The sequence below is a fragment of the Candidatus Nitrosocosmicus sp. R genome (genome assembly GCF_054408505.1).
Map to the genome: position 1 here is coordinate 1,739,387 of NZ_CP167090.1, position 115,343 is coordinate 1,854,729.

At 34.2% G+C, this 115,343-nt stretch carries 118 protein-coding genes and 3 tRNA genes (1 of these 121 cut by a window edge); 54 read left to right on the forward strand and 67 right to left on the reverse strand.

The features are described from left to right. Positions 1 to 292: 292 nt before the first annotated feature. A complete protein-coding gene (locus tag AAGU22_RS08965; protein ID WP_458718778.1) occupies positions 293 to 787 on the reverse strand; it encodes an NOB1 family endonuclease in 495 nt (164 codons plus the stop codon). Beyond that, complete coding sequence (locus tag AAGU22_RS08970; RefSeq protein WP_458718779.1) at positions 777 to 1,577, reverse strand: NAD(+)/NADH kinase; 801 nt, start codon at positions 1,575 to 1,577, stop codon at positions 777 to 779. The genes AAGU22_RS08965 and AAGU22_RS08970 overlap by 11 nt, the downstream gene beginning before the upstream one ends. Positions 1,578 to 1,947: 370 nt before the next feature. Here AAGU22_RS08970 and AAGU22_RS08975 point away from each other — a divergent pair. Continuing rightward, positions 1,948 to 2,021 (forward strand) — tRNA-Ile (locus AAGU22_RS08975). Positions 2,022 to 2,645: 624 nt separating this feature from the next. Here the strand turns inward: AAGU22_RS08975 and AAGU22_RS08980 are convergent. Next, the gene (locus tag AAGU22_RS08980; RefSeq protein ID WP_458718780.1) at positions 2,646 to 2,894 is read right to left on the reverse strand and encodes a hypothetical protein; all 249 of its coding nucleotides are present in this window, start codon (positions 2,892 to 2,894) and stop codon (positions 2,646 to 2,648) included. Between the two features lie 964 nt (positions 2,895 to 3,858). Continuing rightward, positions 3,859 to 4,455, reverse strand: coding sequence for a hypothetical protein (locus AAGU22_RS08985; protein ID WP_458718781.1), 597 nt, complete (start codon positions 4,453 to 4,455; stop codon positions 3,859 to 3,861). Between the two features lie 332 nt (positions 4,456 to 4,787). On the opposite strand from AAGU22_RS08985, the gene AAGU22_RS08990 reads away from it, so the two are divergent. Further along, positions 4,788 to 6,698 (forward strand): sensor histidine kinase, encoded by a 1,911-nt coding sequence (locus tag AAGU22_RS08990; RefSeq protein ID WP_458718782.1) that lies wholly within the window; start codon positions 4,788 to 4,790, stop codon positions 6,696 to 6,698. A 747-nt stretch (positions 6,699 to 7,445) separates the two neighbouring features. Here the strand turns inward: AAGU22_RS08990 and AAGU22_RS08995 are convergent. The 4 genes from AAGU22_RS08995 to AAGU22_RS09010 all read right to left on the reverse strand — a co-directional run bounded on the left by AAGU22_RS08995 (position 7,446) and on the right by AAGU22_RS09010 (position 11,090). After that, positions 7,446 to 8,201, reverse strand: a complete 756-nt coding sequence (locus AAGU22_RS08995; protein WP_458718783.1) for a DsbA family protein — start codon at positions 8,199 to 8,201, stop codon at positions 7,446 to 7,448. A 109-nt stretch (positions 8,202 to 8,310) separates the two neighbouring features. Further along, positions 8,311 to 8,730 (reverse strand): hypothetical protein, encoded by a 420-nt coding sequence (locus AAGU22_RS09000; RefSeq protein WP_458718784.1) that lies wholly within the window; start codon positions 8,728 to 8,730, stop codon positions 8,311 to 8,313. Positions 8,731 to 8,805: 75 nt separating this feature from the next. After that, a complete protein-coding gene (locus AAGU22_RS09005) occupies positions 8,806 to 10,434 on the reverse strand; it encodes a hypothetical protein (protein WP_458718785.1) in 1,629 nt (542 codons plus the stop codon). Beyond that, on the reverse strand, positions 10,434 to 11,090 hold the full coding sequence (locus AAGU22_RS09010; RefSeq protein ID WP_458718786.1) for a hypothetical protein: 657 nt from the start codon (positions 11,088 to 11,090) through the stop codon (positions 10,434 to 10,436). Before AAGU22_RS09010 ends, AAGU22_RS09005 begins: the two co-directional genes overlap by 1 nt. Positions 11,091 to 11,342: 252 nt before the next feature. On the opposite strand from AAGU22_RS09010, the gene AAGU22_RS09015 reads away from it, so the two are divergent. Together AAGU22_RS09015 and cyoE are read left to right on the forward strand one after the other, a co-directional pair. After that, positions 11,343 to 11,657 (forward strand): hypothetical protein, encoded by a 315-nt coding sequence (locus AAGU22_RS09015; protein ID WP_458718787.1) that lies wholly within the window; start codon positions 11,343 to 11,345, stop codon positions 11,655 to 11,657. Between the two features lie 75 nt (positions 11,658 to 11,732). Continuing rightward, positions 11,733 to 12,647, forward strand: coding sequence for a heme o synthase (gene cyoE, locus AAGU22_RS09020; protein ID WP_458718788.1), 915 nt, complete (start codon positions 11,733 to 11,735; stop codon positions 12,645 to 12,647). A 38-nt stretch (positions 12,648 to 12,685) separates the two neighbouring features. Here cyoE and AAGU22_RS09025 read toward each other — a convergent pair whose 3' ends face one another. The 7 genes from AAGU22_RS09025 to AAGU22_RS09055 all read right to left on the reverse strand — a co-directional run bounded on the left by AAGU22_RS09025 (position 12,686) and on the right by AAGU22_RS09055 (position 20,179). After that, positions 12,686 to 12,895: a hypothetical protein gene (locus AAGU22_RS09025; protein ID WP_458718789.1), complete on the reverse strand. Its 210-nt coding sequence runs from the start codon at positions 12,893 to 12,895 to the stop codon at positions 12,686 to 12,688. Positions 12,896 to 12,959: 64 nt separating this feature from the next. Further along, positions 12,960 to 15,110: a CDC48 family AAA ATPase gene (locus tag AAGU22_RS09030; RefSeq protein WP_458721766.1), complete on the reverse strand. Its 2,151-nt coding sequence runs from the start codon at positions 15,108 to 15,110 to the stop codon at positions 12,960 to 12,962. A gap of 81 nt (positions 15,111 to 15,191) precedes the next feature. Continuing rightward, the gene (locus tag AAGU22_RS09035; protein ID WP_458718790.1) at positions 15,192 to 15,473 is read right to left on the reverse strand and encodes an elongation factor 1-beta; all 282 of its coding nucleotides are present in this window, start codon (positions 15,471 to 15,473) and stop codon (positions 15,192 to 15,194) included. Between the two features lie 5 nt (positions 15,474 to 15,478). Then, positions 15,479 to 15,658 carry a zinc finger domain-containing protein gene (locus AAGU22_RS09040; protein ID WP_134482821.1) on the reverse strand — a complete coding sequence of 60 codons (180 nt, stop codon included), beginning with the start codon at positions 15,656 to 15,658 and terminating at the stop codon, positions 15,479 to 15,481. Positions 15,659 to 15,684: 26 nt separating this feature from the next. After that, positions 15,685 to 16,875, reverse strand: coding sequence for an NAD(P)/FAD-dependent oxidoreductase (locus AAGU22_RS09045; RefSeq protein ID WP_458718791.1), 1,191 nt, complete (start codon positions 16,873 to 16,875; stop codon positions 15,685 to 15,687). Between the two features lie 422 nt (positions 16,876 to 17,297). Continuing rightward, on the reverse strand, positions 17,298 to 18,500 hold the full coding sequence (locus tag AAGU22_RS09050; RefSeq protein ID WP_458718792.1) for a phosphoglycerate kinase: 1,203 nt from the start codon (positions 18,498 to 18,500) through the stop codon (positions 17,298 to 17,300). 1,172 nt (positions 18,501 to 19,672) lie between these two features. Next, positions 19,673 to 20,179 carry a 50S ribosomal protein L16 gene (locus AAGU22_RS09055; protein WP_458718793.1) on the reverse strand — a complete coding sequence of 169 codons (507 nt, stop codon included), beginning with the start codon at positions 20,177 to 20,179 and terminating at the stop codon, positions 19,673 to 19,675. 54 nt (positions 20,180 to 20,233) lie between these two features. Here AAGU22_RS09055 and endA point away from each other — a divergent pair, with 54 nt between their 5' ends. Both endA and AAGU22_RS09065 read left to right on the forward strand, forming a co-directional pair. Continuing rightward, positions 20,234 to 20,923, forward strand: coding sequence for a tRNA-intron lyase (gene endA, locus AAGU22_RS09060; RefSeq protein WP_458718794.1), 690 nt, complete (start codon positions 20,234 to 20,236; stop codon positions 20,921 to 20,923). A gap of 34 nt (positions 20,924 to 20,957) precedes the next feature. After that, complete coding sequence (locus AAGU22_RS09065) at positions 20,958 to 21,347, forward strand: DUF6659 family protein (protein WP_458718795.1); 390 nt, start codon at positions 20,958 to 20,960, stop codon at positions 21,345 to 21,347. A gap of 951 nt (positions 21,348 to 22,298) precedes the next feature. Here the strand turns inward: AAGU22_RS09065 and AAGU22_RS09070 are convergent. Both AAGU22_RS09070 and msrB read right to left on the reverse strand, forming a co-directional pair. After that, positions 22,299 to 23,651, reverse strand: coding sequence for a hypothetical protein (locus AAGU22_RS09070; RefSeq protein WP_458718796.1), 1,353 nt, complete (start codon positions 23,649 to 23,651; stop codon positions 22,299 to 22,301). 73 nt (positions 23,652 to 23,724) lie between these two features. Continuing rightward, positions 23,725 to 24,105: a peptide-methionine (R)-S-oxide reductase MsrB gene (msrB, locus tag AAGU22_RS09075; protein WP_458721767.1), complete on the reverse strand. Its 381-nt coding sequence runs from the start codon at positions 24,103 to 24,105 to the stop codon at positions 23,725 to 23,727. A 295-nt stretch (positions 24,106 to 24,400) separates the two neighbouring features. Here msrB and AAGU22_RS09080 point away from each other — a divergent pair, with 295 nt between their 5' ends. The 3 genes from AAGU22_RS09080 (at position 24,401) to AAGU22_RS09090 (ending at position 25,409) form a co-directional block, all read left to right on the forward strand. Further along, entirely contained in the window at positions 24,401 to 24,712 is a 312-nt protein-coding gene (locus AAGU22_RS09080; protein WP_458721768.1) for a translation initiation factor eIF-1A, read from the forward strand. A gap of 207 nt (positions 24,713 to 24,919) precedes the next feature. Then, positions 24,920 to 25,225, forward strand: a complete 306-nt coding sequence (locus AAGU22_RS09085; RefSeq protein WP_458718797.1) for a hypothetical protein — start codon at positions 24,920 to 24,922, stop codon at positions 25,223 to 25,225. Positions 25,226 to 25,244: 19 nt separating this feature from the next. Next, positions 25,245 to 25,409: a hypothetical protein gene (locus tag AAGU22_RS09090; protein ID WP_458718798.1), complete on the forward strand. Its 165-nt coding sequence runs from the start codon at positions 25,245 to 25,247 to the stop codon at positions 25,407 to 25,409. A 315-nt stretch (positions 25,410 to 25,724) separates the two neighbouring features. On the opposite strand, the gene pheT is transcribed toward AAGU22_RS09090, so the two are convergent. From pheT to AAGU22_RS09105, 3 genes are read right to left on the reverse strand one after another with little or no spacing between them, the layout of a single operon-like run. Further along, the gene (gene pheT, locus AAGU22_RS09095; protein WP_458718799.1) at positions 25,725 to 27,422 is read right to left on the reverse strand and encodes a phenylalanine--tRNA ligase subunit beta; all 1,698 of its coding nucleotides are present in this window, start codon (positions 27,420 to 27,422) and stop codon (positions 25,725 to 25,727) included. Further along, positions 27,413 to 27,628, reverse strand: a complete 216-nt coding sequence (locus AAGU22_RS09100) for a tRNA ligase subunit PheS family protein (protein ID WP_458718800.1) — start codon at positions 27,626 to 27,628, stop codon at positions 27,413 to 27,415. The genes pheT and AAGU22_RS09100 overlap by 10 nt, the downstream gene beginning before the upstream one ends. Then, complete coding sequence (locus AAGU22_RS09105; RefSeq protein ID WP_458718801.1) at positions 27,618 to 28,979, reverse strand: tRNA ligase subunit PheS family protein; 1,362 nt, start codon at positions 28,977 to 28,979, stop codon at positions 27,618 to 27,620. The genes AAGU22_RS09100 and AAGU22_RS09105 overlap by 11 nt, the downstream gene beginning before the upstream one ends. 71 nt (positions 28,980 to 29,050) lie before the next feature. Between AAGU22_RS09105 and AAGU22_RS09110 the strand changes: the two genes are divergently transcribed. Further along, a complete protein-coding gene (locus AAGU22_RS09110) occupies positions 29,051 to 30,301 on the forward strand; it encodes a tryptophan--tRNA ligase (RefSeq protein WP_458718802.1) in 1,251 nt (416 codons plus the stop codon). A gap of 20 nt (positions 30,302 to 30,321) precedes the next feature. Then, the gene (locus AAGU22_RS09115; RefSeq protein ID WP_458718803.1) at positions 30,322 to 30,615 is read left to right on the forward strand and encodes a hypothetical protein; all 294 of its coding nucleotides are present in this window, start codon (positions 30,322 to 30,324) and stop codon (positions 30,613 to 30,615) included. Positions 30,616 to 30,639: 24 nt separating this feature from the next. Here the strand turns inward: AAGU22_RS09115 and AAGU22_RS09120 are convergent, their stop codons facing one another. Together AAGU22_RS09120 and AAGU22_RS09125 are read right to left on the reverse strand one after the other, a co-directional pair. Beyond that, positions 30,640 to 30,972, reverse strand: coding sequence for a hypothetical protein (locus AAGU22_RS09120; RefSeq protein ID WP_458718804.1), 333 nt, complete (start codon positions 30,970 to 30,972; stop codon positions 30,640 to 30,642). Between the two features lie 66 nt (positions 30,973 to 31,038). After that, the gene (locus tag AAGU22_RS09125) at positions 31,039 to 31,518 is read right to left on the reverse strand and encodes a phosphopantetheine adenylyltransferase (RefSeq protein WP_458718805.1); all 480 of its coding nucleotides are present in this window, start codon (positions 31,516 to 31,518) and stop codon (positions 31,039 to 31,041) included. A 98-nt stretch (positions 31,519 to 31,616) separates the two neighbouring features. Here AAGU22_RS09125 and AAGU22_RS09130 point away from each other — a divergent pair, with 98 nt between their 5' ends. Beyond that, entirely contained in the window at positions 31,617 to 32,267 is a 651-nt protein-coding gene (locus AAGU22_RS09130; RefSeq protein WP_458718806.1) for a 4Fe-4S dicluster domain-containing protein, read from the forward strand. A 20-nt stretch (positions 32,268 to 32,287) separates the two neighbouring features. Here the strand turns inward: AAGU22_RS09130 and AAGU22_RS09135 are convergent, their stop codons facing one another. The 4 genes from AAGU22_RS09135 to AAGU22_RS09150 all read right to left on the reverse strand — a co-directional run bounded on the left by AAGU22_RS09135 (position 32,288) and on the right by AAGU22_RS09150 (position 35,931). Further along, a complete protein-coding gene (locus tag AAGU22_RS09135) occupies positions 32,288 to 33,031 on the reverse strand; it encodes an adenylate/guanylate cyclase domain-containing protein (protein ID WP_458718807.1) in 744 nt (247 codons plus the stop codon). Between the two features lie 263 nt (positions 33,032 to 33,294). Next, positions 33,295 to 33,720: a hypothetical protein gene (locus tag AAGU22_RS09140; protein WP_458718808.1), complete on the reverse strand. Its 426-nt coding sequence runs from the start codon at positions 33,718 to 33,720 to the stop codon at positions 33,295 to 33,297. 18 nt (positions 33,721 to 33,738) lie between these two features. Then, positions 33,739 to 34,170 carry a DUF1622 domain-containing protein gene (locus tag AAGU22_RS09145; protein ID WP_458718809.1) on the reverse strand — a complete coding sequence of 144 codons (432 nt, stop codon included), beginning with the start codon at positions 34,168 to 34,170 and terminating at the stop codon, positions 33,739 to 33,741. 84 nt (positions 34,171 to 34,254) lie between these two features. Further along, positions 34,255 to 35,931 (reverse strand): acetolactate synthase large subunit, encoded by a 1,677-nt coding sequence (locus tag AAGU22_RS09150; RefSeq protein WP_458718810.1) that lies wholly within the window; start codon positions 35,929 to 35,931, stop codon positions 34,255 to 34,257. A gap of 499 nt (positions 35,932 to 36,430) precedes the next feature. On the opposite strand from AAGU22_RS09150, the gene AAGU22_RS09155 reads away from it, so the two are divergent. After that, positions 36,431 to 37,783, forward strand: coding sequence for a peptidylprolyl isomerase (locus tag AAGU22_RS09155; RefSeq protein WP_458718811.1), 1,353 nt, complete (start codon positions 36,431 to 36,433; stop codon positions 37,781 to 37,783). A gap of 374 nt (positions 37,784 to 38,157) precedes the next feature. Here the strand turns inward: AAGU22_RS09155 and AAGU22_RS09160 are convergent, their stop codons facing one another. Beyond that, positions 38,158 to 38,403 carry a hypothetical protein gene (locus tag AAGU22_RS09160; RefSeq protein ID WP_458718812.1) on the reverse strand — a complete coding sequence of 82 codons (246 nt, stop codon included), beginning with the start codon at positions 38,401 to 38,403 and terminating at the stop codon, positions 38,158 to 38,160. Positions 38,404 to 39,056: 653 nt separating this feature from the next. Then, positions 39,057 to 39,476 (reverse strand): response regulator, encoded by a 420-nt coding sequence (locus AAGU22_RS09165; RefSeq protein WP_458718813.1) that lies wholly within the window; start codon positions 39,474 to 39,476, stop codon positions 39,057 to 39,059. Positions 39,477 to 40,741: 1,265 nt separating this feature from the next. Between AAGU22_RS09165 and AAGU22_RS09170 the strand changes: the two genes are divergently transcribed. From AAGU22_RS09170 to AAGU22_RS09190, 5 genes are all read left to right on the forward strand, one after another. Beyond that, the gene (locus AAGU22_RS09170) at positions 40,742 to 40,960 is read left to right on the forward strand and encodes a hypothetical protein (RefSeq protein WP_458718814.1); all 219 of its coding nucleotides are present in this window, start codon (positions 40,742 to 40,744) and stop codon (positions 40,958 to 40,960) included. Between the two features lie 20 nt (positions 40,961 to 40,980). Next, complete coding sequence (locus tag AAGU22_RS09175) at positions 40,981 to 41,364, forward strand: integrase (RefSeq protein WP_458718815.1); 384 nt, start codon at positions 40,981 to 40,983, stop codon at positions 41,362 to 41,364. A 166-nt stretch (positions 41,365 to 41,530) separates the two neighbouring features. Beyond that, complete coding sequence (locus AAGU22_RS09180) at positions 41,531 to 42,655, forward strand: hypothetical protein (protein WP_458718816.1); 1,125 nt, start codon at positions 41,531 to 41,533, stop codon at positions 42,653 to 42,655. Between the two features lie 331 nt (positions 42,656 to 42,986). Continuing rightward, positions 42,987 to 43,595: a hypothetical protein gene (locus AAGU22_RS09185; RefSeq protein ID WP_458718817.1), complete on the forward strand. Its 609-nt coding sequence runs from the start codon at positions 42,987 to 42,989 to the stop codon at positions 43,593 to 43,595. A 1,759-nt stretch (positions 43,596 to 45,354) separates the two neighbouring features. After that, positions 45,355 to 46,098, forward strand: a complete 744-nt coding sequence (locus tag AAGU22_RS09190; protein ID WP_458718818.1) for a hypothetical protein — start codon at positions 45,355 to 45,357, stop codon at positions 46,096 to 46,098. Between the two features lie 352 nt (positions 46,099 to 46,450). On the opposite strand, the gene AAGU22_RS09195 is transcribed toward AAGU22_RS09190, so the two are convergent. Beyond that, positions 46,451 to 46,684, reverse strand: a complete 234-nt coding sequence (locus AAGU22_RS09195; RefSeq protein ID WP_458718819.1) for a hypothetical protein — start codon at positions 46,682 to 46,684, stop codon at positions 46,451 to 46,453. Between the two features lie 498 nt (positions 46,685 to 47,182). Continuing rightward, positions 47,183 to 47,389, reverse strand: a complete 207-nt coding sequence (locus tag AAGU22_RS09200; protein ID WP_458718820.1) for a hypothetical protein — start codon at positions 47,387 to 47,389, stop codon at positions 47,183 to 47,185. Between the two features lie 1,511 nt (positions 47,390 to 48,900). Here AAGU22_RS09200 and AAGU22_RS09205 point away from each other — a divergent pair. Together AAGU22_RS09205 and AAGU22_RS09210 are read left to right on the forward strand one after the other, a co-directional pair. After that, positions 48,901 to 50,556: a hypothetical protein gene (locus AAGU22_RS09205; RefSeq protein ID WP_458718821.1), complete on the forward strand. Its 1,656-nt coding sequence runs from the start codon at positions 48,901 to 48,903 to the stop codon at positions 50,554 to 50,556. A gap of 627 nt (positions 50,557 to 51,183) precedes the next feature. Then, positions 51,184 to 51,286: transfer RNA gene (locus AAGU22_RS09210), tRNA-Glu, on the forward strand. A 775-nt stretch (positions 51,287 to 52,061) separates the two neighbouring features. Here the strand turns inward: AAGU22_RS09210 and AAGU22_RS09215 are convergent. Continuing rightward, positions 52,062 to 52,289, reverse strand: coding sequence for a hypothetical protein (locus tag AAGU22_RS09215; RefSeq protein WP_458718822.1), 228 nt, complete (start codon positions 52,287 to 52,289; stop codon positions 52,062 to 52,064). A 202-nt stretch (positions 52,290 to 52,491) separates the two neighbouring features. On the opposite strand from AAGU22_RS09215, the gene AAGU22_RS09220 reads away from it, so the two are divergent. After that, the gene (locus tag AAGU22_RS09220) at positions 52,492 to 53,073 is read left to right on the forward strand and encodes a hypothetical protein (RefSeq protein ID WP_458718823.1); all 582 of its coding nucleotides are present in this window, start codon (positions 52,492 to 52,494) and stop codon (positions 53,071 to 53,073) included. A 140-nt stretch (positions 53,074 to 53,213) separates the two neighbouring features. Here AAGU22_RS09220 and AAGU22_RS09225 read toward each other — a convergent pair whose 3' ends face one another. Beyond that, entirely contained in the window at positions 53,214 to 53,387 is a 174-nt protein-coding gene (locus AAGU22_RS09225; RefSeq protein ID WP_458718824.1) for a hypothetical protein, read from the reverse strand. A 373-nt stretch (positions 53,388 to 53,760) separates the two neighbouring features. Further along, entirely contained in the window at positions 53,761 to 54,636 is an 876-nt protein-coding gene (locus AAGU22_RS09230) for a hypothetical protein (protein WP_458718825.1), read from the reverse strand. A gap of 21 nt (positions 54,637 to 54,657) precedes the next feature. Here AAGU22_RS09230 and AAGU22_RS09235 point away from each other — a divergent pair, with 21 nt between their 5' ends. From AAGU22_RS09235 to AAGU22_RS09250, 4 genes are all read left to right on the forward strand, one after another. After that, a complete protein-coding gene (locus AAGU22_RS09235) occupies positions 54,658 to 55,218 on the forward strand; it encodes an AbrB/MazE/SpoVT family DNA-binding domain-containing protein (RefSeq protein ID WP_458718826.1) in 561 nt (186 codons plus the stop codon). After that, a complete protein-coding gene (locus AAGU22_RS09240; protein ID WP_458718827.1) occupies positions 55,215 to 57,722 on the forward strand; it encodes a bifunctional DNA primase/polymerase in 2,508 nt (835 codons plus the stop codon). Before AAGU22_RS09235 ends, AAGU22_RS09240 begins: the two co-directional genes overlap by 4 nt. A 328-nt stretch (positions 57,723 to 58,050) precedes the next feature. After that, positions 58,051 to 58,668 carry a hypothetical protein gene (locus AAGU22_RS09245; RefSeq protein ID WP_458718828.1) on the forward strand — a complete coding sequence of 206 codons (618 nt, stop codon included), beginning with the start codon at positions 58,051 to 58,053 and terminating at the stop codon, positions 58,666 to 58,668. 5 nt (positions 58,669 to 58,673) lie between these two features. Beyond that, a complete protein-coding gene (locus AAGU22_RS09250; RefSeq protein WP_458718829.1) occupies positions 58,674 to 59,027 on the forward strand; it encodes a hypothetical protein in 354 nt (117 codons plus the stop codon). 344 nt (positions 59,028 to 59,371) lie between these two features. On the opposite strand, the gene AAGU22_RS09255 is transcribed toward AAGU22_RS09250, so the two are convergent. Continuing rightward, entirely contained in the window at positions 59,372 to 59,992 is a 621-nt protein-coding gene (locus AAGU22_RS09255) for a hypothetical protein (protein ID WP_458718830.1), read from the reverse strand. Positions 59,993 to 60,359: 367 nt separating this feature from the next. On the opposite strand from AAGU22_RS09255, the gene AAGU22_RS09260 reads away from it, so the two are divergent. After that, positions 60,360 to 60,926, forward strand: coding sequence for a hypothetical protein (locus AAGU22_RS09260; protein ID WP_458718831.1), 567 nt, complete (start codon positions 60,360 to 60,362; stop codon positions 60,924 to 60,926). Between the two features lie 18 nt (positions 60,927 to 60,944). On the opposite strand, the gene AAGU22_RS09265 is transcribed toward AAGU22_RS09260, so the two are convergent. Further along, a complete protein-coding gene (locus AAGU22_RS09265) occupies positions 60,945 to 61,175 on the reverse strand; it encodes a hypothetical protein (protein ID WP_458718832.1) in 231 nt (76 codons plus the stop codon). 359 nt (positions 61,176 to 61,534) lie between these two features. Here AAGU22_RS09265 and AAGU22_RS09270 point away from each other — a divergent pair, with 359 nt between their 5' ends. Then, positions 61,535 to 61,918, forward strand: coding sequence for a hypothetical protein (locus tag AAGU22_RS09270; protein ID WP_458718833.1), 384 nt, complete (start codon positions 61,535 to 61,537; stop codon positions 61,916 to 61,918). 699 nt (positions 61,919 to 62,617) lie between these two features. Here the strand turns inward: AAGU22_RS09270 and AAGU22_RS09275 are convergent. From AAGU22_RS09275 to AAGU22_RS09295, 5 genes are all read right to left on the reverse strand, one after another. Next, positions 62,618 to 62,905 (reverse strand): hypothetical protein, encoded by a 288-nt coding sequence (locus AAGU22_RS09275; RefSeq protein ID WP_458718834.1) that lies wholly within the window; start codon positions 62,903 to 62,905, stop codon positions 62,618 to 62,620. 830 nt (positions 62,906 to 63,735) lie between these two features. Next, positions 63,736 to 64,074: a hypothetical protein gene (locus AAGU22_RS09280; protein WP_458718835.1), complete on the reverse strand. Its 339-nt coding sequence runs from the start codon at positions 64,072 to 64,074 to the stop codon at positions 63,736 to 63,738. 496 nt (positions 64,075 to 64,570) lie between these two features. After that, on the reverse strand, positions 64,571 to 64,750 hold the full coding sequence (locus AAGU22_RS09285) for a hypothetical protein (protein WP_458718836.1): 180 nt from the start codon (positions 64,748 to 64,750) through the stop codon (positions 64,571 to 64,573). A gap of 607 nt (positions 64,751 to 65,357) precedes the next feature. After that, positions 65,358 to 65,828: a hypothetical protein gene (locus AAGU22_RS09290; protein ID WP_458718837.1), complete on the reverse strand. Its 471-nt coding sequence runs from the start codon at positions 65,826 to 65,828 to the stop codon at positions 65,358 to 65,360. Positions 65,829 to 66,211: 383 nt separating this feature from the next. Continuing rightward, entirely contained in the window at positions 66,212 to 67,087 is an 876-nt protein-coding gene (locus AAGU22_RS09295; protein ID WP_458718838.1) for an integrase, read from the reverse strand. Positions 67,088 to 67,130: 43 nt separating this feature from the next. Here AAGU22_RS09295 and AAGU22_RS09300 point away from each other — a divergent pair, with 43 nt between their 5' ends. Further along, positions 67,131 to 67,505, forward strand: coding sequence for a hypothetical protein (locus AAGU22_RS09300; RefSeq protein ID WP_458718839.1), 375 nt, complete (start codon positions 67,131 to 67,133; stop codon positions 67,503 to 67,505). Positions 67,506 to 68,619: 1,114 nt separating this feature from the next. Beyond that, positions 68,620 to 68,964 carry a hypothetical protein gene (locus tag AAGU22_RS09305; RefSeq protein WP_458718840.1) on the forward strand — a complete coding sequence of 115 codons (345 nt, stop codon included), beginning with the start codon at positions 68,620 to 68,622 and terminating at the stop codon, positions 68,962 to 68,964. A gap of 73 nt (positions 68,965 to 69,037) precedes the next feature. On the opposite strand, the gene AAGU22_RS09310 is transcribed toward AAGU22_RS09305, so the two are convergent. Both AAGU22_RS09310 and AAGU22_RS09315 read right to left on the reverse strand, forming a co-directional pair. Beyond that, entirely contained in the window at positions 69,038 to 69,622 is a 585-nt protein-coding gene (locus AAGU22_RS09310; RefSeq protein ID WP_458718841.1) for a GNAT family N-acetyltransferase, read from the reverse strand. A 532-nt stretch (positions 69,623 to 70,154) separates the two neighbouring features. Beyond that, positions 70,155 to 70,424: a hypothetical protein gene (locus AAGU22_RS09315; RefSeq protein WP_458718842.1), complete on the reverse strand. Its 270-nt coding sequence runs from the start codon at positions 70,422 to 70,424 to the stop codon at positions 70,155 to 70,157. Positions 70,425 to 71,243: 819 nt separating this feature from the next. Here AAGU22_RS09315 and AAGU22_RS09320 point away from each other — a divergent pair. Then, positions 71,244 to 71,813, forward strand: a complete 570-nt coding sequence (locus AAGU22_RS09320) for a hypothetical protein (protein WP_458718843.1) — start codon at positions 71,244 to 71,246, stop codon at positions 71,811 to 71,813. 554 nt (positions 71,814 to 72,367) lie between these two features. Here the strand turns inward: AAGU22_RS09320 and AAGU22_RS09325 are convergent. Beyond that, complete coding sequence (locus tag AAGU22_RS09325; protein ID WP_458718844.1) at positions 72,368 to 72,784, reverse strand: hypothetical protein; 417 nt, start codon at positions 72,782 to 72,784, stop codon at positions 72,368 to 72,370. A 1,411-nt stretch (positions 72,785 to 74,195) separates the two neighbouring features. Between AAGU22_RS09325 and AAGU22_RS09330 the strand changes: the two genes are divergently transcribed. Continuing rightward, complete coding sequence (locus tag AAGU22_RS09330) at positions 74,196 to 74,543, forward strand: hypothetical protein (protein ID WP_458718845.1); 348 nt, start codon at positions 74,196 to 74,198, stop codon at positions 74,541 to 74,543. A gap of 444 nt (positions 74,544 to 74,987) precedes the next feature. On the opposite strand, the gene AAGU22_RS09335 is transcribed toward AAGU22_RS09330, so the two are convergent. Then, entirely contained in the window at positions 74,988 to 75,551 is a 564-nt protein-coding gene (locus AAGU22_RS09335) for a methane monooxygenase/ammonia monooxygenase subunit C (protein ID WP_458718846.1), read from the reverse strand. Between the two features lie 206 nt (positions 75,552 to 75,757). Beyond that, on the reverse strand, positions 75,758 to 76,354 hold the full coding sequence (locus tag AAGU22_RS09340) for a hypothetical protein (protein ID WP_458718847.1): 597 nt from the start codon (positions 76,352 to 76,354) through the stop codon (positions 75,758 to 75,760). Between the two features lie 63 nt (positions 76,355 to 76,417). Between AAGU22_RS09340 and AAGU22_RS09345 the strand changes: the two genes are divergently transcribed. After that, positions 76,418 to 76,849: a hypothetical protein gene (locus AAGU22_RS09345; protein WP_458718848.1), complete on the forward strand. Its 432-nt coding sequence runs from the start codon at positions 76,418 to 76,420 to the stop codon at positions 76,847 to 76,849. Between the two features lie 164 nt (positions 76,850 to 77,013). Further along, on the forward strand, positions 77,014 to 78,054 hold the full coding sequence (locus AAGU22_RS09350; RefSeq protein ID WP_458718849.1) for a right-handed parallel beta-helix repeat-containing protein: 1,041 nt from the start codon (positions 77,014 to 77,016) through the stop codon (positions 78,052 to 78,054). Between the two features lie 579 nt (positions 78,055 to 78,633). Here AAGU22_RS09350 and AAGU22_RS09355 read toward each other — a convergent pair. Both AAGU22_RS09355 and AAGU22_RS09360 read right to left on the reverse strand, forming a co-directional pair. After that, positions 78,634 to 79,005, reverse strand: coding sequence for a hypothetical protein (locus AAGU22_RS09355; RefSeq protein ID WP_458718850.1), 372 nt, complete (start codon positions 79,003 to 79,005; stop codon positions 78,634 to 78,636). A gap of 150 nt (positions 79,006 to 79,155) precedes the next feature. After that, on the reverse strand, positions 79,156 to 79,371 hold the full coding sequence (locus AAGU22_RS09360) for a hypothetical protein (RefSeq protein WP_458718851.1): 216 nt from the start codon (positions 79,369 to 79,371) through the stop codon (positions 79,156 to 79,158). Positions 79,372 to 79,762: 391 nt separating this feature from the next. Here AAGU22_RS09360 and AAGU22_RS09365 point away from each other — a divergent pair, with 391 nt between their 5' ends. Beyond that, positions 79,763 to 80,152 (forward strand): hypothetical protein, encoded by a 390-nt coding sequence (locus AAGU22_RS09365; protein ID WP_458718852.1) that lies wholly within the window; start codon positions 79,763 to 79,765, stop codon positions 80,150 to 80,152. Positions 80,153 to 80,916: 764 nt separating this feature from the next. Further along, positions 80,917 to 81,792 carry a hypothetical protein gene (locus AAGU22_RS09370; RefSeq protein ID WP_458718853.1) on the forward strand — a complete coding sequence of 292 codons (876 nt, stop codon included), beginning with the start codon at positions 80,917 to 80,919 and terminating at the stop codon, positions 81,790 to 81,792. A gap of 5 nt (positions 81,793 to 81,797) precedes the next feature. On the opposite strand, the gene AAGU22_RS09375 is transcribed toward AAGU22_RS09370, so the two are convergent. Both AAGU22_RS09375 and AAGU22_RS09380 read right to left on the reverse strand, forming a co-directional pair. Further along, positions 81,798 to 82,037, reverse strand: coding sequence for a hypothetical protein (locus AAGU22_RS09375; RefSeq protein WP_134482855.1), 240 nt, complete (start codon positions 82,035 to 82,037; stop codon positions 81,798 to 81,800). 94 nt (positions 82,038 to 82,131) lie between these two features. After that, the gene (locus AAGU22_RS09380; RefSeq protein WP_458718854.1) at positions 82,132 to 82,389 is read right to left on the reverse strand and encodes a hypothetical protein; all 258 of its coding nucleotides are present in this window, start codon (positions 82,387 to 82,389) and stop codon (positions 82,132 to 82,134) included. A 355-nt stretch (positions 82,390 to 82,744) separates the two neighbouring features. On the opposite strand from AAGU22_RS09380, the gene AAGU22_RS09385 reads away from it, so the two are divergent. Next, positions 82,745 to 83,806, forward strand: coding sequence for a hypothetical protein (locus AAGU22_RS09385; protein ID WP_458718855.1), 1,062 nt, complete (start codon positions 82,745 to 82,747; stop codon positions 83,804 to 83,806). A gap of 10 nt (positions 83,807 to 83,816) precedes the next feature. Here AAGU22_RS09385 and AAGU22_RS09390 read toward each other — a convergent pair whose 3' ends face one another. After that, complete coding sequence (locus tag AAGU22_RS09390) at positions 83,817 to 84,338, reverse strand: hypothetical protein (RefSeq protein WP_458718856.1); 522 nt, start codon at positions 84,336 to 84,338, stop codon at positions 83,817 to 83,819. 57 nt (positions 84,339 to 84,395) lie between these two features. On the opposite strand from AAGU22_RS09390, the gene AAGU22_RS09395 reads away from it, so the two are divergent. Next, positions 84,396 to 85,016, forward strand: coding sequence for a hypothetical protein (locus tag AAGU22_RS09395; protein ID WP_458718857.1), 621 nt, complete (start codon positions 84,396 to 84,398; stop codon positions 85,014 to 85,016). A gap of 14 nt (positions 85,017 to 85,030) precedes the next feature. Here the strand turns inward: AAGU22_RS09395 and nadX are convergent, their stop codons facing one another. The 6 genes from nadX to AAGU22_RS09425 all read right to left on the reverse strand — a co-directional run bounded on the left by nadX (position 85,031) and on the right by AAGU22_RS09425 (position 90,116). After that, a complete protein-coding gene (gene nadX, locus AAGU22_RS09400; protein ID WP_458718858.1) occupies positions 85,031 to 85,870 on the reverse strand; it encodes an aspartate dehydrogenase in 840 nt (279 codons plus the stop codon). Between the two features lie 37 nt (positions 85,871 to 85,907). Further along, positions 85,908 to 86,426 (reverse strand): 5-(carboxyamino)imidazole ribonucleotide mutase, encoded by a 519-nt coding sequence (purE, locus tag AAGU22_RS09405; RefSeq protein ID WP_458721769.1) that lies wholly within the window; start codon positions 86,424 to 86,426, stop codon positions 85,908 to 85,910. Positions 86,427 to 86,585: 159 nt separating this feature from the next. Next, positions 86,586 to 87,761, reverse strand: a complete 1,176-nt coding sequence (gene purK, locus AAGU22_RS09410; RefSeq protein ID WP_458718859.1) for a 5-(carboxyamino)imidazole ribonucleotide synthase — start codon at positions 87,759 to 87,761, stop codon at positions 86,586 to 86,588. 63 nt (positions 87,762 to 87,824) lie between these two features. Further along, the gene (locus AAGU22_RS09415) at positions 87,825 to 88,862 is read right to left on the reverse strand and encodes a 4Fe-4S dicluster domain-containing protein (RefSeq protein WP_458718860.1); all 1,038 of its coding nucleotides are present in this window, start codon (positions 88,860 to 88,862) and stop codon (positions 87,825 to 87,827) included. Positions 88,863 to 88,921: 59 nt separating this feature from the next. Further along, positions 88,922 to 89,278, reverse strand: a complete 357-nt coding sequence (locus tag AAGU22_RS09420; protein ID WP_458718861.1) for a hypothetical protein — start codon at positions 89,276 to 89,278, stop codon at positions 88,922 to 88,924. After that, positions 89,268 to 90,116: a sulfurtransferase gene (locus tag AAGU22_RS09425; RefSeq protein ID WP_458718862.1), complete on the reverse strand. Its 849-nt coding sequence runs from the start codon at positions 90,114 to 90,116 to the stop codon at positions 89,268 to 89,270. The genes AAGU22_RS09420 and AAGU22_RS09425 overlap by 11 nt, the downstream gene beginning before the upstream one ends. A gap of 118 nt (positions 90,117 to 90,234) precedes the next feature. On the opposite strand from AAGU22_RS09425, the gene AAGU22_RS09430 reads away from it, so the two are divergent. The 5 genes from AAGU22_RS09430 (at position 90,235) to AAGU22_RS09450 (ending at position 95,241) form a co-directional block, all read left to right on the forward strand. Further along, positions 90,235 to 90,326, forward strand: a tRNA-Ala gene (locus tag AAGU22_RS09430). Positions 90,327 to 90,376: 50 nt separating this feature from the next. Further along, positions 90,377 to 90,547 carry a hypothetical protein gene (locus AAGU22_RS09435; RefSeq protein ID WP_458718863.1) on the forward strand — a complete coding sequence of 57 codons (171 nt, stop codon included), beginning with the start codon at positions 90,377 to 90,379 and terminating at the stop codon, positions 90,545 to 90,547. Positions 90,548 to 91,755: 1,208 nt separating this feature from the next. Then, a complete protein-coding gene (locus AAGU22_RS09440; protein WP_458718864.1) occupies positions 91,756 to 93,465 on the forward strand; it encodes an outer membrane protein assembly factor BamB family protein in 1,710 nt (569 codons plus the stop codon). 791 nt (positions 93,466 to 94,256) lie between these two features. Then, the gene (locus tag AAGU22_RS09445; protein ID WP_458718865.1) at positions 94,257 to 94,589 is read left to right on the forward strand and encodes a hypothetical protein; all 333 of its coding nucleotides are present in this window, start codon (positions 94,257 to 94,259) and stop codon (positions 94,587 to 94,589) included. A gap of 481 nt (positions 94,590 to 95,070) precedes the next feature. Beyond that, positions 95,071 to 95,241: a hypothetical protein gene (locus AAGU22_RS09450; protein ID WP_458718866.1), complete on the forward strand. Its 171-nt coding sequence runs from the start codon at positions 95,071 to 95,073 to the stop codon at positions 95,239 to 95,241. A 181-nt stretch (positions 95,242 to 95,422) separates the two neighbouring features. On the opposite strand, the gene AAGU22_RS09455 is transcribed toward AAGU22_RS09450, so the two are convergent. Further along, the gene (locus AAGU22_RS09455) at positions 95,423 to 95,614 is read right to left on the reverse strand and encodes a hypothetical protein (RefSeq protein ID WP_458718867.1); all 192 of its coding nucleotides are present in this window, start codon (positions 95,612 to 95,614) and stop codon (positions 95,423 to 95,425) included. 73 nt (positions 95,615 to 95,687) lie between these two features. On the opposite strand from AAGU22_RS09455, the gene AAGU22_RS09460 reads away from it, so the two are divergent. Then, positions 95,688 to 95,981: an HNH endonuclease gene (locus AAGU22_RS09460; RefSeq protein ID WP_458718868.1), complete on the forward strand. Its 294-nt coding sequence runs from the start codon at positions 95,688 to 95,690 to the stop codon at positions 95,979 to 95,981. 104 nt (positions 95,982 to 96,085) lie between these two features. Here AAGU22_RS09460 and AAGU22_RS09465 read toward each other — a convergent pair whose 3' ends face one another. Next, positions 96,086 to 96,895, reverse strand: coding sequence for a cupredoxin domain-containing protein (locus AAGU22_RS09465; RefSeq protein ID WP_458718869.1), 810 nt, complete (start codon positions 96,893 to 96,895; stop codon positions 96,086 to 96,088). 95 nt (positions 96,896 to 96,990) lie between these two features. Between AAGU22_RS09465 and AAGU22_RS09470 the strand changes: the two genes are divergently transcribed. Beyond that, entirely contained in the window at positions 96,991 to 97,425 is a 435-nt protein-coding gene (locus AAGU22_RS09470) for a M67 family metallopeptidase (RefSeq protein WP_458718870.1), read from the forward strand. Here AAGU22_RS09470 and aspS read toward each other — a convergent pair. The 3 genes from aspS to AAGU22_RS09485 form a co-directional block, all read right to left on the reverse strand. Further along, positions 97,415 to 98,740, reverse strand: coding sequence for an aspartate--tRNA(Asn) ligase (gene aspS, locus AAGU22_RS09475; protein WP_458718871.1), 1,326 nt, complete (start codon positions 98,738 to 98,740; stop codon positions 97,415 to 97,417). The two genes, AAGU22_RS09470 and aspS, sit on opposite strands and share 11 nt — an antisense overlap. A 67-nt stretch (positions 98,741 to 98,807) precedes the next feature. After that, positions 98,808 to 99,311, reverse strand: a complete 504-nt coding sequence (locus AAGU22_RS09480; protein WP_458718872.1) for a transcription elongation factor NusA — start codon at positions 99,309 to 99,311, stop codon at positions 98,808 to 98,810. A 199-nt stretch (positions 99,312 to 99,510) separates the two neighbouring features. After that, entirely contained in the window at positions 99,511 to 99,771 is a 261-nt protein-coding gene (locus AAGU22_RS09485; RefSeq protein WP_458718873.1) for a DUF3892 domain-containing protein, read from the reverse strand. 168 nt (positions 99,772 to 99,939) lie between these two features. On the opposite strand from AAGU22_RS09485, the gene AAGU22_RS09490 reads away from it, so the two are divergent. The 4 genes from AAGU22_RS09490 to AAGU22_RS09505 all read left to right on the forward strand — a co-directional run bounded on the left by AAGU22_RS09490 (position 99,940) and on the right by AAGU22_RS09505 (position 103,500). Further along, entirely contained in the window at positions 99,940 to 100,953 is a 1,014-nt protein-coding gene (locus tag AAGU22_RS09490) for an ABC transporter ATP-binding protein (RefSeq protein ID WP_458718874.1), read from the forward strand. A gap of 93 nt (positions 100,954 to 101,046) precedes the next feature. Further along, positions 101,047 to 102,297, forward strand: coding sequence for an aminotransferase class V-fold PLP-dependent enzyme (locus tag AAGU22_RS09495; RefSeq protein WP_458718875.1), 1,251 nt, complete (start codon positions 101,047 to 101,049; stop codon positions 102,295 to 102,297). Beyond that, the gene (gene sufU, locus AAGU22_RS09500; protein WP_458718876.1) at positions 102,294 to 102,722 is read left to right on the forward strand and encodes a Fe-S cluster assembly sulfur transfer protein SufU; all 429 of its coding nucleotides are present in this window, start codon (positions 102,294 to 102,296) and stop codon (positions 102,720 to 102,722) included. Before AAGU22_RS09495 ends, sufU begins: the two co-directional genes overlap by 4 nt. Before the next feature lie 64 nt (positions 102,723 to 102,786). Continuing rightward, on the forward strand, positions 102,787 to 103,500 hold the full coding sequence (locus AAGU22_RS09505) for a phosphatase PAP2 family protein (RefSeq protein WP_458718877.1): 714 nt from the start codon (positions 102,787 to 102,789) through the stop codon (positions 103,498 to 103,500). Between the two features lie 78 nt (positions 103,501 to 103,578). Here the strand turns inward: AAGU22_RS09505 and AAGU22_RS09510 are convergent, their stop codons facing one another. After that, positions 103,579 to 103,920 carry a hypothetical protein gene (locus AAGU22_RS09510; RefSeq protein WP_458718878.1) on the reverse strand — a complete coding sequence of 114 codons (342 nt, stop codon included), beginning with the start codon at positions 103,918 to 103,920 and terminating at the stop codon, positions 103,579 to 103,581. Positions 103,921 to 104,933: 1,013 nt separating this feature from the next. Between AAGU22_RS09510 and AAGU22_RS09515 the strand changes: the two genes are divergently transcribed. After that, a complete protein-coding gene (locus AAGU22_RS09515) occupies positions 104,934 to 106,208 on the forward strand; it encodes a Glu/Leu/Phe/Val family dehydrogenase (RefSeq protein WP_458718879.1) in 1,275 nt (424 codons plus the stop codon). Positions 106,209 to 106,392: 184 nt separating this feature from the next. Here the strand turns inward: AAGU22_RS09515 and erpA are convergent, their stop codons facing one another. The 3 genes from erpA to AAGU22_RS09530 all read right to left on the reverse strand — a co-directional run bounded on the left by erpA (position 106,393) and on the right by AAGU22_RS09530 (position 109,816). Further along, the gene (gene erpA / locus AAGU22_RS09520; RefSeq protein WP_196816399.1) at positions 106,393 to 106,743 is read right to left on the reverse strand and encodes an iron-sulfur cluster insertion protein ErpA; all 351 of its coding nucleotides are present in this window, start codon (positions 106,741 to 106,743) and stop codon (positions 106,393 to 106,395) included. A gap of 84 nt (positions 106,744 to 106,827) precedes the next feature. After that, on the reverse strand, positions 106,828 to 108,951 hold the full coding sequence (locus tag AAGU22_RS09525; RefSeq protein ID WP_458718880.1) for an acetate--CoA ligase family protein: 2,124 nt from the start codon (positions 108,949 to 108,951) through the stop codon (positions 106,828 to 106,830). A 154-nt stretch (positions 108,952 to 109,105) separates the two neighbouring features. Further along, positions 109,106 to 109,816: a class I SAM-dependent methyltransferase gene (locus tag AAGU22_RS09530; RefSeq protein WP_458718881.1), complete on the reverse strand. Its 711-nt coding sequence runs from the start codon at positions 109,814 to 109,816 to the stop codon at positions 109,106 to 109,108. Between the two features lie 26 nt (positions 109,817 to 109,842). Between AAGU22_RS09530 and cgi121 the strand changes: the two genes are divergently transcribed. Next, a complete protein-coding gene (gene cgi121, locus AAGU22_RS09535) occupies positions 109,843 to 110,469 on the forward strand; it encodes a KEOPS complex subunit Cgi121 (RefSeq protein ID WP_458718882.1) in 627 nt (208 codons plus the stop codon). 49 nt (positions 110,470 to 110,518) lie between these two features. Here the strand turns inward: cgi121 and AAGU22_RS09540 are convergent, their stop codons facing one another. Both AAGU22_RS09540 and AAGU22_RS09545 read right to left on the reverse strand, forming a co-directional pair. Then, on the reverse strand, positions 110,519 to 111,046 hold the full coding sequence (locus AAGU22_RS09540; protein ID WP_458718883.1) for a hypothetical protein: 528 nt from the start codon (positions 111,044 to 111,046) through the stop codon (positions 110,519 to 110,521). Between the two features lie 12 nt (positions 111,047 to 111,058). Beyond that, the gene (locus AAGU22_RS09545) at positions 111,059 to 111,688 is read right to left on the reverse strand and encodes an L-threonylcarbamoyladenylate synthase (RefSeq protein ID WP_458718884.1); all 630 of its coding nucleotides are present in this window, start codon (positions 111,686 to 111,688) and stop codon (positions 111,059 to 111,061) included. Between the two features lie 713 nt (positions 111,689 to 112,401). On the opposite strand from AAGU22_RS09545, the gene AAGU22_RS09550 reads away from it, so the two are divergent. The 4 genes from AAGU22_RS09550 to AAGU22_RS09565 form a co-directional block, all read left to right on the forward strand. Further along, positions 112,402 to 112,659: a hypothetical protein gene (locus tag AAGU22_RS09550; RefSeq protein WP_458718885.1), complete on the forward strand. Its 258-nt coding sequence runs from the start codon at positions 112,402 to 112,404 to the stop codon at positions 112,657 to 112,659. Between the two features lie 81 nt (positions 112,660 to 112,740). Continuing rightward, entirely contained in the window at positions 112,741 to 113,358 is a 618-nt protein-coding gene (gene folE, locus AAGU22_RS09555) for a GTP cyclohydrolase I (RefSeq protein WP_458718886.1), read from the forward strand. A gap of 203 nt (positions 113,359 to 113,561) precedes the next feature. Continuing rightward, complete coding sequence (locus AAGU22_RS09560) at positions 113,562 to 114,377, forward strand: AAA family ATPase (RefSeq protein ID WP_458721770.1); 816 nt, start codon at positions 113,562 to 113,564, stop codon at positions 114,375 to 114,377. Between the two features lie 16 nt (positions 114,378 to 114,393). Next, a protein-coding gene (locus tag AAGU22_RS09565; protein ID WP_458718887.1) for a vWA domain-containing protein crosses the window boundary here: on the forward strand, positions 114,394 to 115,343 show its 5' portion. It continues 805 nt past the right edge of the window; the window shows 950 of its 1,755 coding nt (coding positions 1–950); its start codon is at positions 114,394 to 114,396; the stop codon falls past the right edge of the window.

Here is a 115,343-nt window from a genome sequence, read left to right on the forward strand (position 1 = left end):
CGCTTTATACTTTTTGCAGATGGATCTACAATACATCTCTAAAAAAATAATTAACCATATTTGTCATTCTGCTACGTATGAAATCTAAATTATTTTTCATATACCCCAATTACATTAATTACTTAAGAACTTAACTGTCTATTTTCAAAGCTAATGGGATTAATTAGTCAATCAACAATAACCGGAACAGTATCTGTGGAGAGGAAAGGCATTTTAAAAATTCATAATTAAACAATAATTTTAAACTTGGCTAATGAATCAAAAATAAATTAGTTCTCAACATAATATCATACTAGTTAATCCTTTCTTTTTTAAGAACTAAACTGTTACCACACTTGTCACAAAAACTTGATCTTAAATCAAATAAAGTCTTACATATACTACAATACTTAATGGTTTTTTTTGTCACAAAATTTTTTTTCCCTGGGGTTAGTATATTTATAGAAAAATATTTTGCAGCATTGGCCAGAGCATAATCGGTAGATAAAATCGGTAAATGTAGCTGTAAACTAAGTGCAATTACCGAATGATCAGCTTTTGACAATTCCATTTGACCTAAATCTACACATTTTTGTCTGACCATTGAATGGAACTTGATGTCTGGTTCTTGAATTATTACCTTTCCTGCAGTTATCAATAAATTTAACCCATCAATCCGTCTCTTGATGTGATTTATTTCCTCCTCAATATTAGGTGTTATATAATAAATATAATCTGAGGTGGTCTGAAATGGTATTCCCCCATAAAAGATATTGGAATCAGTTACAAATTTTTTTCTAGAATCCAAGTTTGTTCATCTGTCGGGTATCATTTTTATTAAATCTGAGAAACACTGCATCGTATCGGTATTTTGAAATTTTTATTGGCTGATTCTCCTGGATTTCCTTTACAAGCTGTCCATCCATAATCAATTTAAGGTCATGATTTGCGCTAATAGTAATTGCCATTAAAGGTAACACAAAGGAAGGTAGCCTATTAACGGATCCTATTGGAGTAATCAGCATACATTCCAAATGTTCTTGAAGTATAGGTCCACCATTGGATAGGGAATGTCCAGTGGATCCAGTAGGAGTTGAAACTATCATTCCATCCATCTTTTGACTATATCCGTCATCGTTGATAGAGAGGTAAAACAAAGGTGTTTTGGTAAGATCTGAACGCATTATGACGTAATCATTCAAAACAGGGGCCATAACCTCATCATCAATCTGTGCGACTATTCTTATTCGTCTATCGAGAAAATAATGTCCTTCTAGGAGTGGGTCCACTATTGAATCAACTGAATCTTTTGAGACCTCTGACAAAATACCACGCGTGCCACCTGCATTAATACAAAGTACTGGTATATCTGGAGGTAACGTTCTAAATGTTTTGATAGTAGTTCCATCACCACCGATTGCAATGGCCAAATCAACCTCAATATCCAATTCCGGGCTATGTAAATCATAATCCTTTTTAAAGTCTATAACACTAATCCCTTGTTCGGCCAACTTTTCTCTTAACAAATAAGAAACTCTTCTAGATTCTTCATTATTTCTTTTGGTAAAAATGGCAATACATCGGATTCGATTACTCAAACAATTAATGATAAGACATGGGGGTATATTTTTTTACTCTTTGTAGTTAAGAAGTCAGATTGGTTTTGGGATTTTTGACTGAATTTTTACTTAAAATTGAAACAAATTGCTAGAATACTATACCTGGAATCATAAACTAAATCCGAACAGAAAAATAATACATTCAACTTTGAAACAGCTAGCTATGGTTGACATTGGTTCATATTTTCAATATTTTGTAGTGCAGAGTTATAGATAATTTTTAGAAGAAATTGGGCGTCAGAGATTATTCTCTGTTGATATGATTGTATTTTTACCAAAATTGGGGCTATGGAACACAATAAATTACATTTATATTACAAAAATAAAGCCTTTAGAAAATAGAAAAACAGGGCCGATAGCTCAGCTTGGTGGAGCGTTCGACTGATAATCGAAAGGCCGAGGGTTCAAATCCCTTTCGGCCCATTGAGAATATAACATAACATCCTTGTGGTTCTATCTATTATGGATAAAAAATTTAACTAAAATGCCATTTAGATTTTCAATATTGTCCTTAATAAAACAAATACGAATCCATGGAGAACGCAGATGTAAAGATTTGATATTGTTGATTAGTCAAATACAACAATCATAGTGAAAAGAAGATCTACCGAATATCGATTAGTAAGTCATTGGAGGCTCGGTATAAAAGAAGAACTTCTTGTGATCCTCAGGCTCCATTAACAACATTCGATGGATATTGATCTTCCCAAAAATTATGGAATCACAAACCGAACATGAACGGGAGAATGATATGGAGACCTATGGATTCATAATCTTTCTCTTTAGACTACAAAAACATAAAGCTATGTCGATATTATTAATGGTTTAAAAAAAAGGAGATCAGTAGAAATAATAGGATTACTTTCTGAAAAGAGGTACCATACCTCGCGAACCATCTTCACTCCTCTGACCGAGATAGAGGTCGGCCAAAGTATAATCATATTACACTGTTCTTAAATCCGTATCCAGAGAAACTTCAAAAGTACGATTTAAAACTTGTCTATCATATAATTTAAAAACTAAAAAAAAGATTATGATGATCTGTGATTAGCAGCTACCCTTTGACCAGCCTACTTTATATCCTTTAGCATAGTCACCTGATCCTGGTGAGTATGATAAGCAATGGTCATGATCATACCATCCATCTTTACAGCCTGTGACCCATGCGTGGGGTTTACTTGTCTGGTCTGAACAATAAGATGTAGCGGCATGTGCATTTTGATTCATTATCAATGGAGTTAGTGCCACTGATGCTAGTGCTAATGCAATTACTAATGAACTTAGTTTAGTATCCATCAGTTTTCTACTATTCGTATGTTTATATAAACATATATCTAATATTCCGGAAAAAGAACATTCATAGACTTTTATTTCCAAATGACGTCAATTACAAATGTAATTATTAATTTATTTGACTGTTCCCCTAGCAATAATTAGTTCCACGGTACCAACCTTAAAGGACGATACGTACCTCTCTTATTCTTGTTAGCAAAGAATATGCGGTTGTTCAATGGTTTTGAACAAGAAATATTATGTGGACAAGCAATTGATTTCAAAATTATCCAATTCAAAAAAAACAAGCAGCGCGCTTTGCATTTTCTAATAACGCTATCTCCTTATTATTCCTAGGTCAATATTTTATTTGACGACATTTCCTAACAACTGTCTTTTGACTAAAATGTTTTAAAATTAGTTTCTCAAAAAATAGCCCAAATTGATTAAGTTAATTCTAGGATTTTATTGACACTATCTGGATTGCAATCAAATAGAAACACAATATAACTAAGTGTCATAATTTTAAAAGTAAGTAGTATATTGATAATCACATTAGTTGAGATCCTTTTGACATGTAAAGAAATGAAATTAAGGATGTTTTCTCAGAGTATATCATCATTCCCATTCCCGAATTCAATATTTTGATTATTATTTGAGTAGGTGCTTCCAGTGAAAATGTATTCTATGAAATCTAATTTTGAATTGTAGAGTGATATCTGAATTAAGCTCCTAATTGGTCTTTGTACATCAAAATAAGAAATAAGATTATGATTTGAGCTATCATTTATCCTCAATAATGGCTCGACTATCTGAATCAAATACACTTAGCGTCTTATTGGAGTGATATATACTGATATGAGCTGATTCTAATACGAGGATCTAATTGCCAATTTTAGTCCAAGTGATTAAGCTTATCTATATATTTTCAATGTTATTATGGTTTATGATTTGCACAATTCGGAATAATAGATAGTTATTCAGCTGGTCAATCATTTCTGCTATGAATATTTAAATAATAAATTCGTGTCAATACGGCAATTCCAAGCATTAGATAACCGATATTGAAGAAAAGATCAAATAAATGGTTATCTTGGCTAAACCCAAATAAATCATCAAATCCAAAAATTACATTTGCTAGGAGAAAGAAAAACCCGCACGCTGAAAAGAGTAACCAGGAGAGATATCCCTTATTCAATGAAATCTCCTTTTCTCTAAAGTAGTATAATACACCGCTTATGATAATAAACAAATCAAATATGGGGTATGCAAAAACAAGCATCAAGTCAATAAAATTCCCACTAAGGGAATACACATCAAAAATGAAAACAGAAATATATAATACATAAAAAGAAATAAGGAAAAAGGTGACTAGTAAGCTAATAAAGATACTTAGCTCAATTTTGTAGGTTTTATTTAGTCTCCACAATAACAATACAAAAAAAATATACCCTGTAAGATAAAAGATATCGGCTATAGAAGGGTAAGGATCGGTATTTAGAACTCCACTATAGTATCCAAAGATTGCTTCCGCTAAAAACCAACATACAAATGATAACAACAGAAACAATTGCACACTATCCATTTGGAGTATTGATTTTCCGGTTCTAAGAATCAGGAAGAAAATCAAATAAACAACAGTTCCACAAGATATTACATTTGGAATATTATAATAACCAAGATAAGATTCTTCGAAATAAAATAAAAAGGAAATTGCCCCTAAGGTAACAATTACCAAAATTAGAGAATTCAAAGATAAACTAAAGATGAAATGGAAAGTCAGAAATCAGATAAAGACTAAGTTACATATTACTTTTTATCAGACAGTAATAATCGAATAAATGTGCGTATAGAAATCTATTTAATATTTCTAGTGTTATCTCGATTTGAGTTATCACGAAAGTAGCAACTAATATTTTGATTTTAATCATTCCATTAATCATAGGTTCAATAGTTATTACATCCATCCTTTCACTCCAAAATATTTCAGGAGTTCGAGCAAAGTTTTATGATATTTATGAATTGTCTGGTATCCAGCTAATGAACGAGCTCTCTGTTGAGGTAAATGAAATTGCAAGAGATCTTAGGAGTTTGTCAACCCACCCTATATTAGCTAATTCTACTACTCCCATAAACGACCAAATTAGATTACTTCAAAGATACATTAATTTTAGTAACTCAGAATATCTAGCTGTATCTGTTTATGATAGAAATGGCACAGCTATCATTGATACATCAAACGGATCTCCTGATGGAAATGCTTTGCAAGAAGAATTTTTCAGGCAAGCATTAACAGGAGGAACTTATTTTGATAAGAATCCGAATGAAATCGCATTCAATCAATCAGGATTTCATTTTTCGGCTCCCATCTATGATTCTAATAAAGTTATAAAAAGTATAATGGATCTTGAGGTTTCAATAAGTTTTATAGACAAGGTGTTCAATAACACACTCTTTTACAAAGATATTGAAAATAGTTTGCTGAACTTTACCACCAGACTAATTCATAGTGACGGCTCAACGATATACACAGCAAGCCAGCAAAATGAGTCCCATGATATGAATGGTAAACAGAATTTGAACTTCCCTCTTCTAGGAACTCCAATCACAGAATATGAAAAAAGAAAATCTCAGGATTCTATTCTGATTGAGGTTCCTGAAACTGAAAGTGCGAATGGTTATCGATCTGATGGGAATTGGACACTCTTACTTGAGGGAAATTTATCTTCAGTTATGAGTGATTATAACAAAACAGTAAACGGTTTCTTGATTTCTTCAACGTTGATTTTATTAGTCGCAATAGTAGTTACTGTCATTGCTGTAAAGAAAATTACATCTCCAATTACTCACTTGAAGAACTCAGCGTTAGAATTAAGTAAAGGCAATTTTGGCAAGGAAATAATGGTTGAAGGATCAAATGAGGTAAAAGATCTTTCTATCAGCCTTGAGGCAATGAGAAGAAATATCGAGAATTCTAAAAAGAATTTGATTCGTAAGGTTAGAGAAAGGACAAAGGACCTTGAACGGGCGAATGAAGAGTTGAGAACCAAAGAGTTCCAAGTTAATTCAATTAATAATGAATTGAGGGTATCAAATAGAGTCCAGGAAGAATTTCTTTCAACGTTAAGTCACGAACTAAAGACTCACATGGCCCCCATGAAGCTGAATATCGAAATGATGCATAAAGGAAATAAATCAGAAAATCTAAACGAATTTCAAAGGAAGACACTCACCATTATGCATAGGAATATCTCGAAGATAGAGACCATCATAGATGACATTTTTACTTTGTATAGGTTAGAATTGAATAATTTATCCATCAACAAGGAGATGACCAATATTATAGAATTAGTAGAGAAAAACATGTTAGGACTATCCCCCCTAATGAAGGCCAAAAATATCAGCTTTATTTCAATAGTTAATGTCAGTGGAAGTGTATTATGCGACCCAGTAAGAATTAGCCAAGTTTTGTTCAACTTGGTAAATAATGCAGTTGAGCACGTCCCTGAGCAAGGTGGGAAAATCACCATTCGAGTCGATGAAGATCTAACTTATAGTAAAATGAGATTTAATGATATTGTCAATAAAGAACACAAATCAGTCATATTTACCGTTGAAGATAATGGAATTGCGATACAACCAGAAAATATGGAATTACTATTTAAGAAATTTTACCAAATAGATGCGGGCCTTGCGAGAAATTTTGGTGGAATCGGATTAGGATTAGCAATATGTAAAGGTATAATAGATTCTCACGGAGGCAAAATTTGGATCGATTCTTCATATCGGAATGGCGTCTCTTTCAAGTTTTCCCTTGATTCATTATGACACCGAGAAAGTGTTAAAATGAATAATATGAAATATTCCATGTTGACCATGAAGTAGTGACAATTAATGACAATGAAAGTACAACATGGACTGTGAATGATTTTTTTAGAGTTGGAATATATTAGATATAAAACAGTGAATCAAGGTTTGTATGGCATTTTAAAAATTAAAATAAAAAATTTGACTTTTTATTACTCGACGTAGTCAATGCAGGACACAATGGCATAGATTTACTCGATGAACTCTGAAGAGAACGAATTGAAAATCAGAATCTAATCATTTTTAGAGCATCAGGCTTCAAACTAGAATAGATTGATGATTTAATAGAAATCGGAGCCAAGGAATTTATGAAAGCCTATCTCATTTGCCAAATTAGAATACGTTAAGTGAACATATTTGAAAAGGTAATATCTTGTCAAAATCAGGCCTTGAACAGGGAGGTTTGTTACTTTTATGAATGAATCAGATTTAGTAGTAGTGGTCTATAAGGAGTCATAGTCTTTTTCAATGTTGCTTCATAGATAATAACTTTGATAATATCATTTTGATTTTTCGTTTTATTTTTTTACCATGATTATTTTTTTACCCGACCTTGGATAAATAAGACATTATTATTAATTAGTAGCAAAGAAATTTCTAGAACTAGATATGGTAATTGAGATTATAAATAAATATCCATCATTATCATAATCCATAATATGACCAAAGGTGTAGGCAAGGAAAACTCATCAAAATAAATCAAAAAAGTTAGAGGGTATTATTCAAAAATTGAGCAATTACGTCATCGAAGACCTTTATCGGTTGAGCACCCTCTAAGGCCGCTATTTTTGTTGAATTATCCTTAAGAATAAGGAAGGTAGGGGTACTTGCAAGGCCGAGACCTTTAGCGAATATATCATTTTGTACCACAAGCTGATTGAATTTATGTGAATTCAAGCAATCTGTGAACTGCGAAATGTTTGGCATGTTTACATTTTTGGCAAATCCTATAAGGCTATCAGTACTAATCCAACCAGTGTTTTCACCTCTTGAATTTCTATAAACCTCGTCATGATAATCCCAATATTTATTCTGCTCGGCTGCACAATAAGAGGCCTCTGCACCAAGTGTAGATAATTTATCCTTGGGTAGGTCGTTGATGACCAGATCCTTAAAACCAAATCTCACTATCCCTGTATCGACGTATTTTGAAACAAGCTCATCCTTAGTTTCTTGATTGAATCTAGCGCAAAATGGACATTGATAGTCACCAAACTCTATAATATTTAATGTGGCATTATTATCACCAATGGCTTCGGCGCCTGGAATCACGGGAGTAGTCAGATTGGAAATCAGTTGCTGGGTATCAGCGGGATTAGAGGAGGATGACTTATTTTTGCCTCCAAAATTAGAAAATGCTGTAATTGAGCCTCCAATTAAAAGTGCTCCAAATAGAACTGCCATAATTAGTAGCTTGCGATAATTAGTTTTAGGACCATGAGGTTTCCTGTTTCTATGCTTCAAATTAGAACAATAATTGAAAAACCAATCGGTTATTTAAAATAAATATATGGAAAATACAGATAACTATATCCGGATTCAAAAGGTCAAAATATGAAAAACATTTCTTACCTTAATTGAGTTTGGATTTAATAAGCTCAAATGCTTTTTCAGCTTGGTCTTTCTTGGGTAATTGAACAAAAAAAATATTACTGCTTTTTGATTCATGTGGTGCAATTCCTAACATTCCAGCAGTTGAAAGAAATCTAAAAAAATCGATACTTTCATTAGCGAATAATAAGAAATCAAATTCAAGATCGGCATTAAGAAAATTTATATTCAAATTTACAAAGACATGGTGTCCATCATCATAAATATTTAAGTTAGTATCGATCAAGTTAGGCTTGCCATAAGATTTATTCATAATATTTTCGAATTGAACATTTTCGATGAGTAAGCAGGGCACTTTAATTCCATTATAGTCAATCACAGAAAAACCTAATTTATGAACATTGGCTAGGAAATCTTCAAGGGAATTCAAGTTTTTATTCAAGTCTACACAACAACTTGAAAATTAATAAAATATAAATTAGATCATGGTTGCAAGCATAAGACTAGAGGTCGCGGGTCAGCAGATTTGGATAGATTTTGCGAGAAGTATCGCCTTTTGTGGATCCTCTGATTTGATTTCGTCACTATCGTATTTCTTGCTAAAATAGAGCAAATCAGCCAGTTTCCATTTGTCAATGGTTACCAGGGTAGTGCCATTTTTTTTTACGTTTGTAATATTAGTAGTCAATATTACCAATTTATCAACTACTGAGTTCTTTTTAGTGCTTTTAACAATCTTGTCAAAGTTCTTGTTCTTATCAGAATCGACTGCGATCGATATACCCACCTTTTTTCCCATTTGATCGTTATATATTGCATCTAAATAATCGGTATCGATCTGTTCATCATATTTTTTTACAGTTCCCAATTCATCAAAATAACTTATCAAATTTCTGACAGCCTCTTTTACATTCGATTCTACAATATCCTTATCAACTGATATTTTTCTCATTTTAATAAAATCTGAGATCGGTATTCCCATAATGCTTCCTCTCAAACGCAACCCGGGATAGACGTTTTTGATCGTTTCCTCTATTGATTGTTCGTCTATATTTGAAGAATTCTTCTTCAAAGACATTTCGAATGCATGATATAAGACATTTAAGATAGATCTTATATTCCGAAAGTCTGGAAATTCATCATAAATTATTTTTATTTTTGATGAGATATCTTTCCTTTCTGAGGATGAAAGTTCATTGTTAAAATGCAACACATATTGAAGAACAATGCTATTTATTTCATCGAAAGAATTGGATCCTGCCAAATCAATTTTATAATTTGCTTTTTCTAGACGATCGAAAAGTGATGGATTGATCTTGGAAATATCAGCGTACAAGGAAGGGGTAGTTACTATCATAAACAAGGCATACGGGACGTGAGAATTAATTAATCCCTTCAAATAATCCAATGAATTTAAGTTGGTGTCAAACTCATCGATCTGAAAAATAGTAATTTTTTTAAACAATTTATAGTTGATCATGGCCAAGTTGGTTAAGACCATTGTAAGATTTTCAAATGTTTTTAAATCGGAATAGTTTAATGTGCCTGTCTTGATAATTTCAGTAATTATATGTGTCTCTATTTTAGTAAAATCATTTGACATTAATTCAAATAAATGTTCGTAAGATATTCTCATTTTTCTTTCACCCATTTGTTCTATCTTGTCAGAAATTGAATTCCCATTGAGTGAATCAAAAAACCCGTATTTTACTATCTTCTTTACTAACTTTGGATTCTGTACATAACTATCTTTCAGGTAATCAATTAGCTTTACCTTTATGGAGTCATAGTATTCTTTTCCAAATCCGCTTACAATAGAATGAAAGAAATTATCGATTTCCCTGGGTTGAACTTGAGTTAGGTCGACGTATGAAATAATTGATTTATCATTGACTTCTGACAAAGTCCTCATATGCAACGTTAAATGTGTTTTACCTGATCCCACATCTTGGATTACAGAGATTATCTTGAAAAGATCTTCATTTAGAGGCTCCGTACTATTTAATTTCAGGTTCAATTCGTGCAAGCAATCCTTAATTGAATTTAACGCTGCAATGTGCCTTTTCCCCCCAAGAATATTGGCACTGGATAATGTGGGTGTTGGACTGCTAGGAAAAGGATTGACGGTTAGATTGTATGGTGCCATCAAATACATCTCACAAATCCATGTACTATTCCTCTTAACACAACTCCCTCATAGCCTCCAGACGATAACTCATATTTTTCTGGATACAATTCAATCAGTTCACTTACAAGGCTGTAAAATTCATTATTGGAAAGATCGCAGGATTCACACAACTCGTCTTTAACCGAAGAGAGTTCCACCCAACCAATTGAAGTTGAACGATTTCCTATTACTGTGTCAAAGTGTTCTTTAAATGTATCAATAGATATTTGATTATTATCATAATCAATGTTAGTGGGATCAACTTTTATATTATTTATTTTATCTTCGATTCTGTTAAAGGAATTCTTAACTTCTACTAATTCGCCATCAATTTTTTCTACATATTTAAATATGCTATCAGAGTAGTTGTTTAATTTCTTTTGAATACCTAAAATAGAATCGTATAGATATTTGAATTTTATATCTGATGAGAGTAAATGATCTAGGTAATAATCCTTTCCCCAGCAATAAACATACGTTCCTTTTTTAGATATGCATATTTTATCCTGTGCCGTTAGTTCATTCAAGGTATCCTCAAAATTATCCTCAGGATATTTTTTCTTTAATTCAGATTTCTTTACTCCTGCAGAACCAAAGGAATTAATATCATTATAGATCATATCTAAATCGGACATACTAGCAAAATAAAAAAACAAGATAAAAAAAAGATAGTCAATAAAAAATAATTATGCTGTAAAAAAAAATAAACAAATATAAGAATTAATACATCTGAGTGAGATCTATGGGAATGATGATACATTTGTCTGATAAAATAATGATGATAGCACTAGGGTATCTGACCTAAATTACAAATATTTGGACCGTTTGATACCGGATTTATTATATACATTAATAAATATTCTTTTGACAATAGTTCTACAGTTAAGTTGTTCAATAATGATAAAAGATATGAAGATACCGTCGGTATAGATGAAATAACTAAAAGAACTAATAGATTGCTAGATGAATTTAAGGAGAATTACATAAAGAACAATAAAAATGATTTTATTAATGATGCAATAACAAATATGGTTGTTTGTTGTAAAACATACGAAAAAATATTCGCAGGTTTCATAATTGTATCACAAAGAAATAACATGCCACAAGAATTAATTGAAGGATTTGTAAAATGGTCTACCGGTCAACTAGAAGACCTTAAGGAAAAAATTCAAGAAATAGATAAAAAAAGAGATATGCGATGATTATGGCGTTTATTTAAATTATTTGTACATCGAAGGAGTTAAATTCAGGATTAGAGTGTTTAATATTGAAAACTTGTGTCATTGAGTGGTCGAGTAGAATCTTCTGCGATTAAAGATTATATCGAGGTTTCAAAGCCGCGAATTGTAATTGTACTTGTCATTACAGCGGTCACCTCTATGCTTGCAGCGACTAGATTTGACGGTACACCAAACTCGGCTTGGGATATATCTGGATGGAAATTATTGTTTCTAATAATTAGTGGATCCCTTTCTTCAATGGGAGCAAGTGCAATTAATCAATTTTATGATAAGAATATTGACAATTTGATGGGAAGAACATCCAAAAGACCTATTCCATCAGGCAGATTGAGGGCAAATAACGTGTTGATATATGGCCTGGCCTTGTGTGTTATATCGGTTATCCTCGCATGGTTCACATTAAATCCGATGGCAACTTTTATGATAGGGTTGGGAATTTTTTTCTACGTAGTTATTTACACAATACTTCTTAAGAGAAGGAGTGTTTGGAATATCGTAATTGGAGGATTTGCAGGAAGTGCAGCTGCTATGGCAGGTTGGGCAACAACCACAAGTAGTATAGATGTTTTAGGATTTTTGGTAGGATGGATTGTGTTTATGTGGACACCACCTCATTTCTGGTGCTTGGCCATTAAACAAAGAGAAGAATATTCAAAAGCTAAAGTCCCCATGCTACCGGTTATTTATGGTAATCAAGTAACGGCTAAATATATTTTTATAAATTCTTTGATATTAATTCCCTATTCACTTTCATTGTATTTTTTTGGATTAGGAGTTTTATATTTAGGTGTAGCAGCGGTGTCTGGATCGCTAATGACCTTCTACCATTACAAACTTTTAAAGAATCCAACTCCAGAACTAGCATGGAAAGCATACAAGGTAACAGCACCTTATCTAGTAATAATTTTTGTTGCAATTGCCCTTGATTCGTTATGGTACTTTAGATTTTAGTAAGATTTGGATGCAAAGAGGGGAGCTCAACTATTTTTTTATTTTGTTAATTCAATTCTTTTCTTATCTTTTGTCAACCAACTTACCCTAATGAGACCGTAAATCTCCAGGTCCAACAATACTTTGTTAAATTCGTCTTCTAATATACTAACACCATCTTTAGACATAGAATTAAGTAAATCCTGATCGGTAGTGGTACCTAGCTGTTTAATCTTTTCAAATATAATATTTCTTATAGGATAATTCACATTATCAATTCTAACATGGAGCATATTATAGGTTTAGAAATAAAAAATATTTTTTACTATGTAATTAACCATAAAAGATCTTGTCTTGAAATTTTGGAATCGCGGTTGTCAATTTTTTTTCTATTGATGAATACCAGTTATGTATATCATTTGTAATTGATGGTTTGACAGTGTTAAGTGCCTCCTCGAAATCGACATTAAAGATCATATCCGAATTCTTGTGAATTGCATTGATTGCTGCAAATCTACAAAGGGCCACTAAATCTGCTCCACTAAATCCTTTGGTTAGCGACGATATCTTGTTCAAATCTACATCAGAAGATATAGGCATGGCAGATGTAATTTTTAATAAAATATCGTTCCGAGAAATCTCATCAGGCGGATTGACAAATATTATGAGATCAAACCTTCCTGGTCTCAGTAACGAAGTATCCAGGAGATCGGGTCTGCTAGTTATCCCGATTACTATAACCCCAAAATTACCAGAATCATCCATTTCAGACAAGATTTGTGATAAAACTCTTTCATTTCCAGAAACATCATCAGAGGTACGTGGTCGACCAAGAGAATCCAATTCATCGAAAACAACTATGCAAGGGGATGAGGATCGAGCTTTCCTAAATATTTCTCTTATGGCCTTTTCCGATTCTCCTACCCATTTTGATAACACTTCTGGCCCCCGAACAAAAATGATATTCATGGAACCTTCATTTGCAAAGGATTTAGCTAGTAGGGTCTTACCACATCCAGATGGACCAAATATTAATGCCCCTTTTGCTGGCTTTATTCCCATTTTCAAAAATTTTTCAGGAGATATGATAGGAGACAACAGGTTTTCCCTAAGCAGGCTTTTTTCCTTAACTAGACCCCCGACTTCATCCCAGGTTATATTCGTTGGTTCAACATAAAATTCCCTTAGCGCTGTTGGTATAATTTCCTTCATAGCGTTAATAAAATCCTGTTGATTAATTCTTATACTATTCAAAATTTCTGTAGGCACTTGATTTTGGTTTTCTAAATCAAAATCAGTTAGAGTTCTTCTTATAGATTTCATTGCAGCTTCTCTGGAGAGAGCCTTGATGTCTGCACCAGTATATCCATTCAATAATTTTGCCAAATCTCTTAATTGAATGTCTGAATCAAGCGGCATTTCATGAGTATGGATTTTTAAAATTTCAAATCTACCATCCACATTATGAATTCCTATTTCTATTTCACGATCAAATCGGCCAGGTCTTCTCAAAGCTGGATCCAGACTATCTGGTCTGTTTGTAGCACCCAAAACAACGACATTTCCTCGATCAGACATTCCATCCATTAAAGCTAATAATTGTGCTACTACTCTTTTTTCTACATCACCAAACGTATCTTCTCTTTTAGGTGCGATGGCATCAATTTCATCAATGAATATAATACTAGGAGCTGATTCTTTGGCTTTTTGAAATATCTCTCTTAGTTTGCTTTCTGTTTCACCATAATACTTGTTCACAATTTCAGGACCATTAATGATATAAAAATTTGCTTTTGACTCAGCTGCTAATGCTTTGGCAATGAGGGTCTTTCCACATCCCGGAGGACCAAAAAGGAGAATACCCTTATGTGGCTCTATCCCTATTTTTGAAAATACTTCAGGATGTCTGAGTGGTAGCTCTACTATTTCCCTCAAACGGGTGATTTGATTTTTCAAGCCACCAATTTGCTCATATGTAACGTGGTAACTGTCATGATAGAGTTTTTCTAAACCCGTTCTGATCACTATTTTGGTAAACTTGGTAATTTTTACCACTTCTCTAGGGAGAGTGCTATAGACTTTAAACTCCAACGAGGTCCCCAAAAAATTTAGGGTGAATTGTTCACCTTTGGTCACAGGATATCCTTCAAATCGGTTATTTAAATACAAGTTAAATTCATCTGAAAAATTCTTTGAAGTATTGCACGACAATACTACTCTTTCAGCAGGTTTAGGTTCAGCCTTTTTGACCAACACGTAGTCATTAAGGCTAATACCTGCATTTTGTCGAGTCTGACCATCAATATGAATACAACTGTTTTTTTTAGCCTTATCCTCAAAACCAAAAACAGAAACGGTTGTTATTTTCTTCCCAGCAATTTCTATTATATCACCGTCAGAAACCCCTAATTTCTCCATTGAAATGCGGTCGAGAATCGCTTTTTTCTTTCCTACATCCTTGATTCTACACTCGGCAACTTTCATCTTAATAGTTGTTGCTTTGTGGGAACCAGTGAGAGATTTATCTTTTCTTTTCAAATGAATCCAGATGCTAATTATTAGATATTATTTCATCTTTACAGATTGTCTGCTGATATTCATGACTTGGATTTCTCCAGCCCCGTCTATTTTTTTTATGGACTCTTCGAGTTTTTCCATTTCTCCTTCAGCATCATCTAATAAGAAATCACCCACTAGAGCATTTAAGCCAAATGCTATTGGCTCTTTGGCATGCGCCTTCAATTCCATGCCCTCAGGAACTTTTGATTTCAGAACATTAGCCAATGAATCCATATCAGTTTCTGAATCTGCTGGTAGAATTTTGATCCGTGCAACAAGTCTAGCCATTTTAATTATGGTCCCTCGAATCCACACCCTACACATTTATAGGGCCTGGCAAATTCTCTACAGCTCTGACATCTCCAGATAATAACATACCCGCAATTTGGACAATAAAATCTTACACATGCATCGTTAGGCATGATAGGTCTGTTACAAGAGGTACAAACAGGTAATTGTAACTGCTTTGACATGTTATCTAAAGGTCTGCAAACCGCATTTATATCTTGCTTAGATCCTGAACTATTTTACGATATTCATTACCCATGAGAGTACGCATCAAGTTTATAGTCATACGAGTATTCATGAAGCGTTTGAGAGCAAATGAATGAAAATCAAAATCCCCTGTAGAAGAGATCTTTTCCAGGGTGTTTTTTGATATATCAGAAAATATTTTGTCCAACGCTCTATTATCTAGCCGTTCAAGTATTCGCCTAAATAAGAGTAACTTATCAAACTCACTTCCAAATCTGGTCAACCAATCATTCTCATACTGGTCTAAAAACGAAGAATCACCATCATTCAATATAGATTTGGATATGGCACGGCCAGCATAAATTCCCCCCATTCCCCCTGTATAAATTCCTCCTGCAGTCGTAGGTTTGGTCTGTCCTGCAGCATCCCCTACAATAACGGTCTTACCGTTATAAAACGGCTTGACATATCCACTAATCCAAATGGGAGCATATATCTTTCTGACGATCGAATATGGTTTGCCTCGGATTTCCAGGAATCGTTCTATGGATAAATTTGGATTTATGTTCTTACCTGCCACACCTACTTTGCCCTTTCCTTCGCCAGTTGGGATAATCCAGGCAAAAAAGCCTGGATAAAGATCAGAATCAAAAATAACTTCTATGGTATCTTTCATTATCCACGGGGCATACACTTCAAACTGTCCCGATGGGATTATGTTCCTCCTGCCTTTATTTACTAGTGTCCCGACTCCACGCGCATCAACAAAAAAATTGCTACCAAATACTTTTCCCCCTTGGATCTTAACTTCGAATTGATTCTCTTCGAAACTAACGGAAATAATAGAACTCCTAGTGTTAATCTCAGCACCATTTTTCTGAGCTTGAAGTGCTATTTCCTTATCGAAAGATCTCCTATCTATCACTATAACCCTTTGATTTTCAGAATTTATGCCAAAAGAGCTATTTCGGGTCCGAATTACGGCGCTCTTTATTTCGTTATCTACGGTTTTTAATCTAGGGATTATCCCGAGACTTTCAAGTGCTTTTTGGCTGACAACCCCTCCGCAATGTTCTGGGGTTCCAATTTCGTGATCTTCTTCTAGAACTAGAACTTTAAGACCTCTAGACGACATTTCACGAGCCGCCAAAAGTCCAGAAACACTCCCACCCCCGACTATGGCATCATAATGGTCTGCTTTTAATGCTGAAGTCAAAATTAATGAATAATATTAATTGGACAATTATTTATTCTATAGAGCATTAATATCACAAAAAGATGATTAATCGATCTTAAAGTACAAGTTGTAATGTAAATTCAATAATCAACAGAATAGCAGCTGATCTATAAAAAACGGAAAAGGAAAACTTTCAGAATCTTATCATTATTATGCGACTTGAAGACACATTAAGTTAGTAGAAGCTAATAGATCATGTATAGAATGTATGACAAAAATAGATCAATCAGGATAGAAATAACTTATCGATTAATTGATTGCAGTTCAGTTATTTGATTTGTTGATCACTGCTTACACCCAAGAAAAAAATCTATACTCGGTTTAACTTGATCGAATGCAATCTGAAATAATATTGTAATGGTTTCCCGTCGATCCAAATCTATCAGACTCGTCATATTTTATCAATTGCGTAGAATGTCTATTCCAGGCATTTCATCTCCAGCTAAAAATCTAAGCGTCGCACCCCCTCCTGTAGAAACATGGGTTACTTCCTTTTCAGAAACCCCAGATATCTTCATGGCCTCCAGGGTATCTCCTCCCCCAATCAGGGTCTTTACCCCCCTCCAATATGCCAATGCCATACTTACAGCAACACTCTTAGTTCCGTTAGAAAATATTTCTTTTTCAAAGTACCCCATTGGGCCATTCCAAAAAATTGTGCCCAAGCCATTATTATGAATTTCAAAACTAAACTTTTGAATTGTCTTGTCTCCAATATCAAATCCTTTCATGTTTTTTGGAATATCCGCTTCAACAATATAGTATTGGCTACTATCATCAGAAGAAGCCACCTTATGGTCTATCGGCAGAATTATCTTATCGCTATAATCTCCTAAAGCCTTAGTAGCCCATGGTAAGTAGTCCTCTTCAATGAGAGAATCCCCAACAGAATAACCTTTTGCTTTAAGGAAGGTGTATGAGGCAGCACCTCCTATGAGTACTTTATTTGCTTTGGGTAAAAGATGGTTCAAAGCTCCAATTTTATCCTTGATTTTCACACCGCCGATTACCAACGTGAAGGGGACTGAAGGATTTTCTCTCAATAGTGATAAGTATTGTAATTCTTGGGTAAGGTTAAAACCAGCTATTCTAGTGTCGAAATACTGGGCAGTTCCATAAGTAGAAGAGTGTTTCCTATGGGATGTACTAAACGCATCGTTTACATAAATGTCAGCGTAATTAGCAAGTTTTTCAGAAAATGCAGGATCATTCTTTTCTTCTTCGGGGTAGAATCTCAAATTTTCAAGTAACAATACATCGCCATTTTTCATATCGTTTATAGTGTCAATAGTATCCCGACCTATACAATCATCTGAAAAAGTAACTCCAGCATTAAAGGAAGATAACATCTCACCCAGTTTTATTGATACAGGTCGTAAAGAATATCTCAAGTCCTTGCCAGAAGGTCTGTCTAGATGGGATGCAAGAATAACTTTGGCACCCCGTCTTACCAAATATTCTATAGTTGGAATTGCAGATCTTATTCGATAATCTTCACTAACAGCATTATCTTTAACCTTTACATTAAAATCAACACGAACAAATATTTTCTTGTTAAGATAAAACTGATCATCAAAATCTGTAATGAATTTTATCTGTCCCATAAAAGAGATAAAAATTATTGGTTATAAAATATTTGTTGTGAAATTTTATTATGTGGTAAATATGTGAATGGATAGGTTCAAAATATCATCAATTCCTTCAAAATAAAACAAGTTACCCGGCGATTACTTTTATTTTGCCGGTAATGTCTGTAAGTCATTTTTCATAAAGATGTATTAAAATCCTCAACCCTCTTCGTTCCTAACACACAAGTAACTATGTGGTGTATTATTTAACCGATAATACTAGTACCTAAGTTCAGAAAAACCTGTCATCATTGTCCTGAAATCCCGGTACGGAAAACATGATATAGAATATTAATGGTCTTTGAAGGAACTCATAATTGTAGAGAACCGGCTGAATCCCTTTCGATATAATCATAAAAAGGAGATTATTTACCTAAAGTGACCCGCGTCTCAAAGGCAACGCCAGTTATTATGAAAAAAGGACACAGTCAAAAAGGTTTTAACGGACAAAATTGCTATCATTATATCAAATTATTTAGTTCGTAAAGGCCCGACGAAATATGCATAATAGGCACTAGTGGATCAAATATTTAGCTATATAACAATGGGGGAAGGAAACCCCTTCATATAAGCACGTTAAGGATATAATAAATATAGTCAGTCTATTAGTTTTTTATTCTACCTATTTATAATAACGACACCAAGTGACACCAGTACTGTCATAATTACCCAAAATACATCTGTATATTAGACAAATCTGCTTATATAACAATAGTTCATCTATTCGTTCAGCATATGGGATGTAAGGCTTAAACGAACATCAAATATGTTTAGCACAACTTTCGATCTTTAGTATATCAGTAATGGTACAGCAATTTCTAAATAGAATATATTAATGATAATATTTTATATCTTTTCATCCAAATTTTACTAAAAATTATATAAAATATCTCAATAATAATGAGTTTCCATTTCAATGATCATTTATTTGGCAAAATTTAGATAGATATGGACCATCAGAGTCATATGGTCTATTTTATAAGTCTTTTAGTAATGGCGAATCAAAAATATTGTTGAATGATAAAAATACAGACTATAAATATGGTAATTAGATAATGTTGTATCCTGTTTTTGTTAGTACCATGCTGGATTTACCAGATTCTATCTATAAAACTTGAGTTAGCAAATGCGCTCAGTCGTCATCTGATTTAGGTTTGATCCTTCTTAATAGGAGTTATTTTAGTAATAGTCGGACATCCCACCTTACTAGAAGCTACTTTGAAAGCCTTTTTGGCTAATTCTAAGTTTTCTTTCGTAACATGTGCTTCATATATGGTCCTTCCTCGTTCAACCCGGGCGGCTAAGCCTGTGGCTTTACCGAATGCTCGTCTCATTCCCTCTTGGAGACGATCAGCACCTGCTGTAGCAATCATTTTATTTTCTCTTAAAATTACATGCGGATATACGCGTAGTCTCGAAAAAAAGCTCATGTCACCTGCTTGAGCCATCGTTTTATTACCTGCTAGCCTTGCAGCTTCAAGAGAGTTATGACGAATTTGAATTCGTTCTGTAACCGTTAATTCGACTAAATAATCATAATTACCTTTTGCTTGTCCAGATGCAAATCGAGCAATTTTAATTTGAGGTTTACCCTTAATATACTCACGCCTTACATATGGCATACCACGAATTTCTCTATAATTGACACCTTTCACAAATATTCCTCTCTTTAATAAATAAATGAGGCTGTTGGCTGTGATTTATTTGTTATGTCCTCAGAAAATAATGCTCGCAATGGCTTTACCGATTCCTCTCAAGTCGGTGGACCTATAGATTTAGATTCGGCGTCACTTACCACAGAAACTTTCAATGAGAAAACCAGTAATGAGGAAAACATTGATTCGAACTTCCTGATAGAGGCGTTTCATCATATGAAAGAAGGAAAAATAGTTGTTCCTGAGCCAAAACAGCAAGATCAACTGAGGAACAAGGGATTTGGAGAGGTCTTTAACAAAGAATACTTGTTAAATAGCCTAGAGAGTCTATATTTACTTCAAAATAATAAAATCAAAATTTACAAAAATAATACAGAGTATGATTTTTCTACTTTTTTGAAGACGATGATAAAAAAAGACAAAAAGATCTTGACAAAGTATTTGATTTTTAGAGATTTGAGAAGCAAAGGATATGTTATCAAAGAAGGATTTGGGTTTGGAACAGATTTTAGAATCTACGAGAGAGGAGAATACAATAAGAAAACCTCCAAATATGTTTCTATAGGATTAAATGAAGGGACTAACATAAAAGCTTCGGAATTTGCCGAAGTTATTGAAGAAGTAGAAAACATGGGCAAGTCTGTTGTTATTGCGGTTGTAGAGCGAAGGGGTGAAGTAATTTATTACAAGACTTCAAAGATGACATTTTTTGACAACAAGAAATCCAAGAAACAAGTTACCTGAGTCATGATCTAAACATATAATTCTCTCTTTAAAAATGATAGATACAGAGATGGCAAGGAAAAATGATTCAGACCAATCCACACAGGACATTTGCAATCAGATATTTGCAGTTGATAAAAACGTAAGGTTTGTTGGAATCGTAAATAGGGAAGGCGAAGTTATAGAAGGCGGATTCCGAAAGGGAATTGAGCCATTACTTGATCAGAATGAAGAACAGGATATGTATCTTCAGTCTATCTCAAATATCACCTTTTTTCAATCATTCTCAGAAAAATTCGGCCCAGTAGACTACCTATTGATTAAACAAAAGAAAATCACCATGATAACCATTCCCTATAAAGATGAGATATTATGTATATCAGCTTCTTCTCACTCTGAAATTGACAGAATTAGGGATGAATCTATCAAAATTGTTTCACCTTAAAGTAGAAGGTGTTTCAATAAACTATTAAATAAAGTATTATATCCATATACCTTTGACTTATATGGAAAAAGTAGTTTGCGAAATTTGTTTTTATAAAGGAAATAAAACGGAATTTGAGGAAAGCAGTGATTACTGCATCGAATGTGTGTGTGATCATGCCATGTGCCCAAAGTGCAAAAAACCATATCACGCAGCCATGATTACCGAGTAGCTAATTTACCAAATTTTATCATGGGGATAGACTTATAGAACATACTAATAAAATGCTAAATACAGACGTTACAAGACGATGATGAATATGATAGTCCCCCTATTACATTGAAATCATTTCAATTAAAATGAAGAGAATAAACCGGACTTCCGAGTTTTGTGACATTTTTTGTTACTAAATTGCCCAAAAAACAGAGGAAAATATTATCGTTTAATATTAGCATTTTTACGATGAGATGTATTTGCTTTAAATTAGTCGCGGAGAAAATAAGCAGATAATAGATTGAAAGAGACTTGCACCGAAAATCATCACAAAGTTTGTCAAACCCCGGTTATCAATTTAGATCTCTATGAGATAGAAAATTGTTAAATAACAAAATATAAGAAGTTTTGAACTATAGTTTATTACTTGTGAAATATTTAAATTACATGTCAAATTATTAAAATTATTATAGTTAATGTTGCAATATTTATATAGCCTAAAAACACAATTAAAAGTAGATAATTAATGTTCAATGAAGATTCTTGCAGAAGGTGTGGTCTGATCCTGACTGCAATGTGTAGATGTAATGATTGCTTAGAGACTTCTTCTTGGATTTGCAAAAATTGTAACAACTCCATTGACCGTATACACTTTCATGGATTTGAAACATCTAATCCAGGTTCAAACAAAGTTCACCTCGGAATTTATAGCTCCTAACTCCAGAGTAAACCCATCAGTTTAGGTTGGGAGAAAACTATTCAATATTGAACTGACCTCAGAAAGATTTCATGATTACCTGGAGTATAATCCTCCCAAGATACAAAGACGATATTGTCCAATACATCAATTGTAATAGAAGGACATTCTGAAATACCAGGGTTTGAACTCAAATTGTAGAATGTGTAATCGTCAGTTTGGTTAAAGCTTCTCATAAACAGAAAAATTTCCTTATTAAATGTCGGTTCAGAATCGCCATTAGTATTAGATCCAGGTTCAACAAGACTACCCTCAAATGATGTGAACAATTTATCTTGATAAGCGAATGTATCTAAATTAGCTGCATCAAGAATTTGATTTGCAGATATAGGAATTTGATCGATTGTAAAATTCTGACCACCATCCGTACTTTTTGCAGTAAAAAGATTTCCTAATTTATTTACAGAATCCTTCTGTACCCATGTTATGTATACATATTTATCAAAAGCGGAAACTTGTGACTTACCGCTGCCAAAGCTGTCATCATGATCGAATCTAACTGGGCTGCTAAAACTTTTTCCAAGGTCTTCGCTCTTAATGAAATATATTCCAGGCTTATGATCCGGCAACTCCTGTTGCTCTTGAACGACACTAGGATGGAACCGGTTATCGGCGTCTACATTCCAGGTAATATACACATTATTCTCATCTGCAAACACTTTTGGATAGGAATCGCTGCTATAACCTGAAAGCAAGGTTTCGCTGCCAAAGGACTTACCCATATCATCACTAACCCGCAAAGCAACCGAAGAATGAGTAGAATTAGATTGTTGCCATACAACGAAGACATGTTTATCATTTGAATAAATATCAGCGTTAGATGCATTGACATTATCGTTACTTAATATAAGACTTTTTCCAAATGTTTCACCTCCGTTTTCACTAGAGCGTAGGAATACTTGTTTATGACCATTAGAGTTGTCAACCCAAGCCAAATAGATATTATTTCCTGATGAAGCGATATGTGGATGTTCTGAGAACCCGGAATTATTGCTGATGTTAAGGGTTTCATTGTTCGAAACATTGTCTAAATTGACGTTTTTAAAAAATATATCATAATTTCTATCTTCTAGATATGAAGCTCGAATCTTAAAGTTTGAATCTTGCCAAACAAGAGACAGGTTATTCTTATCAATGCTTTGGATCTGCCCATATACGGAATCATTCTTATTGTTGCTAAGGTTATACAACTGAGAAAATGCTGAGTCATCAGATTGATTAACTACTTTGGAGAACACAAGATTAATTATCTCATTGTTAGAGTAGGGGATAATATTAGATAATGGAATTATCAGCAAAAATAGGAATATTGTCATTATGCTATTAAAAATTGAACTGACCGTGAATTTTGTCAATAAAGTTACTTGATGGATTATTTTATATATTTTACTTTTGATTCACATTTCATCTAAAGACTACTCAGTCCTATCAGGAAGGAGTGTTTTTCTTTTTAAAATCTAACGACAAGGAATTAATGCAATATCTCAATCCAGTTGGATTGGGACCATCATAGAATAGATGACCTAAATGGCATCCACATTTTGAACAAACTACTTCCTTTCTAATCATACCGTAATCATAGTCCATTTTTTCTTGAATTTTCTGATTACTAGACGGAGCCCAAAAGCTTGGCCAACCTGACTTTGAATCATACTTACTATCAGAATCAAATAAAACAGAGCCACAGCACTTGCACATATATACACCATTTTCTTTATTGTGCAAAAGATTTCCTGAAAATGGTGGCTCAGTCCCACGATTTACACATACTTCAAATTCCTCAGGAGTTAATTTTTTTTTAAATTTGATTTAGAATATTCTTCTGACATTTATCGATATAATAATTGACTACATTATTTAAAAATTTAACGATCAGGGAAATTATCTTAATTCTTAAAATTATGTTTATGACAAATGTAACTTTGTATGGCTTCTAGCTTTAATGAAATTACGATTTTCTAAAATTATAAAAGGTCATTCCAGATCTGCCATAAAAATCTAAGGGATTGACATGTCGAAATCACTTTTCAAATTTTGAATCCCAAATGAGCATCCAAAAATAAAAGTTTTTATTTAATCTTGGGGCACTAACCATTGATTAGAAATAGGCAAACGTAAAGTTTTAAACGAAGCTCACTTGAAGGAACTGGTCATGCCCCAGGAAGGAGAGTTATTTGGAAGAGTCATTAAATTAGTAGGCGGGGATAATATCATTGTAAAGAGTAATGACGGAAAAGTTAGGACATGTAGGATTAGAGGGAAGATAAAAAGGAGAATGTGGATACGTGATAATGACTTGGTATTAATTGCACCATGGGATTTTCAATCAGATAAAGCAGACATTATTTGGAGATACATCAGCGCTCACGCAGACAAGTTAGAACAAGAAGGACACCTCGAAGGTTTGAACAGATAGAAATCACAGTATATTATTCCATTGTACCCCGCCACTGACCCACAGCAAAATCATAGTTAGCCTTACACTACGTGTATAACTCATTGCGCACTCTCTGACGGGGATTATTGATTATAAAATTAAACTGCTATATATCATTTAACTAAGAGAATCAGGCCCTGTTAACTTAACGATAAATCTTTAGCTTAAAGACGCTCTATTTCTGTTATGTTAAGTACAAGAAATAAAACATCTTCAGAGCATATTTACTATGGTCTGTATTTGTACTTTCTAGGCTTATCGCTTAGAAATACTGCCAAGGCATTGTCCTTTTTACATATTATCAATAGAAGTCACGTTGCAATTTGGAATTGGATTCAAAGGTATAAACCTCGAAAGGTTTCAACAAGAAGAACAAAAATATCAGAATACCTCATTGATGAGACATTAATAAAAGTCGGCTCAGAATACTCCTGGTTATGGGCAGCAATCGAACCAGAAAATAGGCAAATTCTCGCACTCTTTCTTAGCTAATAAATCCAAGGAGAGGAACATGCTTATCGCAGAGAGATTTATTTCAGGTCTGATCAAGATTCACGGAAAACATGTCGTATCAACAGACGGTGGAACCTGGTACCCAATGGCTTGTAGATTCCTAAAACTAAAACACCATATCAATTCCTCATTAGAGATAAGCCTGATTGAAAGAACTATGTAGTACATCAAGGATCGAACTGAAGGATTTGACGATTACTTTCCATGTAGTAAAGAGAAGTGTAAACTAGATGTCAAAAACTGGTTGAATCTATTTGTAAAAATACACAACAAGGAGGTGCCAGACGCCTAAGTTAACAGCGCCGAGAATCACAGTAACTAAATAAATACCCCTTTAGCAACAAATGATCGTGCTTTACATGAGATTCATAAGGCTGCCGAGACACCCTGGAAATCAAAAATGAGCATTGTCAATGACATATATATAAAAAAAGAAATCCTGTATTACTAGGTTCCATCTAAACAAGACCACAAATCCTTATACGATGAGAACCTTATCAAGTTTCAGGATTTTAATTACTGCTGATAAGTTGAATTCGAAAATAGTTATTAACGTACGCAAGTTAAGATTATCCAAAACTTGAGGATGAATTTCACCGATCTCTCCAATTACATCATCTACCAGGAAGATTTTTGCAGAATGGCCTGGAAGAAAATAAGCAATGTCATATCTTGGTGTAGTAACAAACGCATTAAAACAATATCTCATGAAAGATTCCAAATTGGATTTAATTTCTGTATAGTCTGTCGTATTGTGAGCTATTGAAACACAGAGTGACCAATTTTCTCTGATTTCATTATTTGTCGTTGAGAATGTCTTACCTATCTCAAATAATTTTTGAGGATATTTTTCATGAATATTGTTAGAAAAGGTGTTTATTAAAGAGGGAATTAGACTGTTCCTCAATAACTCAAATTCGGTATTTTTTGAATCACCCAAAGAAACTAAATTTTTATCTAAGTGAGCATCTTCCAAAAAAACATCTTTGACCAAGTTTTTTGATATTACATTAGAATTGATAATTTCCATAAATCCGAGGCCAATTAATATATCACGCACTTTATCAAAAATAATAGATTGACTATTCTTTCGGCCAGGAAAATAAGTAACAGGGTATAATGGTCCTAAATTGAAGATTCCATAACCAATAGCTACCTCCTCGGATACATCTACTTTATCAAACAAATCTATTCTATAACTAGGTATTGTACATTCTAGTTTCCCATTACCTTTGTCTATACCTTCACATCTACTTCTCTGAAGACATACCAAGATTTCGTCATGGGTTAGTTTGAGTCCTAATATCTTATTGATATAGTCAAAATCCAAATGTATTCGATGTGGTTCCAATATTGGAGTAACAATTTCTCCATAAAAAGGAGAATCAACCATCAAAGAATACAAATCAAATCCCATATCGCTCAATTCAAACGACAGGATTGAAAGTATATCCTTAGCAGACTTAGAATTCACTGAAGTAACTTCTATAAATAGATTACTAGTTAACAGATCAACTTTTGTTGTGTTTCCATTTATAATAGGTGGAAATGAAATAACGTTATCCTTTGAGTCGATTAAAATAGGAACTATATCAAACTTTTCCAAAATGTGACCATACTTTTTTCCAACATCAAAACCTGTAAGGATATTGTCAAGGCTGTATTCTTTATTTCCATCTAATGGCACAAATTTGATTCGTCTGGAAACCCCTTTGTATGAAAGCGGAAATGTCAATGCATCATAATTATGTAAGCCGATTGAAGACTTTTTTCTCTTTCTACCTATTCCATTATGCAAATCTTCTTGCATGGATATCAATTGTGTTAATTCTTTGTCATTAATAGGAAAATCCCGTTTGGCAATTAAACCATAAATAATGGGTCTTACATCTTTCAAATGTTCATCTACTCGGATTAAACTTGAGGACGGCTGAAGATCTTGTATATCAGGACATCCTAATTCTACATTCAATATACCTTTTAGAGCTCTTACGATTCCGTTCTCAGAAGAAAAATCTGGTCGATTGGGATTAAACTCTATCTTAATTTTATCATTATTCTTGTCAAATCCTTCTATATCGAGACCCAAGTATGGTAATTTTTCAATAATTTGATCTAAAGCCCTTCCAGGAAAGATTCTTGAGAGCAAAGATGGTCTAAGGCTTACTACAGGCATTTAGGGACACTCTTTAGCCAGGCTAAATTATTTGAATATAATTCACGTATATCATCAAGATTAAAGCGTAACATGGCCAATCTTTCAAAGCCTCCTCCCCATGCCAATACAGGATTTTTTATTCCCAATGGTTTAGTTACCTCAGGTCTAAAAATTCCCATGCCAAACAATTCTATCCATTTATCAAATTTCTCATTATATACCATTGATTGAAGAGAAGGTTCGGTATAAGGGAAAAAGGTAGGCCAGAACTTGATTCTTTTTTATCCCAAGTTTAGAATAAAATTCGGATTGAATTCCGATTAGCTGTCTTAGATTGGCATCTTCATTTACATAAATCCCTTCAACTTGATGAAATTCAACAAGGTGCTTAAATGTCACCTTTTCGTTCCTAAAGACGCGACCTATAAGAAAAACTTTATCTCTCTCCGGTTTACCTTCTGACAAGTATTGGAGTGTAACAGGAGTGGTGTGAGTCCGCAAAACGTATGGTTTAGATTCTTCAATATTCCAATCATACTGCCAATTTTCCCTATGGATTTTGGATACATGCTGCAGTAAGGAAGTATTTTTTGGCAAAGGAGAATAGAGATCCGTTTGGGATTTCAGGTAGAACGTATCTTGCATCTCCCTAGCTGGATGATCTTGTGGAATAAATAATGCATCAAAATTCCAAAAACATGACTGAGTAAGGTTACCATCAATCTCACTAAAACCCATACCGACCAATATTTCCTTGACTTCATCTATAAAATCGATCAAAGGGTTCTTTTTACCATAATTGAGCAATGGCAATGGGGCTTCTACATCAATCTGTTCAAAAATTAGATCTCTCCATTTGCCAGATATTAAAACATCATGAGTCATTTTTCTAACAACATTATCGCAGGTTAATAACAATGAATCAACAAGAGGTATACTAGTTTGCGTAATTTTGTATTTTTTGGCTACCAATTTCTCTGTAATTAAGATATTATGTCGTTTTTTTAATGATTCGTATGCTTTTTTATCTTCGTTCTCAAATAGCGATTCTAACGCTGTCTTTGTATTTTTTAATTTGTCCATGAAGTCCTCCTCACTCGATGATTTATGCGAATCTTGGAGAAGAATTACCTTATCATCAAGTATATTAATCCAGTTATTTTTCTTGCAGAACCGAATCGCTCCAAAAACTTCCTTTTCGTTTCCTCTAAACTCTTCGCCGTTTATGATTTCTGACAATTTGTTTACCCCCTTCTTTACAATATTGACAAGTTTCCTTTCAGGGAGAACAAGGTGCTCATTATCAGACATATCAGGATGTAAAAAGACTTTGATGTCTGTATCCTCACTGATTTGAATGAGGTTTTTATACCTTAACCATTCAACCCCTCTTCGCACTTGGTCTACTGACAATTCTGAACTTTTTATTAGATCAGACTCGGTCACCCATTCAGCCTCTACCAATCTCAGTACGCTCAGAAGCTTCTTCTCAATGGGATGCAATGATGAAATCGATATTTTTGAGTTACCTTCAAACTTAGATATATCCCTGCTTGCTGCTTCATCCTTATCCATTATATAAGTAGAAAACTTGTGCAAGTATTTTTAAACGTTTAAACTTTGGTTATTTAAAGAATAATTTAAGGATGTCAAGTGAAAAGGAAAGCGTTTCATTTGAGAAAAGCAATATGACGTTAGATTCGAGTGACATAAATATTGAAAATGATTCAGAATCATATTCAATTGGAATCAAAGATTTTGTCGTTACCCCCTGGGAAGTAGAGGGAGATATTGACTACTCTAAGTTGATCGAAAGATTCGGTACCCATGCCATAGATGATACTTTATTTGAAAAAATTAAGTATTTTACAGGAGAAATACATCCATTTCTCAAAAATAGATATTTTTTTTCCCACAGGGATCTAGATGTGGTTCTAGATGAATATAAGAGAGGCAACAAGTTTTATCTTTATACAGGGAGAGGTCCCTCCGGCTTGGTTCACCTGGGACATTTGATGCCATGGTTATTCACAAAATATTTACAAGAAAAATTCGATGTAAACCTAATATTCCAATTGACAGACGATGAAAAGTTTCTATTTAACGGTAATTTGGATCTGGAAGCCATTCAAAAATATACATATGAAAACATATTAGATATCATTTCGATAGGTTTTGATCCAAAAAGAACCAAAATCATTGTTGATACCAAACATATTAAATATTTGTATCCTATATCTATTGAAATTGCGAAGAAGATCACTTACTCCACAGCAAAAGCCGTATTTGGATTTTCTAATTCTTCTAACATTGGGATGATAGGCTTCCCTCCTGTTCAGGGGGCGCCGTGCTTTCTTCCATCAATAATCGAGAATAAACCTACACCTGTGCTGATACCAGCCGCTATTGATCAAGATCCTTATTGGAGGGTGACCCGAGACATAGCGGAAAAATTGGGTTATCCCAAACCAGCCCAGATCCATAGTAAATTTATTCCAGGACTTACTAGTGTAGGGAAAATGTCATCCTCAAAGCCAGAAACTGCATTATTTACCGTCGACGATCCAGAGATCCTGGAGACGAAAATCAAAAATACCTTTACTGGGGGTCAACCAACAGTAGCTCTCCAACGCAAATTAGGAGGAAATGCTAATATTTGTCCAGTGTATTGGTATCTGAATTATCTCTTTGATTCCGAAAAGGAATCTCAGGAGAGATACAATGACTGTACGAGTGGCAATTTGCTCTGTGGAGAATGTAAAGGCGACATGATAAAAAAAGTAAAACCATTTATTAAAGATATACAAACAAAGAGAGAAAAGGCACAAAATTTGATTAAGGATTTCATGATTGACGGAAAAGAGTTTTTTGAAGATGACAATATTGGTTTTAATTAACCAAAATCTTTGAATTCAAGTTGAATTTTAAATTTATTTGTCAAGATAGCTACGAGGCGGAAAAATTAACAAGTATTTTTGCTCTGCAAAAGGATAATACACTTTTTGTCAGCAATATCGTAAGAATAATCGATAATGAGGTTGTCGTCAAGCTAAAAGATGGTTCTCATCACAGCATTATGTTTAAGGATGAAATAAATTCATACAAGTTAGAACGATTCTTCAAGGAACTTTTGTCACGAAAGGGGCAAGTCACTGATACAAAATATGTAGGGGATGTAGCTTTCATAAGATTAAGTGAACCTGTAACTTAATAGTCCAAATTATTGAAAATTTTTTTACACATAATCCCTATTAAATTCATCCAGAATTAGTTGGTAGACTTTCTCAAAATATAATGTCGTCGAGTATGGCATCAATGGAATAAAATCTCTTATAGTTTCAAGAACCAAAGGAACCGCACGTTTTGATAATTTAATTTCAAATTTCATCCATAGGATCCGATTCTGTGTAAATACGATTTTTTCACCTAACTCCCTGTCACAAACTTCCTTAGCCTTGTCCTCAACGCGCTTGTACCAATACGCAAGAACCTCGGGGTCCAACCCGCCACTAAGATTTGTAATGTCATTACAATAATCGAGTATTAAATCGTCAATTCCATTCTTCATCTTATAATGTTAATTTCAACCTAAAAAATTTATTATTGGGTATTAAATTTATTTGATAAAATAAGATTATTTTTTATTCTTTACTATATTGCCCTTATTATCTATCTCATTGGCTCTTATACGACTGGAAGAAATCGGTAACCCATCTTTGGCTAATTTCAATTCAACTGAAATTATATCAATTGTTGGGAGACCCATTCTTGTTCTGATTTCATTAACTTTTCTGCCCTTGTAACTTGTTTCGCTACTAGCTACCATACAATCAACTTTTTCAGAGAACATTAATGGTCCAAAAACATCCTCAAGCTTTGTAATTTCGTACTGAGTGGATCCAACTTCACTATCGATGATATTGACTAAATGGCGTTTTCGAACTTCAAATGAATTATTTATATTTTTCTTTAATTTTTCTTTTACTAAAGTATCTGATGATAAGCCTATTATAACGAATTTTCCCTTCTCAAACGACTTTTTTAAAAGTTCAATATGACCAGTGTGTATAATATCAAACGTACCGCCCATGGCCACACAATCATATTTTTTCAATATAGATGTCAATTCTAAAAATAATATAAAATTATTTATTCACAATTAAACTCATGGTTTGACAAATTTATAAATACCTAATTGAGGATAAATAATTATTGTCATCTACAGTTGCAGAATATATCTGTGAAGATTGTGGTTCTCTATTAATTCATTTAAATCCAACTACACTGCAGAGCATAATAGAGGTTCACTCACAATTATGCCCCATAAAAAGACAAAAAATTCTTGCGAATGCAGAAGCTGAGAAACTAAAGAAGGCATCCGGAACAAGGAATTCAAACATCCCAGTTCAGGCTACTCAAATAGTCAGTGGCGCTCCACCTAGTCCTGCTTCCATACCACAACAAGTTATCGCACCTAGTATGAACCAAAGTGGCGGCGGTTCATCACTTCCGCTCACTGGAACTGGAACAGACTACCAGACAGCAGAAGGACCCATAGATACTGGCTTTAAATCAAAGAGACAGCCAGCAGGAAAGTTTCAAGGAATCCAAGTATGGGGTCCATACGATGCACCTGGACAACTCGGGATTTGGGGCACGGATGTGTGCGTTGATTTTGACATTTGTATTTCAGATGGTGCCTGTATTGATGCATGCCCAGTGAATGTTTATGAATGGCTAGATACGCCAGGACATCCGGCTTCCGAGAGGAAACCATTTATGATTAGAGAAAAGGATTGTATTTTTTGTTTGGCATGCGAAAATGTCTGTCCTCCACAAGCTATAAAAATATTTGTGAAATAGCATAGTGCAAGTCTGAACTATTAGATTTGACTATCCTCTTTTACATATTTATAAATCCTATAATTCAGGTTATTATTGTACTTCATAGCAGTATCCCACTTTGAATTTCGATCATCATATAGAGCTATAAAGTATTTCTTTTGGTTGAGATCAAGATTATGATAAATGTTTTCACCTACAATTACTTCCCCAGGATAAGATAATGATGTGATTTTAGCAGCTATACTGATACTAAACCCTATCAAATCTATATGAGCATGAGCAATATTTTTTCCATACAGTAAAACAAGCGAATTTCCATACTCTATACCAATCTTCACAGCAATCTCAGGGATTGAATGTTTCTTAAATACGGGGTTGATCCCGTTTCTCATTACATTCTGTATATGGCGTGCACAATCCAAAGAATTTACTATTGCCTTTTTTTGATCGTAGTCTGATGGGAATAGACCGATTACAGCATCTCCCACGAATTTTAGCACATACCCCCCGAATTTTTCAATAGATAGGCTTACCTCTTGGGAAAAGATTTGGATAATCAGGGCCAAATCTAGTGATGAAAGGTCATGAGACATTTGAGTAGAGCCTGCAATATCCACATACATAACCACAACATTTGTTTTGGTATTGACCTTCCTTTCTAAGTACTTCCTACACGAATCAGTAGACAGATCAATAAGCAATTCTTTATTTTCTAGACTATGTGACACACGGTCTTGTACGCTCCTTACAAAATCAAAATCTCCTGATCCAAAATTTTTCATCTAGATCTGAAAATGACAATTCTGCCTAGTTTATTCGTTATGAGCAGTAATTCTAGAGGTGAATCTGATTCTATCCCCATAATTGGAGTAAGAACTTCATACATGATGCGAACCCCAAGTCATAGATAATCAAGTTGACCTATTATCATTTGTGATTTTGTTTTAATAAGACTTGAAGAGAATCAAAATTTCACGTCTAAAAAAACTGACTATATGTCTAATAAAACAATGGATAAACAAGGGCAAATAATCTAAAACAGTTTTTACTTTAGATCATTCTTCCTTAGAGTAAATGATGTTATCATCCGAAGACCAAAAATTCCTGCGAAAAATATTATAGTATTGTAGATTTCTGGGCCCGGGCCATCTTCATATAGACTCGAAATTACTAAAATGAGTCTTAAAACTGCATTGGCACATTCAAATTCTAGTGCAAATAATAATCCATTGGCTAATAATGAAATTGAAGAGACTTTTAGTTCATTAGTACCATTATCTGATATAACTTTAAATCGCTTCATAATAGCATGAAAAACTCCCATACTAGTTGGGAATTTTTTTGAATCAACGTCTAAGACTCTATTCAGTAGTAACATTAATAATTGTCCCATAGTAATCAATATGATACTAATTGCGGCTATATCGATGGCGTATATCAAAAAAAGAAAAAAAGTATCTAATGTAAGCATTCTACCATCCTGTCAGATTCATACGACAAATGAGAATATTTTTTTAATATCTACTAACGTACTTAACATTAGGTCATCTTGTTGTGCCTTTCTATTTCCTTTGGATAGTGACCAACTTAATACTATTCGAATAGTAACGATTACCCCCAAAATCAGTAGTTTTTTTATTCCTGGAATCTGCATCGTCTTAATTATATCACTTCCTATTTCAAAATCTAACGCTAGCAAGATGCCTCGGGCTAATCGTAATCTGATTGATTCCTTTTCCATTGTTTGATCCTTAATTGGATTCTTAAGGATCTTGAGAAAGGAAATTACCGCCATAATAACCGAAATGATGATAACTGAAGCAGCTAGTATAGCAATTCCGAAAGTAATCAAGTCGATATAATAAGATCGGATTGAATCGATCGGAATCAAGCCATTCAAATCAAGTATCACCTCTTTCACTGGAAAAGGTATCAATCTATCATGTATTTTATTTTCATCTATTTTATGTTATTGTATAAAGAACGTAGTATTACCAAGGAATATTTATTCACGAAATAGATCATGTTTGAATAGTAACTCGTTGCGATCAGCATCGATATCAATTGCTATAACTACAGGAGTATCTATAGACTTTATTGCCTCTCTTAAAATGGAAGAAAATTCACAAGTACTGGTTACCCTATACCCCTTTGCCCCAAAGCTCTCTGCAAGCTTGACAAAATCAGGATTGTTGAAATTAGTGAAAACACTCCTACCGAATTCCAATCTTTGTTTTGTAGATATCACACCTAAATCCGAGTCAACCCATACGACAATAATGATTGGAAGTTGTAATCGTACTGCTGTTTCTAGTTCTTGAACATTCATTAGGAAACCACCATCCCCACACATCGCCACCACCTTCCGAGTGGGGCACGCTAGTTGAGCACCAATTGATCCGGGAAGCGCAAATCCCATCGAACAAAATCCATTACTTATTATGCAGGTATTGGGACTAAATGTCTTGAAGATTTTTGCTATCCAAAGTTTATGAGCTCCAACATCAGAAATCAATATATCATCTGAAGAAAGAACACTTCTAACATCATGAATTAATTTTTCAGGTTTGATCGGATAAGATTCGTCATCAATAAACTGCTCAATACGCCAATCCACCTCTTCTTTAATTTTTTTTAATCTTGACCTCGCTAGACTTACTTTTTGTTTATTAATAGAATCCATTTGAATTTCGTTCTGGTATATCTTTACAGAATTTATAAGTAAATTTATAGTTAATTTCAAGTCACCAGAAATTTCTATATCAGGATTATAAAAGTTGTCAACTTCTGCAGATGTAGAATCAATATGAATTATTTTTTTGAGATTAAATCCATTCCAATTTTTAGGGCTGTATTCAACCAAATCATATCCGATAGAAATTACAACATCAGCTAATTTCAAAGCGTGTAAAGCATAGTCGGATTCCTTTATGCCAATAGTGCCCATATGAGTTGGAGAATTATCAGAGATCACTCCTTTTCCCATAAATGTGTTCATCGAATAAAATCCGGTCAATTCTGCAAAACTTCTAATAATATTTGAAGCGTCATTTCGAATACAACCATTCCCAACTAGAATAACAGGTGCAATTGACATCAATATCATTTCAGTTGCATCGTGCAACCTTGATGGTGTCGGACATGAATGAATGCCATTTTTACTACTAAGAGGTTTCAACGCTGATTCCATTTTTGCCACGTCAACAGGCAAATCCAGATGAGTTGCCCCTTTTTTTTCTTCATTTGCAATCTTGAATGCTCTTCTTAGAATTTCAGGTATCCCGTCAGCATCTCTTATAGACCACGTCCATTTGGTAATGGGAGTAAACATAGTTACAGGGTCCATATTCTGATGAGATTCTTTATGCATCTTGGTAATTTCAGTTTGACCGGTAATCGCAAGGAGCGGTGATCGGTCCATATTAGCACTTGCTACACCCGTAGTAAGATTAGTGGCGCCTGGACCAAGTGTTGCGAGACAAACACCAACCTTGTTGGTTAATCTACCATAAACATCTGCCATAAATGCCGCCGCCTGTTCGTGTCTCACCAAAATAAATTTTATAGTTTGTGATTCTGAGATTGATATCATAAGATCATTTGTTTCCTCACCAGGGATTCCAAAAATATATTTGACATTTTCGGCCTCAAGGCACTTTACAAATAGATCAGAAGCCTTCATCTATTAGAGGATGCAACATATCAATAATAAAAATATGATCCAATGGTATAATTGATAATGATAAGAGTGAAACATGATTATTCTAACAATAAACGATGTGAATTGCATTCACATCTCATTGCGTGTAATATATAATAACCAAAGATCAGTAGAACGGCAAATCCAAAGTTATTAAAGTCCTAATAGTGATGTGTTATCATAATTTAAAGAACAAATTTGTTTCAAAATTTAATTCTATTATTCATATAACGCCCTTGTCATATCCAAAAATTTTTATGAATTAGTCCTAAAGGAATAAAAAGAAATATTATTGCTGGAATTCCATTGCTTATTTATGTCACTGATTAAAAGTGAGCCGATAAACAAAAAATTTAAATCTGACCTCTCAATTCTTAGCCCACTCCTGTCATAAAAAAAGGGGATCGAAATCAAGAATATTCACATATTACCTAATTGACTTTTGAATCACTTTATATTTCACGTCAAATAAGAAATTTACATGTCACTAAGTATCTTGATACCAATATTTATTGGGGTCGTATTAGGCTATGGGTCCGCTTATCCGCTACAGGAAAGTAATAGTCAACTTTCCATAAATGATACCAGTTTCCTACCGGATGCTTCTTCAAATTTTTCATTCATGTTAAACCCAAATGGTTCAAACGAGTCAAATGGAATGCAAATGGGTAACCAACCGTCAATGAATTCATCCAACTTAAACGACTTAATACTATTAGAAGATCAATTAAAGTTGGCCCAAGACAAAATTGAGCAAGCGGATATTAAAAACAAGGATTGGACAAATTATACAAGTAACAAACTAGGTTTGTCTTTGGAATATCCCATCGACGTTCATCTGCAAAAAGAGGGGAAAGAATCTCGATTTGATCCCGATAAGGATTTAAAAATAGGCAGTATTGAGAAAGATGGATTCAGTATTAGCCCTAGTATTTATGGCCAAAATTCTACTGATTTTTCAAATGTTGTTCTACAGGCAAAAGAATCTCATCTTAACATGAATCTAAACGATTCGTATCTAATGTTAGTGGAAGATATTACACCAATGAGTATTCATGATGATATCGGTTTGTCCTACTTAATATCATTGATCGATAATGGTCTAGAAAAATCCCTTTTTGTATCTAACAATACGTTCCTTTCTCATAACGATAATATTTATAGGTTCGTGTTTGTTACCAATACTGATCAATACAATAAAACGAATGCAATATTCAATCATTTATTAAACTCAATTAGTTGGAATATCAATCAGGATAATATTAGTTCGACATCTATTGTTCATGCGAATCAAAGCTCTCTGCTAAATAATACTATTACTACGATTAATAACCAAACCTTAGAAAATAACACAGCAACTATTGAAACTACTCAAGGTCCAATAAAAATCGAGTTTTATCCTGAGGTAGCTCCTAACCACGTTAAGAATTTTAAAGATCTCGCTAACGACGGTTTTTACAATGGAGTAGTATTTCATAGAATAGTACCAGGATTTGTAATACAGGCAGGTGATCCAAACACAAAGAATAGTAGCATTAGTCGAGATACTTGGGGGACTGGTGGTCCAGGGTACACTATAAATCAAGAATTTAATACCATACCTCATGAAAGGGGGATATTATCCATGGCTCGCATGCTTGATCCGAACAGCGCAGGATCTCAGTTTTTTATTGTGTTGAATAATTCAAAATTTTTAGACGGCCAATACACAGTATTCGGAAAGGTTACAGAGGGTATGGACATTGTAGATAAAATAGCTAATGTTACCACTAATTCAATGGATCAGCCCTTGAATCAAGATTTAACAAGAATAAACAAGATATCGATTAATTAGGAATAGACCTTGAACAAGAAATAGCTATTCAGCTAATAGATCAGATAATTACAATTATTTTTTGAAATGTAATCTTAGTCATTGGTCATGAATAAGATTCCATACATAATTTATAAAATTCTTATCGATTCAAAACATAATCCAAAATTACATTCGATTTAAAACTTCTATCTTTTAGATGGGAAAATGCCGGACAAAATAGTCCAATTCATATAGTATAGTATTCATTGATGTAATTTCCTCAGGAGGTTTAGTATTGATATTAGTGATATGGGCATTTACATCACAATGTATCTATATTGCAACTCATGAAATGAAATAGATGATACTTAAATCGCCGAATCCTTAAACGTTAACTCGAAGTTTGGATTATTTTAAATTAAGTGCAAGATGTTCGACAGTAGGAGTGTACTGGATTCAGGCATGCGAACGGTACAAACAGATGAGGCGATACTTTCATGATCAATCACGAGCCCATATGAAATCCTACCTGTTACAGTTATAGCACAATCTAAACAATCAGAGAAATTACTAATTCTCATGAATGATTTAGAAGGTGCACTCTCAATACCTTCATCAATTACTACAGTATCGATAGTAATTTCTTCAGTAAAAGACATGTGGTGATACGAATGTTACCTATGTTATCATTCTGAATAGGATAAGGCCTACAAACAGAATGATCGATGAACATTTTTAACCTTAACTCACTTGATGTCGCTGACCCAACTGGCAAAATTGATTCACAGGGTTATTCAATACAGACCGTTCATTGGAATTTTCTTGGTCCGGAAGGAGTGCACTATTTCCAGATAATAAACTACCATCTCTAGAAATAACCTGTCCATTTTGTATGCCGATTGTGATTGTTATGTATTCTATTCTACTCCACTTCCATTACCTCTTTGGGATAAAGCGCCATTTTGTGCGTAGGATGATAATTGAAGGTTAACTGAAACTAATTCAAATGATAATGTCATAATGATAAAAAAAACACCGTTAAACTTAATCTTCTTATTGTTATAAAACTTAGAAATGAATTAAAAATATAATGACTATTGTTGATTTAAGCCTTTTCAAATAATAGAAAATTTAAAAATAAATCCAGAAGTAAGATATAATCTACTTGCCATAGATCAGAAATAACGAAATGATTACAAAAATGATAAATCCAAGTTGGAATAGTCCGGTTAAGGAATAATTACCATTCAAAATTTTTATTCAAGTATTTGTCGACAATACAATAGGTATTTTATCCATATCCATGGTTTTTTTAATACTTTTCTAAAAGTTTGTTAACGTTATTAATTAGTTTAATCAATGAAAATGGCTTATGCATAATATCATCGATTTTGACTCCGGTGTTCAAGTTATCAGATACCTCGAGTTCAGAAACGTCATAAGCAGACATCAAAATTGTCTTGATCAATGGATCAATGCATTTGATTTCATTTATTAATTGATAGCCATTAACTTTGGGCATACGGATATCTACAAGGACCATACAATACTTTTTGTAATGCTCTTTCAGTTCATTTAGAGCTACTGCAGAGTCATCAAATGTAACTACTTTGAGCTTTTGTAACTCTAATGCCTTTTTATAAACAAAAAGCAAATCTTTTTCATCGTCAATGATCGCTATGCTACGACCACCTACTCGATTATATGATGTTCTAGGAGTATAATTGGGCAATATATATTATAAATAAACCAAACTATTAATGTTTTTGCAAAATAATGGAAATATATAGCAATTATATTACTTACACTAAGCAAGAAGGGTAGGTAATTCAACCAGTCTATCGGATAATAATGATGATGAAGATGACAAATTATGACTATAATGATTATTTACCCTGATGGTAATAAATAAGCTATTTAATTTTTGAATTTGATCGAAAACACAAAGAATCTTTTTTATTTATATCTCCTTGCTTTGTTAAAATTGTTGTTAGATTAGATAATCAATTTAAAGAACAAATTGTATTTATTTAGCCAACTCCATAATTTCGTCTGTTTGGATTTCTTATTTGTAATGGTTTATCACCCCTTATCCGTATTGCATCAACCTTAGATCTAAATATTGTAAATTCTCTTGTCTATAACAAACTAATAGCATCCGCTTTGTCATCAGTCATTCAATCATGTTTAACAATAAAATAGATATTTTTATTACCCTCATTTTCCTCCATCCTTTTTTTCTAGATTTACTAAAAGAGATAGATATTTTATCTAATATTTAGATTATCAGAGAATCTCAATAATCATTTATTTGATTGACAAGAATTTCTCAACGTCATCTAACGAATAATGTACTAAATAATCCTGAATACTTAATACCTGTAAGACTAACCTTGCTCCAATATTTCTCGAAAATAAATTCTCCTTTGGCGATATTGAGAAACTAAATTCACTTTTAGATTCATGGAAATATCGCTACCGATGAAGGTAATTTTCACCCCACAAGACGTTCCCGCTGTGTATTCAGCAAAGGCTTCCAAAGTATTATATTAATAACCCCTCAAGTTTAATAAAAAACGCAGTACGCTCCGGTGGTGTAGAGGTTATTAACAAAAGTAGCCACACAGTCCGGCTAAGTATTTCGCCCTCTCAAGGTTCTTTCTCGCGAGGAAACTCTCAAGAAACAACGATCCCGGGTTCAAATCCTACTGATTTCGGATATTTGGACAGAACTGTCTTGGCACCAGATAATGACTATGATGCGAATCGTGTAAGATCAATCATAGAATATCAGGGTTTTTGGATTTTATTTGGGAAATATCTGAGTGGATTCAATGGCCATAAGACGATTAGCAGCCGAATATCATATGCCAAGCGGTATTATAATTTACTAATAAGTAGAAACTTTAGTGAATTGCATGACCTATCTAAGGACATCAGAAATCACGTCATGAAAGCTTTGGCAGCTTTATCTAAGTATTTGGGAATATATGATAAATGGAAGGAAATTGTAGGAAGATACAACCTAAAGTGGTCATCCGGGTTCAATGGTTAGAGGTATTTAAGAAAATTACAAGTTCCAGCGACGATCTCGATTCTTTGATTAAATCAATAAGAACTACCCTTCATAATGAGATAATTCCATCAGGGTATAGAAATTTGATATTATACAGTCTACTTACAGGATTGAGGGTCGCTGAATCGATTGAAGTATAAAGATACTCAAAGATGACAAATTGAGGGATAGATATGTTTCCGCCGATCCAACCATGATTAAACATTACGAATTTCCTGACATTTTTATCAGAACTACAAAGAAGGCTTACATAAGTATCATAAATAAAGACATAATCGATCTTGCAATGTCATGTCCAACCGTCAATCTTAACAATTTCAGATCTTTTTTTACAAAGAGAAAGATTCCACTAAACATGAATTATTGCCGAAAGATATTTGCAACGTATCTCAGAAATAAAGGAATAGAGCCAGAAATAATCGATCTCCTACAAGGTCGTATACCCCAATCTGTTTTCTTGAGACACTATTACAGGCCGAATGTTGAATATCAACGAATAGGAGTAATATTATCAGACCTTAAGGGTGTTATTCTGAAGGGGTAAACCATATATTCCGAGATTCAAGATACCAATATTGATCTCGTTTGGGATGTTTTAACAAAAAAGATAAGCCCGGTGCTAGATGAGTTGATGAAGACAATAATGGATTATATATCATCAGTGACCACCATATCAGAATCTTTAATTACAACTTTGCATGGTATTTGTCATGAAATATATTAACTTCATACTTTTGTTAATGTCTTTATCATTTCTTTACGCTCTATTAATAAGTACTAATTCACCATTGGCATTACAAACACATAGTTGGATATATGCTACTTCCTCTCAACAAGAAGGCAATAACCAGGAAGAAACGCAAACTTCATCTGAAAATGAAGATGGTCCAGATGAAACAAACAGTGAATCAGAATCATCACAAGGAGATACAAATTCTGAGTGGTCTGAAAGTGATGTAAAGGATAATGATGTTTCCTCAACTAACCAAAACTCCAATTGTCCCAACATTACTAAAATCTCTAATCTTCCCCTATACATTGGCCTGGATGGATGTCAATTTCCATGTCCATCTTTTGATAGCAACGACGAGAATAATATTCCAGAAGGATGTCCCATAGAACCAGCAACATCACAAACTAACACTGGGTTCTCTGTTAAGGAAGAGAACCCAACACAAACGCCATCTCAAGAACAACAACAGATTGAACACCAAAATAGTCAGGACAGTCCAAACCAAAATGCCTTTGTTAATCCTGCAATTAACAGTGATACTAGCACTGCTGTTTCTGATAATGAAGCACCAACAACTACTCAGAAATCATTTACTCCTTTGGGTAAACTTAGAAGTGGGTCCACACAAACAGAATCAAACATACCTTTGCTTTCAAATGATGTATCCAAGCCCTTCACTCCTGGTGGTGGAAATACAGGTGTGGAGGGAATTCCAAATCAACCAAATACAAATCCTCAAACACCTATAGACCCAAATAATATACCAACCAAAACAGAAGGTAGTTGGGCCCATCTGACTGTTAGTTCCAATTTTACCACGGATTATAAAACTCCACATTTCGCTGTAGTGTGTGTTCATACCTCTAATCCAAATGAGATAAAAGCTAACCCATATTGTCAAAATGTTGCACTTGCCTGGGACTTGTTCTATACCGTACAAGCCCCAGGCTTAGTAGGAATAAAAGTTGACACTAATTTTGATCTAGTTAGAAGCAGTTGTGACTTTTATATTTATCCTAAAGAATCCAAATCATGTTTTGTGGAATTTTTCGATTTTAAACCGAGGACAGAGGCAAACAAGGAGCGGTCGTTTAAAGATTGAACCTCTGAGGAGAAATAATCAGCATTAGTATTACTTGAGCGGTCTTGATCCCTGACCTTATGAAATTAAGATAAACAGGTGTTATTGTTGTAATGGTTTCGTAACTTATCTAAGTAACAAAAGAATAGAGTCTTAAATTATTGATTTACTTCAAGGAAGGATTAGTAGTTCTGTTTTTGTTTACCATTATTACACACCAGACATAAATGAAATTATTACTAAGATGATAAGGCCGGTGTCGGATGAATTACAGAAAGAATTACTTTCTTGATTCTAAAAGTTCCATTCAGATAAACAAATTCTTTATAAACATCTTTGCGTGGTATTTGTTATGAAGCGCATTATTAATGACGCACTGTATGTTTTGACAGTTACATTCCTATTTTATCTGGTGACAACAATGAATTCACCATTTGTGCTGATTTCACTAGATCGTTCTTATCCCACATCGTTTAGTCCTGCAGGCAAGTATAAGCCGGGATCTGGACAAACAGAGCTAAGTATTCCTCCTTCATCAAACGACCCGGCCGTTCCTTATACTCCTGGTGCTGGAAATGCTGAAAGCAAGGGCTCTTCAATAATACCTAAGAATGATACCGATCCTCAAACGCCGATAGAACCAGGCAATATACCGACTAACATAGGAGATAGATGGGCGCATCTGGCTGTTTATTTCACCACTACCTCAACCAATCCTATGTATTATTGTATTGCTACATCTGTCCCCCCGCACTATACTAATTATAAAGCCAATCCATACTGCATTCAGACTAACGAGGACACAAGCACTCTTCATTTGCTTCAAGCACCTGGTTATCTAAACGTGTCTGTTGGAGGATTTGTTGGTAATGTGGGTGGTAATTCAGATTGTTTTTTTTATATTTATCTCTACCAATCCAAATCCTGTAATATCAATATTATTGATTATGACAAACAATGAAGTTAACTAAAGAAATTAAGACCAAAAGAGACCGTAACGACCAACTTATTGATTTTACAATGTATGAAATGCTATCATTTTATTCATTTTGAAGATGAACCCGTAGAGTCTGAAATTAAATTTAGGTATTGCAATACTGATAAGTATATTACGTTATAGTATTATCTCATAGAGTTCCAATGTGGTATCAACATTTGCGTTTCTTTTTTCTTATCGGACGATTCAATAGGTCCATATACATCTTATCAAAGAATAAGTAGGACGTTGCGTAACCTTTTCATACAAGAAATACTCTTGTTCATGATCGCATTCTAGGTCTCTTTACCATTGCGGTTTTTGCATAGATTATGAACTTAGACTTCAACATCTACCATTAATATTTATGAACTGAAATCTGGAATATATTAGATTTTGTGATTGATTATTTTCGTTCGGCCGCTCCAAAGGAAAAGTTGAACTTAACGATATATTACTTTTAATCGTTAGGATAATCCAGAAAAGATTCTTATCATGGTGTTTGTCTGTTTTTAGCGTCCGAAAGAAGAATATATCATGATATTAAGACAATTATACAAACTCCAATAAGCATTCATATATTGAAAACCACTATAGTATTAGGGGTAAACAGATTGATTACACCGTTCTGAAAGAACCGTCGAAAACCTTGAATATAGATAATTCAATGAACTGAATTTTTTGATTGGAGAAAGTTTCACCAATTTTTACACTTAGTGGCATAAGTCGTATTCTTTTATAAGCAAATTTGCTTATATTATACGTGGATCATTAAATGAAAGACTCGGTGCTATTTAGAAATATAGGAAAGTTCTGGAAGAGGACAAGCAATAACTCTGCGGCAGACAAAAGTCTGATAGATAATTTGAAAGAGGCTGAAGAAAATGCCGATATAAAGGAGAAAACGCAGGAAGCTAGTAGAAAGCGGCGGTTATTCTTCCGAAAGTAAAGTCGAAATTAACTAGAATATTAGCAAGAATTTGTACTGAGTAGTACAGAATTTTTAATCATTACTTCAAATACTTGTCGGTTCTGCAATTCTGACATTGAATATCGTAACCGATATCTCTATTTGCAAAATGTATAAAGGTATTGCAATTGCGACAATATGTAAAGACTACCGGATGACCGTACTTGTCTTTAGCATCTTTGATTTCTTTAGTTAGTTCCATGTAATTACTTCGCCTGTATAACATTCAACCGTTTAATTCAAATAATTAAATATTTTGGATTCAGTGGTGATCGTTATTTGTGGCTGTGATTAATACTTGATTAGTATTAATAAATCCATTATATGAATCGTATATTTCTGAGGTAAATTGCTCATATCCAACATTTGACGACGATATTAAGATCAAATTGGACATTACACCAATTGATTGATTATTGTTACTATAGTTTGATTGTAATTATTTGATTTGGCCACTACATAGAAAAGATAATAAACTATAGCAAGAACCTTGCTGAAGTAACACAATAATTCGATGTATTATTTGGGATCCTATATGTCCTTGAATCCGAAGCCGGTTTTCTCCAGCTTGAAAAAGAATTAATCAATAGTTCGTAGAATCTCTATTTTAAGTTAATTAGATATTATATGAGTAAACTATTCTTTTGAATATTGTCTTATGACTAATTAATCTAAGAACAAACATAATTAAGTTGATTATAAATCAATATCAACGATTAGTTGCTGGAAATTATAGAGTTATTGTTAATTACATTGACCTATTATTGTTTAAAAATGGGTGATAAGATATTTGATTTACATACGCTAGAGATTAAGCTATTTAATAGGGCCGCTGAAACGGCAATGAATATTTCAAATAATAATTTTGATTGGAAAAGAGATATGCGATATACTACCTACAATACGCTTTCTTCTGTTATTCGTTTTGCAAAGCTATCTGTCATATTCAGAGATCAATATTTGGAGAAGGACGAATGGTGGAATCCTAACTACGACATTTACTTTTCATATCTGGATCAGTATGACGGTAGCAACGTTTATGATAAAGCAACAATGAGATTTTTACGCCGTCAAACAATATCCAATGATTTTATTAAGACTATGATCGTAGGATTATATGCATCATCTTTCTCAATTTTGGATAGTCGTATTAGAGTTTTTTATAACTATTTACTAAATCCATCTGAAAAGGGAGAAACAAAGGAGGGTAACTTTAGTAAACTTATAGAGGGAATATTAGATTTCTTGAATTTAAATTCCAAGAGTGGTTGTATTGAATTGTTCCGTAATGCCCGAAATACTATCCTCAATAATGGGGTATATAATCAAGACGAGGATACTGTCGATTGCGGTGGAAAATCATACAAATTTGAGAAAGGTAATCCACCAAATTATGGTGATTCCCTAGACCTATTGATATTGACAATATTACCTGAAGTTCTAGAAATATTGGATAAGATAATCTCTCGGTTGTTGGTTGAACGGATCATTCTGGACCCCTTTGCGAAAGAAAATTAACAATAGAGTACGGTCATTATTGCTATTACCGGTAGGAATTTGGTTTTAATTTGCATTAACGAGATTAATATTTACAGTAATAAATACTTTATGATATAGCCTTGAATCACTCTTGCACTACAGCACTAATATCCTACTTTAGAACAAATCCGGAGATGTCGATGCTATAGACCACTGGTATTAGAATACTATAAAACAATATAGCTCTACAGCGGCCGAAACAAATCAACATTAAACGTCAATCTAATAATGTAAACTAAGAATTATTCTGGTAATACAAAGTATCATTTAAAAATTTGTTGATACTATCTATGATAAAAAAAAATGAATTTATACGTCAGCTATGCGCTAGTTACTTGCATCTAGATTCATAATTTCCGTCAGAATCATATGACCACTTGCAGTTTGTATGTCCAGATGGGCCATTCTCATTAGATCCACCTTTAGAATCATATTCGCCGGTTTCAGGATCGTATGTGTATTTACTATGAGAATTATAATTGTAGTCTTTTGGTTCGGCGCTTACTTCTTGAATTATTATAGCGCTTACCGTGCTCACGGTTGAGATTATGGCAATGATTGCCAATCAATGTATCAACATCAAAATATCATAATAAGGAGAAATATAAAAACGTTATTGAATATAATTAATTAAGAATCGTTTATTATTAAAGAATTAAAGTTATTAAAAAAAATTTCAACAAATTTCAAAAAAGTTGAATTTCCAATTGAAATTTTATAAATCACAGCAAATGACAAATAGTGATATTTCATCAATTTGGTGAGTAACGGTAACGGCCTACCAACCAACATAAACGACAATGTGTTCTCAAACAATAACTATAATACATCTGTCCCAGAATGGCTATACGAAGATGAGGACGTATCTTAATTGTTGTACTTACAAAGATAGGTTACACTTTTAGTTACTTACACGGGTTACATCATGTTGCTTAGTTTTCGTATGTATCGCGGATATAATTAACCTTTGTAGAAACTTCTCTGATGAAGTGAGACCATTAATTCCAACGTGTTCTCTTGAATCGTTATATGATTTCACAAACATGTCATACCTTAGTTAACCTTATTCTAAATTTGGGATATCTTCCATCTTTAGAAACTCATTCCTTACTATTTTGTTATATGCTTCTATCTTTCCTTGCATCTGTGGATAAAATTTAGGTATTGGTTTATCCTTAATAATACTGTGTACAAGAAAATGTTTGAATCTTTTAAATATAAACTGCTTTCCGTTATCATGCATCACAGTCTTGGGTTTACCATTGACCATTATCCAATCCTCTAGTACATCGATTACGTCAATCGATCTTTTTCTTTCAGACCATCTGCTTGCAGCTATCCTGGAACAATCATCTAAGCAACTGATAAATACTTCTTTGCACCAGAATTGTTAAGATAGAATGGTCCCAGAATGTCCGTCTGCACCATATCATTAGGATGTTTTATGGCAAACCGCTTATACTTTCTTCTATTAAATTGTCACTTGGGGATGTTAAGACCATGTTTCTTTAGTACCTTGTATACGGTTCTTGTGATTCATGACAATCCAATAGTTCTTTTTAGTCTAAACCTGATCTTATAGCAACCAAATTTCTTGGTTATCCTAAAATCAAGTATTGTTTCTTCTACTTTAGATGTGATCTTCTTGTACTTGATATTGTGGGGTCTTTCACAGAGATCTGATAGTCCATCTATCCCCTTCTGACTGTACCTGCTCTTCCACTTTTAGTAACTCTTTCTGGATATACCGTATCTTTTGCAAATATTAGATGCAGTATCACCAGTCCATTCCTTTTCATGCATTAGATTAAACCTGCTTCTTTCGATTTCTATATGGGTTCACTTCCTGACACAACCACAAAAGTGTAACCCATATCTGTAAGCTATAATGTCACCTATATCTGAACTTGCAACACTTAGTAGACTAATTCGTTTATGAAGACCTCTTTAAAGTGCAATTATTACCAAGATCGAAATAAATGTCAGTTGTTTCGCAAAAATTACTGCTTTGGAATTCGATCGTTGTTAGTAATACTCTCGCTTTGGAGCTTGATGGGGCCGAAAAGACAACATACATCCTTGAATCAAAACATGATTAACCCTGATTAGCAGAACTAATGAAACGATAAAACTTTCTGATAAGAAGTCAAACGTTACTTAATCTTCAATTTATTTAATATCAAAAGAGAATAGAATGGTCAATACTTGTCAAGATTAACACACTCATCCATGGTTAGTTGTCCAATAACCTTAGAATCAGTCAAGTATTGGGTAAGTTATTGATAATTTGGCTAATAACCCCTGCACTCGATATAAAATAAATAGTCACCCCATCTTGATGACCCTTCCGCAAGTTCAGGTAAACTCGATGTTATTGACTCGGACCTCGTAAAAAATCCAAATGCAAATATGTCATCATGTCTAATGAGGTGCCTCATCACAGCGAAAATTTGGTTGAATGACATATGATCTACAGGTTACAACCTTAGATTATTACCACAATGAATGCAGTAATTATCCCCCTATGACTATGGCTTTTGCAGCGGCCAAATTTATTCATGTTTTATTAAATCATCAAATAGTTCAGCATTATGGAATTCAGAGTAGACTAGTAATATATGGACATGGTAACAATCAGGACACATATTCAATATATTCCAATTAAATTCGTTAATCAGATACAAACCAGAACGCAATATTTAATTCTTATATAAATTTGATCTATAACAAATTTATCAAATAGATATTATACAGAAATGAGATTACGATTGTAACAGAAATATGCATAGTGATAATTCAAATCGAAAATTATCTGCTAAATGGTTAATGTTACTATCCTTGATACTTATCGTATCTGTTTCCATGTTTAGTTCACCCTCATTATCTAGTTTAATGTATTCTCTCCCAAGTCCCTCTTCACAATTAAGATTACAACAGGCATTTGCTCAAAATGGGGAGGACAGTAGTGAAAGTGATAGCAGTAGTGAAAGTGATAGCAGTTCTGAAAGTGATAGCAGTTCTGAAAGTGATAGCAGTTCTGAAAGTGATAGCAGTTCTGAAAGTGATAGCAGTTCTGAAAGTGATAATCCAGTCTCTACCGACGCCACAAACTCTGCACCACCACCAACCAGCTCAGACTCTACAGCCTCGGCGGCTACTGATCCATCTTTATTACCATCTCCAATAACTACAATCCCACCTACATTACAAAATCCCGCTACTCTAACCGATAACGATGACAATTCTTCGTCCTCTTCCCCGAATGATAATAATGGAGATCAAGAACTGGACTGTGACGATATATCTGATAGGGACTTCATAGTATCATCTGGAGATCCAAATGGGTTTGATGAAGACAACGATGGAATAGGTTGTGAAAGCGATGATGGAAATAGTAATGGAAATGTAACTACTCCTACTCCTGAGGAGAATGAAGAAGGACCGGATGGCGATTGCTTGTTTAATCCCGATTTACCAAAATGTGCTTCTGTTGATGGTGAATGTCCTGATGGCTTCTTTCAAAATGAGGATGAACAATGTGTTCCAGATCATCGTGACGGCTGTCCGGATGGATATCATTCAGTTGATGATGATGAAACTGGGCGTTGTATTCCAAATTCCGACGGTTGTCCAGCAGGCATGATCTTTAGACCTGACCAGAAAACCTGTGGTTACAAGGACGATATATGCAAACAAAATCCAGGTCTGGATGATTGTGTAGAAACACCTGATGAATGCGATAATAATAGAGATGACGATAGTGATGGTTTAACTGATTCTGAAGATCCAGATTGTGGGCAACAACAATGCGACCCGTCATATCCAAATAATTGCATTCCCTACCCGCCGCCTGATCTCGACTGTGACCAAGGTGGAGACCTTGAGGATGACGAGATTCCTTATCACAACTTCAAGGTAAATGGGCCTGACCCGCACGGCTTTGATGGAAATGATAATGATGGTATTGGATGTGAAACAGGTAGTGATGACGATAATGGAAATAACGGCGATTCAGATGTGATCAGAGCCTCACAAGATACTTGCGATGATATCTCGGATAGCATAGACTTATTCCCTGGCCAACTAGATTCTGAACGCGTAAAGATAATTGCATATTTTGAGGATTGCAAATTAGATCAGGCCTCATTGAAGTTAAACCTGGTTGGAGATGATGATCTCAAACTAGTGGCTACAACCTTTGAGGATGGTGAATCTGACGCCGTCGAGGTTGAATTAGAGTCTGCGGATGACGAGGGTTCTTCAGATAATTCACTATATCAAGCAAATATTTCTGGAACCCAGGAAGGATTAGATTTAGAAACCGGCGAACCTAGAACAATCGACAATGTAAACGGAATAGTATTATGGAATAATGGCGATGATCCAATACAATTTGCTGAAAATAATTCCATAGAATTTGACATTGATTTCGACTGAAGTATAATCTGATGCTCAGGCCATCTATCATCATTATCTAATCCAATTTATTCTCCTTTGGAATAAACCATTGAGCGGCCGAAACAAAATCTTCTCCAATGATTAATAATAAATTAGTTCTACAATAAGTTGAGAAACCAAAAAAACTTAATTGTTCTAGATCTGAAACTAATGATATAATGTTATCCAGATCTGAGCTTTCGTATCTACAAGGGGAAAAGAAACTGACAGGCTCCTATGAACGAAAAATCCGATGTATCATAAGAAAGAAGATTAAGATTTTGCAAAAAGAACTACCTTTTATATCAAAGCTTTTTCCAATTAATCACTTAGCGTTTAATGAAGTTTTCTAAATTCAGAATAACTATGTGTCAGATACTAAATTAAAATCGGATGCTACTGAATTTAGTAATGCCAAAGATCCGAAAACAGGAGCTACCAAATTTAGTAGCAGGGGTAAAGCAGTTGAATCTTCTGAAACTAATGAAATACATATACAAGAAAGGAATTTTAATAGCCCTTGTAGAGGTAATAATTACCATTCAAAGGTTAATGATGACGAAGCAAATGATCAACGAACAAAGTATTATATTAATAACCCCTCAAGTTTAATAAAAAACGCAGTAGGCTCCGGTGGTGTAGAGGTTATTAACCAAAGTAGCCACACAGTCCGGCTAAGCATTTCGCCCTCTCAAGGCGACGATCCCGGGTTCAAATCCCGGCCGGAGCATCCTCTGTTTGGAAAAAGAAGGCCAATTTGAGGTTCTTTTCATGATCTCTGTTTTATGAGAATCTGTATACAGTTTTTCATTTAACGTATACAGTTTTTTGTCGTAGTGTATATCGCAGCTTAAGCATGAATAACCAATCTTTTTGAATGATCCGAGACTTCCAATTCTGACATATGTAGAATTTAGGCCTCTGTTACAGATGGTACATGTGGTCATAGAACAAGAATATTTGAGGCAATTGGATTTAAAGCTTTTTTGGATGTATCCAATGGAGATAGTAATGGTGTCGTCATTTGAGAGGGCGAAATGCTTACCTGGATTGTGTGGCTTTCATTACTACTATATCACCGGAGCCTTCAATTACGTCGATATTAGTCCTTGTAGTGTCGTTTTCATTCTATTAGATCAAATGTTATTTAGTGAACTAGTCTAGTTAGTGCTTTTATGACAATGAAGAGGAAATATTGTCGTTTTGACTTGGGGAAGCCCCCTTTTTGTATGCTATTCAAACATATGATCGTGACATCTCTAATAATTAGATTTGATAGCATTTAGAATTCTTTTTGCAAAACTTCCAGCTTGTGATTAAGCAGTCTTTGATAACATGAAATATTAGTCTATAGAAGATCTAGAAGTGAGCTCCTTCACTTGTGCATTTTTATAACAAATGTATATTCCACGCAGGCTGTGATTAGAGAAAAATACCAGTGGAGGGTTGGTTTAACTGATCAAGATATCTGTTACCATATAAAAAAAGTTGGTCTAGTATTGATATTAGACTCCGGTTCCGTCGTCGCTCCCTCCGCATTTTGGACAGTTAGTTCCACCATGTCCCTGGCGCTTGCCGTCAGAACTTTCTTCACCTTGTTGTCCTTTGTTCTTTGATTCAGATATAGAATTACCGGCATAAGCTTGTTCGCTTATAGATGGCATTGCGACTAGTCCTACTGTCACAATAGCGATGACGACTACTACCGCTGACAAGTATTGCTTGTGTTGCATATTTCAAAATCACTATTGGTATAATTTAAGGTTTTAAGTTTTGAAGACAGAACAATATTTGTAGATAATTGGAAACCATCTTTAAATCCTCATAGGTTAGAAGTATGGCGGGCCGGGTTCATGGCAAAGCTTTGCTTGTAATAGTATACGCATAGTTACACTGCGTAAAGCATAAATATTTACAATTACATATTCAAGTCATATGGGTCGAAGTATTCCTTCATTTAGACATTTGATTGAAATAGAACGACTGAACTGGTCTGAATTTAAGAAAGAACTACCATCCAAGAATGAGAAAGAAGCATTTAACACCATATTTGAAAACGCCAAGTTATATACTCAATATCTGTCTAATGCCAACAGACCAATACCAATAGAGCCTATTATGATGGGTGCTTTGTTCCATAATTATAAGACACTTTTGAAGTTCTGTAAAGAGGAGGTTAATGTCACTGAAGAATCCATAAATCAGAAATTGGTTGTATTGGATAAAGAGAAACCCTTAGCAAAAACATTGTTTGACAAAACTTGCGAAAGGTGGCGCGGTCTGCTATACGCCCTTCATAAAGACGATAGAGAACAGTTACTAAAGATGGTAGCTGATTGTTGTAATAGTTTGGATAATGGGGCAATGGCTAGGATGTTAATCGACTCAGAATCATCTATTTCTGTACTTTTCTTTTTTAGTTTAGTCTTGCAGAATCAAAACCTGATGAACAGAATTAAAAAGTCCTCGGGGAAAAGTGCTATAACGGATGTTAATCTGTTAGACTTTATCGATTGACCATAATAGAAATTGTTTAAGGCTTACGAAATGATTTTCTGGATTTGTTTTTTTATTCTAAAGAATACTGTTGAAATTGATTAGCGTTGAAGAGTGCCGTTGAAATTGGGTTGGCCAAAAAAAAGAGAATTTATCAGCAATTAGTTAAACCCGCCGGTTACGGTACTGGATTGAGAGATTGCTGATGCCAAATGGTTATGATCCAACGTTCCTATTGCTGTTCCAACAGCCATTGTTATCGCTAACCCTATAGCGAATACAGCTAGCTTTGGGTGCACTAATAATACGTTTAGCAGTTTTTGCTTGAAAGACATATCTTATCCTAGAGAGAACAATATCAAACATAAAGTTTTATGACTATTGAATATGAACCCCATGACTAGTCAATACCCTCACATATCTGAGATTTTCATGGGTGAGGGGGCCGCCATTTCTTGAACTCAATAGATTCATTTTTTGATTGTGATTATAGGTCTTGCATCAAGGAATACCAAAGACGTGCCGTCGCCAAAACTTTGAGAAATTATAATACTGATTTTTTACATCCTTCAACTAACTGAATCTTTAATATATGAAACAGTTTCGTTTAGATGTCACAAAATTTTTTCAAAGCGATGGAATATTTAGCAGCGAGCAACGGAGGACGGATTCAAAAATGGTTGTTGACATTAGTGAATTTCAATAGCATCAATCTGATCCATTCGATTGTGAAAAATAGTCCGGAAAATTCTTCTTAAATATTTTCCATATTCGGAAATAGATTTCTTTGGACTCATCAAAAGAAAAAGTACACATGATAAAGCCATCCCATGCCGTCAACCCATTTTGCTCTACAAGAAACGAAGTAATATTTACACATGATTTTTCTATATCTAGGTAGTTTTTCACTTTCAACCTTTTTTCTTCTAGTTGTATGGAAAAAATGGAGTCTTCCAATTCCTTTAATTCTTTAAGATTTTCTTGTATTCGTTTGTCTTGATAGATGTCATAGAATAGGCGTGTTTTTTTTGAAAATTGTGGCTCTTCGTACGATGAATCTTTTTTTACTTCATCCTCATATCTATACAATTTTGGATCCTGGGATAAAAATACAAATGTAAAATAGTCAATGCTACCATTTAAAATTGCCCAATATTTTTTCATTTCTCTCACAGAAGTTGAAGCTTGCTTCGCTTTTTGGTACTCCAGTCTAACGTAGTTTGGGATTTTACCTATCAAGGTATCGTGGATTTGTGAATGATCAAAATTTAGAATATAATATTCTGGTCTACCTCTTTGTTTTTCCAGAATACCTGTTGCCAATTTATGCTTAAAGAGACATCCTTTTTTGACAAACAGATCAAGAATTTTTCTTAGTTCGTTTCGATGTATACTTGTTTTTTTATGAATTTGATTGTATGTAAGTGGCTTGACTGATAGTTCTCGAATTATCTTCCATTGGGTCAAAAAAGATAGAGTTTCTTGATAATTTCCTAACCCTCTATGACCCTCCAAAACTTTGATAATGTCGGATTGGTACGGGGGTTCATCGGTACGGGGGTTCAATAGTTCTCTTCTACTCATTAATTGGAATAAATATATTAAATGAATTATTCGAACAATTCTTCAAACAGCAGAACAAGATACAGCAAGACGCAAAAACAGGGCCCCTCATCAGTATCCGTAATCTTACCCAAAATCATGACTCTCGACCTAGGAATCCAAAAGGGTAGCTATGTCATGATCTCCCAAATTGGAGATGAGATCAGAATCAGAAAAATCCAAAAAAAAGTAGATGAAATGTATAACTATAACCAATTCAACAACAATCTAAGCTATAAGAATTACCACGGCTCATTCAGGAAGGATACAATTGATTACAATGTTGGAAAGGACAGACTAGAGCCGGGGGATAAGGATTCATTAACTGAATATTGCACCGACAAATTTAAACACATTCTAGAAAATGAGGACTACATACATGTATTTCAGATACCAAAAACATTTTTGAAATTTTTTGATTGTAGTTGTAAAAGTGAATTTGAAGAAAAAGTTCTCATCCCAATACTTAGGAAATTGTGTATCAAGTACGGACTAGATTTTGAGCAAGTACAAACGAAGATTTTTGAAAACGAATGTATTTCTTACGAGGAGGATTTTAATTGATATCCTCTACAAAAGATATCGACTTTTGGTTTTACACCATTGGAGTGAACATTATCCCAGCCGTCTCTACGAACAAAATACCTAAGGTGAAATGGACAGAATGGCAAGACAAACCAATTCCAGATGAAGTTTATGAAGATTGGAAGAAATCTGGAGATTTCAATGATGGCTGTGCTATAATTGCGGGGATGATCTGGCGTGGCGAATACAAAGGAAAATTTCTAACATGTATTGATATTGACAATGCCTTAGGGATTAAAGAATTCCTATCCAAATTTGGTAAAGTGGATACATTAGAAATGATTGCAGAAAAGACAATTGTGGAACAGCATCTTGATGCCAAAGATAAATCCCACATATACTTTATAGTGGAAAAACCACTCTCAAAGAAATCAGGAATTGGCGGCCCCAACAACTTTGGCAAGACAGATATACCAGCAATAGAAGTAAAGTCAGAAGGAAAGCATGGGATCATTTTTTGTTCTCCCTCGGTACACAAAAATGGTGCCCCCTATCAAATTATAGGAACCTCAACTCCAACCGTATTAAACAAAGAACACTCAGTGAATCTCGAATATTCGATTGACGAGATTTATGAAGATTTTGGTATAGCGCTACCTAGTGATAACAAAATCGCAATCGAAGAACTATTCAAACCAGATTTTGAAGTACGTGAAGGAAACAATAGACATTTAGTATTAATGAGGGTCATGGAATCACTAATCGGCAAGCTTAGAAACATTTACTCTGAAGAGATGATTAAGTGTTTAACGATAGAATGGAATGAAGAACATTGTAAGCCTCCACTTGACGATAAAGAATTTGAGAAACAATGGGATTGTGCTAAGAAATACATTTTCCAAAAAACGTCAGATGATACTAGCATATCAACTGCAGAAGATGGAGAAAAACCAACTGAAAAATCTATCGTGAATATTCCTGTTCTACTAGATTCCATTAAGAAAAGATGGATTGAAGTATTCAAAGATCAGTTTAGTCAATATCACATAACAATTAAGGTGAATAACCATATCGAATGCATTCCTCTAAACAGCAACAGATTCACAGGGATTGTTAGAAAAGAATACTTTGAAAAAGAAAGGAAAACTATAAGTGATGACAAACTAGATGCAATTCTGAAACTTTTAGAATCAGAATTGATGTTTACTGATGAGTTAAAGAAGATCGAGCTAAGCTTAAGAGTAGCAGCCAGAAAAGAAGAACCGAATGTTTTCTATTACGACCTTACAAACTCAGAGTGGGAAATTGTCAAAATATCATCCAAAGGATGGGAAGTAATCAAGAACAACAATTTACCGCTCTTTAAAAGGTATGAAGGTAATTGCAGCCCGCAAGTTACACCCTCCTCATCATTGCAAGATAACAAAAAAGGTTTTGATCAATTCTTTAAATTGTTTAATCTTCAATCTGAAAGGGACAAAATCCTTCTCACCGTATATCTTATCATTCTGTTCATTCCAGAGATACCCAAAGTTATTCTTGTTGTAAAGGGTAATGGGGGCGGGGCCAAAACAACAGCCTTTAGAATGATAAAAAACATCGCAGACCCTTGCAATGTTGATGATTTCTCTTTTAGTAAACAAATCAATGATGTGATTCAAACATTAGAACATCAGCATGTGGTATTTTTTGATAACGTATCTCACATATCAGATGAAATGTCTGATCTGATTTGTAGAGCAGTCACAGGATCGGGCTTTAGCAAGAGAGCACACTATACTAACGATGAAGACTTTTTGTACAAATTTAAAAGATGTATCGGAATCAATGGTATTAATCTGGCTACAACAAGACCTGATTTTCTAGACAGATCTTTAGTTATCAAGTTTAAAAGAATTGAAGAGAATGCAAGGAGAAAGGAAGAAGATATCAAGAATGAGTTTGAGAGATTACGACCATTCGTATTAGGATATATCTTTGATACCCTGGTAAAAGCCCTAAAGTACAAAGAGGAACACAAAGAGGAAAAGATCCTCAAGAACGGATTTCCAAGAATGGCTGATTTTGCAGAATGGGGCGAGATATTATCAAGATGTGTAGGGAATGATGAAAACGAGTTCATAGATGCCTATGAAGAAAACAGATTGGATCAAAATGATGAAGTCATTGAAGCATCGCCTGTTGCTGAATCAATACTACTTTTTATTAACGAAAGAGACAAGGGTTTCGTTTGGGAGGGAACCCCTACCAAACTACACAATGTATTGACAGATATCATTGATCAGATAAAACCAGAACTAAGAAGAAGCAATCTATGGCCCAAAGGATCGAACAAACTAACATCAAAGATTAATGAGGTTATACCCAATCTAAAGGAAAAAGGAATTGATGTCATCACAGGAGAAAGGAACAAAGAGGGAAATAGGATTATACGAATTGAAAAATTGCGAAATAGAAGAACTAACCTAGTGGAAGAGAATAAAGAATTTAATCCTAATATACACAGGAAAAGATTCTCGGATAACTTTGAATGTGACAAATGATCACTAGAAGGTGACATTCACCTAATGAAGGATCATGTATGTTTGTGACCTTATCTTTGATTCATATTCAATAGCTTTTTGACAATTGTTTTAGAACTGTCAAAGTACTGTCAAATCAGAATACTATATTTTTAGGCCTATTTTGTGCTCCTTTCGTTTCCATTAGTAATATCAATTGACAGTTTGACAGTATTGACAGTAGTTGTAGATAGACGGCCAAGTTTTGAGAGTTCATATGAATTATTAAGTCTAACCCTAAACATTGAATAGATAAAGTATCAAGGCTAACCCTCGCAATATTTTTGAACTTGTACTCCAAAATAAAAGAATGGGAGAATTCACACAGAATTTACTGAAACTTACTGAATTCCCCTTTTCATATTCATTAATTACATTACTTGCGCTTATCTTTGGTCATGGTATCAATCTTATCGAACCAAATTTAGGAGAAATCGCCCCCCTTCTAGTCCTTATGGGATTTGTCGCTACAACACTGTCAATATGCGATCCACTTGGTGCTTTACAAAGAATCTACTTAGGAAAAGAACGATTCTTAAGTGGGGGAAAATTGATAATTAAATGGAAAATCAAACCTTCTGTTCCTCCACAGTATGGTCCAATTTATGGTGAGGACGATATCATACACGGTCTTATAAGACTAAAAATATTTGGAAAGAGTATACAGTCAATCTTTTACCCAATATACCTATTCGCAATTGGGTATCCTCCTAGACTCGTAAGAGAATATGAAATAGACTGGGATATTCTTAATCAGTCAGAGATTGGTACCGATATTTTAGGGAATGAATTGCAGAAAATAGGCGCGGATGAGCTAGAAAGGATATTTAAGACATTGGAAAGTTTGAGACAACGAGCTGTCAAGTCAAAATGGATATCTGCGGAGATAGACAGAATTACAGGATTAAAATATATTTCGCAGTTGTAGTTTTTGTGTTCATCATAGCTATTGTTTTTCTTCCAGGTTTTTTAAGCATATTTGCAAAGGTTTTCATCGATACTGAATTAACTAAAATGATAATCATCATTTTTTCTATTTTGACAATCGGTGCGGTGATATTGATGATATGTTTGAGGATGGGAAAATTAAAGGATAAGGCGGTAACTGTTTTCAAATATTTAACCGCACTGGAAACCATAAGAGTCGATGGCAAGGATTTCAAGACTACTTTGGAGAATATAGGACACTATTTGGATGTAAATGATTGGATACTAGCTGGATATTGGTTGTCTCGAGTCATGAGAGAGTACAAAGAGATGTATGTTTCAGAAGCAAGAGAAGTTTAATTTTCAACCTAAACTTGCAAATTGTTCATGGACTGACTAGATCATATTGTATCGATTCGTTTTTCCACTCATTTAGAAAAGAACTGTCAAACTGTCAAACTGTCAAATCGAAGAAACATGTGGTAACAATTTAAGCACAAAAAAGGCGGAAATATAACAATTTCAAATTTGACAGTTGTTTGGACGGTTCATAAACTACTGTCAAAAAATAGATGATTAGAAGACATGAAGAGACAGCATAGATGAAGCTCCATTATTAAATTATCTGGCTTCTTGATGATTAGTAGAAATATAGGTTTAGTACTACGATTAGGGACTCCCCACCTAAAGGAGGCTGACCAGGATTAGGGTGTTAGCGGATTAGGCGAGCTGACCACCAAAGTAAGTGGAGATCCCTCAGAAACACGATTTTGTGTAGAACCGCAAGAAAGTTTAATATTGCTAAAATCAAACCCGTAAAATTCGCAATCACCGGCATCACTGACACCGGATTCGAGATTCACATTAAATGTCGCTTGAATTGAAATATCATCTCTATATTTATCACCTGACTCATCGAAAGGATTCAATATGCCTGATACATCAAGACGAAAATCATTTCCAGGTGGATTCCAGCCATTTTCTCCATCTTGTAACGTTATCACTATTTGATTGATCTGTCCCGGACGTCCTGGTGGTCCCTCGGGGCCTGGTTCACCTTGAGGTCCTTGTGGTCCCATTGGACCCAATGCACCCTGTGGACCTTGTTCTCCTCTTTCTCCCTTCGGACCAGCAGATCCAATATCACCTTTAACACCCTGTAGACCTTGAGGGCCAGTTTCTCCTTGTGGACCCATAGCACCGGTATCGCCTTTGTCTCCCTTGTCCCCTTTAGGTCCTTTAATTATATCAATCCCGGGAATAGAACCAATATCAATACCTCTAAATGTCTGTGCTAGCACAGATTGAATTTGTATAACGTACACAATTCCTAATAACAACACGAATGATATCAGAATAGTTGTAATGAATTTCAGAGACAGATTAAACAGTCAGAATATATTTGAATTTGAAAAGAATTCTAATAAATTGTGCACTAGTTAAATCATAAGTAGATTTTGTCATCCGATACTGAAGATGTGGCTATTTACGATTAATGAGATGCATTTCAATGATATCAAATTTAAGCTATAAAGAAAATTTGATCCTAATTCCTAGTGGATTTGCTCGTGCCGTCGCCAAAATTTTTTGAAATTTGATAATGGTAATTTATACCAATTTTCTTAACGAAAAATTCCTAAATATTCTATAAAAGCTAAATATTAGATTAATGTTACGGTATGATGTAATAGAATGATGTTGAAGATTATTGGGTTAATAGCGGTGGTCGCAATCGTAATGATGGTAGTAGTGGTTGGGGCGGCTGAAGGCTTGGGCCCCCAACTGAATATCATTATGGCACAACAAACATCAAACCAAGACTGGAAGACATATTATAATCCCGAATACAAATTCTCAGTAGATTATCCAAACTTTAATGGTAAAACCAATGTAACTGATACCACTAACAATCCTAGTTTTGAGTTTAAAAAAACATTCTATTCGCCTAAATATGTGGGTTTTGTAGTGGCGGCAACTAAATCAACACCTCAAATAGACCCACAAGAAGCACTGGTAGTAGCCCTTCAAAACAAACCTCCCCATCACCTTTTACTACACGGAGGGGTATTTTCAGTAATTCAAGATGAGGTACCGGGATATGCTTATTCTGTATTAGTAAATGGAACTGCAAACATGATGACTACACTGAGCTTCAAACATAATGGAAATACATACTATTTCATAATCAGTGGTCTTGACAGAGATATGCAAACAAAAGGGATTAAGAAAGTTGTAGACTCTATAAAGTTTTTTGATTAGATTTTTGTATAAAAATCCTTAGCTTTGTTTCTTCTTCAACAGACTAGGTGGAGGTGATCCAAAGTTCCAGTTGTCTGAGTTAGGTTTGAATATTTGTTGTTGCTTCTGTTGATGTGTTTGTTTCTCAGCCATATGTTTAAGCTTGTACATCTTTCTCAAGTTATTCTTGTCTTCTACGTAAATCTCACGCTTCCCAGTTTCAGGGTCTTCAATATCCCTTGGCTTCATACCAAAATCAATATGATCCATGAATATTTCTATGGCTCTGAAACGCTGTTCTCTAACATACCACAAGCATTCTTCGTTTAGTCTGAATGGTTTTTTGAGTTTTATAGTATTGGGGTCCTGAAGATCATTAAGTTATAACCATTGGACAAATCAATGAAATAGCATATACTAGCTTCTTACACCTTGAAACATTAAGAACACTTAATGGTTTTAATGGCATTTATAACCATTTATAGGGTTTCAAAATTTGCCTTTAAGGGGTATTTTTCTTACAATACTTTTCCATCTTGTTTCTACTGCACACTCAAGTATCCAATATTCTGAGTCTACTAATCATTGGCGGCCACTAAACATTCGTCCAAGATCTATAGAGGTATTGAATGTTCGAGGTCATCGGAAAAATCGTTAATGATGAACAGAATTATAGCCAATTGAAATTGACAAAAAGTGATAGTCAAATTAACTATGATATTTTTAGCATCCAAAAGAATCTGCATATCATGAAAGATTTCAAGGATATGACTCTCGAAGAAAAAGAGGAAATACTTGAACAGATAAGAAATTTTCCTGAGCATAAAAAAGAGGACGGCGGTGACTCTTTCGATCTATTCAATCAATCATTTAGTGAAATCTCAAAGACCTGGTCTGATTCGTTAAAAGAGTTTGAGGCTCTTTACCCAGACTATCTGAAAGATGAGAATACCAATCCCCTCGAAAAATATGAATCTAGGTGGACCGCAAAGATTAGAAAAAAACTTTTTTAAATGCTCACTGCTCACATTTGAATAGTACGGCTTTATCTGACGAGACTACAATGCCCTATTTGTTATTCTAAGGTACTTTTACTACATCTACTTAACTACTACAATCGTTCTTGTCTAATGATACCAAACCACATCTATTATCATTAAATACTATCTTATACATACAAATTTGCAAACTCGTCCATCAAAGACAAGTTTCAGATAACTCCTAGAATGGGGAAGAGAGATAGGACATCTTTTTCTACCACCCTTTCTAGATGTCTTCATAATTCTGTTCTTAGCCTCATTAAGAGAATGTTTCATTCTATTGGGACAATCAGGTTTGAAGAGCAAAGCACTTTTGTTAACCTGTTTAATCAATAAAATACAAATGACGCAAATATAGAGTCCTTGCTCAGATCTTTTGGAAAAAGGGGGGCAACCCCCTCCAAATTAAACACAACAGAATCAGAACAATGGACTAGATATACTAACCCTCAATTAGGATTTCAAACAGATTATTCAGAAAAAGATTACCTTACATATTGCGGGGGACCGTTCTACGATTTAGGTCTTGTTGAGCCCAGATCTATATATATTAGTTCGAGAACAAACATAAAGTTTTCTAGCTGACAAAGATAGTGAATCAGTAAGGTAGTGGTATTTCAGGTTGTAACGTGTCGTGGTGATTTAGACCCGTCGAGATAAATGGTATCAAAGTTATTGCTTTGATTGTTTACACTTTTGTCCTGAGTCACTCTCGCAGAATTCCTTTGCTAACTGGTTTATGTTATCTCCAGTACCTTCCTTAAGATTTTTACACCCTCCAGTTTCTTTTGTACATGCTATAGTTCTGTCGCCACTTCCATCCTCACTCACATACCTTTTAGACTTCAAGTCACGGTCTGCAAATACTTTTTGGCTTAAGCCCGGTATTGCCACCAGTCCCACCGCTACACTGGCTATTACAACTACTGCTGTTATCATAAGTTGTTTCTTGTTTTCCATATTCCGAACACATTGTCAGCATAATATATAAGATATTGAGTTTTGAATATATAATACAACATTTGTCAATACTCGATAACAAATCTGAAACTTTCACTTGTTAGGTTATATGGAGCGGCCGCACCTCAAACTCAATGTTGATATTTCTGTCATGAACATTTAGATGTTAAATAGCAATATCAAAGATAAGCCGTCGCCAAAACTTTTATGATAATTAGAAAAAGCATTAATCCCTTTTTTTGTATGAAAAAATTTCTTGATTCTGAGAATAGTCTCTGTAAGCTAAATAGTAGGGTTATCTAACAGAAGTATGTTGCTCTATAAGCTCCTTGGTTTGGTAATGACGGTTGTTATGGTTGTGGGGGTAGCGACTCACCAAAACATATGCTCAAAACTGGAAAACATTTTACAATCCTGAATACAAATTTTCATTTGATTATCCTAATATTCAAACTACAATTACTAATCAGGGAAATATATCAGAATTCTATAAACTGTTCGAAACTCCAACAATCACCTTAAACTTCTCATTGAGTTTTAATGCTTTTATGGGTTTAAAGAGGATAGGATCTCGACTATTTACGGCTTTCAAACACTTTTCGAGGAAAGATATCAAGCAATCGGCTCACAAACTTACTCAAATTTTATTCCAAAAGATCCAAGACGTTTTGAAAACAATATAAAATTGAAAATACTATAAAAAGTATTGAATATTTTTACAATTTTATAAAAATTAGCAAATCCTCGCTAAACTGTGATTGAAAGATTAGACTCGGTATCTTAATAGATTTGTCTAAACAATGGTCTTAAAAAAAGTAGTATAGACTTTCCTACTTACCGTTAGTTGTTTCACAGTCTATACCAAAGTCTGGAGCGACTTGTTTACATAATTGTTGATTGTAAACACCGATTTGTGCTGTCTCTCTATGTGTATTAGGACTAGAATAAGGACCATCACATCCATACTCACCATAGCAATTCTCATAGCTTGTTGAAGGATTTTTTCCTTGTGTGGAACAATTTTCTGAAGTATAACCATCACCATAGTCAAAAGATGTACATTTCTTTGCGTATGCCGGTGCGTTTGACAGACTCATCATGCTAGTTGTTGTTACAGATACTACTAGTATTGCACTAATGGCAATAATTGCCAATAATATGTTTTTCATTGAATGATCATAAAAAATATTCGTTAAAAATGTTTTTTCGAAAGAATTTGTAAAAGTTTAATAGGATAATTTTAGCTAATTATATTTTGTCCAAGTATTAGATTATAGCTAAAAAGGGGAAAAGAATATAATGAATCAAAAAACCCAAATAGCAAATGTCAAAAACCGGGTCTTTGAAGTCCTGAGACTTCATGTAGGAGTCAATATGATTCACGAACATTTCAATAGCCCTAAAGTGTTCTCGCCTCACATAACACTAGTATTCATCGTATAATCTAAAGGGACTTCTTTAGTTTTACAGGTTGGGGGCCCGGGGTCATGAGGGTAGTACCATTAGATAACCCCCTGGATAGAATAAATTAGATTCCAACACCTTGAAACATTAAGAACACTTGATGGTTTATAATGGTATTTAAAGCCATTTACAGGGTTTAGAAGTTGAGGGATAAACAGAGGAGAATTTGTAATATTATATCAATATGACATCAAGTATGAATCACTCTGATTTTCTCCATTCATCTATATTCTTTTGATTCTCTGCCATGATTTGTCCAACGGTTTGTTGTTTAAGTATTTTTTTGGTTTGATTGGGGCGACTGATTACGGGTAATCCTGACGATTCTACAAGTCCATAGACCTCATTCATTCGTTCATAGCCACTATAAAAGTTGGTCATATAATGTTAGGTACACTTAATCGTCTTAAAAGATAGTGGAGAGTCCTTTTACATTGTTGGCGCCCCACCTCTTTTGTAAAAAAAATTCATGGCATTTCTCAAATTAGATCGACCGCTAAGGGGGTAAATTTCTTACAGCACGGCATAGATATCGACATACTAGCTGTAAGAAAAAACACCCCCCTAGCAATTCATCTCCTAAGCAAGTCTGTTAGACAATGGCCGGCCGGCCACTAAACACTGACCCAAGATGCATAGCGATATTCACTGTTTGACATTCTCGAAATAAGCAGTAGCTGTTGAACCTGATGATAGCTGAATGGAATTGACAAAAGGCTAAGGTCAAGTTAACTACAATATTTTTAGGTTTAGATAGAATCAGTACATCAAGAAAGATTTCAAGGATATGACTCTCCAAGGAAAAGAGGAATTACTTAAACAGATAACAAATCTTCCAGATAAATCAAAGGATCCAATATTATAATTAGCACGACAATATCAGCTATTCTTTCTGATTTAGTAGAATACTTTTTTAGTTAAGGTATCTAAAAACAGTAAATCCTTGGAAATTCCTATATACTCGAATTCAAAAAAAATTGGGTGTAGTTTACCTTCCGTTACTGGTGCTACAATCAATGCCTTGCTTTTGAAGTACCTGCTTACAATATTGTTGGTTATCTACCGCGTATTGTGCTGCATTTTTATGGGTAGTAGGATTAGAATCAGAGTAGCATCCAAAGTCATCATAACAAATTTCACTCTCTACGGATGGAGTTTTACCTTGGTTAGAACATACTTCTTGGCTGGCATATTCATAATCAACTGTAGTACATTTTTTGGCGAAAGCCGATTCATTTAGTGAAGTTCCCATGGACATTACAGAGAGGGTTAATAGTGATGTTATGGCAATTATTGCCAATAATTTGTGTATCATTGAAACATCAAGGACTATTACACATAAAAAAGTTGTTTTGAAAAAATCTGCAAAAACTTTAGAGTAAAATAGAATAGTTTTTTGTCCTACATAAATATTAGCCAAGTCGTCACTCAAAAGATTAGACTTATTCGAAATATCCATAATGTGATCATCTCATATTGAATGAATTATGATGAAATCATTAACTTCATTTATCCTCATCTTACCGCCCTAAAATATTTCACAAGAAAAATGACAAAGTGTTCCCCTTTTTTGCCTGGAAGATTATGAAACCTGGGATAATACTACGTTGAGTAGATCGCTCGACTGATACCAATGTCTTAACTCAGATAAATATCTTTAATCTAGAGACCAGCAAGATCTTAGATTAATAATGACGTCCTATTACATATAATACTGTATCCTACAGTTCCGAATCGGCCAGGTATTTCTAATTGTAATTGAAGGTATGTCTAGGTGAATGGCACCCGATGACAAAGGGAATAACAGCAAAGGATTAAAAAATAGCGTCATTCGAGTAAGTGTCAATTAACAATCAAATCATGCAAGCTAGTTAACTTTTCTCTGATCTGATCAAATTTAGACATGTCTGGTCGGTAGTAGTGTCTTACAAATATCGAATTAGCTATTCTACCTTGTAACAGATCTATCAACTCTGTCTCTACTCCTTCATTCCTTAAGAAGGTAGCAAAGATCTTTCTACAATAGGACATGTAAAATTTTTGATGGTTTCGTTCAAAAGTTAATCTAATTTTGTCATAATTCAAAACTTCATCTCCATGTTCTTTGACAAGATTCAATATATCCTCATTCATAATCGAGATAAATGCCTTTTTGGTTCTTCTCAAAAATATGGACGGAAATCGAAAATGTTCTAAAACTTTTCTGTCCTTAGAGAGATATTCTTTCTGTGGTTCCCTAATTAGAAGTAAATTGAATGATTCCAAAGTTTCGGCCGGCCGCAAACCTGTCAAAACCCCAAATTTTATGATATTTGAGAATCGCGGATATTTTTCAATTGACTTTTTAACCCAGTCGGCCATACTACTGAATTCGTTGTCTAGATTCGTCAAGTTCTGAAAACTCGTGAGCGAGTCTCTGCTTACGGTCCATTTCAACTGATACCTATTCTTGTAATCTTGCCACCTATCGTAACAACCCAAATATTTCGACAACAATGCCAATGATTTCATTATATGCTTCTTCTTGTCATTAGAAAACTCCATTATCTCTGAGAAATCTCCTGTTACCAACAAATGATCATACCTTCTTGCGTATGCCATCCTAGTTTTCATTGTCACACGGTTCAGACCAATTGATTCCATGTATTGCAAGAATTTATCATAATCTATATGTTTTTCGTCGTTAGAGTTACTATAATCGTTAATTTGTCCTCTCAAGGCGACGATCCCGGGTTCAAATCCCGGCCGGAGCATCCTCTGTTTGAATTCTTTTAATAATCAGGACTGTCTATGCTACAAATTATCAAATAAGGGTCATAAAAATGAAAGAATCGAGTTCTTAGATAACAACAATACTCGTAAATCAGAAAATCATAATCAAATCTTACCATATTCAGTAAGGTCAGCCAGGGACGATTTTTGGAATGATTTTAAGACCTATCTAATCAATGAAAGGCATAGTCAATCTAGCATTAGAGATAAGATCAGCTATGCTAGACGATTTTACCATATACTTGAAAGTAATGATGCTTCTTTGATAACAAAACTATCGCTCGATGTTAAATCTCACGTAATGAAAGTTGTGAACCCGCTTGGAGAAGCTAATTGGTTCATCTGTTCCCGAGTAGAATGCTAAAATTTGAAAATCTTTAACTCCACTCATGACTCCGCTTTCTATTATCCTACAAAAATCGAACACTCAGATAATGTGTTTTTTATTCGATAAAATCATAATTCTGCCAGTTAAAGAACTTTTAAGGTGTACTTTCAGTCTTCTCGTACAACAACATTCTCTGTTTTAATACTTTGTAAATCTCTGTGACTTGCATATATTTTCCAATACTTTTTTCATTCAACTCGGCAACTAACCATCGGAGCTTATAGACAAATTTGTAGCCTATTTCCACACGCTCTGAATCAGATATTAAAAGATAAAAGAATTACAACCCCTTTTGAGATTTTTCATGGATTTGAACTTTCAAATCAATATCATACCGATGTCAAAAATAATTAAACCGTTTCATAGAATATGAATCATATTATCTACTTGAAATGAAATATGTATCTCGAGATTCCAAAACAGGTTTTGTGAAATTTAGTTGTAGAGTTGGTAATTACTTAAATTGGACTTATTGGTCATTCAACTACATTCTCCATAAACATTTATATTCTGATAATTGTTTCTATTGATAGTATTAGATGATGTGTACCAAATGCAGAACGGACTATGATGTAGAGAAATCATTTTATGATAAGAAATTACATCGTTTTGTTTGTCCTACTTGTAAGGCATAAATTCTCTGCAGAAAATAATCTAGCCTATTAATAAATAATTGCTGTTGGATATTGCATACATCATTATCCGGGGACAATTTATACTATTACTATTACGGAGTAATAGAGCACAATCTTGAAGGGACAATGACTTTTATCGACACCTGAGAATCAACCTCCGAATATACATATTAAGAAAAATTGATTTAACTTATCACTTTTTATATGATGAAAGGTTCCAAAAGATTGATTGCACTTTTGACACCTAAATTTTAGATTTAGTAGGACTAGGACCCAAATCCTTAGAGCTTTTTTGTTGCGGTTTGCAGATTAGCTGTTAGAAAAAGATTCTGCATGAGAGATTTGATTCTTTCCATGCAGAAGTAGACCCTATCGAACAATAATAGGTCACCAAAAAATGAACCTTTGTCTAATTTGTTATTCAAAATAGAATATCATCTAAACAAGTGGTAAGCGTGCAACAATGTAATGGACAATTGGAATTGACAAAAAGTGTTGGTCAAATTAACCATGATACTATTAGCATTAAAAAGAATATGGACAGCATGAAAGATTTCGAGGATATGACTCTCGAAGAAAGGGAGGAAATTCTTGAACAGTTAAGAAATCTTCCAGATGAATCAAATGATCCAATAGATATCTTTACACACTCTTTCAATGAACTTTCTCAAAACTGGTCTAATGCTTTAAAAGAATTTGATACAATTTACTCAGACTGCAAAATAGAAAGTCATGTTAACCATACTGAGGAAAGAGATGAGAGTAGTTGGCGGGCGAAAATCTGCAGCCGCTTCTACTAATCAGGTTTAGAGTTTGCAAACATCACTAAATATTATGCCAGATTACAACATTGATTGGAATTATTCTCACTAATTACCGAGGCTTTCGAAGCATTGGAAAGATGGGAGGAAATTCTTTTACTTTAATGGTACCAAGCAATTCAAAGCCGTGTCGTTTGTAGAAGGGAACATTTCTTGGATTCGATGATTCGAGATATGCCAATGAATTATCTTTATCACATACGGTTAGTGCATGTTTCATGAGTAAGGAACCTAGACCTTTACCATGGTGATGAGGGTCCACTCCTAGAAGTGGTAAGTACCAGTGGGGTTCATTTGGATGATATCCACCCATTTTCTCAAACACTTCTGGGACGACACTTTGAGATTCTTCGGATGTAGTTTCTTGGAGTAGTGCAAGTATGGTATCAACATCAGGATCAACATTTGGAGGTAACCAAAGGGCTGCACCATAATAATTTCCAATATAGTGGGCAGACTTGTGTTCAAATGCTTTTCCTCCAAAGGCCTGGGCAAATTTGGAAAATTGTAAAAGGTATTTCTGTGAATCTGGCCATACCCAACGTGTGGCAGGATCAGCTACAAAGGCCAATTTTAACGCATCAATGACAGCTTTTTGCTCGAATTCGGTAGCCGTTTTGACATCTGGTATTGTCATTAAATTCCCTCATAATATATCAAGTCATGACATTTTAAGATTTCATGCAAATGTTAAAATTTGAGATAGTCAACACGTCGTGGATCTCGTATTGATGAATCAAATTGAAAAAATTTGATTTGAAAGATTTAGTATTTTTTGGAATAGTTACTAAGGGTAAATTTTCTTAAAGAATAATCAGAACCAGGTTTATTGCCTCAAAGAATCCTATCGATTTTCTTCTCAAAGTGGGATAGAAAGGACCCAGGACTTGCTAGTGATGGTAAGGCTGATAGCTTACGCGTTGTGGAGCAAATACTTTGGTTATTGCAGATTTGAAAGCCACGACTGTTAGTACTAATTTCCGACATTCTCTTTTTACCGATATCGAAAAATATTTAATTTCCAATCTCCTTCCTTACATGAAAAAAATAACTCTAACCCTTTAACTTCAGATAATAATTGGACAAGTGATCGTCTTGTCAATAGACAAATACAACCAAGAATATATTGAAAAATTTTTTAAAGACAATAAGTAAAAAATAAAGAGGATTTATTGTTGTCCTGCGGCTATGTTACCGTCTTGGAATTGAAGACCTAGACCTACGTTGTTACAATCTAATAATGATATTGTACCAGTAACACATTGTGCATTTTGTTTATTTGTTTGTCCCTGCTCGATTTCCTGTTCTGAATCATTGTGTTTCTTCTTTCCACCTGCATATGCCATGTTATCACCAAAGGCTACTACTGAACCAATTAGGGCTGCTGCAATGAATATTGCAAATATTCCTACTTTGTGAGTTTTTGTTATGTTGCTCATTATAGTCAGAATATGTAATTGAAATTGATTATATCATAGCTTAGATTCTTATTACTGTTTAATTTCAATGTAATTAGAATCTAGTATTATGCTCACATAAAAATTTAGTAACATAATTACGACTTACTCTAGAATTCGTATGGAGAAGGAGTTAAACGTAATATCACTAAGTTCGTGTTTCAATGTTCTTACCTATATTCAAGATGTACAAAAAATCCTCGGATTATGGTTTTATAATGTAATAAGTAATTTTAGGAAAGACCAACGCTGCACAGCAATCTAGAATTCGAAGGTAAAAAGTTATTCAACATGTAAAGGTCATATCGTTGAAATTAATATGAAAACAAACATCCAAAAATGAAGATGGTTTAAGATATATGGAGTTTTTTTTATGCTCTCGATTAGGTGTGGAGAGCATAAAAGTCAAAGATCTCTTTATCATTTCAAATATCCTAGTTCTCAAGATAGGTAATTTCTATCCTATACAATATGATTACTAACTGGAATTTGAATGTAAAGTACTAACTTACAGAAATTATTTTGGTACATTGAAAAAACAAAATCAAATTTTGAAAAAAATTGAACTTTCAGGGGCATATGGTATTGACAGAAATAAAAATTTATTTGCTGCTAATAATGACATTTTGCAAGATACTTCAAGAAATATTGTGATAAACTCGAATATCAGATTAGTTAGATCTCTTAAATATTGGTTCATTGCAAACCTCTAGTTGTCCTAAGAAAAAAATTGCAATTATTCAAATGATTTTTGATAAAAATTTATAATGTATTTATATGCTAGAACAGTTAGTTGGAATATTGATTAAAATTTTTATCTTAGTAACATTTTTGGCAGTTTTCGCAATGATTGTTGTTGTACCTAGCTCAATGGCGCAACCAACATGGGAGATATATGAAAATAACAACTGTGGAATATCACTAAAACATCCTTATGCGTCAGACATTGTATTAGATAATGACAAGTCTAACAATAGTTTTAAAATCCAAAGTTTCGAAACACACACAGATCCTGATTCATTGAACATGACCTTAATGGTTTCATGCATCGACAAAGCAATACCTATAACTTATGAGAATATGGAATTAGCAAGATCGAACTTGTTAAAGGATTCCAAAGCTATAATTCTTGAAGATATTTCATTTAATAGAACAACAATTGATGGTGAAGCAGCAGGATCAGTGGCCATCAGCAGGCCCATCGGCTTAACAGACATCAACGAGATTGACAAAATTATTGAAACCAATCATTCTGACCAAACTTTTATAATCAGACTAAATTTTACCGGAGATGAAGGTATTAGTGGATTTTATAACAATCATAGGTATTTGGAGGACAACCTTATTGACTCGATCAAATTTTCTCAATAATTAGATTATTTGCAAATATTGATTTGAATGAAGAATTAATTTAGTATCGATTAGGATTAACACAAGAGTAATTATTATATAGATAATTCTTTTGATTAATCTGAAGGACTAGTAATTCTCGGTAAACGCTGAGAGTATTGATTTATGATCTTACTGAGTTTTTCATTAATCATGATGCTCCCTTGGTTTATTCAATATGCCCCTATATCACTTCGCTACTAGATTCATCAAATCTAATGAAGATTCATGATAGGCTAGAGGGCAAGTGCGTCTTAGTTAACCATAGTAATTTAATCCAGGCGTCTAGTGGATTTTGATTATTTGTCCAAAGGGATAAAAAGTAGACATCATCCATTAATGCTAGATTTATTTTGTAACTAATTAGTATAGTTGTTGAACTAGAATGCTCTTTTTTTAAATATAATTGAATAGAGCCTTCTACGAGAAATCACCAATTGACTAAGTCAAACACCGTGACTATTCAAATTTGATTTCATTAAGGTTTCTTAAAACACGCTAGATAATTGCAAAACCAGAGAGAGATTAATCCAATATCATCGTTTCAGCCGTTTAATAATTTCAACAATTTCATACACCAATTCCGCCTCTTCCTTAAGAATATCATGTTCCTTGAGATAGTATTCATATTCATTCTCCAAGAGAACGATCCCTCGATCTAAATCTTTCCCATATATATTAAGAACACTCCTCAATAATGCAATATTCAAATAATGAGGATCTCCTTTGTTTTTAGATTGATCGAAAAGGATCCCAATATTATTTAAAATATTCTTCTCATTTATGTCCAACGAATGTAATATGAGATTGGTTTGGGCTATCACTACAGTATTATTATTATTTTGTTGTTCTAGTTTTATTTGACTATAAAGTTTATTCCTGTAAAAATCAAACGCATTTTCAACCATTCTAGAATAGCGCAAAAAACCATTAAGATAATCTTCATTTATCATAAATATTATAGTTAAGAAAGTGTATTAATTTCTATACATATTTTAAATATGATTTAATTTATTATTTTTGTATAAACACAACATCTTCAAGTGTAATAGCATTTTTTTCTCAATTGACAATTAGGGAATCATTGCATCAAGTACCTAAATTTAATTTATTATTGGAGAGACAGCTTGTTCTTTTATGATATTTAGATCAACTAGGTATCTCAAAATCCTTATCAAATATTTGCAAAGGTGAATGCAATAAAAATAATGCAAATCTAATTGCACTAATTCTGTCAGATAAGTTTTCATAAAAATCAATGATAATGGAATAAGGAATTAAACGGAGGTGATCTTTTTGATTTTTGGGCCACCATAATTGAGGGAATTGGGTCCCAATAAACAATAATCCCGTGGATTCACTTTATGCTTTATTTGACTGAAAATTAGACTAGTAGTATCATTCAACTAACAACTAATTTGGGATGATAATGATGTACCATAGAAACAATTAAGAATACAGATGTACAAATTTATCGAATTGAACTTAGCGTATCATTAGTACGCAGCTAAATAATTTCTTACAAATAGAAAATTAATTGGTACTATTTGTTGTCTGTTTCTTTTTGGGTTGTTTAAATATGTTCATTATCTTGTCTATTATTGAGTTATTAGTTTTTGTCATTTGCTACTTGTATATATAGGATGGATGTTTGTCTTAAACCTTCTTATCACTTTTGACCGGCACGTTGATGTTTTCTGGATAATGAGTAAAACAGTTACTATTACTATTTCTAGTTAGAGTAAATATTTCCCTATAGTAAACGAATTTAACATCTGATAAGATGTGTAAATGAAGTAACTTTTGATGAGGTCAAAACTAAAACGGCTGGTTAAATACAGATGGTGCTTTTAAGTATGAGGGAATATAGCGATTGAGTGTTCAGAAATGAATGCTGAGTAATACTGCTGTTTGATTTTCGAGATGATAAATGAGGGAATGTGATGTTCTAGATAGATTTTAGAACCAACTGAATCCATTGATTTGCTTCTTTCAAATTCATTTCCTAAATTCAGAGAATGAATTTCAGATGGTAAATATTTGTGCATGCGCAAAGGCTTTAAAGCTACCTTCTACTAAAGAATTGTTGAGTGTTAGTTAGATTCGTTGTTTGTTTGGAAAAAATTTTATTTTAGTTGGTGAAGAAAGAAAATTAACCTTTTTACAATCAAAACAATAATACCGATCTAATTGACCATATTGTTTTAGCAAATCGATGCTAAATTCCCATCATATCACATCACAAAACTACTACACAAAAACCAGATAATTATTCTAGAAAAAAATTAACTATCAATCATAGTAGAGCATTGTATTAAACCTAATTATACACATATTTTCACATAGTGAGTTATGGGGATTACCTTGTCATCTACATCAACCACAAGTACACTTATGGAAGAAGATGAAAATAGGTTCCGTTTAGAGAAAATAGACGAATGTAACCTGCTCCTTAGAAGATTAGATGGAGGAATATACTACATTAAATGGGATGGAATCTTACCATTAACAAAATATTCAGCAAAGTCAAATATACAAAAAAAATTAGAAATTAGAATTGAATCAGATATTGAATATGGAAGGTTCATTTATCTAAGAAAACCATACATTACCAAAAAAATAAGGATATGTGGAAGGGACTCATCTTGTTTAAGATCTTGGAAAACTGAACAATTAACCGAATTATTGTCAAAGCTTTCATTTCTAAAATGAGATCAGATAGTTAGAATGTCAATATGTTTATACTGACAGCTACTTACACATTTCCCCAAGCTCTTCTAAACTTTATTGGGAAAAATCAAGTTCTTTAAAATTCCTAACTAGTTGAAATCATTTTCTTGAATCCTATTGGACCTTGAAGAGTTGCTCAGGGAATTCGTAGATTTGCCTTCCAACAAGTTTGCATTCAATAAACAATAAAAAATTGACATACTGGGAAAAATTATTTGAAGCTATGAATTTACTTGAAATTATCCAACTACGAAAGATGGCAAAAACCTGCACATAATAGATATATCCAATCATTAACTTCTATGCATACTATAGAATCAATTTAGAATGGGTCAAAGGATTACAATTCAGCAGCGTTTAATTAAAAACAAAATTAACTAACTAAAACAAAAACAAAGCAAAACTAGAACAAAAACAAAAAAAAGATTATGGAACTGATCTGCTGTAGAGTTTTCCTTCTAATGCTAGTTTGTACATTTCTGCTACATAGGGGTTCCTTGCAGGAGTTTCAGCGCCAAGTTCTACCAAACGTGCGTATACCCTAACTACATAGGCCAAAGCACCCATGAAAGCTACTACTACACCCATGTTAAACATCCAGTGGTTAGGTACTGAAAATATTTCTTCAACAAACCAAAAGTGCCACATTTCATTGATACCAATTGTGAACATGGTAGCTAAATAACCGATAATGGTTATCTTTAGACCCGTATTCATTGAATTGTTTGGTCCTCTTAATGCTGGTACTCTCCTGTCATACATCGCAACAAATCCCCAACCTAGTGGGAGTGCAATAAAGTGACTGTATAACCACCAATGAGCTGGTGTAAATGCACTGTCTCTGATGGCTGTTTGGTGCAATGATCCATCAACAAAGTTGTCTACTTCTACTGATGCAGCAATAGACCCTAGCATAATGACCATTATATAGATCTTTTTTAGCCTCTGGATTTCTACTTCCTTTGGAATTAATGCAGGCATTTGTGCCATTTTACTATCACCATATCTTCGTTGATTAAATATATAAGATGTGAACTAAAATATTTATAAATAATACTAGAAATTGATGGAATATTATTAAATTATTAGATGAATGTTTAATTAATTAACTAAATTTCTGATGTTTTGTCAATGTTGTCAAGCTTATCGTCGATGATTATCATCTCTGATTGATTTTGATATGAAAAAAAAGAAGATTATGTAATAGTTATATTCTTATTAAGATCAAAAGACTTGCCAGAATTCTCGTCCGTTATCTTATAAATTATTATATAATCTCCAGTGGGGAACGGTACCGATTGTGTCACAGTAAATGGTATGAAAACCTCCTTATTCTGATTATGTGATACTATATTTCCGATTGGCACGTTCTCCTGGCCACCTAGAATCGTACCATTAGAACTTGTTATGAGAAAACTAGCACCAAAGTCGATGGAGAAAAGCGGAGTTCCATCTTCATCCGTAATATTATTATATTCAAAACCAACTGGTTCAATATATAAAATTATTGATTCTCCAGGAGAATAAGAAGTAGAATTCTTTTCCTCATAAATTCCAAAGCCACTAGGTTCTGCTGTCACGAATAAATCCTTATTTGAGTAAAAGCCACTTGTATTATTGGTGTCACCTGTACTATTGGTGTCACTTATTCCCTGAGCATTAGCTTGTCCATAATTGAATCCATTCAATGAACTTCCCATGACTGCAAAGATCAAGAGTGCGAATAAAAATACCATTTTCGATGATTTATTTTTCATACTACAGTTCTTTAATTTTTGATAATTTATTAACATAGCTGTGTAGTGAATTGCAATTTTTTAATTAATTTAATAAATAATATGGGCAAAAGTAAATGGATGATAAGTCTATTAGAATACCTCCCGATAATAACGTCGGGACTTCTGTTTCTAGCAATCCTCACCTTAGTTGGAAATAGAAAAAATTTGAGATTACAGAGCGAATATCAAATATATGCAAGAATGATAGAGGCAAGATTGAAACTAGAGACTTCAGAGCCTTTTATCAAAATGGCAAGAGAAAGTCCATTCTATGCAGACAGATTTGCTCTTGTAGATAGTCCTGACCAATTCTACATGCTTAGAGCCTTCATAGACTTGTATGAATTCATTTATAGACTTCACAAGACACATGTTATCGATGATCAACTTTGGCTGAGGTGGATGTCGTCTGCGAAAGCCATGAAATCAATTCCTAAATTCTTGAATGTGTGGGAAAAAACTAAGTCAGTCCATTCGCCTGAATTCGTTAAATTCATTGATTCATTATAGCCAAGGCAAACCTAGGTACCCTTCTATGAAGGAATTTTGATGTTTTTTCATGCTTGTATTTATTACGAAATAAACATAACAATCATCAATTACAAAGCCAATGTCCTTTCTTATTAGAAAATTACGGAAAATCGATATATTTTTTTAAAATATACATAATGTAAATGGCAATACAACACAAGAAAATCTTATCAATTGCAATACTAGCATCTTTACTAGTTTTTAGCTTCACCGTTTCATCGTCAACGGCTATTTCCTTTGCACAAAGGGATGGAAGTAGCGGCGGAGGAAACCAAGCTGCAGCTCAAAATAGTCAAGATGGGAATAATGACTCAGAAAGCGGAGTAAGTCAATCAAGCTCCAGTTCTCAAAGCTCTGAATGCTTATCTGAAGGAAGTACAGCAGGAAGCTGCAACAACATAAGTGTGCAAGCTAACCAAAATGGAAATGACGAGGAAGAATCAGCAAAGAAACCAACAGTAACTCCAGAAAGTGAATCGCCACCTGCTGCCCAAGCTACTGCAGAGCCAGTAAGCGCTTCTGTATCTTGCGGAGAAGTAATCAAACAAAGCGTCAAATTGACTTCCAATCTTGATTGTAAGACCGATGGTATAATCATTGGAGCAGACGGAATCACAGTTGACTTAAATGGTCACACGGTTACTGGCCCTGGTGTATCAACCTCCAAAGTCGGATTCATGTTGAGCGACCAAGACAATGTTAACATCGTTGGCCCAGGCATAGTCGAAAACTTCCAAGCAGGCGTACTAAATACAGGCGGACAGGACGACAAAATATCTGCTGTAACATTTACCGAAAATCAAATAGGATCATTTAACACGGGCGCAGCAAGAACTACAATAGAAGACAACCTGTTCTTTAGTAACAACATCGGTGTAGCATCTCATACCTCAACGGATACACGTTTGATTACAAACCTGTTCAAGTCAAATGACCTTGCTGGAGCAACATTCGTAAACTCTGCAGCAAACGAGGTTTCATTTAACACAATCCAGGGTTCAGTAAGTGGATTATTCTTCGACGGACAAAGTAGCGATAACATAGTAAATTCAAATAACATCTTGGACAATAAAGGAGTAGACATCAATAATGCAAACGGCCTCCCATTGAATGTGAACAACAACCTATTCAACGACAACAACTGCAATTCATCCGTCCCAGTTGGCCTCTGTCTAGGTAAATAAAACCACCTTTTTTTTTAAATCTTAAATCTTGATTTAGTTTATAAATTTCTTCTTTATTTATCTAACACCTTTTAAAAAATATACGACGTAATTATCGAATAGTTGGGTCAAATGATATACTGCTGGCGGTTTTTATCTTTTGCATATTTTAACCTACAAATCGTCTTCGACAAATAATACATATAGTTGATCTAAGAGTATTGCAACCCTTAAATCAAAATTAGAAATTGGATTGTTTAAAGCTCACGTGTTCAATTCTATGGTAACTTTGTCCCAATCAATATTAATAATTGGGTGATGATTTAACATTTGAACCAATTCGTTAAATAAATATGAAAAATTGACTGATAGGGAAGTTGTCAAATGAATAAACTTTTGGTAAGCTTTGGGTTTTTCCAGTAGTATCAACAAATATATTCCACCCCTTAGACTTTGTTAGATAGTCTTTGATAGTATCATTTTTAACTGCCTAATACTTATTTGTCGAATTATTATTTTCGTACTAGATTTTGTTCTAAAATTTCCCCTGCGCTAATACTTGTGTTTATTGCTTCTTCGCTCGCGTAAAAGAAACTTTTATCAGGGATAGATAGATAGATGAGAAGGAAGTATCAACAAGTCATAGCGAGTTTCATAACCCCATCCGATTGGAAGTCCAAGTGGTATACTCATATTAGTAACGTTATCATGTTCTTTAGAGCGGTTTGAAAAACCGCCTTCGAGGGTGATGGTGTGTATTCCGATTGTCAATGGTTTCAGAAAAACCCAATTACCATCAGAAATGGCAGTAGTTGTTTCACCTTTCATCAAATTCAAGATGTTATTTTCAGGCAGTGAAAAATTGAACGGAGGAGATTGAATTCGGTATTCATCTAATTTCAACAGAGGCTGATCATCTAATGCTGCATTCAAGAAATCAAAATGATTATGAATGGGTTTCGCACATTTCATTAAACCATCCTTGCTTTTTATCAATGGATATTCGATGTAAGAACATTCAGAATTAAGTATAGGAAACAGAAGTCCAACATTGTCAGGTATTATGCACGATCTATTTGTCGAAGGGTTAAAAGTTCCAGATAAAAACCAGACTGGTCCAAATTAACTATTGTTGCAATTGATTCCATATTCATGTGACGCTGGGTTTTCACTAATAGGGATTGGATATGCCCACTTCCACATTTCAGCGGTCCAACTTCCGTATGATTTTCCAAATACAAGAGGTTTATTATAATACATAAGATCGAATGTTAAAAGATTATTATGGGAATCATAATTATGTTCCTTACCATAAGTACTTTCTAGAACAGAGACCAAGGAGAACAACTAAATCAGAATGTGAATTATGGTGGATAAACCCGGTAATAGAAGAATTGTCAAAGTACAAAAGTGGTCATATGAACTAAATCTAAAAGTGAAAATAGTTGTTATGGTGATATCGCTCAATTAGCTTTATATGAATACGATTTTGTGGTCTAGAGACATTTATGAAAATCAAAATACTAAAGATTCCAATAGTTCCAACTCTGAAACCTTACTATATAGAATCAATAACAGCTGGATAGTTCTACCGATCAAGTTTGATGGATTCACACCATATAATATGATAATGTTTGATATCCTTAAAAATTTATAAATTGTACTTTTTCTCATTGATTGATATCTATGATTCGATAAATTATTATACAAATTATGTATTTAAAAAGGGATGAGCGGCATTGACACAATCGTAAAGAAATTTGATGAATTTGAAAATTCAATGGGAGAAGGACTACCCAAGGTAGACCAGAGATTGGTTATTGATATGCTACATCGATTGAAGAGGGATGACTCACCAATGTATACGATTGAAATATTTCTTAAAGAAAAACCAAATACCGATGAAATAAGGTCCATTATTGAAGTAGGTTTGGGAGTAATGCCTGCATTTTACGATCATGGAACACACATAGTAGTAGCACATCGATTCAACTTACAGATGCTTGAATTTATTTCGAATAGTTTGAATGTTGAGAAGATAAGGGGAACATTTACAGGAGCAGGCAGAGGGGCTTCTATAGGTCCCGTATTCGAAAGAGACGATAGACCAGATTATTAGTTTAAAGAACAGACAAGAAAAAGAGAAAACCAAAATCATTTGGAGGAGAACACGTTCTTTATTTTTGGTTTTTTACATATTAAACTATGCTAGTTTTTGAACACTCATTTTCATTGTTTTTTGATAAGCAGGTATTTAAGTGATAGTAAACGATGTGATAGAATAAAGTCAGTAAAGTTGTAATGTTGATATTTAATACCAACAAAAGGAGCCTTCAAGTGGATGATGGCTTATCATACCCAATATTCTTTTCTTCTCCATCCGAATATTTTGAAAATAATATCGAGTTGCGGTTCTCAATATTTTTCGTGAGATCATCTTGTTCTCATTGAGAAAATCTTCTTCAATATGATATTTTTTCAATGACTAGGATATCATAATAAAATACCATGTCGATCTTGAATTAAATTGAGAGAAAAAATAGAAATGGACCTTGAATAAATCAATGCCAAATCTAAGTAAAAAATAAATTATCTGAAAGGGATATTAAAAACCAGAGTAGCAATTCAGGTGAATAAAAACCCCTACTATCATACTAGAAATGAGTATCATTGATTCTAATTTAGACATTTACTAATTTGCAGGTCTTCTACTTTCCCGAAGGATATTGATACGCCTAATAATCAAAGAGATAAATTGAAAGCTGTTTGTGGTCTATTTTCTGCTTGAAGTAAATTGACTTTAATATCAGACCATTATATTTAATTTGAGCATTTATGCATAATGAACATATTTTTTATTTGTTGGGATCAAAATTTCCTGAATTGGATTCTATCTTAATAGGGTGTCATGCCGATAATGGAATAATCCCCCATGAATGTTGCGAATATGATCTTATATCATTGTATGATAATAATACACAATTTCATCACGATTTGGCATCTAAGCAGAAATCTAAGTTGTTATACAATAATAATATGGTTTATGAGGTTTTAATTTTATCTGTGCAAGAATTTATCAAAAATGACAATATCAATTATTCCAAGTTTGTTAGGTTTCCAGGTCAAGCTTTGAAATCCAATATTGTTGACTACTTTATAAAGAAATGTGATAACTATCATAAATCGTTCAACTTCAAGATGAAAACTAATATTATCAATAATATTTGCGAAGTCACAAATTTGCATAACTTACTTTCTAGGGAAATCGTAGATGAAAGATTCATTTCATTCCAATTAAAAATGGTTTCACTTAAAACCCTAAAGATACTTATTCAGTTTTACCTGAATTCAGAAGATAGACCATCTCATCTTAAATATCAGATAAACCTTATTAAGCAAAACGAGAATTTGAAAACCAGGGAACAGGTCGATCTTCTATTAGAATATATTGGAACTAATCGAGCAAACATATCATCTTTGACCAGAAGTGAAAAATCGTTAAGGTTTCTGATTAGATGTGAAGACATCTCAATGAATAGTATACTGTTTAATAAGTTAGATTTTTTTAAGCAAAAATCAATGTACGTGGATGGCGTTTTACTAATTTGTAATTTTATTCTAGATCGCGTATATGACAGTCAATTCATCCAAAAATTCAATAAGCTATTAAATCATATTACTGACATCCAAACTAAAGAAAAAATAACGATGTTAAAGGAAGTAAACTTACTATTAGAAATTAATAAAAATCTAATCTAAAGTAATTATTGAATCACTATCGCTTGTTCTAGTGGTTCAACTGTTTTGTTTCTTGCCCTCAATTTTGCTTTATATTTTAAGTTTCTTGGTTTAGTTCTTAGCCTATATCCACAGCATGGACACCATAAACCATCCCATTTTATGAAAATTTCACAAATTTGACATCGCTTTTGACCGCTTGCGTAACGGCCCGATCCCACCGGCTTTTGAGCTTTATGTCTAATACAAATACCTTTACAAGTCATACTTGAAAACCATATCAATGTCGGCGATCTAACTTATAAACTTATATAAGCTTCAATAGATATTTATAACTAAATAAAAAATGGAGTTGATAGTCTAACTCGTCACTGTTATATTCTTTGGTTGAAATAGCTCATGCATCGTCATGTATTCATCTAGTTTCATTCTAATGTCATCCTCTGTCGTGTCATCCATTCCAGAAAACCCTGCTTTAAAACTAATTTTATTTCCTGAAACGTTTACATCTGAAACCTCCATATCTGCATAAACATTTCCCATTTCATTAACCCATTCTTGTACTTCGTTTTTGTCAAATCCCTCTGCTTCTATATTCACATTAAACATCTTGGTCACATTATACCACTGCTTTTTTTTTATTTAGGATATTAATAAAGATGACGTAATTTAATGCCTTTAAGAGAATGATTTATCTTCATTTCTCTTCCTGGAATCCCCAATATTTCATCAAGTCTTTTGTAAACTTTGAGGCTTGTTCTTCACTCAGAGGGTCGCCGCAATTTTTGCAAGAAGGGACGACCTTCATACCGTATAATTTAAAATCCACATCATAAAAGTGAATTTTTGCACAATTACACATTTATAGGTTTATACATTTGATTTGCTAATTTATCTCTTCTTACTTTATCTATTGGATACTGAAGATGTAGTAAACATTTAAAGAGCAAATAGCCATAATTATATGATACAAATGAATAGGAAAAAAACGGTAGATAAAATAACAGTATTTTTTCTAATAGGTATGCTAGGGGCATCAGCTTTCCAAGTTAATCAACTAGTTGGTATGGCTTTTGCTCAATCAGAAAACTGGTATGTAGGCAAAGGTGTAAAGCCAGATACTTATTATACTTATGAAATTAAAAATACGGATACTAATCAAGGACAGCCTTTTACAATTACTATTTATTTCAAAGAATATAATGAAACAGGAAAATATTGGGTAGCACCAACTTTTGTAGTTGATCAAGGTAAAGTAATCAATGGTACAATGTACCTCAGTGATTTGGATCTTACTGCATTAGGATCTTCACCTATTCCTGATGATATGATCCCATATCGTAGTGCTTATGCAACAACATTAACATGGCTATCAGCGTTTGTACCAAAGCCGGGGCAGTCATTGAGCTCGCCATCTTGGGGTAAAATAGCTGCAATAGGTGGGTCAGAGATAAAGCCATCAGGTGGTGCAAAAATTACAACCCCAGCAGGGGCATTTGATACGACTGACATATCTTACCACAAGGGTGTTGATAATCATATTTATCCAAATAAAGACATGCCTTATCCGATAAAAGCGGATACATTTGCAGATGTTACAACCGGGAAACCACCAATACAATATGCCTATGAATTGAAAGCGACTGGAAAAGGCCAACCACCTGCCCCAGAAAGCCAAATTGAAATTCCTGTACCACCATTGACTCTTCAGACACCCAGAGGAACCTATAATGTACAGCTATTATGGGAACCAGTTGAAATAAAAGCAGGTAATAACACGGATTTTGGTGTAATATTTACCGATGATAAGAACAATATCGTCCAAAGAGTAACATACGGCTATAAAGTATTGGATGAGAATAAGACGGTTGTAGACGAATTCAAGAATCAAAGAGCAAATGAGGGGACAGGTCAATTTACATATAAATTTGACACACCAGGAGAGAAGTACCTCCAGATCGTAGTGGAAACTGCAAATGGGGAGGATCTGGGAATGTTTGTTGAGTCTGCTACTTTTGGCCTCGTAGCTCAATAAACTAAATTTTTTAGCTAGATAATTTTCCGCCTTTATTTTTGACTCTCTCGTAATAAACGTTAGATAATAACCAATTACCAAATCTCTGAATATCATTGTCTATTTTGGTCCAAAGATGAAAAGAACCCGGTAATAGATCTATGCGCGAATTATTTGATTCGGAATTTTTAAAATTTATTTTCAGTCCTTCTTTTCCCTCATACATATAAGCATCAATTATTTGGATATTGCCTGCTAATCCCTTAGTTGCCTGAAGTTTTATCTGATCTCGCCCAATAGGAAAAGTTTTTCGAAATTTATCAAATATGAAACTCATGTTTTCAGTCCCATAACTTTGAAAGTCACCTATTTTCTTACGATCTGGAAAGTGAATTTCCATGACTAGTCCATATCTTAACCCGACGAATTTGGATAATTCGTTTAACTTATAGTATGCAAGGGTAGGGTTGTGAATAACATTTTTCTGAAAAAAACCCCTGTTAGCGTCGATATTATTCTTTAATTCACGTAAAAGGTTAGTAAATTCCTCCACAAGTATGTTGAAATTAAAGTTTAATAAATAAGTTAATTGATTAAGTTATACCTTATAATGTTAGCGTCCGACAGAGATTCTGAACGAGCCACTAGTATAGAAGATTACCAAAATACATGCACTGAGTTCATTCAAGATATAAGTAAAGATTATCGGGATTGGGTAGAAAGATATCAGCTTCCAAAAGATGAGCGGGATCAAAGAAATAAGGAGATTGAAGATATCGTAACAAAAACAAACGATTGGATATTCAAGTTTGGGAACACGATAAAAAAGATTGACATAATCATGAATGACGGGATCAACAAGATGGCTGAAACTACTGCAGGATATCCATTCCAGATAGATGTATCTAGTAGTAATCAAAAAAGATATATAATTCATGAGAAGAAGTCAATAAAACTTAATCTGAGGTCTTTTCCGCGTCAACAAAGACAGGTTAGAGTTTGTAATTATGACAAGGATAATATTTTTTTATTATCATCTAGTAGTAAAACAGATGTGAAATACAGCAAGACTAGTTTTGATTCATCGGATCTGCTCGATGAATTTATTGTAATTAACCCAAATCAATTCGATCATGAAGAAGTTATTTCAATAACCATCAAATTTGAGGAACTAGAAAATGAGGTTGTTAAAGAAAGTCGTGGTTATACTACGCTCTTAATAACAAAATAAAAACAGTTAGATCACTAAGAACCTATCTTTAGGTTCTTTGCACAAATACCCCGTAGACATTCGATTGCTGATAAGATGGCCAAATAACTAGTTTTAGGGTTGTCAGGGCTGGGCATGTTATCAACCTTGATTTGGAAACTTCCAAATTTCCACTTGACCTGAATCTCGTGCTGATTGTTTATTATTTTCGGATCTACTACTATTTTGACCCTAGTTTTTTCAAACCCTATTCCTGCTAAACTAACCAATGCGGATATGTTAACATTTGATGGAAATTCCTTGATCGCATCTACGGCGTTACCATCAAAAATAACTTTCTTTTCTTTGATGATATCGATATCGATATCGTTATTGTAAAAATATGGAGCACCTTTTAACGATTTGTTGCTTTTTGTGGTTACGATGGTAACTTCATCTATGTAGTTTTTCACACTACGAATAATATCAGCCCCACCAATCGCCCCTGACGGAAGAAAAACATTGTTATCATTATCGGACATTAACTGAATAATGGTTTTATAAAATGCAGGATCAGAAAAGGCTCCAATACTCATTATCATAATGTCCTTTCCTTGTTTCAATATGGTAGCCATATACGTTTGAGCCGCTTTGACAGACGCGGCCTCAATGACCAGATTGACATTGTGATAGTCATTTGATGCAACAAGTTCATTAAAATCATCAAATATACTAGACGGTTTGGTCTGTAAATCCTTATGTAATGACGCTAGCTTTAGGGGGTCTATATCGAATAAGATAGATAATTTACAGTTTGGGATTTTCTTAGCGTCAATTCTAAGTGCTATTTCACGCCCGATTGCTCCGCAACCTATTATCGCAACTTTTACATCCAACTTTCATGTATGATAAAAAAAAATCACTTATAATCATTTATCTTCTAGTTTGCGCCTTTTGAAGCCCCTTTAGGTATTTATCTAAACCGACTTGTTCCAATTTTGTATTCTTTAATTTGACCTCTTCTCTCATTTTCTCCTTGAATTGATTCAACTTCTTAAGTAAATATGGTCGAGAAATTGAGAGGATCGAACATGCTAAAAGACCAGCATTCTTTGCTCCATTAATTGCTACTGTCGCAACAGGCACACCGGGAGGCATTTGGATTATGGAATAGAGCGAATCGATACCATTAAGAGGATTGGTCGAACTGTTGAGAGGTACTCCGATCACGGGTATAGGCGTCATTGAGGCAACCATGCCTGGTAGGTGTGCAGATCCCCCTGCACCACTAATTATGACCTTGATACCACGTGTTTGGGCAGTTTGAGAATATTCAGCCAATTCAATTGGCGTTCTATGTGCAGAGACTATCTTTACTTCGTATGAGATTTCAAACTCATTCAGTACTCTAGCGGCCTCCTTCATTATTGGCAAATCTGAATCACTACCCATAATTATACCAACTATCGGTGAGACGGTTTTTTTCAAACCCGCTGGTTCACTGAGCTCCGGTTGGCCCTCCGACTTTTTCTTGCTATTATTATTAATTGGTTTAGATTTCGCCAAAGAATATACATGATCTTCAAACTAGTAGAATTTGAATTTTTAGATCTATGACGATGGTTCTTGGACTTTGAGAAGATCTTCTATGTTGTATTTAGTTAAGATGGGATCCGAGTTATTCGATACGATAGTTACATGACCGAGTTTTCTACGTGGTTTCGTTTCCAGTTTACCATATATATGAATTTTAACTCCCGGAATACCAAACAATTCATCAATCCCCGTAATTTCATAGGGACCAGTATAATTGTTCGGCCCAAGAATATTAATCATCACAGCATTTGATAGTAATATGGGCTGGAGAAGCGGATAATTGAGGATTGCCCTAATATGTTGTTCAAATTGAGAAATTGAACAAGCTTCAATAGAATAATGGCCGGAATTATGAGGTCTTGGAGCTATTTCGTTTATCAATACATTGTCATCCTCATCAACGAACATTTCTATTCCAAAAATGCCAGAACCCTTTAGAGATTTCATAGTCATTATTGCCAAATCTATCGCTTTTCCTTCAGTCTCTTTACTGATTCTGGCTGGAATTATAGAAGTTTTCAAAATATGATCCTCATGAATATTTTCTGCTATGGGAAAGTATGAAATAGTGCCCGATGAATTTCTGGCGACCATAATGGAAATTTCTTTTTTAAAATTCACAAACTTTTCTACCATTATTTGACGGCCTGAAAAGTAGGCAAAGGCTTTGTCTATTTCAATTTCAGATCTAATCAAGTAATTTCCTCGACCGTCGTATGAATCTTCACATGCTTTTAATAATACAGGAAACCCCGAATTAGAACAATAGTCCATCAATTGTTCTTTGCTAGAAACTAGTTCAAAGTCGGGGACTGTAATCATGTTTTCTCTCAAAAATTTTTTTTGACGGTACTTATTTTGAATGATGGAGAGGGTTTTTGGTGAGGGATGTACCACGAATCCTGATTCTTCAAGATTATTAAGGGCAGTGGCATTTGCTAATTCGATTTCAAAAGTGATAATATCGACCTCCTTTGATAAATCATATATTTTTTGTTCGTCAGAGAAGTCACCAATGATTAGTTTATCTGCTAGACTTGAAGCAGGACAATCCTTGTTGGGATCTAATATTATTACCTTCATAAACATGCGTTTTGCCTCAAAAGCCATCATCTTTCCAAGTTGTCCCCCCCCAACAATACCCAATCTGATTGGTTTATTAATTGAAAACTTTTGTTTGAATAATGTCAACTAACTTACCTAGTAAAATTACCTACCAAATTTGATATAGACATAACTACCACAAATTTCGATTTACTTCACAAATATTTTTATAGCTTGTGGAGGACAGACATTTTCGCATGCCAAACAAAAAATACAATCCTTTTCTCTAATCATAAATGGTTTCCTCTCGGAAGCCGGATGTCCTGGCGTATCTAGCCATTCATAAACATTCACTGGGCATGCATCAATACAGGCACCATCTGAAATACAAATGTCAAAATCAACGCACACATCCGTGCCCCAAATCCCGAGTTGTCCAGGTGCATCGTATGGACCCCATACTTGGATTCCTTGAAACTTTCCTGCTGGCTGTCTCTTTGATTTAAAGCCAGTATCTATGGGTCCTTCTGCTGTCTGGTAGTCTGTTCCAGTGCCTGTAAGTTGAATTGTGGTATTTTCGGAAAGTTTTGTTGCTTTAGATGCGGGCATAGGAGATGGTACAGCAACTGCTTGATTTTCAATTAGATTCCCGCCTGAGGGTTTTCCCGTTGTCGTTGTTACAGATGGGTTTACTAATGATTTCTTCTCTTCCTTAAGATTCTTTAAAGCGTTTGCTAAAGGAGTGATAGATTCTAATTTTTTAATTGATTCGCCTTGGCTCAATTTCTGGATTTTCTGGTAGTAAGTAATTAGTTTTTGTCCTATCTTGGTATTTCGAATTATATTATCTATAATTATTTTAGCATTATGATCAGCCTTTTGTCTATAATTTCGAATCCAATAAAAGTCACCAAATGTCTCTAGAGGCTTTATCTGATAAATTATGTCCACCACCTCCCCTATGACTATTTCAACTGTTACGTTTAGTTCTGCAGATTGTTCTGAATTTGTGTATATATCAAAACCTTTTTCAATCCATTTAAAAGTGACAAAAATTCTGTCAGCATAAGTATCGAGAACATATCCATGAGGCTTGAGTTCACTCATAATTCCATTAACCTCAGACTGTCCAACTATGTCTACAGGCAATCTATATATTCCGAGTTTAGCACTATGAGTTGGATAAATACCTCGTTTTGCAACTTCAGAAAGCATTACCCAAACTTTATCTGATAGCAAGAGAGACATTGAATATAAATACTTTTAATTGAGGTTATTAAAACTTATGTATACTCAAATAAACTAGTCTACAGTTCGTCCGGACATGTCATTTCTCTTATTTCATTATATTTTTTTTCCATCGTTTCCCCAATGGTAGTAACGAACTCTAAATCATATTCAGATTTAGGATAAAACCAGCGCTTTACAACCTTGTGCCCAGTCCCTTCCATATCATAAATCATACCTCTTTCAGAGATCACTTTACTTTTTTCATCAATTATTGTATCTTTAACTTCTAAACCACGCTTGGTCTTGTCTATCAATGTGAGAAATTGAGAATCTTCAAAAATAAAATAGAACTTCCCTTTCTTAATCAATTCAGGTTCAGGTTTCGAAATAGTATTTTCTCCAGACATGAAATATTTAGCCCATTTATTTTTCAATTGGATTTCCGATTATATTTCCCCATTCCGTCCAAGAACCATCATAGTTTCTGACTGAAGGATACCCCAATAAATATTTCAGTACAAACCATGTATGCGATGATCGTTCTCCAATCCTGCAGTAGCAAATTATGTGTTTATCAGGTGTAATACCTTGCTTGGTGTATAGACTCTCCAAATCTTCTGCGGATTTAAATGTCCCATCATCGTTAATAGCCTGAAGCCACGGTATATTTTTAGCGCCTGGGATATGTCCACCTCTCTGAGCATGCTCCATTGGATATTCTGGGGGGGATGTTATCTCCCCGCTAAATTCTTTTACAGACCTAACGTCGACTAATCCAACCTCCGCTTTTCTAAATGAACGCTTTACATCATCTAAATAAGCCCGTACGCCTTCATCAGGAGGAGCTGCTACATAATTGGAAGGATTTGGAGTGGGTTCATCCTTAGTATAAGGTCGATTTTCATTTTCCCATTTTTTTCTTCCTCCATTCATTATTCTAATTTTTTTATGACCAAAATACTTAAACACCCAGAATGCAAATGCAGCGAACCAGTTGTTAAAATCTCCGTATAGGATTAATTCATCATCCGGCCTTACTCCTAGACGTGACATTAAATCCTCGAATTGGAGCTTATTAATAATATCTCGAGTTGATGAATCATTAATATCCCTTTTCCACCACACCATGTAAGAATTTGGCAAGTGGCCCTCTTTGTAGGCATTTTCCACGTCGTAATCAACTTCTAAAATTTTTATCTTATCATTATTCAGATTATTGTTAACCCAATCGGTCTCGCAAAGGACATCTTGATTGGCATATTGTTTGGTCATGAATAAAGTAGGAAGGTAAACTATATAATATATTTGTCTTTCAAAAAGGGGTTATAAAGACAATATTAAAAACAATAAAATAGTACGAGAAAATATGTTTGAGTGAAACAGCCTAAATGGGCCGGTAGTTTAGTCTGGTAGAATACCTGCCTTGCATGCAATCAGCAGAGGATACGTAGGTGGTCGTGGGTTCAAATCCCACCCGGTCCACGTCTCTATAGGTCTTTAAATTGGATTCCATTTTTTATGTGTTATATATTATGACCATTGAACCAACAAAATCAAGCATCGATCCTTTTTCTACATCAAATTCTATTTTAAATACTGATTTTAACGACATTGACATAATTAGTCAATATTTAGACATAAATACAGACCTCCGGCCCGGGTCAAACTTGAATATCTATAATATTAACAATGCTGTTCAGTAACGCTTAATGACTGATTCTTTGTAATTTTGTTTGACGCCATTTCCTCTAAACGATCTTAATCTTAATTTGTAATTGCAGCAAGGGCAGGTACTTTTATCCCATGAAATAAAGATCTCGCATATAGTACATCTTTTCTGTTTATCGTGTTCATATCTTAAGGATTCATTAAAGCTTCTTTTTGCTTTGTATCTTACACATATGCCATTACAACTCATTTACGAATGCATTTTCATGATATTGTTTGCTAAAAGGATTATCGAATATTTATCTAAAATATTTTAATATAATAATTGTAGCAACAAAAATACTATTAAATTTATAAATGAAGAGGGGATGGAATAAGGAAAATTTTAAAAAGGATTGAAATTTATCCAAGAGATGGTATTTTTTTTAGATATTATAGTATGTGAATTTGCACAGTGATTCTTCCGCCCATCACAATTTCATGAGGGTGCCCATTTATAATTTGTCTTAACCGATTTCGGCCTGTTATAAAAGGAAATTTGATTTACCTCTTTTAGAAGATATTAAATATCCTTCGTCCTGATTCCCTACACTACAAAGAATGAAGTTTCATGTCATTTTACCACATATCCGATTCGATTCGTGCCTTATACTTTTAACCTGTCACGTAGACATACGGCCAGGATTTGGTTGATATTAGTCGTAACAAGCGTCATGGATGAAAGCCAGACTGGGTGGGCATTATCGTCTTTCCGAAAATGAACAATACGCAAATATAGATTTAAATAAAAATATCAAAGGCAAATAAAAAAATTAAAGATGGATTGGCTATTTTCCACCCTTTTGGTTTTTGACTACACTGCTTGTATCTACTGTTGGTTTTAAGCTCTTAATTTTGTCTTGACCTGGCTGGAAACCTGTCATTGTGTTTTTTTCATTTCCACCATCTACTCTATACGCTCCATCTCCACCTGTGTTGGTGTCGTAGCCTGTGCCGCTGTTTATTGTGTCATCCCCTGCCTCAGCCTCATTATAATCATTCCCGTCGCCGCTTGTTATTATGTCCGTTCCATCTCCACCTGTATTGGTGTCGTCGCCTGTGCCGCTGTCTATTGTGCGTCAGAATCCTCATTTGCAATTTATCGATTAAAAGATTCGTTAGATCATTATCCCTTTGTTAAATACATCCTGATTAATAACATTCTATGAAAAGATTTTAGTTTGGAGTAATTCAAATAATAATAATGTCGATTTCAATTTTTGTAAAGACTATTACACTCTATAGTATCGTTATAATTTCATTACTAAGTATCTTTCAAACTTCAAGTACTATTAACCACGTTTTAGCCAGTAGCATAGAAGATCCCGATCGAATTTCAAGAGACGGGTTTGATATATCTTATCGGGTGAACGACCAAAAGGTGGTGGATCTGAAAAACCATTTTGAAACGGGATTGGAAGATAGAAATAAAGATAACTGGGTGTTTGTCAACCATGATATTTATGGTTCAAGGAACAGTAATCAAACTCAGATCGACAAATCTAATGTGGGAGATTTAAAAGTTCAGTGGCGTTTGAATAACACCTTTGAAATTCAGGACCCACCCATAATAGTAAACGGTAGTGGTTATTTTCAGGACTATATAGGAAACATCATTTCTTTTGATACTCTAACTGGCAACATTAAATGGAGGCTTGATATAGACGGAGGCCCAACTATGGGTCTGTATTTTTCTGATGGAATAATTTATGCGACCGTGGGAACTAAAGCTAAAATTATTTCAGTGGACTCTAAGAATGGAGATATATTGTGGGAGTCTCCAAAATTAGGAGATACCGGTTTAGGATATGCAATAAATTCACCCCCCTTGATTTGGAAAGATTACGTAATCGCAGGTTCTGGCGGTAGTGGATTACCCCCTGGAAAGGGATTTGTAAAGGGCAACATAACGGCACTAAACAAAACAGATGGGAGCATTCTATGGAATATTGACACAACGACTGGAGCATGGGTTGAGAACGGTAAAAATCCACCTAACGGCGGAGCAACAGCTTGGTCTGGCGGATCAATCGACGCTGATACAGGAATTGCATATATCCCCTTGGGCAGTGCTTCCCCTAATTTCAACGCATCAACAAGGCAATCACCTAATCTTTATTCTAATCACATGGTAGCGGTAGATATTAGAGAGGGCAAGATTATCTGGGCAACTCCATTTATTGCCCATGGGACAGTCTTGAATGTAAAAGTTCCAGACACTCATGATTGGGATACTTCTTGGGGAAGTAGTGTAAGTAATGTAAAATTTGAAAATGGGTCAACAAAAAAAATAGTGATAGGGCATGACAAAATGGGCAATGTAATTGCAATGGATGCATTAAATGGGAAAGAATTATGGTGGACAAGTTTGGGTAGACAAGTTAACACTGACAGCCTACCATCACCATCTGGGAGCGGAATGATTTGGTCATACGGAATATATAACTACCACGCAGTGGACGAGGACACCTTATACATAACCGCAACTAATAGAGGACTAAATTTTTTTACTGACGGATTAAGCGGACATAAAGAGGATCCCGAGAATTCGATCGAGCAGGGATTGGTAAATGGTAGTATATATGCATTAGACAAAAAATCAGGTAATGTAAAATGGAAGATTGACACAGATTACCCTCCTAGAGTATCTCCCATGGTTTCAAATGGGGTTGTTTACACGGGTTACATCAAGTTTGGTGAAAACTATAGGACCGGAATCATCTTGGCACTAGACAGTAACACTGGAGAAAAACTTTGGGAATATGATGTTCGGGGTTCAATATCTCCTGTAGGAGCATCTATTGGGGACGGAATGCTTTTTGTACCTACTGACAAAGTCAATTTGTATCCAAACGAAGATGATGATAATGAGATAGGTGGATCGATAATCGCATTCATGCCAATAGAAAATTAATTGGATCAACCCTTATTTTTTTCATCTGTTGAGCATTCTAAACAACATAATGAAATAGAATTTGACTTATTGTTCTTATATTTTATGGTACAGTTCTTACATTGATCATATGGGCAATAATCACATTTTCTAAGTTCATTGTCGCAAATCATTTTTGTACACAACCTGCAAAAACTAAAGTGTTTATTACATATTGCATTATTACAGTAATAACATCTTTTTATTTCCTGACCCCTGGTCACATCGATGTTCTTTTCACATACTATACAGACCTTTTTAGCTGGAGGCATTGTTGATAGGATTCCTTCCTTGCATTGTATTAATTATAATAAATAACAGTTAATTTAATTTATTTATGTAAGCGATTGTTAGAGCCAAATTATACTAAAAGACCATTTGAACTAGAATTGCTATATAGCCACATACAATCTTGATTCAGATATTGGAATAATTAAAAATCCAAAAGCAGATTATAGAGGTATTGTAATCTTATTTGCCTTCTCACCGTGTATTCAAATTCAATCTTGTAAGAGCGATAGGTATTTCATGCTACATTTAAGTGATAAACTCTATGCAATCATCCTTGCACGATAAGCACCTATTAGAACAAGGCTAAATATAGATTCAGAATCGTATAAATTAAACGTGAACTATAATCTAATTGACATTTCAATTTTATCATTATGGTAGAAATATATTTCTGATAAAAATTTTGTTTTAATAGTACAGCTTGATCTTAAGAATTTTAAATAAATTCAAAAATCCATTAAACATTGATAATGAAGAATATTATGATAATTTCTGTGATTTCTATGATTACGTTATTTTCGATTATAAATACCAATTATGCTTTTGCAGATAATAAAGATACACAAGTTAAAACTGGGGAGAGATCAGATGAACAAAACAGAGATCTTGTTCAAGATAATTACCAAAATAATCAATGTAGGGATGATGCAAAGTGCGATAATCAATCACTCGAACAGTTGAATAATCAAGTGAATCAATGTAGAGATGGTGCAAACTGCGTAAATGAATCAGTTTCAAACATTTTCGTATGCGAGGAAAAATCGTTGTGCTTGATCCAGTATGAAGGGCCATTTGAATTGCTAAATCCTTATTAAGTTAAATTCGAATTATATTTTGGTTTTAATAGCATATGCTATATGATGTTTTTAGTTCTCATATTGGAAATTTATACCCCTTTTGAAGGTGTCCTTTTTAATTGTTAAGTGATGTTTGAATACAGCACCCTTAACCCTAGTTAGATTTTCATCCTCTTCCAATCCCCAGTAAAATCTTTATAGGTCCTTTTTTATGGGTTCAATCTTTATGACAACCAATTCAAACGTGTTCACGAGCTATTTACAACAAAATGAGTACTATTTTTGTGTCAAAGTATACATATTTCATTGCAAATACTAGTTGATGGTCGGAACTTACCAACCTTATTTTCAAGTATGACTCATAGGATTAGAGTTCAATATCATCGGTGTTAGTGACAATTCTTAGATAATTTAATTTGAACATAATTACAACTAAAAAACTAATAAATATGCACAATTCATCCAAAGGTTTAAAAAATTATGGAAATCCAATAATATTATGATGGTACAACAATTGATTTGTGACCAATGCAAGATTGTATTACTAGAGAAGGATTCAAAACATTTGAATGATGAGAGATTTCCCATAACTGAGGAAGAAGCTAAAATGATTGACAGGGATCACAGAGGTCATGAATGCCACATTGAATTGGTTGAAAAGTTTGCATAGAATCACCCAAATGTAAACATATAACTTTAATTAGAAATAAATTGAAAAGAAATTGGCAATGAAGAAAAATTTTAATGATATGGATGATTAAAAAATGTTATCCCTCGGAGCCAAATAAAAATAATAGTGGAATATGAATAGTCTTTATCCAAAGATCAGTAAAATACCTGTTATAGTATACCTATGATCCAAAGAACTCTGCTTTATGCTCCTCACTGCAAAAATAATCGATTTTTTTTACTCCCAGATTAGAGTCACCATCCACATGAGGCCAAGCCAAATTGAGTTTTATTTCTCGACCGCATAAAGCACAATGTATTATCCTTTCGTCAATATCCTCATTACTTTTAAAATTATTCACGGATTGATCCATTTGAACTAGACTCCATATAAGCTAGGATACTAAAGAAAGAATTTATGTAAGATAACTAAAGAAGATAAGTATATTGTCTTTCTTTGGAAATGCATCAGGAAGTAATAGTAAGAAAAGAGACAAGTACAAAGAATTAACCCTTGCTATAAAACAAATCGTACTTGAAAGATCAAAAAATAGGTGTCAGGAATGTTCAAAGAAATTATCTGGAACAAATCAACCACATTTTATTTATCTAAATGGGTCAAAAAAGGATAACAGACCAGAAAACTTGCGGGCTGTTTGTCCTGAATGTTATGAGGGTAACAGTCCAAATAATAACGGAAATATGTTCTCATCGATCAAAAAAATATTTTCAAAATCATAATTTCATTCTTACAACTTTTTTAAGAGATTTTATCATCCCATGGTCATAATTTCATTCTTACAACTTTTTTAAGAGATTTTATCATCCCATGGTATGTAATACGACTAACTCAATGCAAATGAGCCTTTCATGAAAGGGTGAAGAGTACAAAAGTATTCATACTTTGATTCGGTAAGACTGGTTGTATCGAGAACGTATTTCTTTTCCGTCATTATCAATGATGAATCAAAGGATTTGCCATCATCAGCGAAACTAGTCACCGTATGCGGAACATTGTCTAAATTAGTCCATTCTATAGCTTCACCCTTTTTGGCTTCGATTATTGCGGGTTCATAAGAGGGATTTCCCTGACCCGAGGCACCGGCAGGGATGGTAGCAGGAACAATAGTAGTATTAACAACTTTGGGGATTGTTGAATTTTGAGATTCACCACCCGTTTTTTCATCTTCTGAAGTCGCAGTCGCAGGTGAAGCCATCCATGCAGTAGATACTATCAAACCAGATCCGATAATCATAACCACTACACATGCTATGGATATTTTCATTAAATGAGCATTATTCCTGTATGAAGCGATTATTATTATTAATGAAGGAATACTTATAGTAACAATAATGGCGATATAAGAATATATTGAGGGAACCTTGGTGCTTATTTGCACAGCCCCGATGATTCCAACAGTTATAAATAGGATCAATATTATACCCACCGCAGTTTTGGATTTTTTTGAGGTAGGAAAACCATCTTTAAAGAGCCCGGCAGACAAGAATATTAATCCAAAGAACATACATAAGATTGATACGGATTGCATCCCATCCATAAATGTTTTAGCAATTCCAGAAAGAGCTACGGCTACTCCAGCAGCACCAACAGCTGTTAAACCAACGCCCGGCATGAGCAAGTCCCAGTCTGTCATAAATATATTAAAAGGTGAGTATGGTATAATTAATAGTTTCTTTATTTTAATTCGTAAAAACAGGTTTCCATTTTAAGAGGAAGGTCTGACGGCTAATGAATCAACTAACAATAGAGCTCAAGGTTAGTCAACTGTCAAAATTAGATAAGACTACAACTATGAGTAATCCACAAGAGTCGTGCGCGCTACTATTGGGCAGGAAGAAAGATAACGTCTATGAGATCAGGGAGGTAATTCCCATGAATAATAGAGGTTCATCGGAGGTCAGATTTACTATGGATGAAAATGAATTATTGAAAATTTATGAATACGCAGAATTATTGAATACTTCAGTCGTTGGCATATTTCATTCACATCCCTCCAACCCCTTTCCATCAGAAACCGACAAAACTTTCATGGAGATTAATCCAATACCATGGTTAATCAAATCCACAATAACTGATGAGATGAGATGTTTTATATTCAGTGATTCATCGAAAGGAAAGATTGAGGGTATCGAAGAAATCAAGGTGGTTATTGTCAAGGACTAATTCTGGAAGTATCTCTAGGATACAATACTGCCTCTCTAATATTATTAAGACCTAACAATACCATCATTAATCTGTCAAATCCCAGCCCACAGCCTGAGTGTGGTGGCATCCCCCACTCAAAGACTCTCAAATGATCTTTAAAGTTTTCGGGCGATAATCCCTGTTCTGCCAGTCTACTTTTCAGTTTTGACACATCGTGTTGCCTAGTCCCTCCAGATACCAGTTCAAGATGGCCAAACTGCAAATCAAATGATTTTGACAGGGTAGGACTGGATTCCTTCTCGTGTATGTAAAAAGGCTTGAGGTTAAGTGGCCAATCAACTATGAAATAAAACTTGTCAAATTTTTCTCCTAATTTTCTTAAAGATGAATCGGATAGATCATCTCCAAAGGTAACTTTTTCTCCGAGACTAATTAATTCTTCCAAGCACTTATCGTAACTTATCTTCGGAAATGGATTTGAAATCACATGGTCTAATGTGTTTTCTTTTATGAACGGATTCTCACTGTCGATACAATGGGAATCTCTCAAATGCATGAGTATTTTCTTGATCAATTCTTCCACTAAATTCATTACGTCATAATAATCAAGGTAAGCTGCTTCTAGATCAACACTCAAAAATTCATTAAGATGTCGAAGAGTATGAGAATTTTCAGCTCTAAAAAATGGTGCAATTTCAAACACACGATCCAAAGCCAAGACTAGTTGTTCTTTATATAACTGAGGGCTTTGAGCTAAAAACCCTTTCCGTTTGAAATAATCAAATGAAAAAAGGTTTGATCCTCCTTCACTTGCACTTCCTATGATTTTCGGGGTATTCACTTCTATGAACTTGTTTTCAGAGAAAAAATCTCGAATTACCCTCAAAATATTGGAACGAATGAGAAAGATATTAGAAATTTTGGGGTTTCGCAGATCCAGAGCTCTACTATCCAGCCTGGTATCCAAATTAGATTCAACCCTGCCTGTTGGATCAACAGGGAGAGATAGGGTAGCGGGTGAGAAAACAAAAATTTCCTTGACTTTGATCTCGAAAGGAAAATTCTTAGATTTAGTACCTTTTACTATTCCTGTTATCAAAATATTACTCTGTCTAGGAATTGATTTAGCTTTTTGCAAATTCTCTCCGACCAAAACAGTTTGAACCAAACCGGTTACATCTCTAAGTAAGATGAATCCAAGTTTACCTATGTCCCTGAAATCCTCAATCCACCCTGCGACTTTAACTTCTGAACCTGTCTGTAACCCTTGCAATTCAGAAGTGAAGTGAGTTCTCGTATTCCTGTTTGATTCATTCTGAGCTGAGTGAGCCATATCTAATGAAATCAATCAACTCCTTTTAATAAACTACATGTTCAGCATTGAAATCCAAATAAAGTTTTCAATCTAACTCAGTTATGAGATCGATTTGCCTAACTGCCATAGATATCATTTTTATAGTTTCTAACCTTTTTTCATCAATTCCCTCGGAATTCTTTGCCAGTACAACCCTTGTTAACTTACTCCCGTCGGGTAACCAGACAAAATTTACACTTTCTAACTTGATTGGATGAAATAGGTTGTCTAAAAATCTTCGATCATTAGAATCAGATTCAATTATCCAAATGTCTTTCTGAAATGCTTTATTTATGATATCACTTAGTTCATTGTTTGAACGGATTAACCTGATATCAGAACTCTTGAGCATTAATATATGTTCATTTTTAATTTCTTTTGCCGATACTAATGTCATTTTATTTATGGTAGAATTTTTTTGAGCTAGTCTTGTTAGAACTATAGAGCTCTCAACGTCTGATTGTGTGATCTGGCCCGACTCGAGTTTGCTTTCACATAAGTTACACAAAATACCTGTTTTAGCATCAAAAGTACAAATAGGGGTTTTCATTACCACTTTAAACCTAATAATAGAAATCACTTAAATATCTTTGATTTTTTTTAGACTATCCATTCGTATCATAAATACTTTGAATCATTAATTTTTATTTTTTTTACGTATATAGAAAATCTATGTAAAATATATATTTAAACTTGAGCCATGCTTTATGATGGATCAAATGTCTTAAAGTAGAAGACGATATAAAGATTCATTGGCATTTTGGCAAATATTTGAGATTATTGGGCAATTTCAAGTTAGTGGTGGTAGTAAGATAAGGTTCATTGGTAGATGGATGTCTAAGTGCAAATACCCTTACCCTAATCCCATTTGCTATTGTAAAATAAGTGTTCTCTCTTGACCATATTTTTTCAGCGATAGTTTTAACATCAAAAATATCTCCATTAATTCCCACTTGAAATATAACCCCATGTGTATTTTTTTTTACACAGGTTATAAGTAATTCAGTCATGAATTCAGAAATCAAAATAAAATGACCCAATCACAAATAAAATTGTTTAGCACACTAAAATTGATGACAGGTCTTTGCAAAAAAATTTTATAAAGCAAAAGGGAAAGTGAACTTATGATGAATAAACAAATGCCTAATTCTGCATAATTAGAAGAGAAGTAATTTGAAATGAATGAGGGAAACAGATTTTATACAAACAATCCTGGTAAAAGAGGAAACTGTTCGATTGAAGTCAATGATCTTTCTATCGAATATGAAACAAAATCAGGAATTTTAAGGGCCGTTGATAAAATTTCGTTCAAGATGAATGATGACCAAGGTATCGGTATAATAGGGGAATCCGGATCAGGAAAGAGTTCACTTGGCTATGGACTCATGAGATCACTGGCAGAAAATGGGTCCGTTGTATCCGGAAGTTTCATTTTTGAGGACCAAGATATTTTGAATATCTCAGAAAGGGAATTTAATGAGAAATACAGGTGGAAGAAAATATCAATGGTGTTTCAGGGTTCAATGAATAGTCTTGATCCAGTGTTTACTATACAAGATCAGATGAAAGAAATTTTGACATCACACAGGAAAAATATATCTAATAAAGATTGTAATTCGATTTTAAGGTCTGCTCTTACTGATGTAGGACTAAATCCCGACCTCGTTTGTAAGAAATACCCACATGAATTGAGTGGTGGAATGAAGCAACGAATAGTAATAGCCAATGCATTATTGCTTGGGCCAAGAATTCTAATCGCAGACGAACCAACTACAGCATTAGATGTAGTGATTCAGTCTCAGGTTTTACAATTACTACGAAAATTAATAGAGGAAAAAAAGATGAAAATAATAGTGATTACTCATGACATGTCACTGATTCCAAATCTAGTAGATAGAGTAATCATAATGTACGCAGGTCAAGCTGTGGAAATATCTGATATAAGAACAGTGTTTGATAAACCTTTGCACCCATACACCCAAGCCCTCATTCAATCAATACCTCACATAAGATCCTCAGAGAAATCCATCAAATTCATTAGTGGAGACCCCCCTAATTTGATAGAAATAGGAGAAGGTTGTCGGTTTCTAGATAGATGTCCTCGTGCATTTGGAGATTGCAAAAACGATCCCCCTGACATACAAGTTGGTAATAATATGGTAAAGTGTTGGCTTTATAAAAATGACAGTTGATCTATATTATTTAGACGATTTGACTCTAATTGTCCAATGGGTATTTTTATAGATATTAAGTTTATATCTTAAAATACAGAATAATAAACATTAATGCAAGCACTTCTAGACGTTCGTAAGATTAGACAGGATTTTCCAATTTTAAATAGACGACTAAACGATGGAAAAAAATTGGTATATCTTGATAATGCTGCAACCACTCAAAAACCAAATGAAGTAATAGATGCAATTTGTAAATATTATTCAGAGTATAATTCGAATATTCATAGGGCAGTTTATCAAATTGCTGAAGAAGCTACAGCCGAATATGAAGGAACAAGGGAGAACGTTAGAAAATTCATAAATGCAAAATACGAAGAAGAAATTATTTTTACTCGAAACACTACCGAGTCAATCAATTTAGTGGCTTATTCATGGGGAAATGCCAACATTAAGAAGGGAAATACGATACTATTGACCGAATATGAGCACCATAGTAATATCGTTCCTTGGCAGATTCTTTGTAAAAGTAAAGGAGCAAGAATCAAATACTTGGAGGTAAATGAGGATGGATACTTAGACCTAGAGGCCTACGAGGAACTTTTGTCAAGGAAAGGTGATGGAAAAATCAAGTTGGTTTCCCTTAGTGAAATGTCAAACGTATTAGGGACTATATTTCCTGCTAGGGAAATTATCAAAATTGCACATGAAAAAAACATCCCTGTCGTTTTGGATGGTGCTCAGTCAGTTCCACATATGAAAACAGATGTTCAACAAACAAATTGTGATTTTCTAGCATTTTCAGCCCACAAAATGCTCGGCCCTACAGGAGTAGGAGTCTTGTATGTCAAAAAAGCAATATTAGAGCAAATGAAGCCATTTATTTCTGGTGGCGATATGATCAAAGAGGTACATAAAGAAAACACGGTATTTAATGATCTCCCCTACAAATTTGAAGGTGGAACCCCAAATATTGCTGATGTAATTGGCTTTAGCTCTGCAATAAAGTATCTCAATAAGATAGGGATGGATAATGTTCGGGATCATGAATTAGAAATGACCACCTATCTTTTAAACCGCATCCAAGAAATAAAAAATATAAAAGTATACGGTCCCAAAATTGCTAAAGATAGAGGGGGCCTGGTCTCTTTTAATATCGAAGGAATTCACCCCCATGATTGCGCCACAATATTAAATGATTTCGGGGTAGCAATTAGGTCTGGACATCATTGTGCCCAAGTGTTGATGGAAAAGCTTGATATCGTAGCTTCTTCCAGAGCTAGCCTATATATTTATAATACTAAGGAGGAAATTGATATATTAATAGATGCTTTAAATCATGCTAGGAGAATATTCAAAATATGAGTGAAGATATTTACAGGGAAATGATACTTGACCACTATAGAAATCCGCGAAATAAAGGAAAGATCGAGGAACCGGATATAAGAATAAATGATAGCAATCCACTCTGTGGAGATGAAATTTCAATTGATCTGAAAGTTGAAGGTGATATAATTAAAGACATCAAGTTTGATGGGAGAGGATGTGCTATTAGCCAGGCTAGTGCCTCGATGTTGACTGAAATGGTGTCGAATAAGCCGCTTACAACAATTAAAGATATCACAAAAGACGATGTGCTCGAAAATATTGGGCTGACAAATTTGGGCCCAGCTAGAATAAAGTGCGCTTTACTTTCCTTAAAAGTGTTAAAACTGGGAATGGTAAAATATTATGTCGATAAGGATCCAACATCTGCTGCTCAAATGAAGGATGAATCCAAAGTCTTTTAACAAATAGCAAATGATCGTGGATTTGATTCTCCTAAAACAGTAACGAACCAATTTCTACTAATGTATGGTGAATAATAACATCCAAATAAAACCGACAAATCCTTATTGGAATATCAAAGGATCTTTTATTTTTGTATTTTTTTCTATTTTTGTTATTGCAAGCGTTCTTGCAGTAACAGGAGTATTAGGTAATTTAGATGAAATCATAACAAAATTTATCAATCAAATAAGGAGCCAAACATTGGACGAACTATTCATTATTATCACTACCACATCAGATACTATTAATTTAATAATTGTTGGTTTTATTCTTACAATAATTAAGAGAACTAGAAGAATAGGGATGATTTTATTGATTACTTTAGTTTCTGTTACCATTTTAGTAACCTATTGTAAACCCTTGTTTGCAATCGAGCATCCAAGTATCGATTTTAAACCACTAGTAATACTACCAGATAAATTCACGCTTGAAAGGGATAGTTTTATGCCCTTTGCCCAAGATTTTTCATACCCCTCAAATCATATAGCCTCAGCAGCTGCTTTCAGTTTTATCGTGGCTGGATTGTCCTATAAATATTCACCCAGATTCGCTATAGCATTTTTAATATTTTTCCCGACGTTAATAGGCTTCACCAAACTGTATCTTTCTCAACATCACTTTATGGATTTGATTGGCGGGTATTTTTTTGGTTTGGTAATAGTTGCAGTATTAGTGAAGGTCCTAAAAGCTAATGAGCAACAGAGAATTAATATTGTAGATTCAAACCAGGGAGGATAATACTAGTAGTACGAACAGAACCTTCTGTCATGCGAATTCCATTTCAAATTCTAAAAAACATAAAACGATAGTATAGTTTTAGTTGAACCTGTTTGTTAACGCCGGATCTAGTAATAGCCAGCCAAAGTGTGAATCATCATGAACATATCGGTAGTCCTTGATATTTGGCCTTAATTTTAAAGAGCGGATTCCAGATAACAACTCGTTTTGAAGTTGCAATCCCAATTTCCTTGAAATATCATTATTTTTTGGAGAGTCAATTGTCCTTGGTAACAAGATCCTATAACTGAAAGTATGAGTAAAATAACATCGGGTATAATGATCTAACAGCCTCTTTGATACAATTGGAACATATTCAAAACTATCTAGATTCTCGGTAAAATCTGTGGAAAAGCGTTTTAGAAATTCAATATTTACCAAGCAGATAGTAGAATATTAAGAATACTATTTATATACATTCTGACAAAATTAAAGATGTAGAATTGGTGTTACTTCATAAAAGTAAATTAAAAAATTACAAGATTTTCTGCTTTGATGTTCCTTTCCGATCCTAAACCTGACTATAAGTCAGCTCAAGTTGGTAGTAAGTGATTTGATATGATATGATTTAAGATAGGTTATTATCTTTCAGTTTTAGAATGAGCAGATTGCATCCTTTTTCCTTTGGTCTTTTTAGTTATTTTGGATTCACGGGTACCCTGGATGCCTAATGCTAAATAGCATACGATTCCTTTCGATAGGAAACATCTCATAAGATCTGAGCACAACTATCCTTAAACGAATCATTTGGTTTTCCCTTATTTCATTTTAACTGGGACTAATTAATCTCTTAAAAGATACTAATACGAGCATATGCAATTGTTATTTTAATCAAGTAGTATTTAGCAAATCCAATAGAGGCAATCCGACTTGAGATAGGCAAGTTATAATATTGTTCTGCCTGTGTATAAAAGGCTGCATGTGGCGAAAGGTAGTCAAGATTTAGATATCAAATCATTTTAGTATTATGGCTACTTTTACCCTGTTTTTGTGATTTGTATTTTGCAGAAGAGAAAAGGATCAAAATAGGCGAAATAATGAACCGTTATTGTATCTTATCTATTAGGATAGGTTCGAATTATCTAAAAGATGAGGCGTCTGTTTTTCTGTTATTTTTATATAAAAGTTACGTTGATAGGGTCAAACGAAGAGTACAACATTGAAGAGATTGATAAAAAATATCGTAGCATAAAAATTAAATCATGGTACAAGAACCCGCCTTTAATTTGCTCTATTTGTTCTGAGAAATAGAGCATTGGTATGCATAAAAGCTATAAAATATTCAATCAATTTCTGATATTGTCCGATTAAATCCATCCATCTCTAAAATATCAATTTTTGGTAGTGGCTTTTTGATTAAATTTAAATATATCAAAATTTTTCCCTCTACTATAATGACAAATAATGCTAACGAGTTTGGATCGACTAATAATCCCTATCAAATGGCGTTGAAACAGCTTCAAGAAACTGCAAAAATTATCAATTTAGATGAAGGTATTCACAAAATACTTGCGAAGCCAAAGAGAGTTCTAACAGTATCCCTACCTGTTAAAATGGATGACGGGAGAATAGAGGTCTTTACAGGGTTCCGTTCTCAGCACAATGATGCAAGGGGGCCATTTAAAGGTGGAATTAGATATCATCCTCAAGTAACCATTGAAGAAGTAATGGCACTTTCTATGTGGATGACTTGGAAATGTGCCGTGGTAGGGATACCCCTAGGTGGGGGTAAGGGAGGCATAATTTGCAATCCCAAGAATATGTCAAAGTCAGAGTTAGAAAGGATGACACGAAGATATGCCTATGCTATTTCCGATATTATTGGACCCTATACTGACATCCCGGCCCCAGACGTATACACTGGCGGTCAAGAAATGGCATGGATAATGGATACTTATTCTGCCCTCAAGGGCAATCGCGGAGAACCGGGTCTAATTACTGGGAAACCCCTACCGATAGGCGGGTCATTGGGTAGAACAGAAGCTACTGGAAGAGGACTGTCTTTTACGGTAAGAGAGGCTGCCAAAAAACAAAATATCAATATGAATGAGGCAGTAGTAGTCGTGCAAGGATTTGGTAACGCAGGGCAATATGCAGCTCAATTAGTTGAAGAACAGGGTGCAAAAATTATTGCTGTTTCAGATACACAAGGAGCAATCATTAACAAGAATGGATTTAAAGTAAATGAATTAATCAAATTTAAACTAGAAAATAAATCAATCCGTGGCTTTCCTGGCGCAACTGAAATAAATAATGATGAATTATTGACTACAGAATGTACGATTTTGATCCCAGCTGCTTTGGAGAATCAGATTACCAAGGATAACGCCTCTAGAATTAAGACCAAAATTGTTGCTGAAGCGGCAAATGGTCCCACTACTCCAGAAGCCGACCAAATTTTTTATCAAAACAATATTTTGGTTATCCCAGATGTATTGGCTAATAGTGGAGGAGTAACAGTATCGTATTTTGAATGGCTCCAAAATCTAAGGAGAGAATATTGGTCTGAAGCTGAAGTAAACGAAAGATTAGATGTAATAATGACAAAGGCGTTCGCCGAGGTATATGATGCACATCAAAAATATAATACAAACATGCGTACAGCAAGTATAGCCTTGGCAGTCAATAGGGTCGCTGAAGCCATAAAGCTAAGAGGAATATGGCCCTAACCAATACTCATTTGACCTGATAGTATAAATCTTACAAAAACAGATCAGAAAAAGCAGGTATATCATCATTCTGATTTATTTTCTCCACACCATAAATCATAAATTTAAAGTTTAGCCCCGAAATATATCAATATACCATGAAGAAGAAAACGAAATAAAATTGGATTTTAAAAGAAATAAAAAATTACTCAGTAGAAAATGAATGACCACATGAGCAGCTCTTTGTAACGTTTGGATTAGTTATCTTAAATCCAGATCCCATCAAACTTTCAATGTAATCGACTACTGCTCCTTTCAAATATTTTTGACTGTAATTATCTACTAAAATTTTAACTTTGTTTTGTTCCAATATTACATCATCTTCGTCTGGATTTTCTTCAAACCCCATTCCATATGATAATCCAGAACATCCACCGCCAGTGACATATACTCTCAAATAGAGATTATCTTTTCCTTCTTGTTTCATAAATTCTGTAACCTTTTCTGCAGCCTTTGCTGTAACATCAATAATTTTAGGTTGTTGTACACTTGCCATGATGTAATACAATATGCAATACAAATTTAATAATGTTTTCCTATAAATAAACCAAAAAAAAGAGATGATTTTGTAAAAAAGGGTCTATTGATGAGGCTTGGATAGTGCAGACCATTTGGCTAACGAACTAGCTGCTATACTCCATGTATTTACCGATTGATATACCGGCACATTATTCTCCTCTAACTTGTTAGCCATTTTTTGAGTAAATGGACCACCCAATGCGCCAACAAGGATGGGTTTTTTCCCTTGCCTATTGAATTCGGCCAAAATATCCACTATTTTCTCCTCAAGCGGGTCATCTTGAAAGACGAACCAAGGCATTACAATATCGACATTTGGATCATCCATAAATGTCTGGATCGCAAATTTATAATCGTCTGCATTTGCTGATCCTGTGACATCACACGGATTACCAAGTACATAAGTTGCTGGATAGTGAGACTTGAATGATTTCATGCTCTCCTCACTGAGGTTTGCTACCTGTAATCCCAGTCTCTCAAATTGATCAATGGCCGCAATTATCGGCCCGGCACCATTCGTGACCATTGCAACTCGGTTTCCCTCTGGCACCGGCTGCCATGATAGGGCTTTAAGAGATGCAGTCAGTTCATCGTAGCTGTCAACTGAAATTATTCCATTTTGAGAAAATGCACCTTTCACAACGCTATATGTTCCCCCTAAAGAGCCAGTGTGAGAAGCAGCTTGTTTAGCACCTCTTGAAGTTCGCCCATTTTTGAATACTACAATTGGTTTTTTTCGTTCAGTAATTACTTTTTTGGCAGTGTTAACAAACTTTCGACCATCTCCCAAGCCCTCAACATATAATCCTATAACCTTGGTTTGCGGGTCCTCAGCCAGATACCAGATCATATCTGCTTCATCTACATCAGATCGGTTTCCATATGAAACCATTTTGCTCATCCCAAAGGCAAATGAATGTTCCATAAATGCGATGCCTATAGTTCCACTTTGAGACAAAAAGGACACATTACCATTTTTTGGTCTAAGCATACGGTCATGTCCTTGGAAGGCACAATCCAACCTATTCTCTCCGTTGAACATTCCAATGCAGTTTGGTCCAATAATCCTAATATTTAGCTGAGATGACAATTCCTTAACTTGTTGTTCAATAATTGCTCTTTCTCCCCCTAACTCTTTCCCGCCTCCAGAAATGATTACAACATTGTGAATGGATTTATCGCCACAAATCTTTAACAAATCGGGAACAAATTTCAAATCTACAGTAACAATCACCACGTCAATGGGGTCTTTAATATCGCCTAGACTTTTGTAGGCTGGTATACCCATTATTTCGGGATAGCCTTTTGCATTTACAGGATACACGTTTCCTTTATAGTCATGCTTTACTAAAGTTTCTAACACAGAGTTTCCTATCTTTCCAATTTCAGGGGAGGCACCGATTAATGCGATAGATTTGGCATTAAAAAACAAATCCATGTTAGTGGAGTTGGGTTCAACTTTAGAAACAACATTATATTTGGGTTGTTCTGATAAAATGATTTTTGCGTCAGCAACAAAATAACTGTCCGGATATACAATTACAGGATTGAAATCTATGCTTTCATAATAAGGTGAAATATCATACCCCAATTTTCCTATATTTAGTAAGGCATTAGTTAATACTTCCATATTTATCGGTTCTGAACCACGGTATCCTTTTAACAACATTTTACCTTGGAGTTCTTCAATCATGTCCGTTGCATCTTCCTTGGTTAGAGGAAGAACCCTAAACGACACATCTTTGAATAATTCTGTGAAAATTCCTCCAAGTCCTACCATCATAACCGGGCCAAACTGGGGATCATTTTGCAAACCAACAATCATCTCAACCCCCTTGGGGACCATCTTCTCAAGTAGGACACCTTTTACATCATAATCCTTCGATAATCTTTCATACATATCGTTAAATGCAGATTTAACAGATTCTTCATCTTTAAGATCAATTTTGACTCCTCCCACGTCAGTTTTATGCAAAATCTGTGGGGAAACTATTTTCGCTACCAATGGAAAACCCAATTTTCTTGCTTCTGTGACTGCGGAGTCTATGTCTTTAACCAGAGCAAACCCGGGGACGCTAATGTCATATTCAGAAAGAATGCCTTTAGCAATTTCTTCGGTAATGACTTTGGTTTTATTTTTAAAAGAATCCTCAAATATCGATTTGATTTTGTTTTGATCTGTCAATAAGAGTTCATTATTCTATTCGGTTTATAATTTTTCTTACTTTAAGTTTTGAGTTTTGAGATTTGAATTTTTAGAATGTAATTCACCATCTCATTGAAACAATAATCATATATGTGTAAAGACATAATGGTGATAAATCATTGTTATGAAATGATTATTTATAAGCAATTACAATTATGGCCCCTCCCATTAGCTTTTTGTTAAACTCTACCTTGGAAAATGTATTTAATAACAACTCATTTAGATCTTTGTTTCTTGGCCATCTAAGAAATGTACCATATAAAGTACGGAAGGGTAATCCTTGCCTCCCAGCGGCTAAAAAAGCCATGATAACAAGGAAATACTTTAGATAAAAGGATACAAGGAAACGGGCCAGAAAATTATCAGGTTTTCCGAGATCAACAATTAATAGTCTGCCATTTTTTTTTAAAACCCTGTGAATTTCTACAAACGACTCATTTAGCGCGATCGAATCTCTTATCGAATAACCACATAGGACCGCATCAAATGAATTAGACTTGTATGGAATCTTTTCAAAAATACCACTACATAAAAAATAGGTATTATCATACTTCTTGAACTTATTCTTGATTTCAGCCAACATTTCAGGAATAGGATCATAAAAATTTATGGTAACATCTTCAGAAACGATATCCAGTACCAGTTTTGACATGTTGCCATATCCGGAGCCTGCGTCGAGGATATGATTCCCAGGGAAAACACTTTTTCTTATCCCTTCTTTTCGAAACTGATTATCTTTTCCCAATGAAATAGCACTATTTACCTTATCATAAACAGGAATGATATTCTGAAGTACTTTTATTACTTCATTCCAATATGAATTCCCCAATCCAATATTCTTCAATGTAAAAAGTATAAGGAAACCAGATATTGAATTTTTGTATCAATTGCGGTCATAAAGATATTAGTCAAGATGTCATCAATAGTCTTATAGTGGATGTGTTGTACAATGAAAGACTCATTAAAATGGACGCATTAAATGCAATTATCGCCGGAATTTCCTTCTTTGATACAGACGTAAGAAATATCTATAACAAGATAAAGTCAGAGGATAAAACTATCAATATAATATTTGTTAATTCAAAACTAGTTTATGGGTTTGACCACCTACTTGGAATCTTAAAGATCATTAATGAAGAGGAAAAAAGAAAAATCAAATCAAACATAAAAAGCGTCGAAATTGAATTTTTACTTAGAATCTGCTACACAAATCAAATAAAAGATGCTCTAAAATCAAACTTTGGAGATAATAAAAATAAGACTTTTGTTGTGGTATTGATTTCTAAGCTTGGCACCAAATTGAGTTACACTCTCGATGCTCTCATGTCTTATGGCATCGAAGATAGTAATTTGATACACACTGATATCACCAAGAAGGATTACATTTTCAATCACTTCTTTAAAGACAAATTCAAAGTTAATTCCTATTTGTTATTAAATAATGAGGAAAAATATTTAAAATTTCTTATTGAGAAAGCAGCCATATCCCTAAATTGAGTGGGATTAGATTAGAAATTAGCCGGGTTATTGTTACCATAATTTAATTCTATTCTGAAACCCTTTTTTCTGTCATTGAACTAAACATCATGTTGGAACTGATAACCGATATTCCTGAATATTTTCCAATAATCTCTACTAGCAGAATCCAAGTAGGATTGGTCAAATTGATGGGATAATTCAAATGAGGTCCAACTGAATCAATAATGTCTTTCTTACTTAATTTGGTATGCCTTTTTTCAACTAGAATTTTAACTGGTCCCTTGTTAGCAATTTTCTCTCTAGCCAAATCAAGCAAGCAATCTCTAATTTCTGCAACCTCGCTTAGCACCACCCTCTGTATTGGAACATATCTAAGCAGATTTCGGATCTCCCATGGTGAATTCTGCAGCTTTTCCCTCAAATATGGTACGAAAAGTTCTGAATCCTTTGAAGATTTTCCTACAATAAGTCCTGAGATATTAGTTTCATTCACTTCCACACTAGTCTCGCCAAAGTCGTAAAACAGTCCTTCTAGTTCATCCATCAGGTCTTCCTCCTTGTATCTATACGTTGTAGCAAGAAAATTGAATATCATAGTTCTGCTCCGCTATGGACTACTAAGCGCCGCTAGGATTTCTTCCTTTGGAATGGCACCTTCTCTAATTATGCGAGGAAATCCCGATCCAGAAACATCCACTATAGTTGATCCGCTATTGCTGTCTGATAATAATTCATTAGTTACCACAGCATCGCATTTACTCAAAATAGTCTCATCAATGTCTTCTAATCTCGTTGAGGGAATCTTTTTTGACAAATTAGCGCTTGTTCCCACTAATAATTTAGATCTAGTCATATTTATCAAATTTAATATGCATGAATTACCAGGAATGCGTAATCCAATAGTATTATTAACATTGTTAATCACATATTTAGACAATCCATGGTTTGCTTTCAATTTTAGAATTAGAGTCAGTTTTCCGGGCCAGAATAAATTTTGGAGTATATTGGCATGTGGAGTAATATGTGAAATTCTTGAGACTATTCTCCAGTCACTTGTCAATACTGGTAGGGACTTATCCAATGGTCTTTCTTTGATAGCAAATAAACGTAAAACCGATTTTTCATTTGTGGGGTCGCAACCTATGCCAAAAACAGTGTCAGTAGGATAAACGATCACACCTCCATTGTCAATTATCTCAGAGCATTTTTCTAAGTCGCCAATATTCCTACAATCCAAATGAAAGATCAATAGTTTGGAGAACTTGCAAATTCAATTTAACCTAAGCTATCAATCTACCTTAAAACAAAAAAATATTAAATTGAAGACTTTTCTTAAATGTTAAATACAATTACTATAATATACCAATATTTAAAATCTTCAATTCTTTTAGAAAAGCATAAATAGCTAACTTGTTATAAATTGTCAATACAATCCAATATTGATATACTAAGATATGAAAATTATGAAAAGATAGCAAGAATGTACTACCAATTCAGGATCCAACATCAAAGGGCATTGGGTAGTAGCAGCAATAGCAACAGCATTCAAACATCAGACATTTGTAAAAAGACAATAACTATTGTTTTTTGGGGTATCAGCGGGTTTTCAAAGCTAACATAGTTGTTTTATTTGATGGATTGCGAATATATTATACTAGAATTTTTAGAGAATATTTAGAATTTCTAGCAGCATAATTGCGCATAATAATGGAGTATTGGACAAAACTTTCGGGGATGGCATCATGTCATGGTTCGGGTTCTTTGAGAAAAATCCAGCAGAAAGAACTAATGAGAGGATTACGGAGCATTAGAATCCATAAATGCTGCAATTGAACTAAGAATAGATTCAGAACTTAAAAAATAAGGTGATATCAGATTGGAAAATAGATGGAGGATGCCTAGATTTTAACATAAAGTGTGGCATCAATACTGGCCAGGTTCAAATAGGCCGTGTCTGATCAATTTACAACCATGGGCACCAATGTTAATATGGCTAGCGGGCTACAGGAATTTGCCAAAGGTGATCAGATAATCATTTCAAACACTACAATGGAAATGATTAGTTCGAAAGGTTTTGATCTTAAGAGAATTTCTGTTGGTTCGAACAATCCATTAAATCACTTGAAAACATTGATTGCTGTTATGAAATCTTATTTTGAGTTAGAAAAAAAGAGGTCAATAGTTTTGTGGGGCTTTTTTTTGGAATAAATATCAACTATATATCGTAAAATAACAAAAGTATTTTTATTTGCAAGTGAACTATATCATCAACTAATAATACAGATCAAAATGATAGAAAAAGAAAGTTTAGGTTTAAAAGGAAAGGGTATAAACGAGGTTTTTCTTAGCGAAAACAGAGATGAATTTGATAGCACTGTTAATGGTTATTATAGACTGATTGGTGGTGAGAATGGCAGTTACAACAAGGAAACAAGTAGGAGGCTACGGGCATTTGGTGAAGAATTGTTCAAAAAGAGATCATATGAGAAATTTACAGCCTTTAAGGCAGATCATGATGATATGATAATAGGTAATCATTTAAGATTATTTTCATTTTGTGAACATCATTTGCTTCCTTTTTTTGGTGAAGTTGCCATCGGATATATTCCAAATAACAAAATATTCGGCCTCTCAAAGTTCCAGCGACTAGTGGACAAAGTTTCCTCTAGACCTCAGCTTCAAGAGAGACTCACGTACCAAATTCTTGAGGAAATCAAAAATAGACTTGAACCTAAAGGTGTAGGCGTGGTTATAAAGGCTATTCATACTTGCGTTTTTGCAAGGGGTACTCAATCGAGTTCAGCAGAATTTACAACCTCTGCAGTTGATGGAATTTTTAAGGAAAATCACAATACAAAGCAAGAGTTCTTTTCTATAATAAATTCTGATGGAAGACTAAGACTGTAATATTCTTATTTATTAAGAGGGTAAAGTTGATCTAAATTCTTTTTGTGCACCCCGAGTCGTTAACCTATTAACCTGTGCAACATTAATCATGATACAGCATCACAATCCATTTTTGTAATTTCTTGGTGCATATATCATTTGGACACTACATGCATGTCTACGATATATTTTAATTAGATAGATGAGCGAGGAAACCTAAATTGATGTCTGCGGCCAACGATGCGAATATAGAGTATATTGATTGGAATAATGCTTTTGAAATATTAGATAAGGCTTTTAAACTTGGTATTTTTGTCCTAATAATTGGTCCAAAAGGGACTGGCAAAACCACACTCGTTAGAAAATTCGCTAAGCAGGTAAATAAGGAACTATCATCCGTAAATTTTAGCCTCAGGACCAGAGAATCACACTTAATTGGAACTCACACTATTGATAACGGTCAGATAAATTTTGTAAATGGAGTTCTGGTTCACTCGATGACACAAGGAAATTTGTTATACCTAGATGAGCTTAATGCGGCCGAACCGGATGTGCTCCTTCGACTTGATGAAGCTTTGGATGATAGAAGGCAGATTGTTTTGAAAGAATTTCATGGACAGACTATAAAGGCAACGGACAACTGGTTTGTAATTGGAACCATCAACCCATTGTCGCACGTTGGAACAAAAGAGCTCCCACCACAGATTCTAAGCAGATTCCCAATTAGAATAATGCTAGACTATCCTCCTGAAGATACTGAAATGGATATTATCAAAAAGCATGTTAAAGTAGATAATCAGAACGATGAAGATAATATTAAAAGTGCTATAAAATTAGCTCACAATCTACGGAAGGCAGCTTCTCTTGAAGAAATTTTTTATAGCCCTAGTTTGAGGGAAACGATCGCATATTCGAAATTGGTAACGAACAACACAAATGCAAAAGAAGCAGCTGAATTTGTATTTGCAAACGTTTATCATCAATGGGGCGAAATTGAGTACCGAAAAGTAATGGATATAATAGCATCCATATTCATTTAGTTCATGTTGGCAGAGTATGTCTATTTTTTGGAATATAAAAGACAATGGCAAGGACAATGATCCAAAACGTGATGAAACTCATGATGATGAAATAAAGAACAAGCATTACAAGAAAAGGTCCGAATCGTTTTTAAGATTTGATGACCTCGATCTTGAAAATATCCACATTAGAAATGATGTATTGCTTGAGATTGCCACATTCTTATCTAGACGATGGTCAGACAGTAATGAATCAACCATTCATATTTCAAGAGAAGGTAAAATCTCAACTAATCTGGACAAAAATAGAATTGTCCTTCCGGGATTAGATTATTTCTATGGTAACATTTTTCAAAAGTATAGGCAATGGCGCACATTACTATGGTATGAATCAGTCAGATTAAAGTATTCATTTAAGATTTTTGATACCGACGTCGTCTTTGGATTTGTGTTTAACATTTTAGAGACAAAACGGATAGAAATATTGGGATTGGAAGAATGGAAAGGCATGATAAAAGAAATTATATATTACGAGGGATTGTCTTGGCACAACAAACCACTACTAAATTCACTTCATGGGAAGAATAAAGTGTTAGAAGCATTTTCTCAGTTCTTTCTAACAGGCTATATAAAGGGTGAACTATACGGTGGCGAAAACGAAAGGGTAATAAGTGCATCAAACTATGCACACGACATTCTAAGAGACTATATCAAGAAATTCAAGATTAATAATAAAACTTTTGACCCGATAAAGGATCAAAAGTGGCTAGAATATGAAACAAGACAGATAATTAAGATACTTCAGGTTGATTCACTAATGTCAGTTCCACCCATCCCGATTGTTATGCCAAAGAGCAAAGTGGGGCTTTCTATGAAGCAGGAGGAAGTTTTATCACAAATTGAAAAGCTTGTGAGGTTAAAAACTAAAGAGTTAGAAATAGAGAAACTAAAAAAAGAAATTGTCCAAGGCGATGATATCAATGAAGA

What these genes read in the sequence shown, in the direction of transcription:
- AAGU22_RS08980 (WP_458718780.1), bottom strand. Translation starts at nt 2,894, where the DNA reads ATGGATACTAAACTAAGTTCATTAGTAATTGCATTAGCACTAGCATCA.
- AAGU22_RS08985 (WP_458718781.1), bottom strand. Translation starts at nt 4,455, where the DNA reads ATGGATAGTGTGCAATTGTTTCTGTTGTTATCATTTGTATGTTGGTTT.
- AAGU22_RS09005 (WP_458718785.1), bottom strand. Translation starts at nt 10,434, where the DNA reads ATGGCACCATACAATCTAACCGTCAATCCTTTTCCTAGCAGTCCAACA.
- AAGU22_RS09010 (WP_458718786.1), bottom strand. Translation starts at nt 11,090, where the DNA reads ATGTCCGATTTAGATATGATCTATAATGATATTAATTCCTTTGGTTCT.
- AAGU22_RS09030 (WP_458721766.1), bottom strand. Translation starts at nt 15,110, where the DNA reads ATGAAAGTTGCCGAGTGTAGAATCAAGGATGTAGGAAAGAAAAAAGCG.
- AAGU22_RS09035 (WP_458718790.1), bottom strand. Translation starts at nt 15,473, where the DNA reads ATGGCTAGACTTGTTGCACGGATCAAAATTCTACCAGCAGATTCAGAA.
- AAGU22_RS09040 (WP_134482821.1), bottom strand. Translation starts at nt 15,658, where the DNA reads ATGTCAAAGCAGTTACAATTACCTGTTTGTACCTCTTGTAACAGACCT.
- AAGU22_RS09050 (WP_458718792.1), bottom strand. Translation starts at nt 18,500, where the DNA reads ATGGGACAGATAAAATTCATTACAGATTTTGATGATCAGTTTTATCTT.
- endA (WP_458718794.1), top strand. Translation starts at nt 20,234, where the DNA reads ATGTCCTCAGAAAATAATGCTCGCAATGGCTTTACCGATTCCTCTCAA.
- AAGU22_RS09065 (WP_458718795.1), top strand. Translation starts at nt 20,958, where the DNA reads ATGATAGATACAGAGATGGCAAGGAAAAATGATTCAGACCAATCCACA.
- AAGU22_RS09085 (WP_458718797.1), top strand. Translation starts at nt 24,920, where the DNA reads ATGTTAAGTACAAGAAATAAAACATCTTCAGAGCATATTTACTATGGT.
- AAGU22_RS09090 (WP_458718798.1), top strand. Translation starts at nt 25,245, where the DNA reads ATGCTTATCGCAGAGAGATTTATTTCAGGTCTGATCAAGATTCACGGA.
- pheT (WP_458718799.1), bottom strand. Translation starts at nt 27,422, where the DNA reads ATGCCTGTAGTAAGCCTTAGACCATCTTTGCTCTCAAGAATCTTTCCT.
- AAGU22_RS09100 (WP_458718800.1), bottom strand. Translation starts at nt 27,628, where the DNA reads ATGGTATATAATGAGAAATTTGATAAATGGATAGAATTGTTTGGCATG.
- AAGU22_RS09105 (WP_458718801.1), bottom strand. Translation starts at nt 28,979, where the DNA reads ATGGATAAGGATGAAGCAGCAAGCAGGGATATATCTAAGTTTGAAGGT.
- AAGU22_RS09110 (WP_458718802.1), top strand. Translation starts at nt 29,051, where the DNA reads ATGTCAAGTGAAAAGGAAAGCGTTTCATTTGAGAAAAGCAATATGACG.
- AAGU22_RS09120 (WP_458718804.1), bottom strand. Translation starts at nt 30,972, where the DNA reads ATGAAGAATGGAATTGACGATTTAATACTCGATTATTGTAATGACATT.
- AAGU22_RS09135 (WP_458718807.1), bottom strand. Translation starts at nt 33,031, where the DNA reads ATGAAAAATTTTGGATCAGGAGATTTTGATTTTGTAAGGAGCGTACAA.
- AAGU22_RS09140 (WP_458718808.1), bottom strand. Translation starts at nt 33,720, where the DNA reads ATGCTTACATTAGATACTTTTTTTCTTTTTTTGATATACGCCATCGAT.
- AAGU22_RS09150 (WP_458718810.1), bottom strand. Translation starts at nt 35,931, where the DNA reads ATGAAGGCTTCTGATCTATTTGTAAAGTGCCTTGAGGCCGAAAATGTC.
- AAGU22_RS09155 (WP_458718811.1), top strand. Translation starts at nt 36,431, where the DNA reads ATGTCACTAAGTATCTTGATACCAATATTTATTGGGGTCGTATTAGGC.
- AAGU22_RS09160 (WP_458718812.1), bottom strand. Translation starts at nt 38,403, where the DNA reads ATGTCTTTTACTGAAGAAATTACTATCGATACTGTAGTAATTGATGAA.
- AAGU22_RS09170 (WP_458718814.1), top strand. Translation starts at nt 40,742, where the DNA reads ATGGAAGGAAATTGTAGGAAGATACAACCTAAAGTGGTCATCCGGGTT.
- AAGU22_RS09180 (WP_458718816.1), top strand. Translation starts at nt 41,531, where the DNA reads ATGAAATATATTAACTTCATACTTTTGTTAATGTCTTTATCATTTCTT.
- AAGU22_RS09185 (WP_458718817.1), top strand. Translation starts at nt 42,987, where the DNA reads ATGAAGCGCATTATTAATGACGCACTGTATGTTTTGACAGTTACATTC.
- AAGU22_RS09190 (WP_458718818.1), top strand. Translation starts at nt 45,355, where the DNA reads ATGGGTGATAAGATATTTGATTTACATACGCTAGAGATTAAGCTATTT.
- AAGU22_RS09200 (WP_458718820.1), bottom strand. Translation starts at nt 47,389, where the DNA reads ATGGTCAATGGTAAACCCAAGACTGTGATGCATGATAACGGAAAGCAG.
- AAGU22_RS09205 (WP_458718821.1), top strand. Translation starts at nt 48,901, where the DNA reads ATGCATAGTGATAATTCAAATCGAAAATTATCTGCTAAATGGTTAATG.
- AAGU22_RS09215 (WP_458718822.1), bottom strand. Translation starts at nt 52,289, where the DNA reads ATGCAACACAAGCAATACTTGTCAGCGGTAGTAGTCGTCATCGCTATT.
- AAGU22_RS09220 (WP_458718823.1), top strand. Translation starts at nt 52,492, where the DNA reads ATGGGTCGAAGTATTCCTTCATTTAGACATTTGATTGAAATAGAACGA.
- AAGU22_RS09225 (WP_458718824.1), bottom strand. Translation starts at nt 53,387, where the DNA reads ATGTCTTTCAAGCAAAAACTGCTAAACGTATTATTAGTGCACCCAAAG.
- AAGU22_RS09230 (WP_458718825.1), bottom strand. Translation starts at nt 54,636, where the DNA reads ATGAGTAGAAGAGAACTATTGAACCCCCGTACCGATGAACCCCCGTAC.
- AAGU22_RS09235 (WP_458718826.1), top strand. Translation starts at nt 54,658, where the DNA reads ATGAATTATTCGAACAATTCTTCAAACAGCAGAACAAGATACAGCAAG.
- AAGU22_RS09245 (WP_458718828.1), top strand. Translation starts at nt 58,051, where the DNA reads ATGGGAGAATTCACACAGAATTTACTGAAACTTACTGAATTCCCCTTT.
- AAGU22_RS09260 (WP_458718831.1), top strand. Translation starts at nt 60,360, where the DNA reads ATGATGTTGAAGATTATTGGGTTAATAGCGGTGGTCGCAATCGTAATG.
- AAGU22_RS09265 (WP_458718832.1), bottom strand. Translation starts at nt 61,175, where the DNA reads ATGGATCATATTGATTTTGGTATGAAGCCAAGGGATATTGAAGACCCT.
- AAGU22_RS09270 (WP_458718833.1), top strand. Translation starts at nt 61,535, where the DNA reads ATGTTCGAGGTCATCGGAAAAATCGTTAATGATGAACAGAATTATAGC.
- AAGU22_RS09275 (WP_458718834.1), bottom strand. Translation starts at nt 62,905, where the DNA reads ATGGAAAACAAGAAACAACTTATGATAACAGCAGTAGTTGTAATAGCC.
- AAGU22_RS09280 (WP_458718835.1), bottom strand. Translation starts at nt 64,074, where the DNA reads ATGAAAAACATATTATTGGCAATTATTGCCATTAGTGCAATACTAGTA.
- AAGU22_RS09285 (WP_458718836.1), bottom strand. Translation starts at nt 64,750, where the DNA reads ATGACCAACTTTTATAGTGGCTATGAACGAATGAATGAGGTCTATGGA.
- AAGU22_RS09290 (WP_458718837.1), bottom strand. Translation starts at nt 65,828, where the DNA reads ATGGATATTTCGAATAAGTCTAATCTTTTGAGTGACGACTTGGCTAAT.
- AAGU22_RS09310 (WP_458718841.1), bottom strand. Translation starts at nt 69,622, where the DNA reads ATGACAATACCAGATGTCAAAACGGCTACCGAATTCGAGCAAAAAGCT.
- AAGU22_RS09315 (WP_458718842.1), bottom strand. Translation starts at nt 70,424, where the DNA reads ATGAGCAACATAACAAAAACTCACAAAGTAGGAATATTTGCAATATTC.
- AAGU22_RS09325 (WP_458718844.1), bottom strand. Translation starts at nt 72,784, where the DNA reads ATGATAAATGAAGATTATCTTAATGGTTTTTTGCGCTATTCTAGAATG.
- AAGU22_RS09335 (WP_458718846.1), bottom strand. Translation starts at nt 75,551, where the DNA reads ATGGCACAAATGCCTGCATTAATTCCAAAGGAAGTAGAAATCCAGAGG.
- AAGU22_RS09340 (WP_458718847.1), bottom strand. Translation starts at nt 76,354, where the DNA reads ATGTTAATAAATTATCAAAAATTAAAGAACTGTAGTATGAAAAATAAA.
- AAGU22_RS09345 (WP_458718848.1), top strand. Translation starts at nt 76,418, where the DNA reads ATGATAAGTCTATTAGAATACCTCCCGATAATAACGTCGGGACTTCTG.
- AAGU22_RS09350 (WP_458718849.1), top strand. Translation starts at nt 77,014, where the DNA reads ATGGCAATACAACACAAGAAAATCTTATCAATTGCAATACTAGCATCT.
- AAGU22_RS09355 (WP_458718850.1), bottom strand. Translation starts at nt 79,005, where the DNA reads ATGAAATGTGCGAAACCCATTCATAATCATTTTGATTTCTTGAATGCA.
- AAGU22_RS09365 (WP_458718852.1), top strand. Translation starts at nt 79,763, where the DNA reads ATGAGCGGCATTGACACAATCGTAAAGAAATTTGATGAATTTGAAAAT.
- AAGU22_RS09375 (WP_134482855.1), bottom strand. Translation starts at nt 82,037, where the DNA reads ATGACTTGTAAAGGTATTTGTATTAGACATAAAGCTCAAAAGCCGGTG.
- AAGU22_RS09385 (WP_458718855.1), top strand. Translation starts at nt 82,745, where the DNA reads ATGAATAGGAAAAAAACGGTAGATAAAATAACAGTATTTTTTCTAATA.
- AAGU22_RS09395 (WP_458718857.1), top strand. Translation starts at nt 84,396, where the DNA reads ATGTTAGCGTCCGACAGAGATTCTGAACGAGCCACTAGTATAGAAGAT.
- purE (WP_458721769.1), bottom strand. Translation starts at nt 86,426, where the DNA reads ATGGGTAGTGATTCAGATTTGCCAATAATGAAGGAGGCCGCTAGAGTA.
- AAGU22_RS09415 (WP_458718860.1), bottom strand. Translation starts at nt 88,862, where the DNA reads ATGTCTCTCTTGCTATCAGATAAAGTTTGGGTAATGCTTTCTGAAGTT.
- AAGU22_RS09425 (WP_458718862.1), bottom strand. Translation starts at nt 90,116, where the DNA reads ATGACCAAACAATATGCCAATCAAGATGTCCTTTGCGAGACCGATTGG.
- AAGU22_RS09435 (WP_458718863.1), top strand. Translation starts at nt 90,377, where the DNA reads ATGACCATTGAACCAACAAAATCAAGCATCGATCCTTTTTCTACATCA.
- AAGU22_RS09440 (WP_458718864.1), top strand. Translation starts at nt 91,756, where the DNA reads ATGTCGATTTCAATTTTTGTAAAGACTATTACACTCTATAGTATCGTT.
- AAGU22_RS09445 (WP_458718865.1), top strand. Translation starts at nt 94,257, where the DNA reads ATGATAATTTCTGTGATTTCTATGATTACGTTATTTTCGATTATAAAT.
- AAGU22_RS09450 (WP_458718866.1), top strand. Translation starts at nt 95,071, where the DNA reads ATGATGGTACAACAATTGATTTGTGACCAATGCAAGATTGTATTACTA.
- AAGU22_RS09455 (WP_458718867.1), bottom strand. Translation starts at nt 95,614, where the DNA reads ATGGATCAATCCGTGAATAATTTTAAAAGTAATGAGGATATTGACGAA.
- AAGU22_RS09465 (WP_458718869.1), bottom strand. Translation starts at nt 96,895, where the DNA reads ATGACAGACTGGGACTTGCTCATGCCGGGCGTTGGTTTAACAGCTGTT.
- AAGU22_RS09470 (WP_458718870.1), top strand. Translation starts at nt 96,991, where the DNA reads ATGAATCAACTAACAATAGAGCTCAAGGTTAGTCAACTGTCAAAATTA.
- aspS (WP_458718871.1), bottom strand. Translation starts at nt 98,740, where the DNA reads ATGGCTCACTCAGCTCAGAATGAATCAAACAGGAATACGAGAACTCAC.
- AAGU22_RS09480 (WP_458718872.1), bottom strand. Translation starts at nt 99,311, where the DNA reads ATGAAAACCCCTATTTGTACTTTTGATGCTAAAACAGGTATTTTGTGT.
- AAGU22_RS09485 (WP_458718873.1), bottom strand. Translation starts at nt 99,771, where the DNA reads ATGACTGAATTACTTATAACCTGTGTAAAAAAAAATACACATGGGGTT.
- AAGU22_RS09490 (WP_458718874.1), top strand. Translation starts at nt 99,940, where the DNA reads ATGAATGAGGGAAACAGATTTTATACAAACAATCCTGGTAAAAGAGGA.
- AAGU22_RS09495 (WP_458718875.1), top strand. Translation starts at nt 101,047, where the DNA reads ATGCAAGCACTTCTAGACGTTCGTAAGATTAGACAGGATTTTCCAATT.
- sufU (WP_458718876.1), top strand. Translation starts at nt 102,294, where the DNA reads ATGAGTGAAGATATTTACAGGGAAATGATACTTGACCACTATAGAAAT.
- AAGU22_RS09505 (WP_458718877.1), top strand. Translation starts at nt 102,787, where the DNA reads ATGGTGAATAATAACATCCAAATAAAACCGACAAATCCTTATTGGAAT.
- AAGU22_RS09515 (WP_458718879.1), top strand. Translation starts at nt 104,934, where the DNA reads ATGACAAATAATGCTAACGAGTTTGGATCGACTAATAATCCCTATCAA.
- erpA (WP_196816399.1), bottom strand. Translation starts at nt 106,743, where the DNA reads ATGGCAAGTGTACAACAACCTAAAATTATTGATGTTACAGCAAAGGCT.
- AAGU22_RS09540 (WP_458718883.1), bottom strand. Translation starts at nt 111,046, where the DNA reads ATGATATTCAATTTTCTTGCTACAACGTATAGATACAAGGAGGAAGAC.
- folE (WP_458718886.1), top strand. Translation starts at nt 112,741, where the DNA reads ATGATAGAAAAAGAAAGTTTAGGTTTAAAAGGAAAGGGTATAAACGAG.
- AAGU22_RS09560 (WP_458721770.1), top strand. Translation starts at nt 113,562, where the DNA reads ATGTCTGCGGCCAACGATGCGAATATAGAGTATATTGATTGGAATAAT.